Below are 115343 nucleotides of genomic sequence, written 5' to 3'. Positions count from 1 at the left end.
TTGAGTTGGTAGTCCTTTTTCTTTTGCAGCCTTATAAATTCGATAACTGTGTTCTGGCATAACATTCCAATCGTTAAAACCATGTGCCATTAGCAAGGCAGCTTTCATGTTATCCATTTGGTTAAGGTAGTCTCGTCCTGCCCAAAACTCGTTATAATCTCCAGTTTCTCTATCCATACCGTTTTTCATTTCGGTATCTCTCACAGTCTTATTATTGTAAGGCCTGTTTTCTTCTTTTCCGCTATGTACAAAGTCATACAGCACATCAATATCTTCACCTAGATAACCACCTGGCGAACGAACTAAACCGTTAGAACGGTAATAGTGATAGTACGATGTGTTTGGTGCAATAGGAATAATAGCTTCAAGACCTTCAACACCTGTAGTTGCTGCAGCTAAAGGTAAAGTTCCGTTATATGACGTTCCTGTCATACCAACTTTTCCGGTTGACCAATAGGCTTTAACTTCTTCATTTCCTTCGCGCTCAGTGTATCCTTTTGCGCGTCCGCATAACCAGTCTATCACTGTTTTTGGTGCTAACGTTTCATTTTCTCCACCAATGGTTGGTGCTCCGTCAGATAAACCTGTTCCTGGTGACGAAGAATGCACAACAATATAACCTCTTGGAACCCATTTTCTAAGATGCGAATTAGAAATAATTGGTCGTTGTCCTCGTCTTGTAACTTCAGGGTGAACACGCTCTTTTCCTGTTTCTCCTAGTTCAATATTAACGTCCCACATAACTCCTGGTAAATCTGATGCCACTCCAGCAAAATAAGGACTTGTAACGTAAATTACAGGTAGCTTTAAACCTTCTGTTTCAGTTTGTTCTGGTCGTGTTACAGCAACGTGCATACGATCTGGTTGACCATCTCCATCCGTATCAAACTCGGTTTCTACCCATAAATCGTGACGAATCCATTTATTAGTGTCTACAAAGGCATCAACAATTTGCGCTTCTCCATCTTTAAAAATGGGTGTTGTTTTTTCGGTTGTGTTTTGAGCACAACTTACTATTGAAAATGATAAAGCAATCAGTACTATTGAAATGGATTTTGGTGAGATGATCATTTAAATAATGTTTTGAAAGTGTTTTGATAAAAATAGGTTGAATAAATCAATACTCAAATGTGATTCTTGCCTTGTTAGGAAATGTAAATAATAGCATTAATTTTTAGGCAAATAGTCTTCTGGAATAGGAAAATCTTCAGATTCTTGTTTCCAATACAAGTTAATAATCCACCAACGTGTCCCATCATTAAACAACTGAATGCTATTAATGCCACGCATAAAAGGTGTTTTGTCGTCTTTACTTTTATAAGCTTCGTAGGTGCTAAAAATCTGTGTTAAATTTCCGAAAGTTTGTGTCTCTCGTTTAATTTCTATTTCATGAAATCCGTTTTGCTGCAACCAATTGCCTGAAGTTTTAATATAGTCGCTTGGTGACATATAACGAACGGTTGTTTTTCCATCTTTTACACCTATTGGAATTAGTTTCGCATCTTTTCTAAATAAATGCTTAAATAAATCCCAATCGCGTGCTTCTTCTTTATCTCCAGAAATGACTGAATATAAGGTTGCAACTGTGCTATCTATAGTTGTGACTTTACTTGAGTAATCTTTTTTTTCTTGTGCAGTAACACTTAGTGTAATTAGAAGTAAAAATAATGTGATATTCGTTTTCATTTATTTTATTGATTTTGTTCAAATGGGTTTACTGAATTCATTTGATTTGGCTGGACTAAATTAATCATTCTTTTCGTTGGTTCTATAATTTCCCCTTTTTCATTCCAAAACACCCATTCTTTAAGACTTATCGTATTTGTAATAATTTCGTAATTACACCCTCCAATACTATCAATGTTAACTACTGATATTCCATATTTTCCTTTGGCTAATTTGTAACTATTGGTACTTTTAAAAATCCATTCACCAACTCGATATGAATAGTCAACTTCACTTGGTACGATAGCACAAAAAGTGAATGAAGCATGTTCAATTTCTCCAATAGAAGTATAACTTTCATACTCTGATTGTTCATTTTTACAATTGAAAAACAATATAGAAATAAAGAAAATTAAACTGAACTTATTCAAAATAGTTATATTAAAAGAATTTTAAACCAAACATAATAGCATCACTCTGAAATCCGCTTTGATAAGAACGTATATAATCAACTCTTAAGAACCTCCATTTTCCCCAACCAATATTGTCAATACCTACAGAATATTCTTGATAAGGACTAAAATCTGGTTTTGCTAAAAGATGAGCACCTACTACTAAGTTAAAATTAAGTTTATTGAGTAAAGGTATTTTTCCAAGTAAAAAGCCATTAAAATCGTGTTCCACATGGCCTTCAAAATAAGTGTCGTTTGTACTTGCAGAATAATAATCTAAATTGTTGAATACATTAGTATAGTTGCCTTCTGTGCTGACATGTGTTTGGTTGCCATTAAAATGTTGGTAATCCATAAAGGCAATATCTTCGGCATTAAAAAAGGTTCCTGCTTTTACATTATACATAAATCGACCTTTGTCTTTTATATTAAACGATTGCCTTAAGCTTGCTTTAATTTGATCGAAATTATAATCGCTATCTGTAGCACCAAATCCTTTTTCGTAACCCAAGTATAAAGTTGGATAGTCATCATTACTAACATTGTATTTAGCATCTGGATAACTTAAATATTCTTGACCAAAATTAATTCGAGCATCTATTGTTCCTTTTACAATATTGTGTGTTTCAAATGGTGCTATACCAAATGCTGTTTCGTTTAGTGGATTATTACTAGTGTAAACATCATTTTCTTCATTTATAAATGTTTGGTCTGTTGTGTTGAAGAGTGCTTTTCGTCGCTCGTAACTTAAACCTGCGTATAACCTGAAGCCGTTAAAAAGTTCTTCCGAATAATTTAAAGCCAGATAACTTTTGTCGTACAATTTTATGTAATTATCTTCAAAAAAGAGTGTGCTTACTGAATTGATTAATGGTGAAATAGGATTTGAAGGATTAAATTGTTCCGCTGAAACTCCACCAGACAACGACAAGAATGAATTACTAATACTATTAAACTTATAAGTTATAGCACCTGTAGCACGTAAACGTTCATCTGAAAATCCGTATTGAAGGTTCCCATTAACGCTTAAGAAACGATTAAAATCGTCATAATTTTTTGTGTAGAATACATTAGCATTAGCTGTATAGCCTTGTACAGTATTAAACTGAACTCCTAATAACGGAATATCATAACCCAAACGGTAATCCTTATGTGAATTTTGATAGGTGTAGCCTAAGATACTTCCTAGTTTGAATTTATTTCTAACATTATCTATAGAATCTAAATAGGGTTTAGACTCTCGTAGAACCTGAATACTATCTTTTTTTACGTAATCTGTACGTTCTTCTGAAGTTAGAGGTACAGGTCTAATGGCATTCCAGAATATAGAATCTTTTTTGTTGGCCTCTTTTTCAAAAGCGACAATTTCTCGGCTAAAATCACTTCTTGTAAGTCCTGAGTTAAACTCGTAATTACTATACACTGCTGTAAAACGACCTTCACCTTTAATTCCGAATAAAGCATATTTAAAATCGATACTTTGCGAAATTCGAGCCCAAATATCATCGGTTTCAGAATATGAAAAGCTCTGTTGTAACGAAATTATATCGACCATAGGAATACGTGCTTGGACTCCTGTAAGATCTAATTCTAGAGCGTAAATATCCCATTGGTCTTCAACAATATATATAAAGCCCGAAAAAACGGGGTCATTAACACGTTTAGGAATCACTCTAATTTTATTAATCAGGTTGCCTCTGTCATCATAAAATATACCTTCCAATTTATAGCGATAATAACTAAAAGCATTATTTGCTATTGGTGAAATAATTTCATTTCCAAAATTCACCGAATTATTATAAAAATTGAAATTAACGTCTAGTGCGCTATTAAAACTAAAACCATTACTGTCACCACTTATTTTTGAAGCTGTTATTTTTTCTTTTAATTTATCTGGACTCAAAAACTGAAGATGAGAAATGGTTTCAGATAAGTAAACGATACCGCTTCGGGTGGAGTCTAAACCACCTCCTAAATCACCTACCTCTTGACCCATTATTTTTTCAGGAGCATCTTTTATTTTTATGAGTCCTCTAGAATAGAAATCAGCTTTAAAGGACTTAATTTTTTCAAGATTAGCTTTTCGTTGTGCTATGGCTTGTTGCATTATAGCGTTTGCCGGATCGTTTTCAGAGTCGATTACAACTTCGTTTAGCGAGACAGATTCTTCAGTTAACGTAACATCTAGTTGATATGGAAATTGATTTACAGTAACCGTCTTTTTTACAGTTTTGTAACCTAAATAACTATAAACAATGGTATATGTTTTTGGTGTTGAGATATTGAGGTCGTAATAGCCATCGTCATTACTTGTTGTGCCTTTGTAGGTATTCTCAATTACTATATTTACAAAAGGAAGTGCTTCGTTGTTTTGATCCGTAATGTTTCCTTTAATTTGTGCAAGAGCTAGTGTGCTATAAGCAATTAGGAAAATATTGAGTAGTTTTTTAGTCATATAGTATTGATTGATTTGCTAAACACAACACTTCCAAGGATACATGCATCTCTTATAAAAACGATTATGAACCGTATTTATTTATAAAGACGCAAATAAAAATGAAATGGTTGCCTAATAGGTATCAAACTTAAACTATAATTTGTTGCCGTAAGGTAATAGTAATCTTAAATTTATCGGAAATTTTTCTTAATACGATCTAAATTTCGCTTGTTGTCACGATCTTTAATGGTTTCGCGTTTGTCGTAGAGTTTTTTTCCTTTTCCTAGTCCAATGATAAGCTTTGCTAAACCTCTGTCGTTAATGAATAATTTTAAAGGAATGATAGCATTACCTTTTATATCCATTTCTTTTTTTAGCTTTTTAAGCTCTCTTTTGTTTAAGAGTAGTTTGCGTTCGGCTTTAGGTCTGTGGTTATAATAAGTACCATATTTATACTCTTCAACCGTCATATTAATAACAAACAATTCACCTCTGTCGTTAAACTCACAAAAGCTTTCTGCAATAGATGCTTTACTAGATCTGATGGATTTAATTTCAGTTCCAGTAAGTACAATTCCAGCCGTATATTTATCAAATATGTCGTACTGAAATTTTGCTTTCTTATTTAGTATGTTAATCGTTTTTTGCATGGATGCCAAAGATAGGAAAGTCAAATAGAAATTTGAATATTGACGGCTATAAAAAGTTTGAGCATAAAAATACTGCTCGCAACCCCTTTATAATTCAATTGCAAGAGAAAACTTAGTCTCAGTGATTTCTAACTTAAGGTAATTTAATCTTCAGAAGGTACAAACTTTAGTGCATCTCCATTAATACAATGGCGCTTTCCTGTAGTTTCTTTTGGGCCATCATTAAATACATGGCCTAAATGACCTCCACACGTCGCACAATGTTCTTCGTTTCTGGTGTAACCAATTTTAGTGTCTGTACTAAAAGCAACATTGCCTTCAATAACACGATCAAAACTTGGCCAGCCAGTACCAGAATCAAATTTGTGTTCACTTTTATATAATGGAGTATTACAGCCTGCACAATGATACACCCCTTTTTCGTAGTTTTTATTTAATGCGCTAGAGAATGGACGTTCTGTTCCTGCTTCTCTTAGAATGTGGTATTGATCTGCCGTAAGTTGTGCTTTCCATTCGGCTTCGGTTTTAGTAACCTTAAAGGTTTTATTTTCTTTTGTTTCTGTTTTTTGAGCTGAACTGTTACAACTTAAAAACAAACTTATAAGTGTTAATAATGCTATCTTTTTCAAAATTAAAATGTCTAAAATTATAGTTTGTTTCATTGGTCGTTGTTATTTGTTAATCATTACAATGTAATACCAATGTTAATTTTAAATTACATTCGTAATTATGCTTGTCTTTATTTTTATTATTGTTAAATTTAATGCATCAACAATTTGTTAATATTTGTCAATGAAAATAATACATATAAGTGCAGAATGTTACCCAATTGCAAAAGTAGGTGGTTTGGCTGATGTTGTTGGCGCTTTACCTAAGTACCAAAATGAAATTGGTGCAAACAGTTCTGTTATAATGCCTTTTTATAACAATAAATTTACCCAAGCACATAAATTTACTTCGGTTTATGAAGCTGATTTAAGACTTGGTAATAAAGAATTGAATTATAACATATTAAAAATTGATGGTTCAGTTTTAGATTTTGATGTTTTCTTTGTGCATGTTGAAGATTTGCTTTACACTGAGAGTGTGTATACAGATAACGATACCGATCGTTTTTTAGCCTTTCAAATTGCGGCTTTAGATTGGATATTAACTTTAAAAGAAAAGCCAAATATTATTCATTGTCATGACCATCATACGGGCTTAATTCCATTTATGGCCCAAGAAAGTTATACGTATGAATCGCTGAATAAAATCCCTGTAATTACGACTATTCATAATGCTCAATATCAAGGATGGATGGCTTATGATAATTTGTATAAGATTCCAAGTTTTAATATTGAAAATGTTGGACTAATTATGTGGGAAGACATGATTAACCCATTAGCAGCAGCAATAAAATGTGCTTGGAGAGTTACAACTGTTTCTCCAAGCTATATGGAAGAATTAAAATATAGTGCTAACGGATTAGAGTCGTTATTATATCACGAAAACTTAAAAGCTGTAGGAATTTTAAACGGAATAGATTCTGAGGTTTGGAATCCAGAAACGGATAAATACATTGTAAAGAATTATAAAAAATCGACTGTTGAATCGGGGAAAAAAGCCAATAAAAAATGGTTGTGTGCACAGTTTAACTTAGATGAAAGCAAACCGTTATTTGCATTTATTGGTCGTTTAGTTGGTGAAAAAGGCGCTGAACTTTTACCTTATGCAATAGATTATGCACTGCGCTCTAAAGACATATCTGTTATTGTTTTAGGTTCAGGCTCTAAAGAGACAGAAGGACAATTACTTGAATTAATACCAAAACACAGCGGAAATTATAACGCATTCATTGGTTATGACGAAAAGCTCTCTCATATTATTTATGCAGGAGCAGACTTTTTACTAATGCCATCTCGTGTTGAACCTTGCGGCTTAAACCAAATGTACTCTCTAAGATATGGAACCGTACCTGTTGTAAGACGTATTGGTGGATTAAAAGATACAGTTATTGATATTGGAGACGATGGTTTTGGAATTTGTCATAATGAAGTTTCTGTACATGACGTTTTACACTCAATTAACAGAGGAAAAGAATTTTATAAACAACAAAAGAAATTTAAAGCGAATAGAAAACATATAATGAGTATAGATCATTCTTGGAAAGTCTCTGCAAGAGCGTACATAGAATTATATTCATCAATAAAATAAACTAACTAAACTAAATAAGTACTATGATAAATGATGAAGTATTGAGCATCATTCTTGGTGGAGGCCAAGGATCGCGATTATATCCCCTTACAGCAGATAGAGCTAAACCAGCAGTTCCTATTGCCGGAAAATACAGATTAGTAGATATTCCTATTTCTAACTGTATCAATTCAGATATTAAGCGAATGTATGTATTAACACAGTTCAATTCTGCATCTTTAAATCAGCACATAAAAAACACGTATCACTTTAGTTTTTTTAGTAGTGCTTTTGTAGATGTTTTGGCAGCAGAACAAACGATGCATAGCGACGAATGGTTTCAAGGTACAGCTGATGCGGTAAGACAAAGTATGCATCATTTTTTACAAAATGATTTTAAATATTTTTTAATTCTCTCTGGAGATCAATTATATAATATGGATCTTGAAGATATGATTGAAAAACACAAAGAGAGCAAAGCAGAAATCACAATTGCCACCCATCCTGTAAATGCTAAAGATGCTACCGGCTTTGGATTATTAAAAACGAATGAAGAGAATGTAATTACTTCTTTTATAGAAAAACCAGGTTCAGATCTTTTACCAGATTGGACATCTGAAGTTAGTGATGAAATGAAACATGAAGGTAGGCATTATTTAGCTTCAATGGGTATTTATATTTTTAATAGAGACTTGTTAGTAGATTTAATGAGTAATCCAGATACTAATGATTTTGGAAAGGAAATTATTCCACAAGCCATACATAAGCACAAGACTTTAAGTTATCAATATGAAGGCTATTGGACAGATATTGGGACAATAGATTCCTTTTTTGAAGCCAATTTAGGATTAACAGATGATATTCCTAAATTTAATTTATATGGTGAAAACAGAGTATATACAAGAGCTAGAATTTTACCTACATCCAAGATTTCTGGGACAACAATAAATAACTCGGTTATTGCAGATGGTTGTATTATTCATGCAGCTAAAATTGAAAGAAGTGTTATTGGAATTAGATCTAGAATAGGTAAAAATTCTATAGTACAAAACACGTATACTATGGGTAATGATTCCTACGAATCTTTGGCCGATATGGAATCCAAACATATTGAAAACCTTATGGGAATTGGTAAAAATTGCTTTATTAATAACTGTATAATTGATAGGAATTGTAGAATAGGAGATAATGTTAGGATTGAAGGAGGTGCAGGTTTAAAAGAAGCAGAGACCGATCAGTATTTTGTAAAAGACGGTATTGTGGTGATAAAGAAAGGTGCAACGATTCCAAAAGGCACAGAAATTAAATAATATATTCCACAACAATAAATGGCAGAAGTAATTGCACATAGTCGTTTTACAGATTTTGATATTGATCTTTTTAAATCTGGAAAGCATTATCGTTTATATGAAAAATTTGGTTCTCATATTACTACTTTAGATGGAGTAGAAGGAGTGTATTTTGCGGTCTGGGCTCCAACCGCAAAAATGGTATCCGTAGTAGGAGATTTTAACTTCTGGACAGAAGGCGAGCATAAGTTAAATGTACGCTGGGATTCTAGCGGTATTTGGGAAGGATTTATACCAGGAGCAGGTAAAGGCACCAAGTATAAGTATAAAATCCTAAGCAGTAATAACGATATTAAAACAGAAAAAGCAGATCCTTACGCAAGACGTGCGGAGCACAATCCTAATACTGCCTCAATTGTTTGGGACGATAATTACAAATGGAAGGATTCTAAATGGATGAAAAAGCGTAAAAAGAATAATGCGTTAGACGCACCTATTTCTGTTTACGAAGTGCATTTAGGCTCTTGGAAAAAACAAGTGGAAGAGAATCGATTTATGTCTTATGTAGAACTGGCAGATGATTTGGTCAACTACGTAAAAGAGATGAACTTTACACATGTAGAGTTAATGCCAATTATGGAATATCCTTATGACCCATCTTGGGGTTATCAGGTTACAGGCTATTTTGCTCCAACATCGCGATTTGGATACCCTGAAGAATTTAAATTATTGGTCGATAAACTTCACCAAAACGATATTGGGATAATTCTAGATTGGGTACCATCTCATTTTCCTGAAGATGCACATGGACTTGGATTCTTTGATGGTTCTGCATTATATGAACATCCAGATAAACGAAAAGGTTATCACAAAGACTGGAAGAGTTTAATTTTTAATTATGGACGAAACGAAGTCAAATCATTTTTAATAAGTAATGCACTTTTTTGGCTAGACCAATACCATGCGGATGGATTTAGAGTAGATGCCGTTGCATCCATGTTATTTTTAGATTACAGTAGAGAAGATGGTGAGTGGGAACCAAACATGTTCGGTGGTCGTGAAAATCTAGAAGCCATGTCATTTTTAAGAGAAATGAATGAAGCTGTGTATGCTGCTTTTCCAGATGTACAAACTATAGCCGAAGAATCTACTGCTTTTCCTATGGTATCTAAGCCCGTATTTATGGGAGGTTTAGGCTTTGGAATGAAATGGATGATGGGTTGGATGCACGATACACTTGAGTATTTTAGTAAAGAAACCGTATATAGACAGTTTCATCAAAACGACTTAACGTTCTCAATGACCTATGTGTTTACAGAAAACTTTATGTTGCCTCTAAGTCATGATGAGGTTGTTTATGGTAAAGCTTCAATCTTAGGAAAAATGCCTGGAGATGAATGGCAACGTTTTGCGAACTTAAGGTTGTTATACAGCTATATGTTTACACATCCTGGAACCAACTTACTATTTCAAGGTTCAGAATTTGGGCAAAGTAGTGAGTGGAATTTTAAAACTAGTCTCGATTGGCATTTACTTCAATACGATCCGCATAAAGGAGTACAAGAATTAGTAAAAGATCTTAATGCACTCTATAAAAACGAACCTTCTCTACACCAAAAACAATTTGAAGCAGAAGGTTTTGAGTGGATAGATTATGGAGATTCAAAAAACTCAGTTTACAGTTATATTAGAAAAGGAAAAGAAGAAAAGGACGATTTAATAATTGTTTGTAATATGACGCCAGTTCCTAAGGAAAAGTATAAACTCGGTGTGCCTGACAAAGGAAAACTTAGAGAAGTTTTTAATAGTGACTTAAAGAAATATTACGGAACAGGAGACTATAAAAACAAATTAAAAACGACTAAAGCTGATGCGTGGCATTACAGAGATCATTCTATGGAAATTAATATTCCACCTTTAGGTATGGTTGCGTTCAGGTATGAAACCCGAATAAAGCCTAAGAAAAAAACAAAGTTAAAAGCCTAGACGTATTTAAATACAGCTTTTTTTATGGTGATTTATGATTCTAAAAAGGAATCATTTGATATAAACACAGCCCTTTTAAGTTGTAATACTTAAAGGGGCTTATGTGATTTTAAACTTTTCCAAAAAAGATCATGAAATTGACATAGGAGCACTAAATCAATTTACAGTGTTTTTACAAGAGCAAATAATTGAGCTAGACACTAGGTTTCAAATTGCATATAAAGCTAAATATTGGTCGATAATTAACAAAATCGCAAAGCGTTAAGCAAAAATCTAATAGTTAATAACAATTCTTAATATCCACCGCTAAGCCTTTCAGAAGTTGAAATTTTTCCGTTTTTTTGCGGGTGATTTTTGCTTAAAAATTGACCTATGATTGTAAATACTGAATTAGAAAATAAAGGGAACTTATTTCCTTCAAAAATAATTGACTTTAAAAAAGACGTCGATAAACTTTACTTCACAGCAGACAATGATGTTATTTTAGAGTTAACTGTTGTTAGAGATAGTCTGCTTCGTTTTAGATATACTACTGTTGGAAACTTTAATAATGATTTTTCATATGCCATTACCCAATATGCAAGTATTGGCTACAACAAGTTAGAAATTGGCGAAACTAAGACTAGCTTTGAAGTTTTAACATCGAAATTGCGTTGTGAGATATCTAAGGAAGATATGAGAACTTCAATTTATGACGCCAAAGATGGAACATTAATAAACCATGATGAAAATGGTTTCCATTGGGAGGAAAGTTATGAACATGGTGGAAACATCGTTAAAATGAGTAAAGTTTCTAACGATGGCGAAAGTTATTATGGACTTGGTGATAAGCCAAACCATCTTAATCTTAAAGGGAAGCGTTTTAGTAACTGGGTAACCGATTCTTACGCCTACGGTAAAGACACCGATCCTATTTACAAAACCATTCCATTTTATACGGGTTTACATCATGGTAAAGCTTATGGTATTTTCTTTGATAACACATTTAAGTCGTCTTTCGATTTTGGACACGAACGTAGAAATGTAACCAGTTTCTGGGCACAGGGAGGCGAAATGAATTACTATTTCTTCTATGGCCCTAAAATGAACGATGTTGTAGAAAGTTATACGGATTTAACTGGAAAACCACATCATTTACCACCACTTTGGGCATTAGGTTTTCACCAATGTAAATGGAGTTATTACCCAGAAAGTAAAGTAAAAGAGATTACGTCAACATTTAGAAAACTTCAAATACCTTGTGATGCTATTTATTTAGACATCGATTATATGGAAGGGTTCCGTTGTTTCACTTGGAACAAAGCATATTTTCCTGATCCAAAACGCATGGTTAAAGAATTACTAGACGATGGTTTTAAAACGGTTGCTATTATAGATCCAGGTATTAAAATAGATAAAGAGTATTCCGTTTTTAAAGAAGCTTTAGAAAAAGATTATTTCTGTAAGCGTGCCGATGGTGATTATATGAAAGGTAAAGTATGGCCTGGAGAGTGTTATTTTCCAGATTTTACAAACCCAGAAGTAAGAGATTGGTGGTCTGGTCTATTCCAAGAACTTATTGAAGACGTAGGTATTAAAGGTGTTTGGAATGATATGAATGAGCCAGCCGTTATGGAAGTGCCAAATAAAACATTCCCAGACGATGTTCGTCATGATTACGACGGTAACCCTTGTAGTCATAGAAAGGCCCATAATATTTACGGTATGCAGATGGCGAGAGCAACGTACCAAGGACTTAAAAAATATTCATATCCAAAACGTCCTTTTGTTATCACACGTGCAGCTTATTCTGGTACACAACGTTACACATCAACTTGGACAGGAGATAATGTAGCAACTTGGGAACACCTTTGGATAGCTAACCTACAAGCACAGCGTATGGCAATGTCTGGTTTCTCATTTGTAGGAAGTGATATTGGTGGTTTTGCCGAGCAACCACAAGGAGAGTTATTTACACGTTGGATTCAATTAGGAATATTTCATCCATTTTTTAGAGTACACTCTTCAGGTGACCATGGAGATCAAGAACCTTGGGCTTTTGATGAAGATGTGACAGCTATTGTAAAGAAATTTATAGAAATTAGATATCAATTATTACCGTATTTATATACGGCATTTTGGAATTATACAGATCATGGCACACCATTATTAAAATCTTTGGTGTTGTATGATCAAGATGATGTGCAAACACATTATAGGACGGACGAATTTATTTTTGGCGAACAAATATTAGCGTGTCCGATTTTAGAACCAAATGCTAAAGGTCGAAGAATGTATATTCCTCGAGGAAATTGGTATAACTTTTGGACCGATGAGGTTGTAAAAGGTGGTAAAGAAATGTGGGTAGATGCGGATATTGACAGTATGCCCTTTTTTGTAAAAGAAGGAGCAATAATTCCTAAATACCCAATTCAGCAGTATGTTGGTGAAAAGGAAATCACAGAAATCACATTAGATGTGTACTATAAAGATGGGAAAGAAGAAAGTGATTTTTATAGTGATGCTAATGATGGTTTTGATTATACAAAAGGGCGATATAGTTTAAGAAACTTTAAACTTACAGGTAAAGGTAATGAGTTAATAATCAATCAACACAAAGAAGGTAAATTCATAACACCTTACAGTACTTTTAATATTCAATTTCATGGTTTACCATTCGATATAGTTGAGGTGCAGTTAGATAATGAAACTATAGCGCATAAAAGCTTAAGAGTTAATAATATAGAGTCTATTACTGTAGATAAAAACTTTTCTGAGCTACATTTAAAAGGAATTAAGTCACATTCTTAGTGACTATTTATTTAAATTAGTGTCAAATTAATAGTGTTAAACTTATCAATGGGTTTAATTTAAAACGTATACGTATGAAATTTAATAAAGTAGTGTTTAGTTTTTTGATTGTTGTTATCGTGGTATCGTGTGCAACAAATCCTTTTACAGGAAAAAAAACAATGGCATTTGTAAGTAACGATCAGTTATTTCCATCTGCATTTGCGCAGTACAATCAAGTGATGTCAGAAAGTAAAGTCATTACAGGTACAGCAGATTCTGAAATGATTAAACGTGTTGGTCAACGAATATCAGTTGCTGCAGAACGTTGGTTAAATGCAAATGGTCATCAAGGCTATTTAGAAGACTACAAATGGGAATATAACCTCATCGAGTCAGAACAAGTTAACGCATGGTGTATGCCTGGTGGAAAGATTGCGTTCTATACCGGAATTTTACCTGTAGCAGAAAACGAAACTGCAATTGCTGCAATTATGGGTCATGAAGTTGTTCATGCCTTAGCAAATCATGGGCAGCAACGTATGAGCGCGGCTTATGTACAACAAGGCTTGGCTGTCGTTGGTAATGTAGCATTAGCTAATGATGAGCAATCTTTAGGGATTTTCAATCAATCTTTTGGTATCGCCTCTAACGTTGCTGGTATCTTGCCTTTTAGTAGAGCACATGAAACAGAAGCAGATAAAGTTGGATTAATTATTATGGCTATTGCGGGTTATAATCCTGATGAAGCTCCTGAACTTTGGAAACGAATGAATGCAGCTAGTGGAGGACAAGCGCCACCAGAATTCTTAAGTTCGCATCCTGCAAACGAAACAAGAATTAAGAATTTACAAGAATTAGCACCAAATGCTAAAGCTGAAGCTAAAAAATTTGGTGTCACATCATTTAGACCAATAAACTAAGATTATAAATATATTTGTTTACTTTAGAAGCTGCTCAATTTGGGCAGCTTTTTTTATGATTTTTTTTTGATATCTATAAAAGATAATTAACCTGCATTTATGAGTGAATTTAAAAAAGGAAGTAAAAAACTTCTTAACGCCTGGGCGTTTTATGATTGGGCAAATTCAGTGTATACCTTAACGATTGCGTCTTCTATATTTCCTCTGTTTTATGCTTCATTATTTGAATCTAAAGAGACATTAGTATCTGCCTTTGGGTTTACAATGAAACAAGAAACATTAATTACAATTGTAACAGCGTTTACATTTTTAGTGGTTGCAGTTTTATCTCCAATTCTTTCGGGTATTTCGGATTATGTGGGTAATAAAAAGAATTTTATGAAGTTCTTTTGTTATGTAGGATCAATTGGCTGTATTGGATTATATTGGTTTAATCTTAGTTTTATTCACTTTAGTTTATTGTTCTATTTTATGGGCTTAATAGGTTATTGGGGAAGTTTGGTTTTTTATAATTCTTACCTTCCAGATATTGCTTTTGAAGACCAGCAAGACAGTATCAGTGCCAAAGGATTTTCAATGGGATATATAGGAAGTGTTCTTTTATTAGTTGTAAATTTAATTATGGTAATGACTCAAGAGGACGATGCTGATAAAATTGAAATGATGCGATATTCGTTTATTACTGTAGGAATTTGGTGGGCATTATTTAGTCAATATACATTTAGAATTTTACCAAATGGAGTCTCATCGGGTCATAAAGTAACTAAAGATGTTGTCTTTAATGGTTTTAAAGAATTAAAGGCTGTTTGGGTTCAGTTGAAGCAAAATTTAAGATTAAAACGCTACTTAAATGCCTTTTTTGTGTTTAGTATGGCTGTGCAAACCATTATGTTAATGGCAGTTTATTTTGGTGAAAAAGAAATTAATTGGGCTTCGGATGGTGAAAAAACTATTGGACTTATTGTTAGTATTTTAGTGATTCAGTTGGTTGCCATTCTTGGTGCTATTTTAACATCTCGGGCAGCTTCAAAATTTGGTAACATAAATTCACTTATCGCAATTAATTTTATGTGGATGTGCCTTTGTGTATATGCTTTTTTTATGAAATCTCCAATGCAATTTTATATAGCAGCGGGTTTAGTAGGCTTAGTAATGGGAGGGGTTCAGTCTTTAGGACGGTCAACGTATTCTAAATATTTACCTGAAACGGAAGATACTGCATCTTACTTTAGTTTTTATGATGTAGCAGAAAAAATAGGGATTGTTATCGGTATGTTCATTTTCGCTTTTGTATCTGAATATTCCTCAATGCGTTATGCTATTTTATTCTTATTTGTTTTCTTTTTAATAGGTATTATCCTTCTCTTTAGAGTTCCTAAAGAAGAATAAATAAGGTTTGTCTTAAATTGGTTGATGCGCAATCCATGTGAAGTCCTTTCAGTAACCGCTCATATTAAGTGTCTTGTTTTTGTGTCATAAGATTAGGATATTAATTACAGTAACATCAGAATAGAAGTTATTAAATCACTTTTAAGATTGAATTATAAAAAAGGACAAGTAAACCGCTTGTCCTTTTTTTTACATATATAATTATAAAATTTAATGACTTACACTTCCAGAACCTGAAATCTTGGTGTCTTTTTTTGTTGGATTACCAGAATATTTAACATCCCCAGATCCTGAAATACGTACCTTTAATTCGCCGTTACAATGTACGCTGATATCTCCTGATCCAGAAATTGTAGCGTCGACATTAGTGCTGTTTAAATCGTCACCATCAAAATCACCAGAACCTGCGATTGTTGTTGTTAAGTTCGTCGTTTTTCCTTTTAGTTCAATATCGCCTGAGCCTGCTAAAGTACTCTCTATAGTTTTGGATGCAATTTGTAAATCAATATCACCAGACCCAGCTAAGGACACTTTAAAATGGTTTGCTTCTATGATACCTGAGTTTTCTACATCACCTGAGCCAGCCAAAGATACTGCACTGATAGACTCATATGGTATGGTAATAACAATCGTTTCTGTTGGTTTTAAATTATACCCCTTTTTTATTTTCACTAATAAAGCATTGTTTTTTACTTCCGTAATAATATAAGGTATTAAATTAGAATCTCCTTTAATTGAGATGTCGCCTTCTTTTCCTTTTATGAGTTTGAAATCCATAGAACCAGCAGTATTTATAGCGTTGTAAGATGCCGTAGTTACTGTTGTAGTTATAATGTTGCCATCACCTTTAATTCTCTTTGATTTTCCCCATTGCGCAGATACTAAAGTGGTGCTTAATAGAAAGATTAACACCGTAATTGATTGTAGTAGTTTCATGATTTTTTGATTTTAATTGATTGATAAATTATTTCTTAGTTATTTTTAAAAGTTATGTTGCCATATTCAGACTCTATAAGCACAGCGTTGTTTGAGTTTGGTTTGCCGTGATAACCTACATATTTCTTTCCAAAATTATCAGTGTGTTTCTCTGTAAAGTGAAACCCATCAGATTCTCTTAAGGACCCAAATTCAATCTCAATATTAAAATCGAAATTATAATCACTATCAATGCCTACGGTAATACCAACAAACTCAGTGTCCATATTTATTTTTTTAGTGTTTGGTGTTAAGCGGTCTATTTTTATGGAACCATAATCTGCTTCTATTGTGGCTGTTTTGTAGATGGTGCCAAGTCGTAGCGCTAAATAATCGCCTTCTCCATCTAAATTGTTAATATTATCAATTTTAAGCGAACCATAATCACATTCATAAACGACATTTTCAGCAATTTCAATGACAGACGTTGTATAATCGGCTTCCAAATTTAAGTCTTTGACTTTCGCGATTGTAAACTCACTATAATCTGCTTCAATTGATGCGTTGTTTATATATTCAAAATAGCTGTTTTTTGTATAATCTAATCGTATGGTGTTAGATGTTCCCATGAGTTCTTTGGTGGTGACTTTACCATAATCACATTTTATATAGGCATTACCCTCAAGCTTGTCTAAATTGATGTAGCCATAATCGTTAAAGAGCTTTACGTTGTTTGTAATAGGCATCTTAACCAAGTAGTTAATTTCTATCTTTACATTGTTTCCTAATTTTTTATTCCACCAAGACGTATCATAACTGTTGCCGCCAATTGATGTAATTGCTGAAACTTTATGAGGTGCAGATTGCCAGGCAACATCTAATTCGTTCAATCTTTCGTTAACCTTGTTTTCATTATTACCATTTACTTTAATGGTGACTTGGACATCAATACGATTTTTGTCCCATGTAATAATATCAATATTTCCATATCTGCTGGTAATATTAAAGGTGGCATCAGCATTTACGTTGAAAGATTTTTTTAGCGTTTTTTGTTTTTCATGTTTTGCCGCTATAGGTGTCTCATTTGATGCTAGCAAAAGTGTAGGCATCAAGATTAGAAAAAAGCAGAGTTTATATAATGTTCTCATCGGAGTTGGATTTGTATTGTTTAACAGTTTCAATTTGTTCTAAAACGGTATTTAAAATGTCTATTCTGGTTTGAAAGTTAGAAATCATCGCATAAATAACACGTTGGTTTTTTCCGCTTTCGGTTAAATCTGTTTTTAATTTTTGGTAATCGGTTTCTAAAAGTTCTATTTGTACTAAAGCATCATTTATGATTTTGTTTGTTAAAGGTGAACGCGCTTTGTTGAGTTTCTTTAATTCATTTTCAATGGTAACCGTAAAAAAGTTTTGTGTTTCAGACATTTCTGGCGAAACATTGGCTAGATCTAAAGTTTTAGGTTCGTTTTGTAAGGTTGTATAAATGCTAAAACAGATGACCAATGATGCTGCAATTGCTAAATAAGGTTTCCAATTAAAACTAGTTTTCTTTTTACCTTTAGTAGAAGCTTCTTCACTTGCCTTCAACTTTTCTACAAACCTTTGTTTATGGTTGTATTGAGGGGTTTCAATATCAAACTGATCCTTCAAACCATCAAATAAGCTGTCTAAATTATCTTTTTCCATAATTATATTACTGCTAACTTTTTTCTTAAACTCTCTTTCGCTCGCGATATTAATGTTCTGCAATTGGCATAAGAGATATTCATAATCTCGCCAATTTCTTCGTAATCGTAACCTTCAATTAAATGCAGTGTAAGACTCAAATTGTAATTAGGTTTTAAAGTTTTCATAACATCTAAAATTTGTGTCACTTTCTCATTATGCTGTTCATGTTCCTCAATTCCGTCGTTACTGTTGTCTTCAACTTTATAGATAACCGTATCTAAAGGCACTTCATTATGCTTTGCCATTTTGTTGTAATAGCCAATACTATTGTTTATGACAATACGTTTTAACCATGCACCAAACATGTTGATGTCTTCTAACGTGTTTAATTTTGTAAAAGCCGTTAAAAAGGACTCTTGCATGATGTCTTCAGCCTTAAAAGAATCTTTTACAATTCTAAGGGCTGTATTATACATGGCTTTGTTATATCTGTTATAAATTTCCAACTGCGCACGTTGGTTTCCAGATTTACAAAGCTGTAATAACTGTTCGATATTTTGATTGGTTGATGTCAAAAAAAACAATTGCTTTTACTTATAGATGATGTTATTTTAGTATTGTTACAGTTGATATAAAAAAAAGTTATTTATTGAATGCTTTTCGTCAGTTCGAATGTTTTGAGAAGCATGAGCAAAATCTATAGAGAACATTTGCTAAGATGGCTTCTCGATACTTATTGATTCAATTATCATCGCATCAATTCACTCGAAGTGATGATCCTATTCAAAAAAAAAACAAAATACTTTTAGTAAATCAAAGGTAATGGCATAACAATTGAAATTACTGTAGTGTGAATAACTTTGGATATCTTATAACCCTTTGATGTTCAATGTGAAATTAATTATTAATACATTTAAACGAATGCTTTTTTGTTGTGATTAATGACAGAATGGCTCAAAATTATATATGGCGAAATCAAATTTTTTAAACTTAGACAATCTGTCATTTCAGGATTTTGATGAGAATTCAGAATTAATTCCATTAATGACGCCTGAAGATGAAGAAGCAATAAACAATGAATCTTTACCGGAATCTTTACCAATTTTACCGTTGCGTAATACGGTTTTATTTCCAGGGGTTGTAATTCCGATTACAGCAGGAAGAGATACATCTATAAAACTAATTAATGATGCTAATAAAGGCGGAAAAGTAATTGGTGTCGTATCTCAAAAAGATGAAGCGGTTGAAAATCCAACGGCAAAAGATATTTATAAAACAGGAACTGTAGCACGAATTTTAAAAGTGCTCAAAATGCCTGATGGTAATACAACCGTTATTATTCAAGGTAAAAAGCGATTTGCTATTAACGAGGTCGTTGCTGAAAAACCGTATCTAACGGCAACAATTTCCGCTATTTCCGAAGCAAAACCAGCGAAAGAAAATGAAGAATTTAGAGCAATTATAGATTCTATAAAGGATTTATCTTTAGACATTATTAAAGAAAGTCCAAACATTCCTACTGAAGCAAGTTTTGCAATTAAGAATATTGAAAGCGATTCATTCTTAGTCAACTTTGTGTCGTCTAACATGAATTTAAAAGTGGAGGAGAAGCAAGAACTATTAAAGATTAATGATCTAAAAGAACGCGCGCTTCAGACGTTGAAGTTCATGAATCTTGAGTATCAAAAGCTTGAGCTTAAAAATGATATTCAGTCTAAGGTTCAAAGTGATATGAACCAACAACAACGTGAATATTTCTTACACCAACAAATGAAAACCATTCAAGAAGAATTGGGTGGAGGTGTGTCTTCTGGCGAAGAAATAGAAGAGATGAAAACACGTGCTAAGAAAAAGAAATGGGACGATAAGGTTAAGACGCATTTTGAAAAAGAATTATCTAAAATGCAACGTATGAATCCTCAAGTGGCTGAGTATTCAATTCAACGTAATTATTTAGACCTGTTTTTAGATTTACCTTGGAATGAGTTTAGCAAAGATAAATTTGATTTAAAACGTGCACAGAAAATCTTAGACCGTGACCATTTTGGATTAGAGGATGTAAAAAAGCGAATCATTGAATATTTAGCGGTTTTAAAACTGAGAAACGATATGAAATCGCCAATTCTTTGTCTTTATGGACCTCCAGGTGTTGGTAAAACATCTTTAGGGAAATCTGTAGCAGAAGCATTAGGTAGAGAATATGTGCGAATTTCATTGGGTGGATTGCGCGATGAAGCAGAAATCCGTGGTCATAGAAAAACCTATATAGGCGCCATGCCAGGACGAATTATTCAAAGTTTAAAGAAAGCACAAACGTCTAATCCTGTGTTTGTTTTAGATGAAATCGATAAATTGTCAACTGGTAGTCAAGGTGATCCGTCTTCGGCAATGTTAGAAGTTTTAGATCCTGAGCAAAACAACGAGTTTTACGATAATTTCCTAGAAATGGGATACGATTTGTCTAAAGTGATGTTTATTGCAACGTCTAATAGCTTAAATACTATTCAGCCGGCACTAAGAGATCGTATGGAAATCATTAATGTCACAGGGTATACTATTGAAGAAAAAGTTGAAATTGCTAAGCGTCATTTATTACCAAAGCAATTAAAAGAGCATGGCTTAGATGCTAAAGCTTTAAAAATAGGAAAGCCGCAATTAGAAAAGATTGTTGAAGGTTACACGCGCGAATCTGGAGTTAGAGGCTTAGAAAAGCAAATAGCAAAAATGGTGCGTTATGCTGCCAAGAACATCGCTATGGAAGAAGATTATAATATTAAAATCTCTAATGACGATGTTATTGAAGTTCTTGGAAGTCCAAGATTAGAGCGCGATAAATACGAAAACAATGATGTTGCAGGTGTTGTAACGGGTTTGGCATGGACAAGTGTTGGAGGTGATATTTTATTTATTGAATCTATTTTATCTAAAGGAAAAGGCACTTTATCCATTACAGGAAACTTAGGAAAGGTTATGAAGGAGTCCGCAACTATTGCAATGGAATACATAAAAGCAAATGCAGATGAGTTTGGGATTAAACCTGAAGTTTTTGAGAAATATAATGTACATATTCACGTCCCAGAAGGAGCGACGCCAAAAGATGGTCCTAGTGCAGGTGTCACTATGTTAACTTCTTTAGTATCTTTGTTTACACAGCGTAAAGTTAAAAAGAGCTTAGCTATGACAGGTGAAATTACGTTAAGAGGTAAAGTATTACCTGTTGGTGGTATCAAAGAAAAAATCTTAGCAGCGAAACGTGCTCGTATTAAAGAGATTTTACTTTGTGAAGACAACCGTAGAGATATTGATGAAATTAAGCCAGAATATTTAAAAGGTTTAACGTTTCACTATGTAAAAGATATGAGCGATGTTTTAAAACTTGCGATTACAAAGCAAAAAGTACAAAATGCGAAAAGGCTATAAACTAATACTAACATTTTTAATAAGTTTTACTTCGTTGATGGGTAGTTATGCTCAAGACGAAGTAAAATTTAAAGATGTTATATTAGATGGAAAGCCTGCAAAATTGAATATTATTACTGGTGAAATTGCACCTGTAACACTAGAAACTAAGGGTGTTGAAAGTGAAGTTGTTGAAACCAAAATAGATTCGGTAGACACAAAACCTATTTTAGAAACGGATTCTAATATAATAAAGGCATCAGCAAATACCGAAACTAGTTCCGGTGCTGAATCTGATTTTCATATTGTAAAAGAAGGTGACAACTTATTTAAACTTTCCGTACAGTATAAGTCTAGTTTAAACGAATTAAAAAAAGCAAATCATTTAGAAACTACACTTATAAAAGTAGGGCAAAAGTTAAGAGTCCGAAATTTTGATAGCGTTAGTGAGGATAAAAACCCGTTAGTTTGGGTCGTTAAGAAAGGCGATAATTTATATAGAATCGCTATAGAAAAAGGAACAACCGTTAAAGCCCTTAAACAGATTAACGGTTTAAAGAGTGATGTTATAAAAATCGGTCAAAAGTTGAAATTACGTTAGAAAAATACAACTCTCAAAAAATAAAAAAATCATATCATCGTTTTAAGATAGATTTAGTTATTTTGCAAAATCTATGATTAAGAGGATTCTCACCTTTCTTGTAATGTTTTTTACACTACCAATGTTCGCACAATTGGGTGGTGAGGCGACCTATCAGTTTTTGAATTTAGTATCCTCACCAAGACAAGCGGCTTTAGGCGGAAAAATTATTACCAACTTTGATCATGATGTTACAGAAGCGCTGTACAATCCTGCATCGATAAATTATCAAATGAACAATCAGTTGGCTGTAAATTATGCTAACTACTTAGGAGGTATAAGCTACGGAACTGCTGCTTACGCCTATACTTGGGATAGACGAGTACAAACCTTTCATTTTGGCGTCACTTATATTAATTATGGCTCGTTTGACGGCTATGATTTAAACGGAAATTCTACAGGAAGTTTTAGTGGTAACGAAACAGCTATATCTGCTGGTTATAATTACAAAATTCCGTACACCGATTTTTATGTTGGTGCTAATGTTAAAGTCATTACATCTGCATTAGAGCAATATAATTCCATAGGAGGAGCATTAGATTTTGGAGCCATGTATATTAATGAAAAACTCGATTTTCATGCGGCGTTAACCATTAGAAATGTAGGGACACAATTTTCAACGTATGCAGGACAAAACGAACCGTTGCCCTTAGAGGTTAATTTCGGAATGTCTCAAACGCTAGAAAATGTCCCTTTACGTTGGCATCTTACTTTAGAAAATTTACAAAAATGGCCCATTGGTGTTTCTAATCCAGCTAGAGCAACTACAGATTTAGATGGCAACCAAACGGAAGAAAAAGTTGGTTTTTTGAATAAAGGATTACGGCACTTAATTTTAGGTGCGGAAATTTTTCCTGAAGGTGGTTTTAATATTAGATTAGGTTATAATTTTAGACGAGCAGAGGAATTACGAATTGTAGACCAGAGAAACTTTTCGGGCCTTTCAGTAGGTGTCGGAATTAAACTAAACAAAATGCGTTTTAATTATACGCATGCAAGATATTCAGGAGCTTCAAATACAAGTTTTTTCGGACTTCAAATAGATTTAGACGGTAGAAGACGATATTAAGTCGTTCTGTTCTTACTATGATAAAGTCATTTTTGAATTTATGAAAAGACTCGAATTTCATTTATTTAAGAAGAACCTGAAAATTTTTAAAATAGGTTGATACGTTAGAATTGTCCCCTTGAGGGGACTTTAGGAGTGTTTTCAATACGTTTAAAGAAAGAAAAGAAATAGTAATATTAAGTTAGACAATTAAGAAAACGATGTTGTTTTAACGACATATGAAGTCAGAAAAATAAAGATTCCCTCCCGATAGCTATTGAGATTCAAAAGGGATTACTTACTGAATTAAATTCAGCATAAAATGAAAAAAATAATTATTGCCATAGACGGATTTTCATCCACAGGAAAAAGTACAGTTGCAAAATTACTAGCTAAAAGCCTGAATTATATATATGTAGATACAGGAGCCATGTATAGAGCTGTGACGTATTTTGCCTTAGAAAACGATTTAATTGGCGACGGTTTTTTTAAAGAAGAAGCTTTAATCGATAGGTTAGAAGACATAAGTATTAATTTTAAGTTTAATAAAGAAGCTGGTTTTGCTGAAGTCTATTTAAACGGAAACAATATTGAAGCTGATATTAGAACACTTCGCGTATCTAAATTTGTAAGTCCTGTGGCAACTTTGTCTGAGGTTAGACGAAAATTAGTTGAGCAACAACAGCTTATGGGAAGAGGCAAAGGCATCGTTATGGATGGTCGAGATATTGGAACGGTCGTTTTTCCAGATGCAGAATTAAAAATCTTTATGACGGCTTCGGCAGAAACCAGAGCCAAACGTCGTTACAAAGAATTAATAGATCGTGGTCATAAGCTGAGTTATGAAGATGTTTTAGAAAATGTAACAACACGAGACCATATTGATTCTACACGAGAGGATTCCCCTTTAGTAAAAGCAGAGGATGCTATTGAAATCGATAATTCTGATTTAACTATTGAAGCGCAGTTGGAGACGATTATTGGTATGGCTCAAAAAATTATTGAAAATTAAAAAAGCGATAAACACAAGGCTTATCGCTAATTTAGAAGTCTTTAAAATATATGTTTAAACATATTTAAATATACAATTTTTTTTAAAATTAAAGATTAGGAATTACTAATTCCTGATCTGGGTGAATCACATCCGGATTTTTAAGGATATCAGTATTAGCAGCAAAGATTTCTTTATACTTCATAGCATCGCCATAATACTGCTTAGCAATTTTACCTAAAGTTTCACCAGATGAAACCGTATGTCTTGCATAAACAGATTCGTCTTCAACTTTAATGTCAGCCATAATATCTGCAGGCTCATCTCCACCAATTTCTTTAATTTTATCCCAAATTAAGTTCTTATCGTATTGTGTAGCCGCTGTACCTTTTACTTGAAGTACACCGTCTTTTTCACTAACATCTCCGTTTTGGATATTTAGTTGTTCTCCTAAATCTAAAACACCTTGATATTTTGCTTTAATCATTTTTTTAAGTTTTTAATTGTTAATAGTATTGTAAAGATACCAATTTAAGTAATAACCTTAATAAGGCATAGCATTAAATTGATAGCTTATATATAAGACACCAAATATATTTTTAGGTCACATAATATAGTGTTTGGTTTTCAGGAGAATAAATAGTACTTTTGCACTCCTTTTTAGCGATGTTAAGAAAGTAAGGAAAGGAACAAAACAAATTTAATAATAACTTCTGTACGTTTTTCGCTAAACTTTTAAAAAACACAGAATACAAATTTTAATTCAGCACATGTCTGAAAAAGAAACAAAACAAGCTGAGGTTGAAGCAACTGACGCAGTAACAGTAGAGGCTCCTGTAGTATCTGAAGCTCAAGCAAATCCAGAAAAATTCTTAAAGGAGTTCGATTGGCACAATTACGAAGAAGGAATTGAGCAAGTTGCGGACACTAAATTAGAAGAGTTTGAAAAGTTAGTATCTGAAAATTTCGTTGACACTTTAGATGACGAAGTAGTAGAAGGTACAGTTATCACAATCACAGATCGTGATGCAATTATTGACATTAACGCTAAATCTGAAGGTGTAATTTCTCTTAATGAGTTCCGTTACAATCCAGATCTTAAAGTTGGTGACAAAGTAGAAGTATTAATTGATGTGCGTGAAGATGCAACTGGTCAATTAGTATTATCACACAGAAAAGCGAGAGTAATCAAAGCATGGGATCGTGTAAACAATGCACACGATACTGGCGAAATCGTTAACGGTTTTGTAAAATGCAGAACTAAAGGTGGTATGATCGTAGATGTATTTGGTATAGAAGCTTTCTTACCAGGTTCTCAAATCGATGTGAAGCCTATTAGAGATTACGATCAGTATGTAAATAAAACTATGGAATTTAAAGTTGTGAAAATCAACCACGAATTCAAAAACATAGTTGTTTCTCATAAAGCTTTAATTGAAGCTGATATTGAAGAACAAAAGAAAGAAATCATTGGTCAACTAGAAAAAGGACAAGTCTTAGAAGGTATTGTGAAAAACATTACGTCTTATGGTGTGTTTATTGATTTAGGTGGTGTAGATGGTTTAGTTCACATTACAGATTTATCTTGGTCACGTATCAACCATCCAAATGAGATTGTTGAGTTAGATCAGAAATTAAATGTTGTAATCCTTGATTTTGATGAAAACAAATCAAGAATCCAATTAGGTCTTAAACAATTATCTAAACATCCTTGGGAAGCTTTAGGTGAAGACGTAAAAGTTGGAGATAAAGTAAAAGGTAAAGTAGTGGTTATCGCTGATTACGGTGCTTTTGTTGAAGTAGAAGAAGGTGTAGAAGGCTTAGTTCACGTAAGTGAAATGTCTTGGTCAACGCATTTACGTTCAGCTCAAGATTTCGTAAACGTTGGTGATGAAATTGATGCAGTTATCTTAACTTTAGATAGAGAAGACAGAAAAATGTCTCTTGGTATTAAGCAATTAACACCAGATCCATGGACTGACATCACTACGAAGTATCCTGTAGGTTCTAAGCATTCAGGTATTGTACGTAACTTTACAAACTTTGGTGTGTTTGTTGAATTAGAAGAAGGTATCGACGGATTAATTTATATCTCAGATTTATCTTGGACTAAGAAAATTAAGCATCCATCTGAGTTCTGTAACGTAGGTGATACTTTAGACGTAGTAGTATTAGAGTTAGACGTTGAAGGTCGTAAATTATCTTTAGGTCATAAACAAACTGAGGAAAACCCTTGGGACAAATACGAAACTGAATTTGCATTAGGTACAACGCACAAAGCTGCTATCACTGAGATGGTAGATAAAGGAGCGACAATTGATTTTAACGAAGATATCGTTGCATTTGTACCAGCACGTCATTTAGAGAAAGAAGATGGTTCTAAACTTGCTAAAGGTGAAGAAGCAGAATTCAAGATCATTGAATTTAATAAAGAATTCAAACGTGTTGTAGCATCTCATACAGCAGTATTTAGAGAAGAAGAAGCTAAAATCGTTAAGCAAGCTGTTAGAAAACAGGAAGCTCAAGCGGCAGAAGCTAAACCAACTTTAGGTGATGCAAATGATGCTTTACAAGCACTTAAAGATAAAATGGACGGGAAATAATCTCATCTCATTAATCTATATTATAAAGCCTCTCGATATTCGAGAGGCTTTTTTTTTATTTCTATTATTTTGAAAAATGAATACATTAAAATACGTTGTAGTAATTGTTATTCCTTTCGTAGCAGGTGTTATACGATATCAACCGTTTTGGGAAATATCTTTAGATGCAGTTCAAGCCGAAAATGTGGACTTAATAAGTAATAAGGATTCAGATCAATTTATGTCAAAATTAATATTTGTACTTTAAACTGGCTTTATCTCTATTCTTTATTTAATTATTCAGAAAATTAAAATACTTCCACTTATTACAAAAGGAATTTATTTATTGTTGGTTTTGGAATTCTATTCTGGGGTTTTAGAGTAGTTTATATTTCTGAAAAATTACCGTTGATCTCGAGTTTTGATGTATGAGAAGGCATTAAACCTAGCTTTCCAATTAATAGCTTCCATTTTGAATATTATCTGTTTTTAGGATTTTTATTTGGTACCTTAATTAGTATTTTAATATTCAGTTTAAAAAAGAAAAAGGCATAGCAAATGTCTAAACTATTATATCGTCATCTAAAATCTATATAGTTAGTTAGCGTTATTATCCGTAAGAGTAAGCCTTGGAATTTAGTTGTTGTAATTTGAGATTTTATAGTAAATTTCTAAAGTATAATAGAGATAACTCTTAATATTTAGCCGATTTTCCATTAGACAATGAATTCGCAATAAATTCTCGTAAATCATCATTTGCTTTAATGAGGTCTTCATTCCTTAAATACATCATATGTCCACTTCTGTAGCCTTTAAAAGAGAATCTGTCTTTCATTTTTCCACTAGGATCTACTTGCCATTGCGAATACTTTGCTGCAAAATACGTAGTTGCACCATCGTAATACCCAGACTGCGTTAATACTTTTAAATAAGGGTTTTGTGCCATGGCTTGGCGTAAATCATCTCTAGTAGTATCATTTGAATTATCCCAGCGACCAGTATTTCCAAAGACATTATATTTTACATCGGTTTTAAAGCCTAATTCATTTTGAATATAATAATTAATTGCAGGTGTGAATGAATGTAACCAAGACGTGAGTTCTGCGCTGTAATCTGGACGTGTTCCAGTTTCAACTTTATCAATTCCAATATATCTCGAATCTAAGCGTCCAATAGTTTCACCCGTTTTATCGCGTAGGAGTTCTTTCCAGAAAAACCGTGTCGGAACATCTAAATTTTGTTGTAAAATCACCTTTTCAGATAAACCAGAATAATAACTCATCTGTTTGGCAATTGCGTTCTTTTCGGCATCTAAAATAGATCCACCCTTAGCAATAGCAGGCATTAAATCGTTAATGGCAAAATGTTCTACTTCTGGTAATATCTCTAATAAATCTTTGTCTTGAAGCGCTGGTGGAAGCATGTTGTGATACCATGCTGCCGCTGTATAATAAGGTAAATTTAAACTAGACGATAATGGACCTCCAACACGAAGCACTTTATAATCTGCAGGAGATACTAAAATAACCCCATTAAGGTACATCCATTGACTGTTTTGAAGTTCTAAAGACAGACCCATTACTCGTGTGCCTCCATAACTTTCTCCAATAATGTATTTTGGAGATTGCCATTTATTATGTCTTGTGGTAAAGGTATTCATCCAACTGGCGAGATATTTAATGTCTGCGTTTATACCAAAAAACAATTTGTTGTCTGGCATTTTGCCATCTTTATCCGCCACTTTTCTAGAATAGCCTGTGTTTACAGGGTTTATAAAAACAATATCGGCAACATCTAAAATAGAGTTTGGATTGTCTTTTACACCATAAGGTTGCGTTGGATAACCTTCGTCATCTATATTTAGAACCTTTGGTCCTGTGTAAGCAATATGCATCCAAAGGGACGCAGAACCTGGACCACCATTAAAAGAGTAAATAATTGGTCTGTTGCTGTTTTTTGTGTCGTTTGTACGTTTGTAATAGGTATAGTAAAGCGAAGCAATCATTTTACCTTGTGAATCCCAAACGGGCTGGAATCCGGTTTCAGCTTCATACGTTATTTGCTTTCCTTTTATGGTAACAGAATGTTCAGTAACATAGGCTGTATCTACAGGGATTTTTAAATCTTGAGCGAAGCTGAATGTAAAGCAAAGTAGAAGTACGAGAGTAAAATGATATTTCATTTGAGTTGGATTTTTATTTGAAAAGCTTAAAGATACTAAAATGAAACCTGAATTTAGAACTCTTGAATAGTCCTAAATAAAAAGTTTATTTTGTTGGATATTAATTCTAATGACAGAACACCTTAACCATTATAAACCTGATTTTCTTGCTCTGCAACACGAATAAACGTGGTGCGCTTGGTTAACTCTTTTAAACGTTGTGCTCCGACATAAGTACAGGTACTTCGTAATCCTCCTAAAATATCTTGAAGCGTATTTGCAACATCACCTTTGTATGGTACTTCAACGGTTTTACCTTCACTAGCTCTGTATTCTGCGACTCCACCAACATATTTATCCATAGCAGTTGCAGAACTCATACCGTAAAATTGTTTGTATTGTTCTCCGTTTCTAGTAATTAGCTCTCCACCACTTTCAGTATGCCCAGCAAACATACCACCAAGCATTACAAAGTCAGCACCTGCGCCAAATGCTTTAGCAATGTCACCAGGAGTGGAGCAGCCACCATCGCTAATAATCTGTCCTCCTAAGCCATGAGCTGCATCTGCGCATTCTATTATAGCCGATAATTGCGGATAACCGACGCCAGTTTTTACACGTGTTGTACATACGCTTCCAGGACCAATACCAACTTTTACAATGTCGGCTCCAGAGAGTAGTAATTGCTCCACCATTTCACCAGTTACAACATTGCCAGCGATAATAACCTTATCAGGATATTGATTTCGTGTTTGCTGTAAAAAGTCTACAAAATGTTCTGAATACCCATTAGCAACATCAATACAAATGAATTTTAATTCAGGATGACTTTTAAAAACCGTTTTAAGTTTTTCTGAATCCTCCTTGCCAGTTCCTGTACTTATTGCGATATAGTTTATTATGTCCTTAGGAGCTGAATTTAAAAAGCTGTCCCATTGAGCTGTTGTATAATGCTTATGTATCGCAGTAAATAGTTTTTGTTTAGCTAATACTAAGGCCATTTCAAAAGTCCCAACGGTATCCATATTGGCAGCCATTATAGGAACGCCATTCCAAGTTGCTGTGCTATTTAAAAATGTAAAATTACGTTCTAATGTCACTTGGGATCTGCTTTTTAGTGTAGAGCGTTTTGGGCGAATCATGACATCTTTAAAGCCTAATTTAATATCATTTTCAATATACATGTTTGGATAAAATTTGGTTATACTCAAAAATACAAGTTATTAAAAAAAAGGACGTTTACATTTGTACGTGTCTTATGATGTTTTATTAACAATTGTTTATAGTAGAAGTGTTAGCGTAGATTAATGTTGAACATCCTAACTGTGTTACATATTAACTAATGTCAAAAGAATTCTGTATTTAAATATTCTTGAAAACACGAGGTGTCATATAAACTTAGAAGCCTTCAAAAACACCCAATCCAAATAAAGCAAAGTCGTATTTTACGGGATCTTTTACGTCTAGTTTTCTTAAGGCTTTATCTAATTCGGCTAAAGCTTTTCCATCATTTTGCTTGCGTTTGAGTAAACCTAATTTTCTGGCCACATTACCAGAATGTACATCCAATGGACAGCTTAATTGCGATGGAGATAGTGATTTCCAGATGCCAAAATCGACACCATTGTTGTCATTACGGACCATCCAGCGTAGATACATATTAATGCGCTTCGCTGCCGAATTTTTGAGAGGATCGCTCACATGTTTTTGTGTTCGACCTAAATGCGGAATTTCAAAAAATATGGTTTTAAACTGATGAATGCTATTTTGGAGAGAATCTTTTTCGGCATGTTTTAAAAATACAGGTTCTAAACCATTATGATTTTTGTAGATGTGTTGTAGACTTTTTATAAACTGCATAAAATCATCACCATTAAATGTGCGATGTACAAAAGGACTCAACTTTTCTAAATCAGATTCTTGGTGTTGCATAATAAACTCAAAAGGGGAGTAGTCCAACAACTCAACCATTCGATTGGCATTTTTTATAATACTTTTTCTGTTTCCCCATGCAATAGTCGCAGTTAAAAAAGCCGCAATTTCAATATCTTCTTTTTTAGAAAATTGATGTGGGATTTGAATTGGGTCGCTCTCAATAAATTTTGGGTTGTTGTAGAGATTGACTTTTTCGTTTAAAAAATCTTTAAGTTCTGATGTTTTGAATTTCAATAGTAATGGTCTTTAGACTGCAAATTTATGATATTGATTATGTAATTCAATACTAAAGCTCCGTCTTAAGAGATACAATTGGATGTTATAGGAGCGCGATAAGCCGGGAAATATCCTGCATTCAAATTCTCGTGATCTATTGATGTTCCTAAATGATTTTCTGTCAGTGCGATATAGTTCTCTTCATCAACAATATGTTTCCAGATTTTAAAGGATTTAAAATCTTTAGAAAATCCACGCTTAAACCTGAACAAAGAATCTTCTTTACTTCCTCTTCCTCCACCAAGATTTAAATATCTAAAACCGTCCAAGGTAGATTGAATTCGCTTTTCGTCGATAATTAACTTAATAGGGTTGAGTTCAAAATAATCTTCGTTTAGACCTGATAAATGATATTGAACGATGTCTCCTGTTTTTATAAAAATAGCACCTGCTATATCCTCTTGGGTTTCGTTGAGTCTACAGAGTAATAACTTAGCGTCAATATCGTCACTCGTTAAAAGTTGATGAAAATAATCTGTACTAAAAAAGTAACTGTCGTCCGCGTCTACGCGTTTCATGTTTTCTGTATATAATTGAATAAAAGATTCAAGATGCTCATCTACATTGCCTTCAATTACAGTACAAAGTTTGCGTGATTTATTTAAATATGTTTTTAGTCTTCTATTGTATGATGCTCTTTGGTCTTTTAAGGGTTTATTCAAATCTATATAAACCACTTTACCAAGGGATTCCATATGTCCTAATCCTTCTAAAACAGATTCTTTTTCATCCATAAAAGGATGCAGTCTAGAAAAGACGGCAATAATTTTATTGTCCTTAAAAAAGGAATTGAGTGATTTATGAAATTTTATGAAGTCAAACTGCTCATCTAAATTAATAGTTAGTGGTCCTGCATATCCATAAACAGATGTAACATCTTTATAGCTAGAGTTTTTTATTTTTCTGAGAAGGAAAGGTATAGCAACTGTAGTATTACCATCCTTATATGCTAAGAGAATTGGCTCTTCATCTATTTTTTTTGAAAGTTGATGGTAGTCATACGTATGATAAAAATCGGCATGCTCTACCTGAGAGACAAGTGTTCTCCATTCATCTTTATTTTTAAGGACTTCAATCAATTTGGTTAGGTTTTAAGATTTAAGTTAATATTATTTACGGTTAAAACAATTATGCTTATAACTTAAAGGTATTTCGAGTTGAAAAATACAATAATTTGAAGATAAGCACTTACATTAGCTGAAGTTTAAATAGTTATATAGCTATTTTATTGCGATCATACTAATTTCAACATTTACAAACTTAGGTAAATTAGCCACCTCAACAGTTTCTCTTGCAGGTGCAGAAGCTTCGTCAAAATACTTACCGTAAACTTCATTGATTTGCTTAAAGTTATTCATGTCGCTAATAAATATAGAGGACTTAATAACGTTTTCAAATGTCATGTCCGCCGCTTCTAAAACGGCTTTCATATTTTCCATAACCTGTTTGGTTTCCGACTTTATATCATCAATAACCAATTCCATTGTTTTAGGGTTTAAGGCTATTTGGCCTGATGTATATAAGGTATTTCCTGATAAGATAGCTTGATTATATGGTCCTATAGGAGCAGGTGCATTGGTAGTGTTTATAATTTTTTTCATGCTTTTAGTAATGGAGAAAACTATGTCTCTTTTTAAGTTTATGTGTAACACAAATTTAGTAATACATTTTCACTTCAACAAGTTCAGTATGATGCTATTATTAACAAACAGGAAAAGAATGTTCAGCTCAGCTTATTTCAGAATGCAGAAATAATAAAAATATTCAGGAGTACTATTCTGGTGTCTAAATTGTTTTGAAAAAATAAGCTACACTAACAAAAGCCCTTTAGTTACCCAATCGTTGATCTGGTTGTTTACGTTTATCGTATTTTAGGTCTTTAAGTAGATTCGATTTTATACCAATAAAGAAATTCCACGAGCTACGATTACTAAATGGTATCCATGAGAAATTCATACGCCAACTTAATAAGTCACGCTCAAAACGTAATTGCGTATAGGTAAAACCTTGATTAAGAAAATCGTACCCAGAAGATGCACCTAGACTCCATTTAGGTGATATATCAACATCTCCTGAAAACATTAATGAATGTGACGAAATTTCATCTTCACGACGTGTATTTGTATAATTTGCAGAATATGCCAGTCTTAAGCTCCAGGGCATTTTGTAGTTATAAAAGTCGTTGTTTTCTTCGTTTTCCTTATCGTTATCTCCATCAGATAACCGTTTGTCTGCATAATCTTCTGAGCGACCAAATAAGTCGTCTGTTCGTCCTCCGGATCGCGCAGATTCTTGTGCAGATGCATTTTTTTCTTCAGATGCGCCACCAGAAAAACTATCGTTAGATAATGTGTAACTCATATTTACGTTGGCAGATGTAAGCCTAAATAGACTTCCTCCATTATTAACATTAAAGGTATTAATAACATTATTATTGCTATCTAATGCGTAGGGGTTTAGGGTCATACCAAAGTTAATACTCATTTTTTTATTTAAAATTTGAGTACCACCGCTCATACGAACAGGACTCCAATGTAATGAATCGGCAGCAATATCATACGACGTAGAAAAATTGAGATTGTTTAATATAAATATTTTTTCTGGCTCTGCTTTTGTGGAGTCTTTAGCTCTAATTTTAGCTTCAAGATTATTTCCTAACGATATACCAACACTACTAGAATAACGATTACCAGGTCTTCCAAAGAGAGAGTTCTCAAATCGTGTATATTCCACCTGATCGGAAGTGGTTCCATCGGCATCAATGACGTCATAAGTTTCATAATACTGATCAAAAGCAGGACTAATAGAATAGCTAATAGACGGTCGCATTACATGGCGTATCGCTTTTATTTTTTTATCCTCGCCTTCTTCTTCAAAATTATACATTCCGTATATGGTAGTTCCTACACTTGCTCCAACATTATAGGTTAAAAAACGATCAAAACCACTTTGATCTACAGAAACGACCTCTTCTAAAGATTGGTCGTAGAATTTTTTAACGGTATTAAGTGTCCAAGTTTCTTCAAAATTGGCATTAGCACTAACACTAAAATAATCGAAAACCTTAAAGTTGGTTGTTACAGGTATGCTGTGTCGCATTCCGGTTATAGCATCATCAAACATTTCAGCTTTACCAAATATAGAATCGTTAGTTTTTATGCTGTATTCTCCTCTAGAGGAGACCTGAAAATTTATATTATGAATAGCACCTTTTTTAGTTCCTGTTTTAGGCGCAAAAGGATAAATTCTACCTATCGACGCTTGCATTGTAGGTAAGGTTAAATCAATATCACCTGTATTGGTATTTTGTCTATGTGTTGCTGTTAAACTTAAGTTGACTTGCGGTTCGCCTGCAAACGTTTTTGAATAGGAAACCGACGATGCTAAGGTGTTATTTAAAAAATTAGACTGGTTCAATTGGTTAATAGACTCTTGGTAATATGAGCTACTACCTAAATTAACCGATGCTGAAAACCGAGAATTAGGATTCGCCTTAGCGTCTTGATTGTGTGACCACCTCAGGTTATATATAGTACTTTGACTAAAATCTGGAAATCCGCGTTCGCTATTTAGTAAATTTTCATATCTAAAGCTTAAATTACCTCTAAACTTATAACGTTTTGCATAATTGTTTTCTATTCGCAAACCATAACTACCGTTGGTGTAATAGTCACCTAAAACTGCTAAATCTAAATAATCACTAATGGCAAAATAATAGCCACCATTTTGTAAATTATAACCTCTATTACTATCCTCACCAAAAGATGGGAAAATAATACCAGAGGTTTGCTTTTGTGTCATAGGAAAAAACGCAAAAGGCAATGCGATAGGAGTAGGAACACCATAAATTTCCATATAGGTTGGACCAACAATTACTTTTTTATTAGGAACCAATTTCATTTTACTTGTTACGAATTGGTATTCGGGATCTTCTTCATCTTCAGCCGTTGTAAATCGACCTTTTTTCATAAAGTAAACGGAATCATTTTCTTTTTTAGTGATTGGCGAATACACTTTAAAACCTTGTTGCTCTGTTCTAGAATTAAAAACGAGTGCTTTTTTAGTTTCAGTATTAAAAATAATAGAATCTGGTTCAATAACATTTTCACCTTGCGTAAAAACAGGGCGCTGCGTGTAACCTGTAGAATCTTTTAAACGGCCAGCATAAACTAAGTTTTTACTATAATCAATGACAATAACGCCAGCCTTAATTTCCATGTCTTGGTATAACACTTCAGCTTCGTTATATAAACGTATGGTTTTCATTTTTTGACTCAAGGAAACATAATCTTTAGCTTTATACTTTACAGTACCTTCTAATAAGCCTTTTTGTTTTACAGAGTCCTGTTGTGTAGAGTCAATCTCTTTTGTGTTTAATGGAGGCTTAATAATGGAATCTACAGCAATATGAGCAGAATCTTTGCGTTGCTCAATTGGAATCGTTCCGTTCTTTTTAGGTAATTCTTGAGCGAAGCTAAAAGTGTTGATAAACACTGTAAAACTCAAGGTAAAAAGTATGTGTAAGCTTTTTGTATGCAATGCTTTTAAATGTATTTTTGTAAAAGTATGGCTCGGTTTTTGAAACGCCAAAAGTACAGCTATTTTTTTGTGTTTAATTTATAATAATTAGAAATTAAAAAATACTGGTTTACAATATAGCGCTAAGTAATAAATCGAGTTGATAAACCATTAAATTAAATATGCAAACGACACTAAAACCTACAATAGTATTTTTAACCTTTTTATTTATAACTACTTTAACATCTTTCAATGTGTTAAATGCACAGGAAGAAAAGTTTGTGGTGGTTTTAGATGCAGGACATGGCGGCAATGATCCTGGAAACACAGGTAATGGTCATAAGGAAAAACACATTGCGCTTGAAATCACCTTAGAGGTAGGACGTGAATTAGAGAAAAACCCAGATATAAAGGTTATTTACACACGTAAGACTGATGTTTTTGTGGCGCTGCATGAGCGTGCTAATATTGCCAATAGAGCGGATGCCGACTTGTTTGTATCTATTCACTGTAATGCACACAGCTCACAGGCTAGTGGCACTGAGACCTTTGTGTTAGGTGAAAAAAATACGGGACGTAATTTTGATGTTGCCAAGAAAGAAAATGAAGTGATTTTTCTAGAGGATAATTATGAAGAAAATTATGCTGGGTTTGACCCTAGTTCACCAGAATCCTCTATTGCTATTGGTATTGAACAGGAGGTTTATGTAGAGCAAAGTGTTGTTTTAGCTCGTAAAATTGAAGATAATTTTATTAACAAGGCCAAACGAAAAAGTAGAGGTTTAAAGCAAGCTAGTTTACTTGTTATCAGAAATACGTATATGCCAAGTGTTTTGGTTGAAGTAGGATTTTTAACCAATAACCAAGAAGGTAAATATCTAAATTCAAAAGCCGGACAATCAAAAATGGCAAGTTCAATAAAAAAAGCAATTCTAGATTTTAAAGTAGAACTCGATCAAAATGTTGGGAGTCATATTCTTCAAGTAGATGCAGAATCTATGGTAGAAACAGAAGAATCACCTAAAATTATAGAGGGTGTAACATTTAAAGTTCAAATTGCAGCAAGTTCTAGAGCTTTGGAACCCAAATCTTATAATTTTAAAGGTCTGTCAGATATTTCTAGAGAAAAAGTTGGGACTATTTATAAATATTACAGTGGAGAAACGTCCGATTACAACAAGGTAAGGGAACTACAAAATGAAGCTAAATTAGCAGGTTATTCAGGTGCATTTATCATTGCGATTAAAGGTGATAAAAAAATTGATGTTTCCGAAGCATTAAAATCTACAACAGATTAGAATCATTATTAGTATATTTATTCCTAATTTTGTTAGGAAACTAAATTGAAGCCCATTGAAAATTTCAAGAGAAGTAAAAACAGCGGTATTAGTCTTAGCTGGTATCACCTTTTGTATATACCTATTCACATATCTTAAAGGTGAAGACCTGTTCGATAATTCAAATACTTATTATACAGAGTTTGATTATAATGCCTTAAAAATGTCATCTCCTGTAACTATAAAAGGAAATAAGGTTGGTGAGATTGAAGACATAAATTACGATTTCGATTCTGGTAAAACACGAGTTGCATTTACGGTAACTCCGCAATTAAAATTCTCAAAAAATAGTACTATTCGCTTATACCAAGATGGTTTAATGGGAGGCAATGCGTTGTCTATTGTTGAAGCCAATGATGGCGAAATTGCGCAATCTGGAGATTTTATTTCATCTGAAGTTAAACCAGGCATGATTTCAGCATTAGAAAAGAATTTTTCTGGTATTAGTGAAGATTTAGGAACAACGCTACGGTCTTCAGATACCTTAATAACCAACTTAAACGCAATGGTTATAGATGAGTCAGATGATGGCTTAAAACAAACTATTGCAGAATTAAACGCCACTTTAAAGTCCTTTAAAAATGTGGCTTTTAAAGCCAACACACTCATTAGTGACAACGATGAAAAGATTTCTTCTGTCTTAGAAAATTTTGATAAAACAAGTGCCGAATTAGCAATTTTAATAAAAGATTTAAACGATGCAAAATTGTCTAATACGGTAAAGAATTTAGACGACATGGTTTTAAAACTTAACCAAGTAGTCACAGGCCTGGCTGCAGGCGAAGGTTCTATGGGTAAATTATTAAATGATGATGCACTTTATGATAATTTAGAAAATGCATCAAAAGAACTTCAATTATTACTTTTAGACATCAAACTTCATCCTGCGAGATACAGACGTATTTTGTCTAAAAGAGAGATTCCTTACGAGGAACCAACACAAGAGCAAATAAACAATAACTAGATCCATCAATCATGGAATACTTACCGAATATCATTTTTGCAGTTATCCTAATATTAGGCATAGGCTATTTTACAAGAAACGTTAAAAAGCTTATTCGAAATATAAAATTAGGACATAAAGTTGATGCAAGTGATAACACGTCGCAACGTTGGAAAAACATGGCTTACATTGCTTTAGGTCAAAGTAAAATGGTAAAACGACCAGTTTCTGGTTTTCTACATGTCATTGTTTATGTTGGATTTATAATCATCAATATTGAAGTTTTAGAGATTATAATCGATGGTCTTTTTGGAACACATCGTATTGGTCAACAAGTATTACCAGAAAGTTTATATGGTTTCCTAATTGGGTCCTTTGAGATTTTAGCCGTTTTAGTTTTAGTTGCCGTAACTGTATTTTGGTTGCGTAGAAATGTGATTAAAATTAAACGTTTCTTAAGTTCAGAAATGAAAGGCTGGCCAAAAAGTGATGGTAATATTATTCTGTATTTCGAAGTTGTATTAATGTGTTTATTCTTAATCATGAATGCTACTGACATGGTATTTCAAGAAGCAAATTCAGGTAATATAATATCACAATTTATAGCACCTTGGTTCGAAGGTTTATCAGAAGGAACACTAACTATAATTGAAAGATCAGCTTGGTGGCTACACATCGTTGGTATACTTGCGTTCTTAAATTATTTATACTTTTCTAAGCATTTACATATTTTATTAGCATTTCCTAATGTGTATTTTGGAAAAGTGGAACCAAAAGGAAAATTCAATAATCTTGAAGCCGTTACTGCTGAAGTAAAATTAATGATGGATCCAGATGCTGATCCTTACGCAGCACCTCCGGAATCAGCAGAAGATGAAGTGCCAGCAAAATTTGGAGCAAGTGACGTTATGGATTTGACTCAAATACAACTTCTCAACGCCTATTCGTGTACAGAATGTGGTCGTTGTACAAGCGAGTGTCCTGCAAACCTTACCGGAAAAAAATTATCACCTCGTAAGATTATGATGGATACGAGAGACCGTTTAGAAGAGGTTGGAAAAAACATCGATGCCAATAATGGCGAATTTAAAGATGATGGTAAACAGCTTTTAGGAGATTATATAACCAACGAAGAACTTTGGGCTTGTACCACTTGTAATGCTTGTGTAGAAGCTTGTCCTGTGAGTATAGACCCTTTATCAATTATTGTAGAAATGCGTCGTTATTTGGTTATGGAGCAAAGTGCAGCGCCAATGGAACTAAATAATATGATGACCAATATAGAAAACAACGGAGCACCTTGGCCTTACAACCAAATGGACCGTTTAAATTGGAAAGACGAATAAAATAAAGTCAGTTGGTTTATTCTTAATATCAGGTAGAGACCAGTCGAAACCTATTTTGAAACTAACTTTGAATTTTAAACTAAAAGTATGAGCGAGCAACTAATAGTGCCAACCATGGCAGAGATGATGGCAGAAGGCAAACAACCAGAAATTTTATTTTGGGTTGGTTCTGCTGGTAGTTATGACGATAGAGCAAAGAAAATTACCAAAGCTTTTGTAAAGATTCTTAATAAAGCAAATGTCAATTTTGCCGTTTTAGGAACCGAAGAAAGTAATACAGGTGATGTCGCCAAACGCGCAGGCAATGAATTCTTATTTCAAATGCAAGCCGTTATGAATATTGAAGTGCTTAACGCTTACGAAATAAAACGTATTGTCACTTGCGATCCACATTCTTTTAATTGTATTAAAAACGAATATCCAAGTTTAGGTGGTAATTACGATGTTATTCATCACACACAATATATAAAAGAACTGATGAGTTCTGGTCGTTTAAGCTTAGAAGGAAATACATACAAAGGCAAACGCATTACCTTTCATGATCCTTGTTATTTAGGTAGAGGAAATGGTGTTTACGAAGCACCAAGAGATGTGCTTAAAAAAACAAACGCAACACTTGTTGAAATGAAACGACACAAAGGAACTGCCTTGTGTTGTGGAGCAGGAGGAGCGCAAATGTTTAAAGATGCAGAACCTGGAAACAAAGAAATCAATGTTCTTAGAACTGAAGACGCCATAGAAACTCAACCCGAAATCATTGCTACAGGCTGTCCATACTGCAACACTATGATGACAGATGGTGTAAAGTTTAAAGAAAAGGAAACTGCTATTAAAGTTTTAGATATCGCAGAGTTAATTGCTGATGCATAAAACCATGGTTATGGGAAATAATATCGAAAAATTACCATTAAAAAAGAGGATTATTTCGGGTATTGCAATAGGCTTATTATATGCCTCACTTATGGCTGGTTACGATTATGTTACCGAGGATTCATTTTCTTTAGTAAAATTTATATTTAATAGTCTCTTCTTCGGACTTGTTATGAGTTATGCTTTTAGGTATAAAGTCAGTAGATGAGATTGTTTCTACGATATTAATTAAAACAATTCATTATAAAAAATGGCATTCACCAACCCTCAAATACAAACAGAAGACTTACCCAATGTCGAAGATGTGGTGTTAAAACCGATTTCAAAATCGTATTTAAAAATCATAGCATTAAATGGATTGGCATTTTATAGTCTAATTTTAGGTGCTTTGTTTGGATTAAAGTACCTCATTAAAGAAGCGCCTTTTCAAAATAATTTTTGGTATCTGTTTTTTGGAGTTTTAGGACTGTGTATTTTCAGTTTTATCATGTCTATATTAGCGTTCAAAAAACGTAAGTATGCTGTTCGTGGTTATGACGTTATCTATGCAAAAGGTTTAATTGTCCATTCTGTTGTAACCGTACCAATTTCTAGAATTCAGCATGTAGAAGAGTCTCGAAGCTGGTTGGCACGACATTTTGGTTTATCTACTCTCAAAATATTTACAGCTGGTGAAGCCGGAAGTGACTTAAGTATAAGAGGACTTCAACATCTTGAAGCAAAAAGTATCAACGATTTTATAAGTTCTCAGGTTGATGGAAACAAATGATTTCTCACAACCCATAAGGCAATCAACAAAAGGCATTATTGTAATTTTTGCATTCAATTTAGTCAAGTTTGTTAAAAAGTTCTTTGTACTTTTTATCGCATTTGGTGTTTCTGTATTTAGAAATAAATCTGTAGGAAATATAACGCCAACGATGGTGTTACTGGCTTTAATTGGTGTATTAATAATTATTCTCATCATTGCCATATTAAAATATCTCAATTTTAAATTCCATATCAGTAAAGACGATTTTCATTTAGCAACCGGAATCATTAATAAGGATAATACCATAATCCCGAAGTCTAAAATCCAGAATGTTTACATCAAACAAAATTTTCTACAACAAATTATAGATGTAGTCTCCGTTAAAATTGAAACGGCAGGTGATAAAAAATCTGAAATTGAAATAAGCGCATTAGATAAACCAACCGCGTTATTATTAAAAAAGAAACTGTTCAAAAAAGCACAGATTGATACCCAAGCGATAGAAGATGCAGAACAGGTTAATGAACCAGAAGTCTTTTTTAAAGTGACACCAAAACGCTTGTTATTAGAAGGGTTGTCTCAAAACCACTTTAAAAGTTTCCTTTTAATATTTGGTTTTGCTTTTGGTCTATATAGTGAATTCAAAGACTTTTTAGTAGAATTAGAGTTAGAAAATCACATTGAAGGTTTAGTTGAATTAGACGAAACCGCAATTCTCAATTTAATAATTACTAATGTCATTATAGTTATTGGAGTGGTGATAGTTTCATTTTTGTTTTCGGTCGTAAAAACTTTTATTATCAATTTTAATCTCGAAGTTGTTGAGCATCAAAAAACAATAGAAATTAATAAAGGGCTTTTTAACAAAGTGTCCTTGAGTTTAACACCAAGTCGTATTCAGAATTTGGTAATAACCACTAATCGACTTAAACAGTATTTTGGATTGCACACCTTAGCTGTAAAACAAGCTATGGTGAATGTTAAGCAGCAAAAAAACTTCAATATTGTAGCCTTAGAAAAAGCACAGCTCAATTATTTGGTAGACAAACTCTTGTCTAATTACGTAGAAGACAAAAGCAATGTCGCGAAACCAAGACCTTATTTTATGCGAATTTCGGCATTAGAAATGTTCATTTTTGGTGTCATAATTAATGCTTTGGCATGGGCGATCTTCGGTATGGAAATGTTGTGGATTAATGCTGTTTTTCTACCCTTAGCGGTTTTGTATGTCTATATTGCATATAAAAAAGCCTATTACATAATTTCAGAAGACTTTGTAACCATAGGCAGTGGAGTCATTGATACCACAACCAATATTCTAGAAATTCATAAGATTCAAAGTGTTAAGCTAAAACAAACAATTTTTCAAAGACCTAAGGCTATTGCATCAGTTGTTATATCCACAGCTTCAAAATCTGTGACGATTCCTTATGTGCAAAAATCTGAAGCCATATCAATTTATAATTTCTTGCTATATAAGGTCGAATCTCAAGACAGAGATTGGATGTAATATTGTACTTTTGCTTCGAATTTATGATTAAAGCGAAACACCAAGTTTCTTAGAAAGACAACTTTTGTCAGTTAGTTAGAATTTAGTCTTTATTCTAAGTTCTAAAAGCAAAGCGGTCTTTTGTCTTTACATTATATACGAATAGAATAGAATAAAATAATAGAATTATGCTAGTAGATTTTAACACGTTGCCAGAAGACTCAAGAGTTTGGATTTACCAAGCTAACCGTTCGTTTTCAGACGACGAATTAGAGCAACTTAAAACACAGTTAGACACGTTTATTGAAGCGTGGACAGCACATGGAAAAGACTTAAAAGCGGGTTACAAGCTTGTTTATAAACGCTTTATTGTTATTGCAATGGATCAAAGTTTGAATAGTGCAACAGGTTGTTCAATAGATTCTTCTGTGGCATTTATTCAGCAATTAGAACAACAATACAATGTTGATTTAATGGATAAAATGAATGTATCGTATAAGCAAGGTGAATTTATTGCGTACAAACCATTGACTGATTTTAAGAAAATGGCACAACAAAGAGCCGTTTCTAAAAACACAATTGTGTTTAATAATTTGGTGACCAATATTGCCGAATTCAATGAAAATTGGGAAGTACCTGCGAGTGAAAGCTGGCATAATCGATTTATTAAATAACTCTTCACAAAAAAACTTTCATAGTTCAAATAGATTGGTCACTTTTACAACCAAGACCAATTTAACAACAAACGTATTACAGTGGCAACAGACATTTTTTTATTAAACATTTCAGGACAAGATAAACCAGGATTAACATCATCACTTACTAGCGTTTTAGCAGAATATGATGCAAAAGTATTAGACATTGGTCAAGCTAATATTCACGATACCTTATCCTTAGGTATCATGTTTGAAATTAAAAAAGGTAAAAAATCTTCAGCAGTTCTTAAAGATTTATTGTTTAAAGCTTATGAACTTGGTATCAAAGCTAAATTTAAACCCATTTCACTCGAGGATTATGAAAATTGGGTTAACCAACAAGGTAAAGATCGCTATATCATTACCATTTTAGGTGAAAAATTAGCGGCTGAACAAATTTCTGAAGTCACTAAAATTATTTCTGACAAGAACTTAAATATCGATTCAATTAAGCGATTAACAGGTCGATTATCACTGGTTAAAAAAGAAGAATACCCAAGAGCTTCAATTCAATTGTCAATTAGAGGAAAAATTGGTGATAAGACCGATTTTACTAAGAAATTCATGGAGATTTCGCGCGAGTTAGATGCAGATATCGCTTTTCAAGAAGATAATATTTTTAGACGTAATAGACGTTTGGTTTGTTTTGATATGGATTCAACCTTAATTCAAACCGAAGTAATTGATGAGTTGGCTGATTTAGCTGGAGTAGGAGACGAGGTGAGAGCCATTACAGAATCTGCTATGCAAGGCGAAATAGATTTTAATGAAAGTTTTAAACGACGAATGAAACTCTTAGAAGGCTTAAAAGAGTCGGTTTTACAAGAGGTGGCAGAACGTCTTCCAATTACAAAAGGTGCAAAACGATTAATAGATACTTTGCATTATTACGGCTTTAAAACGGCTATTCTATCTGGTGGATTTACTTATTTTGGGCATTATCTTCAGAAAAAACTCGATATAGATTTTGTCTTTGCTAATCAGTTAGAAATTAAAGATGGTGCACTAACAGGTGGTTATCTTGGTGATATAGTAGACGGAAATAAAAAAGCAGAATATCTTCAGTTACTTGCAGATGATATGAACATAGATATCAGTCAAACCATTGCCGTTGGTGATGGAGCCAATGATCTACAAATGCTTAATCTCGCTGGTTTAGGTATAGCGTTTCATGCTAAACCTAAAGTTAAAGACAATGCACAAAGTTCTATTTCTAGTATTGGATTAGATGGTGTATTGTATTTATTAGGCTATCATGATCGCCAGATAGATTTGGTATCTTAATCTTAAAAATAGTCATATATCTAGTATATAAATCTATCTTAAAGTCTTTTTACTTACTCTTAAATATGCTAATTTGGCACAATATTCGTTACGATTAATGTGTTCAACCTATAAACGAAAAAAGTTTGCTAATGCGTTACCTTGCCCTTATTCTTATATGTACTTGTTTTCAATTTAATTTTGGGCAAGACCTTTCTAGTAATCCACTTCAATCTAAAGATCCAATTCTGCAACAGCGATGGGTAGATAGTTTATATACATCAATGTCTCTTGAAGAAAAAATTGGGCAACTTTTCATGGTTCAGGTATTTTCAGATAAAGGAAAAGCACATGAAGTAGGTATAGCAAATCTCATTAACCATCAGCATATTGGTGGTTTAATTTATTCTAAAGGAGGGCCAGTGCGCCAAGCAAAATTAAATAACGAATTACAAGCAGCATCTAAAATACCATTGTTAATAGGAATGGATGCAGAATGGGGTTTAAGCATGCGTTTAGACTCAACATATGCGTTTCCATGGAATATGACACTTGGTGCAATTACGGATGATAAATTGGTTGAACAAGCCGGAAGACAAATTGGAGAACACTGTAGGCGTTTAGGTGTGCATTTTAATTTTGCACCTGCAGTAGATATAAACACAAATCCTAAAAACCCAATTATTGGTAACCGTTCTTTTGGTGAAGACAGAGATAATGTTACGGACAAAGGGTTAGCCTTTATGAAAGGTATGCAAAGCGCAGGAACCTTAGCCAATGCCAAGCATTTTCCTGGTCATGGTGATACGGAAGACGATTCACATTTAAAATTACCAACGATTAATTTTAGTGCTAAGCGCATCGATTCCATTGAGATTTACCCTTATAGAAAACTTATTAAAGAAGGATTAGCGAGTGTCATGGTGGCACATTTAAACGTGCCAAGTTTAGAACCTCGCAGAGATTTTCCATCGTCATTATCTAAACGTATTGTTACAGATATTTTGAAAGATAGTTTAGGATTTAATGGCTTAATTTTTACAGATGCCTTAACCATGAAAGGTGCAGCAGATTATGTTGAAAAAGGTGTAGATGGTACAACGACTAAGAGTTTAATAAAAGGTGGAGAAATTGATTTAATGGCATTTTTAGCAGGTAATGATGTGATGCTTATGTCAGAAGATCCCAAAAAAGGAATTGCTAAATTTGTTGAAGCCTACACTAACGGCACAATCACTGAAGAACGTTTAGCGCACTCTGTTAAGAAAATATTGATGGCTAAATACAAGGTTGGTCTTAATAATTATTCGCCAATCGGAATTTATGATTTAGAAAAAGATTTAAACAGACTTAAAGACGATTTGCTCTATGGAGAACTCATGGAAAACGCTATTACCGTAGTTAAAAATACCAACTCATTATTACCACTTCAAGATTTAGAAACGAAGAAAATTGCGTATGTGTCATTGGGAGATGACGATGGTTCGCCGTTTTTAGATGAATTAAAAAAATATACTAAAGTCCACGAGGTTAAAGCAGATAAACTCGATGGTATAATTTCAAAACTTCAAAATTATAATACGGTTGTTGTTGGTTTTCATAAATCGAATGCAAATCCATGGAAGAGTTTTAAATTTTCACAAAAGGAAATGGCTTGGTTGTATGAAATTGCCAGAACCAATACCGTTATTTTAGATGTTTTTGCAAGACCTTATGCCTTAAACGATTTGTTATCGGTTGAAAACATTGATGGGATTGTAATGAGTTATCAAAACAGTAAAATAGCTCAAGAAAAATCAGCACAACTTATTTTTGGATCTATTCCTGCAAAAGGTAAATTACCTGTTAGCGCAGGTCCAAATTTTCCAGTCGGAACAGGAGAAACATTAAATTCTATATTGAGCTTAAGTTATGGTTTGCCAGAACGTGTTGGAATGGATTCTGAACTTTTAAGTCGAATAGATTCTGTAGCAAACTATGCAATAAATGGTAAGATGACACCAGGAATTCAACTATTAGTAGCGCGTAGAGGAAAGGTAGTTTACAATAAGAATTTTGGGTATCATACCTATGAGAAAAAGCAAAAGGTTGGTTTTGACGATGTTTACGATGTGGCGTCGTTGACAAAAATATTAGCAACACTTCCGGTTTTAATGGAATTAGAAGAGCAAGGTTCTATTTCTTTAGATGATAAATTAGGTGAATTAATTCCAGAGTATAGAAACACAAATAAAAAAAATGTAACACTTAAAAGAATGTTATCCCATTATGCGAGGCTCAAACCTTGGGTACCATTTTACTATGCTACATTAGATTCTGTAACTAAGAAGCCAGACCCTAAATATTATAGAAAATCACGAACGGAAGGCTTTACAGTAGAAGTGACTAATACGCTCTTTATGCGCGATGACTACAAAGATTCTATTCAAAAAGTAATTCGTGATAGTGATTTGTTACCAAGCTTAAGATACCGTTATAGCGATTTGCCTTATTATATTCTTAAAGATTATCTCGAAGATTTTTATGCAAAACCATTAAGTGAAATTACAGAAGATCGTTTTTATAAATCTTTAGGAGCCAACTATACCACATATAATCCACGAAAAAAATTCAGCTTAAAAGATATTGTACCTACAGAAATAGACAATTACTATAGATACAAAAAAGTGCATGGTTATGTGCACGATATGGGAGCTGCTATGCAAGATGGTATTGGTGGACATGCAGGTATTTTTAGTAATGCTAATGATGTCGCCAAAATAATGCAGATGTACCTGCAAAAAGGATTTTATGCTGGCAAACGCTATCTAAAAAGTGAAACCATAGATAAATTTAACTACTGTTACTATTGTGGTAACAATAACAGGCGAGGAGTTGGATTCGATAAACCTCAGTTAGGTGAAGAAGGTCCAACCTGTGGCTGTTTATCTATGACCAGTTTTGGACACTCAGGCTTTACAGGAACGTATGCTTGGGCAGATCCTGAAGAAGAACTTGTATATGTGTTTTTAGCAAATAGAACCTATCCAGAAGCTGGAAAAAACCTATTGCTAAGAGAAGATATTAGAACTAATATTCAAGCCTTAATATATGAGGCCATTATAGATTAATTTTTAAAATTGTAAGTTTTCAAATTCATTTTGGACTATTAATTAAATTTTAATGTCTGGTTGAGTGCAGTCGAAACCTATTTTAGTTGAATTATTAAAACCTTTCAACTACGCTCAAAAAGACATCATTGATATTATATAAACATGAAAATAGGAATAGTTTGTTACCCAACATTTGGTGGAAGTGGAGTTGTAGCTACAGAATTGGGCTTAGAGCTTTCAAAACGTGGTCATGAGATTCACTTTATAACCTACAGTCAACCAGTACGATTAGAATTGTTGAGTAACAATGTTCACTTTCACGAAGTTCACGTACCAGAATATCCTTTGTTTCTATACCAACCTTACGAACTTGCCTTATCTAGTAAATTAGTAGATATGGTGAAACTACATGGTATTGAATTGCTGCATGTCCATTATGCCATTCCTCATGCTTACGCTGCGTATATGGCGCAACAAATGCTAAAAGATGAAGGTATTTTTGTTCCTATTGTAACAACATTACACGGTACAGATATTACTTTAGTTGGTAGCCATCCGTTTTACAAACCAGCCGTAACGTTTAGTATTAATAAATCTAATGCAGTGACGTCGGTTTCAGAAAGTTTAAAGCAAGATACCTTGCGCTTATTTAATGTAAAAAGAGATATACATGTCGTTCCAAATTTTATTGATTTAGAAAAACACGAATATAATTTTACGGATTGTCAACGCGAAATGATGGCTGAAGATGACGAACGTATTATAACACATATCAGTAATTTTAGGGAAGTGAAACGCATACCAGATGTTATTAAGGTGTTTTATAACATTCAAAAAGAATTACCAGCAAAATTAATGATGGTTGGCGAAGGGCCTGAAAAAGAAGCTGCTGAAAAATTAACAGAAGATTTAGGAATTTCAGATCGCGTTATTTTCTTTGGAAATAGTCATGAAATAGATAATATATTATGTTTTAGTGACCTGTTTTTGTTGCCATCACAAACCGAAAGTTTTGGTTTAGCAGCTTTAGAAGCTATGGCAAGTGGTGTTCCTGTCATTTCTACAAATACAGGTGGCTTGTCTGAGGTTAATGAACATGGTTTTTCTGGTTATTTGAGCGATGTTAATGCTATTGAAGATATGTCAGATAATGCCATAAAAATATTAGCAGATTTAAATACCTTAAGTCAGTTTAAGGAGAATGCCAAAATACAATCTCAAAAATTTGACTTGCACAATATCGTTCCTAAGTATGAAGCTATTTATGAAGAAACGTTAAAGAAGTTTATGGTTCATTAGGAACTTGTTATTAGTCCAAAGTTCGCAGTCTCTACTCAGAAAATAAATTATAGGGTTATGTAGTCAGTTGGCAAATAGGTCCTTGTGTAACTTTGTACAAACTTGTTGTGGCTTTATGCCATTTTTTATAGCATCCAACTTTCAACTTTCAACTTCCAACTTCCAACTTCCAACTTCGAGCTTCGCACTTCCAACTTCACCTACCACATATCGCTAACTTCCTGTTTTATAAAAGCAAGCGCAGCATTACTAGGAGCAGGTTTGTCCATAAGTTCGGTTAAAATAACTTCACGAAGCTTGTTTGCAGTATCTGTATTTTCGTGTTGTGTCGCTTTCCTAATCAACTGAATTGTTGCATTTTTTGCAGCTTGTGTAATAGACCAACATTGATCGCTAACATAAATTTGTTGCGATAAATTATGTTCAAATTCTTGCTCTATGGTTGCGATAAGTAAACTTTCGTAATCTTCTTTATTTGAAGATGTTGGGTGAACTCTTGTGAGTAGTTTTGCCGGAGCAATTCGCTCTAAAAAAAGAGCCATACGTTCGTAGGCTTGTAAACGTAATGGAAAGGTTTCTTTTTGCAAATCTTTTTGTAACAAGAAACGTCTACGGCTATTTTCATTTTCTATGTGTTGTTTAAAGAAATAGTAAGCAATTGCACCAACGACTAATGCAGGAGCAATACTAAATAATAATTCGATAATGTTATCAATATCCATTTAAACTGATTTTTTATGAGTTAAGATTAATTATGAAATCGTTAAAATACATAATTTGATTTGAGTAATTTAAAACATTAAAATGTAAAGTTAATTTAATTTAAAGATTTAGAAATTTTATCACCATAAATATGAATTCAAAATATAAAAAATCTGGAGTTATAATCGCTGTTGTAGGTGTTGTAATAATGATCCTCACCTTTATAACAAATATTATAATTGAACGTAAAATTAAGAATGCCATCGACGACCTGCCAAAAACAGTAGATGTAACATATGCTTCAATTGAAGCTTCAGTATGGAGTGGTAACTTAACATTGTTTTCGCCTTATGTTATCGTTAATGGTGAAACTACGGATAAAGTAATTCTTGAAACGGAATCCTACACCATAGAAGTTAATAGTCTAAGCTATTGGGACTTTCTTTTTAATGATAAAATTTCAATGGAATCTATTGTAGTTAATGACTTAATTTGTAAATACAAACATAATCCATTGGTGAAAAATGACGATTATAATAGAAGTTTTCTAGATAAAATTAAAAAAGCTATTCAGGTTGATAAAATTGAAATTAAGGATGCAGATGTTCTCATTTCAAATTATGATACCGACTCATTACTATTAAGTATTCCAAAGTTTAATTTTAAGTTATTAGATTTTAAAATCAATCCAAACGAATCTAAAACAAATAAAAACATCACTTTTAAAGATTATGAATGCAATGCTCAACATATAAAATGGGCGACCAATGAATTCGAAAACATAACAATAGATTCAGCGCATGTAACACATCATAGTGCCAATTTTAAAGGCTTTGAGCTAAAGACAAAATATACAAAAGCGGACTATTCAAAAATTCTAGAAAAGGAACGCGATCATTTCAACTTAGCGGTAAAAGAGATTCAAATTTTGGATATGGATTTTGGTTATAATGATGAGGATGTGTTTTATTTTATGTCAGAAAAAATCGATTTAAACACACCTGATGCAGAAATTTATAGAGATAAATTAGTAGCTGACGATTTTTCGTATAAGCCGTTATACGGCACATCACTTAGAGATTTAGATTTCAATTTAGGGTTAAAAAGGGTTGAAATTATAGATGGCAGTATATCGTATTTAGAAAAAGTAAAATCAGACGAAGAAGCTGGTCGATTAGATTTTGCAGCTATGCAGGCATCATTTACTAACATTGGAAACACCTTTGGTAATGATGATACAGTGATTCAAATTCAGTCGACTTTTATGGAGAATTCATCTTTAAATGTCGATTGGAATTTTAAAGTTGCAGACACAACAGATCAGTTTATTTTTAAAGCAGATTTAGGGCTTTTTGATGCGACACAAATGAATCAGTTTACCCAACCTAATCTATATGTTGGTTTAGATGGTGAATTAAAACAAACATACTTTACTATTAGTGGTAACCCAATAGTATCTCGTATTGATATGAAAATGAAGTATGACGAATTTGAAATTTCAGTTTTAAAAAGCAACGGGAAAGAAAAAAATAAATTCTTATCTAGTTTAGCTAATCTTTTCGTTTCAAAGGATAGCGAAGACGATAAAAAGAAGTATCGTTACGGTCAAGCAGAAGAGGTAGAACGAGTCACTAATAAATCGGTATTTAACTTTATATGGTTAAGTATTAAAGCGGCTTTGCTTTCTGCAATGACTGGAGATGGTAATAAATAAACGGTTTGTACGCTTTTAGGTCAAATAAAATTTATATCTCAGTAATTTATATATAAGTTATTGATATGTATACAACTACAATTCTTAATAGTTTGTTTATAATTTATGTCATTTCAATGAGGTAAACTATAGTAGTATCCGTAATTTTACTCCTTCAAAAAATTTTAAATTGGAAAAGTATCTCAGTCAACTTAACGATGCACAATTAGAACCTACAATTCAGGTGAATGGACCAATGATTATTATTGCTGGTGCAGGTTCTGGAAAAACACGTGTGCTTACGTACCGTATAGCTTATTTATTGAGTAAAGGTATTGATGCCTTTAATATTTTAGCATTAACCTTTACGAATAAGGCTGCCAAAGAAATGAAAGGTAGAATTGCAGATATTGTTGGTGATGAAGCAAAAAACCTTTGGATGGGAACATTTCACTCTGTTTTTGCAAAGATTTTACGTTTTGAAGGCCATCATTTAGGATATCCAAGCAACTTTACTATTTATGATACTCAGGATTCTCAGAAATTAATGGGTGCTATAATCAGAGAAATGGGGCTTGATAAAGATATTTATAAAACGAAGCAGGTGTATAGCCGCATATCATCTTATAAAAACAGTCTTGTAACCGTAAAAGCCTATTTTAAAAACCCTGAGTTAATGGAAGCAGATGCCATGGCAAGGAGACCTCGAATGGGTGAAATTTACAAAGAATATGTCGATCGTTGCTTTAAGGCAGGTGCTATGGATTTCGATGATTTATTGCTGAGAACCAATGAGTTATTAACACGTTTTCCTAATGTGTTGGCGCAATATCAAGATAAGTTTCGATATATCTTAGTAGATGAGTATCAGGATACGAACCACTCACAATATTTAATTGTCCGTGCTTTGGCAGATCGTTTTCAAAACATCTGTGTGGTTGGTGATGATGCGCAAAGTATTTATGCGTTTCGTGGTGCCAATATTAATAACATTTTGAATTTTCAGAAGGATTACGATGATGTTAAAATGTTTCGATTAGAACAAAATTACCGTTCTACTAAAAATATTGTTGGTGCTGCAAATTCTGTAATTGAACATAACAAAACAAAGATTGATAAAATCGTTTGGACGGCTAATGTTGAGGGCGAAAAAGTAATTGTACATCGCGCAATGACAGATGCCGATGAAGGACGTTATGTAGCAAGTACTATTTGGGAAACTAAAATGAACAATCAGCTTGACAATAGTGACTTTGCTGTTTTGTATCGTACCAATGCACAATCGAGAGCAATTGAAGACGCCTTAAGAAAACGAGATCTTCCATACCGAATTTATGGTGGTTTATCATTCTATCAGCGTAAGGAAATTAAAGACGTTACCGCTTATTTGCGTTTAATTCTTAATTCTGCAGATGAAGAAGCTTTAAAACGAATCATTAATTATCCGGCACGAGGCATTGGCCAAACTACACTAGATAGGTTAGTGGTTGCAGCAAATGCAACAGGAAAAACAATCTATGATGTTATAAAGGAAATTGATTCCATTTCTATCAATATTAATAATGGAACTAAAAATAAACTACGCGATTTTATTACGCTTATAGAAAGTTATAAGGTGATGAATAAAACAGCAAATGCCTTTGATTTGGCAGAGCATGTTTCAAAAACAAGTGGCTTAGTTAAGGAATTAGGTAAAGATGGGACACCAGAAGGTGTTACTAAAATGGATAATGTCCAGGAGTTACTTAATGGTATTAAAGATTTTGTGGAAGGGCAAATTGAGTTAGCAGACGCAGGCGATTCTTTAGCAGAGTTTTTAGAAGATGTAGCGTTGGCAACCGATTTAGATGGTGATAAAGGTGATCCAAACCATGTGGCTTTAATGAGTATTCACATGGCAAAAGGATTAGAATTTGGGCACGTTTTTATTGTAGGAATGGAAGAAGATTTATTTCCAAGTGCCATGAGTATGAATACTAGAAGCGAACTAGAGGAAGAACGTCGATTATTTTATGTAGCTTTGACGCGGGCCGAACAACAAGCCTATTTAACATATACACTATCGCGTTACCGATGGGGAAAACTGATTGATGCCGAACCAAGTCGTTTTATCGAAGAAATTGATGATGAGTTTGTTAACATCGTTACACCTTTAAAAGAACGTCATAACCCTATGTTAGACGCGTCTATATTTGACGATGTTGAACCAAATAAAGTAAGATTCAAAAAACCTAAAACAGCAAAACTTCAGAAAAAAGAAGCCATGAAGAAACCTGAAAAATTTATAATTAGTACACCAAAAAAGTTAAAACGCGTAAAACATGCAAAAGTTAGTGATGATTCTAATGCTGTAGACTCTAAACTTACCGTAGGTAATACCGTAAATCACCAACGTTTTGGACGTGGACAAGTTATTAAATTAGAAGGTACTGGAGCAGATGCAAAAGCTGAGATTAAATTTCAGAATGGAGATACTAAAAACTTACTCTTACGTTTTGCTAAGCTTGAAATCTTAAGAACAAAGCACGACTAAAGATGCGTTTCAATAAACGTTTGCAGTTTTATTGTTGTATCTAATAAGTTAAGACCATCCCAACCGTGTCCTTCAGTAGGATATAATGTAAATTGATGCGTAACACCTAAGTCTTCAAGTTGATCTCGCATTGCTGTGCCTTGAGTTGTAGGAATTAAAGGATCTTGTCCGCCATAAAATAAAATAGTTGGCGGCGAGGTCAATGTAGCTCGGTGATAAGGACTCACTTCTTCTAAAAATGAGGTTGAAGCGTCTATTCCATAGGAGCTTAGAAGTATTTGAAGCAGTGGATCAGTATTATTTAAGTAAGCAGGATCAGTAAAGTTGGTTGGTCCAACAATACTAGCAACCATGTCAACATTACTGTCAGAATCAAAAGCATAGCTATATAATAAGGATAAATGCGCGCCAGCACTAGTGCCAATAAAGCCAAGATCGTTTGATATTGTATAGTCAGATTGATTAGCTTTTAAATGATTTACAACACTTGTAATATCATTAATTTGCATTGGATAGGGAGGATTATCCGCATCTGCTAATCGGTAATTTATATTAACCACGGCATAGTTTGGCAATTGATCCTTTATAAAATCTTTGATTTCATTCATATCAGCTTTATCGCCAGACGTCCAACCGCCTCCATGAACAAGAATTATAGTTTTTGTATCCATTGTGCGATTGGCAGGCAAATATAAATCAAAAACCTGATCGCTATCATCACCATAAGAAACATTTAGTTCTTCGTAGGATGCATTGGTGTTTATAGGCGCTATGTTTCCATCATCAGTTTGATCAGATGAACATGATAAATATGTTGAAATTGATAAAAAAAAGATGGATATAAATATTAGTCGTTTCATATTGAAAAAAATATAGTTACTTTGTATAACGTGTTTGAAAGATACATATTATGGCTGAGTTTATTAGAATATATTCCGAAAATCCGAATCCAAAGGAAATTCAAAAAGTAGTTAAAGTGTTGAAAAACGGTGGATTGGTAATTTATCCAACCGATACCGTATATGGTTTGGGGTGCGATATTACCAATATCAAAGCCTTAGAGCGTATTGCTCAAATAAAAGGAGTGAAGTTAGAAAAGTCTAATTTTTCATTTGTTTGTAAAGATTTAAGTAATCTAAGCGATTATGTAAAGCAAATAGACACTACAACATTTAAAATTTTGAAACGTGCTTTACCAGGACCATATACGTTTATTTTGCCTGGTTCTAAAAATCTGCCAAATCCATTTAAGAAACGAAAAACCGTAGGTATAAGAGTTCCAGATAATTCTATAGCTTTAGCCATTGTGGAAGCTTTAGGTAATCCTATAGTGTCTACATCTATTAGAGATGACGATGATGTTTTAGAGTACACTACAGATCCCGAATTAATTCTTGAAAAGTGGGATAAATTAGTCGATTTGGTTATCGATGGTGGTTATGGTGATAATGAAGCATCAACTATAATCGATTTGTCTGTCGATCCTCCAGAGGTTATCAGAGAAGGTAAAGGTGGATTGGAGATATTTTAGTTCTTGTGATACGCTCCTCTTATAGGTTTTTTTACACTATAAAATAAAACCAAGCCAATTATTCCTGTTACAAAAAAGCCAATAAAAAGAGGTAATACTGAAGTTTTAATAAAACTACCAATAAAGTTAGCAATTGGTACAGCCATTACGGTTGAAATAAACCCGTTTAGTGCAGCGCCAACACCAGCAATGTGTCCCATTGGCTCCATAGCTAAAGCTCTATAATTTCCAAATAAGAAAGCAACACTTGCAAATTGAAGCATTAAGAAGACCATCAAAACTTCTATAGGTGGATTTATACCAGACCAGAACGTAATTACAAAAATTAGAGAATTGACGACAAATACTATTAACGCAATATGTACTAAATTCCACATACCAAATCGAATAACAATGGCACTATTTAAAAATGTTGATAATCCAATAGTGATGGCTAAACTGGCAAAAATGTAAGGGAATAAATCTCCTAATTCGTATTGAACTTGAAAGATTTGTTGAGATGTACTCAAATACACCATAAAAGAACCTGTAACTAAACCAGAAAGTAGCGTATAAATTACTGCCGATTTTATTCTAAAAAAGGTAATAGCTCCAGCTTTAAAATTAGTGAATCGAAACGTTTTTTTATATTTTTCATGAAGTGTTTCGGGTTGTCGTTGCCAAAACCATAATATGATCAACGAGCCAAAAGCTAAGTTTACCGTAAAAATAGAATGCCATCCAAAATGATTTAATAAAAATTGCCCTAACATTGGTGCAATTACTGGAACTAATATAAAGGTCATGGTGACGATAGACAAAATTTTAGCCATATGGTCACCACTATAAGAATCCCTTACAATAGCAGTACTCATAGTTCGTGGTGATGATAACCCAACGCCTTGTAAAACACGTCCAAATAGCATCATTTCAAAATTTCGAGTTGTAATGCAAATAATAGAAGCGATAACAAATACGGCAAAACCAAAATAGACCATAGGTTTACGACCAAAACTATCAGACAATGGCCCAAAAATGAGTTGTCCAAAACCTAATCCTAAAAATATAGCTGTAATTAGTTTTTGATTTTCGGTTTCGTTTACACTACTTAAATAATCACCTATTTCTGGTAAAGCAGGTAAAACTGCATCGATTGATAGTGCTACAATAGACATTAAAGCTGCCATTAACACTACAAATTCTAGTTGGGACCGTTTTTGATTTTGCATGGCGCAAAAGTAAGAGAATAATCACCTATTTTTTACTAGAAATACTGCGAATATTAAAATATCATTCAACATGTTAATCGATATATTATTGTAAGTGTTTAAAAGAGATTTTAATAAATTAATCGAAGAAATAAATTTGTATAAAGATGTATTTGGTTGGTCCTATCATAGCCGTTTATTGGATTAACTATATGTAGAAAGACCTACTAAGTTTTGGAAACCTAGTAGGTCTGGATATTTTCAATAATAAAAGTATTAAAAACTATATGATTCCTGTCGTTTCGCGACTGTGTTACAAAGGGATATTCCCATGCTTACGATTTGGCTTCGCAATTGTTTTATTTTCTAGCATACTGAATGCCTTAATCAATTTACGTCTTGTGGTTTCAGGCATAATAACTTCATCTACAAAACCACGTTCGGCCGCACTGTAAGGATTTGCAAACAATTTAGCATACTCGGCTTCTTTTTCTTTCCATTTAGCTTCCTTGTCATCGGCTTTTGATATTTCACGTTTAAATATAATTTCTGCAGCACCTTTAGCTCCCATCACTGCGATTTCGGCATTTGGCCATGCGAAATTCATATCAGCTCCTATATGTTTAGAGTTCATGACATCATAGGCTCCTCCATACGCTTTTCTTGTAATAACGGTAATTCTTGGCACTGTTGCCTCACTAAAAGCATATAATAATTTTGCACCATTTACAATGATACCATTCCATTCTTGATCTGTTCCTGGTAAAAATCCTGGTACATCTTCTAAGACTAATAACGGAATATTAAAACAATCGCAAAAACGGACAAATCGGGCTGCTTTTTTAGAACTATCCACATCCAAAACGCCTGCTAAAAACATAGGTTGATTTGCAACAATTCCGACACTTTTTCCACCTAAACGTGCAAACCCAACAATAATATTTTCGGCATAATCCTTATGGATTTCATAGAAAGAATCTTCGTCAATGATACCTTCAATCACCTGATGCATGTCATAAGGTTTGTTTGGATTTTCAGGAACAATGTTAGAAAGCGTATCTCTAACTTCATCTTTAAATTCAAACGAGATATCATCTGCTTTTTCTTTATTACTTTGCGGTAAGTAGCTCAATAGCTTTTTAATATCTTCTAAACACTCTACATCATTGGTCGACGTTTTATGAGCTACACCAGATTTAGAGGCATGCACACTTGCTCCACCTAATTCTTCGCTAGTTACTTCTTCATTTGTTACGGTTTTTACCACATTTGGTCCTGTTACAAACATATAACTAGTATCCTGAACCATCAGCGTAAAATCTGTCATGGCTGGCGAATAAACCGCTCCACCTGCACACGGTCCCATAATGGCAGAAATCTGAGGAATCACACCCGAAGCTTGAACATTTCTATAAAAAATATCAGCGTAACCACCCAAAGAGCGTACTCCTTCTTGGATTCTTGCTCCACCTGAATCATTAAGACCGATTAGTGGTGCGCCAACATTAACCGCCATATCCATTATTTTGCAAATTTTTTCGGCATGGGTTTCAGATAAAGAACCACCAAAAACCGTGAAATCTTGAGCAAAAATGTAAATCAATTTACCATTAACCGTACCATAACCAGTGACGACACCATCTCCATAAAACTGTTGGTCTTCCATTCCAAAGTCTTTTGCTCTATGCGTAACTAAGGCTCCGATTTCTTCAAATGAACCTTCGTCCAATAAGTACATTACACGTTCTCTGGCGGTTAGTTTTTTCTTTTGGTGCTGTTTATCTATTCTCGCCTGTCCACCTCCTAATTTGGCTAAAGCTAGTTTATCGTTTAAGGTTTTTATTTTGTTATCCATGCTTTTTTGTGTTTCTCGCTTTTTCTCGCAAAGTTGCTACAGTGTAGCTGTATGTGATAATCGTTTGTGTTTTTAGTTGTATTTACGTTTGTTTTATTAGTGACTATAAGTGTGACACTAATAACAACGCCATTGATTAATTAGGTATGCGTAATATTTTCTGTTCTTCTAAATAATGTTTCAATGCTATTTTAGCCGCTATTTCAGCTTCTATGTGTTCTTGTTTTTCTAAGAGACTAGGTGAGTAGTACTTTTTTACAAAATGGGTATCAAAGTCTCCACTTCTAAAAGCGTCATGCTCGCAAACAAAACGTCCAAAAGGTAAAGTGGTTTCTACACCTTTAATCTCGTAGTCGTTAATAGCTTTTATCATAAGTTCAATAGCTTCTTCACGTGTGTCGCCATAAGTAATTAATTTTGAAAGCATTGGGTCGTAATAAATTGGAATATCCATACCTTGTTCAAAACCATTATCTACACGTATATTTTTACCTTCAGGAAGTTTGTAAACATCTAAATTTCCTACGCTTGGTAAAAAGTCGTTCATCGGGTCTTCTGCATAAACACGAAGTTCTAATGCGTGGCCATTGATTTTTAAATCCTCTTGTTTAAGCGATAAGTGTTCACCTCTGGCAACTTTAATTTGAAGCTCCACTAAGTCAACTCCAGCAATCCATTCTGAAACAGGATGCTCAACTTGAAGCCTTGTATTCATTTCTAGAAAATAGAAATTTAGATTTTCATCTAATAGGAATTCTACAGTCCCAGCACCAATATAATCACAAGAACGCGCTACGTTAATAGCAGCTTGTCCCATTTTTTCTCTTAATTCTGGTGTTAAAACGGCAGAAGGTGCTTCTTCAACAACTTTTTGATGACGTCGTTGTATAGAACATTCACGTTCAAATAAGTGAATCACCTTACCGTACATATCTGCCATTATTTGGATTTCGATATGTCTTGGTGATGCTACATATTTTTCAATAAATACAGAACCATCTCCAAAAGCATTTTTTGCCTCACTTATTGCTCTGTCCATTTGCGATTCAAATTCTGCTTCGTTTTCTACGATTCGCATACCTTTTCCACCACCTCCAGCAGACGCTTTAATCAGAATAGGAAAACCGATGTCTTCAGCTATTTTTTTAGCTTTAGGAATGTCTGTAATCGCTTCGTCTGTACCAGGAACCATAGGAATATTGTAAGCTTTTACCGTTTCTTTTGCAGCCAATTTGCTTCCCATTACTCGGATAGCTTTAGAGCGTGGGCCAATAAATAGAATATCATTGGCTTCACATAATTCTGCGAAATCAGCATTTTCACTTAGAAATCCATAGCCTGGATGAATACCATCTACATGAAGTGATTTTGAAACTTCAATAATTTTATCTCCTCTTAAATACGATTCATTTGAAGGAGCAGGACCAATGCAAACGGCTTGATCTGCATATTTTACGTGAGGTGAATTACGGTCAGCTTCAGAAAAAACAGCGACTGTTTTAATGCCCATTTTTTTTGCGGTTCGCATGACTCTGATGGCGATTTCCCCTCTGTTTGCTATTAATATTTTTTTCATTTTATGCTGAATTTGTTTCAGTTTCTATTCTATTTCAGTAGAATAGTTGTTTTGTTAAATTCAAAATTATTTAAGACCTTTTGATTACGCTTCAAACGCAATTAAAAGCATATTCTTATCTACTGTTTGGCCTTGCTTTACCTGAATAGATTTTATAACACCATCTCGTGGTGATTTAAGAACGTTTTCCATTTTCATGGCTTCTAAAATTAATAAAGGGTCGTTTTCTGTAACGGTTTGTCCTTCTTTTACGTTAATTTCTAGAATTAATCCTGGCATTGGTGCTTTTATATCATTGACTTGTTTAGACGCTCCAATTTCAAAACCTAAGGCTTCGATTTGTTGATCTAAAGCATCATAAATATCAACGTTATATACCGTATTATTCACCTTAATGGTATATAATTTTCTATTGAAGTTAGATGTTACAATTTCGGCATGTATGGGTGTATGGTCTTGAAGAATATGATAATTGTTATTTGTTGACTTTACAGTATCTAGTTCTTCCAAGCTTTCTTTTGTGACATCGAAAGTATGAGCCGAATTAACTTTTATTTTATACATAAACTGGGGTTTTTTACAGTATTTACGATTTATGGTTTAATCTACTGCAAAATATGAAATTATTAAGTTTTATTTTATGAAATCTATAAAGTTTTAAAGTTTGAGTTTTTCTGATGGACTTTTATGGCTTTTCGAGATAGAATAATACCAATGGCTAATGAGATAAACGCACCAATTGAAATTCCGGGAATAAAATTAATAAATAAGAAAAAATCATAGGCTCCATGAAACAGTACAGCGAGAAATAATCCTGTTAGATTAAGCACGACTCTATTTTTTGAGAATTTTGCTTTTCCCATATAAAAGCCCATAAGGATGCCGAAAGTCGCATGAGCAGGCACAGCTGTGAATGCTCTTAAAATAGCAGTAAGGTGCCCACCTTCAATAACGTACATTATGTTTTCAGTACAAGCAAAACCCATGGAAACCATAACGGCATAGACAATACCATCATAAGGTTCATTAAATGCTTTTTTAGGTTGCGCGAAATACCTTACAATGACATATTTGCTAAATTCTTCGGCTAAAGCAACTACAATAAAGGCTTGTATAAATTGTTGCCATATGCTATGGTTATCTGTTATAGGAATTAATCGTCCTGTAAAAAGATATAATACAAAGACAATTATAATGCTTAAAGTAGCCCCAAATAGAAAACTTTTAATTAGTAATCCTCTAGGTTCTTTTTCATATTTATCTTGAATGTAGATATATAAAAGTAAGGCAAGAACAGGAGCAATGGCAAATAAAAGTAAACTCATATCAGTGTATGTTCTTTAATTGTTTTCAATATAAATTTATAATAGGTAGTATTACTTGTTACAAAATGCATATTGCTTTCACTGCCTTTTAATAAGCTTTCAAACGCATCAAACGACACTAATTTTACAGCTTCAACTTCACTTTCCTGAATAATTAGATCTGTTAAATCGACAGTCAATTCAGCTATAAATACCTGATGAAACTCATTATCTTGAATTTTACCGTCATTATAACTGGTTTCATGAAGAAAAACACCAACTTGTTTTAGATTATGAGGTTCTAATTTTAGCCCGATTTCTTCTTTAGTTTCTCGTAAAGCGGCTTCAATAAATGATTCGCCAGCATCAATATGTCCTGCGACTGAAACATCCCAGAGTAATGGAAATATAGTTTTTTTGTGCGAGCGTTGTTGTAGTAGAATCTCACCACTAGACGTAAATAACCATAAGTGAATGGTATTGTGATACAACCCTTTGGCATGTGCTTCAGATTTTAAAGCTGTAGTTCCAGTTGGTTGACCGTTTTTATCAACGATGTCTATAATTTCGTCCATAGTTTATTAAGAGACATTTTTGTGTTGAAAAACACCCCTAAAGTCCCCTCAAGGGGACAGTCTCACTGTTGCGCTTAAAAAAATCTGAAAGATTTTTTTAAGAATTGTCCCCTTGAGGGGACTTTAGGGATGTAAACTTGTATAATGTTCTTCTTTTGACAACTGCTCCACAGTTCTGATTACTATTTGAAATAGCTAAACGTTTCTCCGTCTTCTATTTTCAATAATGTTTCATAAATTAATTTAATCACATTTTCCACATCATCTCTATGAACCATTTCTACAGTAGTGTGCATATATCGTAATGGTAATGAAATTAGAGCAGAAGCGACACCTCCATTGCTATAAGCAAAGGCGTCTGTATCTGTTCCTGTTGCTCGCGATAATGCTGCACGTTGAAATGGTATTTTCTTAGCTTCAGCCGTATCTGTAATTAAATCTCTTAATTTTTGTTGCACAGCAGGTGCATAAGCTACCACAGGTCCTTTTCCGATTTCAGCATAACCTTGTGTTTTTTGCTCAATCATAGGTGTTGTAGTATCATGCGTTACGTCTGTAACAATAGCTACATTTGGCTTAATAGTTTGCGTAATCATTTCAGCACCACGCAATCCAATTTCTTCTTGAACGGAATTAGTAATATAAAGCCCGAATGGTAACGTTTTTTTATTCACTTTCAATAAACGCGCTACTTCAGCAATCATAAAACCTCCCATTCTGTTGTCTAAAGCTCTACAAACAAATTTGTCTTTATTCAGAATATGAAATTCATCTGGATACGTAATAACACAGCCTACATGAACTCCCATTTTATCCACCTCTTCTTTATCTTTTGCTCCGATATCAATCGTAATATTATCTGGTTTTGGAGCTTGTTCTTTCGCTTTACTTCTGGTATGAATTGCAGGCCAACCAAAAACACCTTTAACAATGCCGTTTTTGGTATGAATGTTTACAATTTTACTTGGTGCAATTTGGTGGTCACTTCCTCCATTTCTAACCACATAAATTAAACCGTTATCAGAAATATAGTTGACATACCACGAAATTTCATCAGCATGTCCTTCAATAACAACTTTAAATTTTGCCTTTGGGTTAATCACTGCAACCGCAGAGCCATAGGTGTCTGTTATAAATTCATCTGCATATGGTTTTAAGTAATCCATCCATATTTTCTGGCCTTCCCATTCGTAACCGGTTGGTGAAGCGTTGTTTAAATATTTTTCTAGAAAATCGAGTGATTTTTTATTGAGTATGCTTTTTGAAGCCATAATAAATGTTTTGAGTTTTTGTAAAAATAATAGGATTTCCTAAGCTTTAATAGCTTTTAAAATATTTTTGTAACAAATTCTGCTATTTTTACACTAATAGATCAATAATCTTAAACATAATTTCGAAACGATGAAGCTAGTAATTACCAATCTTACTAAAACGTATAAAAATGGTGTAAAAGCCATAGACAATCTTAATCTTGAAATTGGAACAGGAATGTTCGGTCTTTTAGGTCCAAATGGCGCTGGGAAATCTTCATTAATGCGAACGATTGCCACATTACAGAGTCCGGATTCTGGATCAATACAATTTGGGGATATTAATGTTTTAGAAGACAAAATGGCTTTACGAAAAGTATTGGGGTATTTGCCGCAATCGTTTGGTGTTTATCCTAAAATGTCCGCAGAAGCCTTGTTAGATTATTTTGCCACTTTAAAAGGAATAAGTTCAAAAACAGACCGACAAGCTATAGTAAAGGAAGTGTTAGATATTACCAATTTGTACGATGTACGTAAAAAACACGTCGCAGGTTATTCTGGTGGAATGAAACAACGTTTTGGTATTGCGCAGTTACTATTAAACAATCCGAAATTGATTATCGTCGATGAACCAACAGCAGGCTTAGATCCAGCAGAACGTCATCGTTTTTTAAATGTTCTGCGAGAAGTTGGCACCAATTGTACAGTCATATTTTCGACACATATTGTTGAAGATGTTAAGGAATTGTGTAACGATATGGCTATTTTGAATGGTGGACAAATTTTAAAACAATCGACGCCATCGCAAGCAAGAGCAGAATTGCAAGGTCGTATTTGGACTAAAGTTATTGATAGAGATGATTTAGAAGCGCATGAAACACAATACAATTTATTGTCCTCTAATTATAATGAAGATAACTCACTCAATATTCGTGTGTTTAACGATTCGCAACCCAATGAAGATTTTGTATCCGTTGAGCCACAATTAGACGATGTGTACTTTATAGCACTTAAGCAAGACGAGCCAGTAAGTGCGGTTTAATTTTAATCTAAAAAGTACATTTATGTTTTCTACAATATTTTTTTATGAATTGAAGTACTGGTTAAAACGACCTGCGACTTACATATATATGGCTATTTTCTTTATGCTATCGGTTTTAATGGCTGCAACCACAGCAGGCATATTCGATAGTATTACAGCAACAACGAGTTCTGCACGAATAGTGAATTCACCAATTTCAATAAACAACCTGTTTAATTCCGTTGCTATTTTAATTTTCTTTTTGTTTCCATCTATTATTGGTGCGTCTATTAATAGGGATTTTAAAAGTGAAATGCATTCCATTTTATATTCGTATCCATTTACCAAAGCCAATTACTTATTTGCTAAATTTTTCAGTGCTATCGTGATGGTTACGCTAATTGTATTAACTATTGGTATAGGCATGTTTATTGGTTTTAGACTACCAGGTACCAATTCTGATTTGGTGACTGCGTTCGATTTTAAATCGTATTTTGATGCCTATTGGCTTTTTATCTTACCTAATATTTTATTGTTTGGAGCCATCGTTTTTGCAGTCGTTACATTTACAAGAAACATTGCAGCAGGATTTATAACCGTTATTCTATTGTTGTTTGTACAAGGTGTAACGGAAAGTTTATTATCAGATCCAGATAGTCGCTATTTGTCTGCCTTATTAGATCCTTTTGGTGCGTCTGCATCTAACTATTATACACGTTATTGGACGGCTTACGAACAAAATGAATTGCATATTCCGATAAAAGAAGTGATTCTCTATAACCGTTTAATTTGGTTAGGAGTAGCAAGCTTGGTGTTTGGATTGGTGTATAAGTTCTTTACGTTTAGTCAGAATGCCATGTCCTTTTCACTCTTTAAAAAACAGAAAGGAGAGCGATCTACGAAGCGTAATTTTGGAGGTATCACAAAAATTAACCTTCCTAAAGTTACTAACGATTATTCATTTATTCAAAATTTAAAAACAACTTGGAATATTTCGAATATAGAGTTTAAGTACATCGTTAAAAGTTGGGCATTTATATGTATTGTCTTGGTTGGCCTTATCGTTGTGCTCATTGCATTGTCCGATTTTGGAAATCCAACAGGAACCGCATCTTACCCAAGAACTTGGTTGATGCTACGAGGAGGAAGCGCCTTTGTGTTTGCTATTAATATCTGTACATTTTTATATGCAGGTATGTTAGTCAACCGAAGCAAAATAGCCAATGTTAATGGGTTAGAAGATGTAACACCAATACCAAATTGGTCGTTGTTTTTATCTAAATTCATTGCTATTGTTAAAATGCAAGTGTTATTACTTACTGTAATTATGATTGCAGGTATATTGTTTCAACTGTATAAGGGCTATTTCGATATTGAAATCGGTTTATATATAAAGGAACTCTTCGGGTTAAAACTGATTAATTATGTGATTTGGGCATTCTTATCATTAATGATTCAAACCGTAATTAGAAATCCATATTTAGGATTGTTTATATTGTTAGTCATTGCTGTAGCAATTCCATTATTAAGTTTGGCAGGAGTAGAGCAAGCAGTATTTAAATACAACGAAGGTCCAGGATTTAGTTATAACGATATGAATGGTTACGGAGATTCCTTAGCCAGATACTTAACCTATAAATTCTATTGGGTTCTATGTGGTTTAGTGTTTATGCTTATTGCAGCTCTATTTTGGGTACGTGGATTACCACATTCATTTAAAGAACGTATAAAAATTGCAAAACAACGTTTTACAACACCTGTTGCAATTGCTTTTATAGTTCTTGTTGCTGGATTTTTAACCATGGGATTCACCATTTACAAAGGCACTAACATTAATAACGATCGTTACTCTTCAAAGGAAGCTGAAGAACTGAGAGTTAAATGGGAAAAAACGTATAAAAAATACGAAGATTATGCGCAACCACGTATTGTTGCTGTAAACGTAAATATGGACTTGTTTATAGATGAACGTAATTTTGAGTCGTCTGGAGAATATACAATGATCAACAAAACGGATAAAGCCATTGACAGTATTTTCTTAAATCATAACGATTATCCTAGTACGTTTAAATTTAGTCGTGAAAACGCATTAGTTTCAGAAGATACCATATACCATTTTGATATTTATAAGTTGAAACAGCCCATGATGCCAGGCGATACCATGACCTTAAATTTTACGGTTAAGAATAAGCCAAACACCTTATTTGTTTCTAATTCGCCTGTAATCGAAAACGGAACGTTTATAAACAATATGACGTTGTTTCCGAGTTTAGGTTATAATGGTGGAGAGCTTACCGATGATAAAACACGTGAGAAATATGATTTACCACCAAACAAGCTAAAACCGCATCCATCAGATTCTACAGCCTTAGGAAATACCTATATTTCTAAGGATAGCGATTGGATAGATTTTGAAGCTACAGTAAGCACAAGCGAAGACCAAATTGCTATTGCGCCAGGCTATCTTCAAAAAGAATGGGTTGAAGATGGAAGACGTTATTTTCATTATAAAATGGATAGTGAAATCTTGAATTTTTACGCTTTTAATTCGGCAAAATATGAAGTTAAAAAAGATAAGTGGAACGATGTTAATCTCGAAATTTATTATCACAAAGGTCATGAGTATAATTTAGAAAGCATGATGGATGGCATGAAAACCTCATTGGCATACAACAGTGAAAATTTCAGCCCATACCAGCATAAGCAATTGCGAATTATAGAGTTTCCGAGTGGAGGATTTGCACAGTCATTTCCTAATACAATACCGTTTTCTGGAGATGTAGGTTTTATCGCTGTTGTAGACGAGGATGCAGACGAAGATGATGCTGGCTTAAACTTTATGTATGCAATTACAGTTCACGAAGTTGCACACCAATGGTGGGCACACCAAGTTATAGGAGCCGATGTTTTGGGGGCAACTATGTTATCTGAAAGTTTATCGGAATACGTCGCTCTAAAAGTGTTAGAAAAAGAACTTGGAAAAACGCAAATGCGTAAGTTTTTGAGAAAATCGTTAGATGATTATTTACTCAGGAGAACCTTTGAGCGTAAGCGTGAAAAACCATTAATGTATAACGATGGTCAAGGTTATATTCGCTATCAAAAAGGCTCATTGGTGTTTTATGCATTGAGTGATTATATTGGAGAAGATGTGCTAAATGGAGCGTTAAAAACTTATGTTGAAAAAGTGAAGTTTCAAGAGCCACCTTATACCACGTCTATCGATATGGTCAATCATATTAAGGCCGTAACACCAGACAGTTTACAATATGTAATTACGGACATGTTTGAAACCATAACGTTATATGACAATAAAACCAAAAACGTAACCACTACCGAATTAGCTAATGGTAAATATCAAGTAGACATTGAGTTTGAAGTGAGTAAATACAGAAATAACGAAAAAGGAAAGCAGATTTTTACTGACAAAGGAAAAGATTCCATTTCGTTTTTAGCAGAAGGGAAGGAGAAGCCAATCTTATCATTACCACTTCAAGATTATATAGATATTGGGATTTTTACAGAACATGAAGTCGATGGAAAAATGAAAGAAAAGGAACTTTATCTTAAGAAACATAAAATCACATCAATAGATAATACCGTTTCAATTATTGTCGATGAAAAACCAACTGAAGTAGGTGTAGATCCGTACAACAAATTAATTGATAGAATGTCTGGAGATAATCGTCAGTCCATTGGGAGCCTGACGGAAAGTACAGAGGACTAACACGCCTTGTAATAATTTAATTGAGAAGCTGAATTGATTCAGTGAAACATCATACTAAGACCTTTCAAATCGTTTGCATTTGAAAGGTCTTTTGGTTTATAAAAGTTTGAAAAAGTTTTATAATATTAATAATAATTTAAGGGTATAGACTGTAAATATTACTAATTTTGAAATTGTTAAGAATGTAACATTGGAACGATTTTGGCGTTAGACTAGTTCATGAAGTATATTACCTATATAGCATTGTTTTTTTCAGTTGCGATAAGTGCACAAGAAGATCCTGTAAAACAAGATTCTACAGAAGTGCATTATATGATTATTGAAGGAGATTCCGTGCCTGTAACGTCGGTAAAATTAAAGGAAGTTCTAGTGTTACCTAATTTAAAGTTTGAGGACAGAGCCGCTCGAATTCGATACATTATTTTAAGACGAAAAACTCTAAAAGTATATCCTTATGCCAAGTTGGCTGCAGAACGATTAGAGTCTTTACAAGAGCGCTTAGATGCTTTAGAACGTAAGCGTGACAAAAAACGGTACGCTAAAATTATTCAGAATTATATTGAAGACGAATTTTCAGCGGAATTAAAGAAACTCACCAAAACCGAAGGCCAGATTTTAGTGAAACTCATTCACAGACAAACCGGAAAAACAACCTTTGAGCTTATTAAAGAATTACGAAGTGGTTGGCGAGCCTTTTGGTTTAATAGTACAGCAAGTTTGTTCGATATTTCTTTGAAAAAAGAATTTAGTCCAATTAATGAAGAGGAAGATTATTTAATTGAAGATATTCTACAGCGCGCTTTTAGAAGTGAACAATTAATACGGCAAGAACCAGCTTTTGAAATTGATTTTTACGAGAGTTTAAACAAATGGTCTCAACCAAAAAACACGATTAATTCTAAAGAATAAACCATGCGCATTCAATCTCAATTTGAAGAACAATTAAATGCTTGGACACATGGAATAGGAGCTGCATTAGGAATTGCTGCATTGGTGTTATTGACTGTAAAAGTAGATGATACAACACCTTGGAGTTTATTTAGTGTCGTTGTTTACGGAATTTCTATAATAGTGCTTTTCTTAGCGTCTACATTTTATCATGCCGTAAAAGGGGAGAAGCGTAAACATTATTTTAGAATTGTAGATCATATTAGTATCTATTTACTTATTGCTGGCACCTATACACCAGTTTTATTAATAAGTCTTACTGATAGTTTGGGTTGGCCATTATTTTGGACAGTTTGGGGAATTGCGGCTTTTGGTGTCATTATTAAGCTCTTTTTTACAGGTCGTTTTGAGGTTATTTCAACATTACTGTATTTGGTAATGGGTTGGCTTATTATTTTCGATTTTTCTAATGTCTCTGAGGCACTTGGTCCAAATGGTATTCTGTGGTTGTTTGCTGGCGGAATGTCATATACAGTCGGTATAATTTTCTATGCCATTCAAAGAATTCCGTTCAACCATGTGATTTGGCATTTGTTTGTTTTAGGTGGCGCAATTTGCCATTTTTTTATGATTTACCTGTTCGTGATTTAGAATTCTAAGTCGTCATAAATTACTTTCTCAGAAATGCCTTCAACATTACCACTATACGCTTTACCTCTTAATTTATTAACGGTGTGAAATGCTAATGCTTCAGATGGAAACTTCTTAATTAATTCTTGAATGTTGATTTTATCCGATTCATTTTCAATGTTATGTAACCATTCATCCTCTTGGTTTTCGAGTAAAATTAAAGGCATTCTCGAGGTTTTTAACTTTGGGTTATTATGAATTTTAGACATTACAGCATTTCCTTCAGTAGTTACAATAGAAAATGTATTCATTAATCCGCCAGTTTCAGGATTGGTCCATTCGCTATACAAACCAGCAAGTGCCATAGGTTCGTTATCTTTTCTGTGAATATAAAACGGATAGATCTTGTTATTATAATGGTGATGTTCATAGAAACCATCAACATAAATAATACATCTGTGGTTTACTGCCGAAGTTTTAAAGGATGCTTTTTCAAAAATGGTTTCACCTCGTGCATTTAGCGTATTATTCCAGAATTTTTTTTGTTGTTCTGCATCATTAACCCATTCTGGTACTAAACCCCAAGTTGCAACTTCAGGAAATTCGGGTTGTCGGTCTGTATAAATTAATAATTCTGGATGATTAAAACCAGACACATGATGCAACGGTAAATCAGTCAAAGGAATTAAATCTTCAATAATTTCTTCAATAGCAGAAAGGTCACCTTTTCGTTTGGCACGTTTTAACTGACTTTCTAAACTGGCTTTAATGTCGTAACACATAATTAACGATTGAACTTTTTGGGTTTTTAAACTCGTTTTAAAATCAGTTTTTATAACACCTAACCCTTAATCGTCCCCATAAACTAAATCAATAAAATCAGACTTTTCTATAGTCCCGAAATAATTTTCAATGGACACCTCTTTTAAGGCTTTACTGATTTCATTTTTGTCATAAGGCACTCCAATAAGCATCGCTTCGAGACTTGAAACGGGTTGTCTACCAAAGAAATCACCAAAGACTTTAAAATCTGAAATATGTCCTTTTTCAACAAAAATACGAAGGTCAATTTCACCAATAGGAAAACGTTTGTTGCGTTCGATATTGAATTTAGGGGAACGTCCAAAATTCCAATCCCATAAATCATATTTTTCAGCTTTTAAATCGTAAACAGCTTTCCATTCTTCTTCCGTTAATTTATAGGTTTCAAACGGTTCGCTGGCTTCGTACAAGCCTATGAGTAGTTGTTTTTTAAAGTCGGCCATAGAAATTGGCGTCTTTAAGAATTCGCTGATATTCGCCACACGACTTCTAACCGACTTATGACCTTTAGATTGAATTTTACTCATTTTTACCTGAAGCGCTTTAGCGACCTCACTCATGTCTGTATCAAATAATAAGGTTCCATGACTAATCATTCGTTTTCCGGTAGAAAATTGAGCAGTACCAGAAATTTTCTTCTCATCTACCAAAATATCATTCCGACCTTTAAGTTCGGCAGCAACTCCCATATCGTTTAACACTTTAATGACAGGTGCCGTAAACTTCTTAAAGTTACTAATGCTTTTTCCATCGTGATTAGTAATAAAACTAAAATTCAAATTTCCTAAATCGTGATAAACCGCTCCACCACCAGAAATTCGTCGTACCACATGAATATTATTGGCCTCTATATATTCTTGGTTAATTTCCTCTAAGGTATTTTGATTGCGCCCAATAATAATGGAAGGTTCGTTGATGTAAAACAACAAATAATCCGTAGACGTATCAAAATGTCTTAAAGCATATTCTTCTAAGGCTAAGTTTAATTTTGGGTTGGTTTGCCCTTCGTTATCAATAAATATCATAAAGTTTATCTCGTTTGGTAGCTAACAAAGATAATAATTTGAAATGGCTGAAATAAATAGCTGTTGTTTTATGATTTAAAATTTTTATTGGTTTGATCTAAAAATAAAATTAACTCTATTGCTTACAGTCGTTTTTAATACGTTAATAATGTTGTATCCAAAGCTTGTGTACGATTCGTACATTTTTTCGAATGTAAACACAGCTTCAATTATAAGTAAAATAGATCCTCTTCATTTCAGTTGTTTGCTCATTTTCGTATTCTAAATTAAAACCAGTCCAAATCCATAGAAAGGTATGGCAAAACTCACTGAAGATGACTTTAAAACAAAAATTGAGGCCAACGCTAAATATTTGTTTTCCTCCAATTTTTTAAATCTTAGAAAAGGATATTTTATTTTTCACTCGATTATGTTCTTAATAGAGTGTTTTATTTAATTAGTGCTAGCGGTATTGTCTAAATTTAGTGGCGTAGTTTGGTAACTAAAACAACGTAATTAATTATACAAGGTATTGGCATTTCGTTGTTTTTCACCTCATCAATTTGAATTAACTTTAAATTCTAATTGTTGTATTTAATTCCTAAATTTTCTTTCAGAATATTGCCCTAAGAAATATGCAATTATAATAGGAAGTATCGAAAAAGCGATATAGTTTTCTAAAACGCCATATTCAGATAATAATATTAATATTCCTGTTGATAAAACGATAAAAATGATATCAAACGTTCTTTTTCTCATTATGTGCTATTTTTAAATTCCGATTGAGTGAGCACTACTGCAATCAGTTGATTTAAGTATTTTTAAATATATTAAACCTGAAATTTATTTTATTTCGTTGCTTTTCTATCTCTTAATAATTTCATCAATAATCCATACACTAAACCTCCAATCAACCAAATTAGAATTTTTATCCAAAAGCGGTCAAAAGTAAAGTCATCCGCAATCAAATCAAGAATACTTGAAAAAACTAACATAATTATTCCAAATATTAAACCTTCTACAACCCAATTAATTTTTGTGTTCATAATTTCGTTTTTAATTTAGTTTAGGATTCCGTAAACAAGCTTAAAATCATATTTAATTTTTATCTCGTCTGCTTAAAGAATGCCAACGGCCTCATAAAAATGCAGTAGCGCAGTAAAAATTACTGTTTCTAGATTTGCAATATACTTAATTAAACGCAAAAACGGTTTAAGTTTGCACTCAAGCCGCTATTGCGTTTATACAATGTAGTAAGCAGTTTTTATTTCGTTTTGCAAGTTCCACTATTACAATAAGCTTCTCCAACAGTTTTAGCAACTGCCATTCCAAATATTACGTGTCCCATTAAACTTCCTATTGCCATTAAAACCATAGAGCCATCCATTTTTGGCATTGGCATCATCATTCCCATTATTCGCATCATAACCTGTGCAATTACAAAGGCAATAATTCCAAATACTGCTCCTTTTAACCATACATTGCTAATTTTATGTTTAAAAATACATAAGTAGGTGTACGCAAAGGCAAAGATTATACCTATCATAAAATGCATTATCCAACCTATAAAAACTGGCATTCCTAACATTCCTGAAAGCATTTTAGGTGGTGACATTTTCGGCATTCCCATCATTGGAGCTACCATCATTACTGCAGTCATTATGACTGTACCTATAATTCCCGCTAAAACTGATTTTTTAATTCTATTGTTCATAATTTTAATTTTTTATTGTTTTTAATACTGCTAATAGCATTTCACCTCCGATTCTTTCTTTATAATTTGGGTTGATGTATTCAAAAAGAATCTTACCTTCTTTGTCTAATACCATTACCGTTGGTACTGGCATAACTTCAGATGTATCTCCTTTTTGTCTTTTAGCAGCAATAAAACCTTTCAACATTGTTGGCGTTTTAAAGCCAATTCCCACTTGTTGGATAAATTTTGCGTTTGGGTCAGAAAGCAGTGTGTAATTGATACTGTCGTTACTTTTTGTAGATTTTAAGTTTTTATAATCATCTGGACTTATCGCAACGATCTGATAACCCAAATCTAAAATATCGTTTTCTATATCTACTAATCCTGAAAGTTGCATATTGCAATATGGACACCAACCACCACGATAAAACACCAAAATAGTAGGCTTTTTCTTTATTAGTCTTTTAAGTTGTGTTAGATTTCCATCAGAATCTTGTAAAGTGGCACTTGGTATTGTTTCTCCAATGAGTAAAGGTGAAATATCTTCTGCATTATTGGGTGCTTGAGCAGAAACCGGTGTTGAACACCAAAAACAAAATATGCCTAATAATGATTTAAAAAACAGCCTCATAAGTTAGTTTTTACGATTTAACTCCATTGGGATGTGAATTTTTACTTCATCGCCAACAACCATAGTGGCTGCCCAATCGCCTGTACCAACTCCGTAGTCTGTTCTATCGATTGTAGTATCAATAACTACTCCTAAAATGATGGTTCCTTCCATCATTGGATGTTCCATTTCTCCCGTAATCTTCATTGGAAGAACCATATTTTTAGTAACGTCTTTAATGGTTAGTTTACCATGGATTAAATATTCTTTGTCTGATTTTTTTTCAAATTTTGTAGATTGAAAAGTCATTTTAGAAAACGTATTTGCATCGAAAAACTCCTTTGATTTTAAGTGCTCATCTCTCTTTTCATCATCCGTATTTATACTGTTTATAGATACCGAAAAATCAGCTTTACTTCCTTTTAAATTGTTTTGGTCGAAATGAATCATACCGTCAAAGTCAGTAAATTTTCCTGGAACAGAAGAGAAGAAGTGGTTGATTGAAAAATTAACAGACGTGTGAGATTTATCAATTTTCCACATTGTAGCATCTTGTGCGTTTGCAGAAAGTGTACCTAATGCAGTAATTGCTACTGCCAAAACCATTGTTTTAAATGTTGAAACCATTGTTTTAATATTTTAAAAGTTATGATAGTCAAAATGAACTATATATACCTTTATACCAATAGTTTCAAAAAATCACCCAAGTCGGGTAATTTTTTTTATATTTTTTGTTTTTGCTTGTCTTCCTCCTTTACTTTTCTGATTTGTTCAACACACTTATGTTTTTGATTTTGAGCGTTATGTCGCGTAGAGTAGCCATAATCTTTTTGAATTTGGTCTATGGCTTTTTCTTTGAAAAAAATGTCGTGAATAAGTCGGTTACAATGGTCTGTTATTTTAAGTAAGTACCCTTTTAGTTTTTCTAAATACGTTTTTTCCTCTTCAATGGAATCATTAATTGAGGTTAAGAAGTCAAAAGATTGTAATTCGTCAACGGAAAGTTCATAATTTTTGTCTCGAAGCTTTTTGAACCATAGATTTTTACAAATGGCATAGACATATGTATCTATTGAAGCCGTCAATTGAAAATCATCTTGACGAAGTTTTTCAACAAGCACCATCATTGCTTCCTGAAAAAGGTCTTCTGCATCGGCTAGATTTCCGCTGTTGTTTTGCACGAAATTTGAAATTTTACCAAAATTATCTTGGTACAACTTTCCAAACGCAAAATTATTTTCAGTTTTTAAGTCGACTATTATATTATTCATATTCTATTTGTCGTTGGTGTATTCCGGACCTTAACGCATTGAGTGATTTTTGCAAATTGGCTACGTGTTTATGTATGGTTAGTTGCGTGTTTAAGCACTAAAGTTAGCAAATAAATCACAGATAGAAAGTTCGCGAGGACTTTCGTAAGTAGGCTATAACCAGCAATGAATTATACACGGTGTTGCCACACGTTTTTATTTTCAGTTTTCAATGCATTCTCATTAGACACACTTTTAATCGATTAATTAGTCTTTCTGATTTTAAACATTCCATTGGTGTCAAATTATCTAATGCTGGAATATTTTTATCTAACCAATCTAAACTTGTTTCTCCAATATAATAATAAATGACTTTTGCGAAATCAATGCGGTTATCTACTTTCGAGAGAAGTTTTTTTTGAAATTCAGAATTTGTCCAATCATCACCAAATATGGCTAAAAACCTTTCCCAACTGCCTTGTCCTTTATAGTATTGTTCAAGTTGAGCCATATTAAATTCGATTATATTGGTCAATCCATTCCGAAAATGAGTTGGCTATTTTCTCGACTGTATTAAAATCGTGGTCGAAAAAATGAACAGAACAGCTTTGTTTTTCTTCATTCAGTTCGGCAGTTAAAAAGCCAAAAATATTTCCCATACTGTCAGATGCAAATGGTATTAAATCAACTGAAAGTTGAGCAGTCCATTCGTTTTGTTTATCGTAAATTATTCTTTCGGTTGTCCAAAATTCTTGAATATCCCAAAGGTCAATTTCGTTATCAACTATTAAGTCCAAAATTTCTGGTGAATAGATATTTCCATATTCAGTTAGGAACAACTTGACTTGATTTGGAATTATTATATTTAATTCCGCTTTTAGTTTTTCAATATGAGATTCAGACGCTTTTTCTAAATCATCGTTTTTATCAAACCTTTCTCTGAATTTATTAAATATCTCCATTTTTTTCAAATGTGTGGCAACGTGTTATATATAAATATTTATCATTCAGACCCCATATATAAAACCTATTATAATAGGTTACTCATCTTTCTGAGGTAACAATAACAAATCTAACTCTTTTACCTCAAAAATCAATACGTAAAGTTACGTATAGGTCTCGTATTCAACAGCCAAGATAAACGGTTCTAGTAAAAAGTGCTTACGGTAAACCGTAATGCTCAAAATTCATATTCCAAAACCCTATAAAATGCAAAAACCACCAAGCTATCGCCAAGTGGTTTTTATTTTCGATAATTTTTCTTTTTCTACTTACTTATCAATAGAGCCTAAAACGCGTTTCATAAAGTCGTTAACAGCATCTTTTTTAGTAGCACCATCTTTAATCATTTTATGGACTTCAATAGCTCCGTACATATTAGAAATAAGTTCTCCAATAACGTCTAATTCTTCATCTTTAAGTGACGGCACTTCTGTTAAGTGCTCTAAAGTTTCAATAGTTTCAACGATGTAATCTTCATCATTGTCTTCAATGAATTGCGTTAAGTGTTTTATTACAGGTAGTTTCATGTGCTAGTGGTGTTTTGTGTTGTTTGAGAGGTTTCGACTGCGCTCAACCTGACAACTTTTGTTGTGTTTTGCTTAACCTGACAGACTTATGTTACACGGCGTCGTCTACCAATTCTTTTAAAACATCGAACTTATTGGTTTGAACTTGGCTTTTAAATTCGCCACTTTTAAATGTTGCAAAGGTTGGTAAATTGTCAACACTTGCTAATTTTCTACTTTCAGGAAACTTTTCTGCATCAGCGATAACAAACGTTGCACCTTCATTTTCTGTTGCTAACTTCTTAAATTTAGGTTTCATTATACGACAATTGCCACACCATGTCGCAGAATACTGAACGATTACTGTATCATTACCATTGATAATATCTTGAAGATTATCTTGTTCTAATTCTTGTATCATAGTTTGATTTTTTTTATAAACCTGACAGATTTTTAAAACCTGTCAGGTCTAAAATTAGCTATTAATGAGACGCTAAGTATTCAGCAGTTCCCTTAGCATTGGCTTGCATAGCATCTTTACCTTCTTCCCAGTTTGCAGGACAAACCTCTCCTTTTTCTTGTACATGCGTTAACGCATCGATAATTCTCAAATATTCGTTAACGTTTCTACCTAATGGCATGTTGTTAACGCTTTCATGTTGAATTGTTCCTTCTTCATCAATGATGTAAGTTGCTCTGTAAGTTACGTTGTCACCTTCAACAGTTACTAATCCTGTTTCTTCATCAAATTGCTCATTAAATGTATCTAAAATACCTAATGCTGACGCTAAGTTACGGTTAGAGTCTGCTAATATTGGGTAGGTTACGCCTTCAATCCCTCCATTATCTTTAGAGGTGCTTAACCATGCAAAGTGAACTTCTGCAGTATCACAAGATGCACCAATAACGATAGTGTTTCTTTTTTCGAATTCACTTTGTGCTGCTTGGAAAGCATGTAATTCTGTTGGGCAAACAAAAGTGAAATCTTTTGGATACCAAAAAAGGACTACTTTTTTATTGTTGTTTTTTGCTTCTTCTAATACATTTACCTTAAAAGTATCGCCCATTTCATTCATTGCGTTTACTTCTAAATCTGGGAATTGTCTTCCTACTAATGCCATATTTTTATAGTTTTAAATGGTTAATTATTTTCTACTACAAAGATACCTTTCATTAGTGAAATAATGCGTTAAGTAAATTTTAAATTTTAATAAAGCAATAGATTTTAGCTATGGCGATTTTTAATTGTGATAATTAAAAACTATTTATTTTTTAGCATCTTAATTTTAATTCTAAATGCAGCAAAAACTAAAGTTGTGAACGGACTTAGCCAGTTAAAAATGGCATAGCCAATGTATTCGCCCACACCAACACCTAAAACACCACTTTGGTAAGCACCACAGGTGTTCCAAGGAATAAGAACAGAGGTTACGGTTCCAGAATCTTCAAGTGTACGACTTAAGTTTTCTGGTGCTAAGCCTCTGTCTTCATAGGCTTGTTTAAACATTTTACCTGGAATTACAATCGCTAAATATTGATCTGAAGCCACAATATTAAGTCCTATACAACTTCCTACAGTACTAGCAAATAATCCAAAAACAGACGTCGCAACAGATAACAAGGCTTTTGTGATTCTAGATAAGGCTCCGATGCCATCCATTACACCTCCAAAAACCATGGCGCAAACAATGAGGTAAATGGTCCACAACATGCCTTCCATACCGCCAGCTGAGAAGAGATCGTTTAATTTTTCGTTGTCTGTAACAACTGAAGTTTCAATAAGTATTGAATTTACAATTGATGTGATATTAGAATCGGATAAGCTTTCTAATACGTGTCCCTGAAAAACGAAAGCGAATATAATAGCTAACACAATCCCAGAACCTAATGCTGCCAAAGGTTTTGCTTTTAGTAAGATTAAGGCAACGACTATAACAGGGACTAAAAATAACCACGGTGAGATATTAAACGTTTGTTTTATTGAGTTAAGAAGGTTACTGATATCTGCATTTCCTGTTGGGTCTATATTGAAACTGATAACTCCGAAAAAAATTAGAGTTATGGTAATTGTTGGCACTGTTGTATAGGCCATATATTTAATATGCGTAAATAAATCGGTACCAGCCATGGCAGGAGCTAAATTGGTGGTATCACTTAATGGAGACATTTTATCTCCAAAGTAAGCGCCAGATATTACAGCACCAGCAATCATCCCTGGATTAATACCTAAGGCAGTTCCAATGCCAACTAAAGCAATACCAACAGTAGCAGAGGTGGTCCAAGAACTTCCAGTTGCGATGGATATTACAGCGGCAATAATAACAGAAGCTGGTAGAAATATTTCAGGACTTAAGACTTGTAAGCCATAATAAACCATGGCGGGAATCACTCCGCTCACTAACCACGTACCGGACAGTGCTCCGACCAAAAACAAAATCATAATAGGCACAAAAACGCTTTTAAGGTTTTCCCAAACCTCTTTTAGCATGGTTGTAAGACTCACTTTATTAAAAAAACCAACACCAGCTGCGATTCCGCCACCAATTAATAAGATGATTTGATTGGTGTAACCACCAAACCATTCTTGATCTTCAACAAAAAAAATGTTATAAGCTAATAGTCCTACTAAAATGACAACAGGAATGAGGGCTTCAAGAAAACTAAGTTCTTTATTATCTATAATTTTTTGATCTTCGAGTTGGATCTCACTTAGTTCGTCGTTGTCTTGCATTTTCATTCAGTTTAGTGTTGTAATGTTACGATTTTGTGAAACCAAATGCAAATCGAATACAAATCATAGAATATGACGTAAAAAAAAGGTTAGACGCTTATTCTTGTATAAGAATCTAACCTTTAATTGTATACGTGTAATTTTTGCTTAAAGAATATTCAATTTTTCCATGCAAGCTTTCATCGTTTTATAAGTACGTTCAATATCGGCATCTAATCCAATTGAAAATCGAATTAAACCATCACTCAAGCCCATGGCTTCTTGTTCATCTTCAGGGATTTCAGAAGAGGTAGAGCTTCCTGGTGCACTAAATAAGGTTTTGTAGAATCCTAAGCTTACTGCCAAATAGCCAAGGTTGCGTTCTTGCATCAGTTCCATTAAGGCATTTGCTTTATCTAAAGATCCAACATCGATCGTCATCATACCTCCAAAACCATATTTTTCATTCATCATGGATTTGAATAACTCGTGCGATGGGTGAGAGGCTAAGCCAGGATACACCGTTTTTAACCCATAGTTTTCAAATTTCTCAGCTAAATACGATGCGTTATAACTGTGTTGCATCATTCTAATATGTAGTGTTCTAAGATTTTTTAATACCGAAGCCGAACGCAAACTATCCATCGTAGACCCTAATAACATGGCAGCACCACTATTGACGTTCCGTAAATCATCTATAAGTTGTTGTGAGCCACAAACCACACCACCAACAGTATCAGAAGAGCCATTGATGAATTTGGTTAAACTATGAATGACAATATCGGCTCCCAAATTAACTGGAGAAATGGATAGTGGAGAAAACGTATTATCTACAACTAATTTTAGATTGTGCTTTTTTGCTAGTAGTGCCAAACCAGTTATATCGGCGACTTCGAGTAATGGATTGCTAATTGATTCACAGTATAAAATCTTTGTTTTAGGTGTTATTGCGGCTTCAACACTAGCAAGTTTAGTAATATCTACAAATGTTGTGTTTATACCTAAACGTGGAGCAAAGTTTTTTAGGAACGCATACGTACCTCCGTAAATCGTTCTGCTACTTACCACATGATCTCCAGAGTCACAAAGCTGCAATACAACCGGAGTAATGGCTCCCATTCCAGAAGCTGTAACGGTTGCCGTTTCTGTACCTTCCATTGCTGCTAAAGCTTCACCTAAATATAAATTTGAAGGCGACGAATGACGCGAATAAAGGTAACAACCATCAGCATTACCTTCAAAGGTATCGAACATTGTTTTTGCTGATAAGAAGGTATAGGTTGAAGAATCTGAAATAGATGGATTAACTCCACCAAATTCGCCAAAGTACTGTAAATCTTGAATGTTATTTGCCGGTTTAAAAGTCATAGTAACAGTTTTAGTGATTATGTAGTTCAAATTTCGATATATTTAGATGATATATCAATGATGTAGGTAGTATTTAGATTAATATACTGTAAAAACTCATAGTTGTAGTTTAGTTTTAATTATATTTGAATGAATTACAATTATTTCCGAAAAAACAACACCTATGATTTTTGATGCCATTGACAGAAAACTTCTTCATTTACTTCAAACCGATAGTAAACAGACCAATAAAGCCTTGTCAATGCAGTTAAATTTATCAGTGACTGCCGTTTATGAGCGTATTAGAAAGCTCGAGAAGAGTGGTATCGTAAAGCAGTATGTTGCGTTGGTTGATAAGAGTAAAATACAAAAAGACTTTGTTGCGTTTTGTCATGTAAAATTGGTACAACATTCACAAGATTATGTGGTGATGTTTGAACGTGAAGTAAAACAACTAAATGAGGTTTTAGAATGCTATCACCTCAGTGGTGATTACGATTATTTACTTAAAGTTCTAGTCAAGGATATGACAGCGTTTAGAGAATTTATGGTAGAAAAGCTAACCAAAATAGACCATATTGGAAGTACACATAGCATGTTTATGATAAATGAAGTAAAGCATACCACTGCAATTTCATTAATGTGATTATGTTTTAAATAAAATTTTTAATTTTAGCATATGAAACAAACGCATATCAAAGATTTATATAAACTTATATTTAAATCTTACGATACACCTTCGCTAAAAGAACATATAAAAAAGATCATGGAACTCGATGCGTTTCTACCATATAGTTCTACGTTTTTTTGTATTACAAATACACAAAATTTAACCTTTGAGTATATTAGTAAAAATTATACGGCTTGTCTTGGGCTTGATGCTCAGGAGTTAAAAGTACATGGCATGCGTTATTTTTGGAATAGAATTCACCCAGACGATATTGATGCTTGGCTTAGTGCACTTAATAGTTTAATGGAATTTACACTTAGTGAAATTTCAGTACATAAACGTAAAGACACAAATTACACTTGGAATTTTAGGATAAAAAATGCCAATGATGTTTATGTTAATATCATTCAGAATACCACACCTTTGGATTTCGATTCAGACGGAAAACCAATAATAGGATTAGCACATTACACCGTTTTAGATCCTCATATAAAAATGGATATTACTGCATCTGCTAAAATTCTAAATGCTAATAACGAATATGAAACACTCTATTTTAATAACTTTTCTCAAAAGTTACTAACTGAAGATGTTAGTAACAGAGAGCGCGATGTCATCAGGTTATTGGTGTTGAATCATACGAGCAAACAGATTTCTAAAAGACTAAGTATCAGTCCTCATACGGTTGATACGCATCGAAGAAATATATTAAAAAAGTTTAATGTGTCATCTACAGGAGAGTTGATTGGCATGCTAAAAGTGAATCAACATTGGTTATAAATACGGTAAAATACTCAAATTGAGTATTGCTAATTTTTGTTTTAAAATGCAATTTTGAAGTGCTATTAGCGATTAAGGGGAAAATATGTCCATTCTATAAGATTATTTTTTAATCTCATAGTTTGGACTATTTTTTTGTTCAAATTTGTGTCCATCATCTTGTTATATAATTCCAATAAATTAGAGAGTTTTTCGCTTTTATACCTAAAATTATATCCTAATTTTCCTTTAAATTATTTCATAAAGCAACGATTAGCAATATTTTTACGTCTATTCTTAAAAAAGATCTAATTAAATCATCAATCAGTTTTAAAATCAATTCCTATGAGAAAAATAATATTACTATCCCTTAGTCTCATATTAGTGCTATTATCATCTTGTGCGAGTGTTGAAAAACATAACTATCAAGTCACAAAATTACATGCCGTAAAACATTTACACGAAGACATAGATAAAGTTTACGAGCAGCTTCAAAGACACCACCCACATTTATATCAGTTTACATCTAAAGCCATTTTAGATTTTAAATTTGATAGCTTAAAAAAGGCCATTGATGAACCAATGGATAGTAGGACACTTTACAAACAATTAGCGGCAGTAACTAAATATGTTGGTCAAGGCCATATGTCGTTGTCACCTCCTAGCAAACAGTTTACACGAAAAGAAAGAAAGGCATTAAAGGGCTCAAAATTTGACATCAATAATTTAGATTTCGAATATTTAGACGAAAAGCTTTTTATTGTGAACGCTAGAGGAAACGACTCGGTTTTAATTAATGCCGAAGTATTAAAAGTAGCGGATGAAACGCCACAAGATTTAATTAAAGAATACAATAAAATTATAGCATCAGATGGTTATAATACGACCTTTCATAATAGAGTTGCAGGAAACCGTTTCTTAGCGTATTATGTTAAAGATAAAGGCCGATTTGATAGTATTAGTTTTACACTTAGAAACTTAGACTCAACTTTTATTAAAAGTTATAAACGGGTTTTAAAGACGGACGCTATGCAATTAAAGAAAGACTCTATTAAAATGGATTCTTTAGACGCCCTAAAAAAGAAGCTACCAAAACTTACAAAATCTGAGAAAAAAGCGAAAAAAATAAAATTAAAGGCTGAGAGAAAGTACAAACGGGATCACGGATTTATTTATGACAGAAATGAATACACTAGAAATTTAAAGTTTGTCGGTAAAGATAGTTCGGTTGCATTGTTGAAAATTAGAGGTTTTACTAGAGGAAACTATAAAAACTTTTACGAAGAAAGTTTTAAAACCATAGACTCGCTGAAATCTGAAGCACTAATCATCGATTTACGAAATAACTTCGGTGGTCGATTAAAAGAAATCACGTATTTATATGCCTATTTAACCGATAAAAACTACACCATGATAAATCCAAGTGAAGTCAACACTAGATTTCCATTATTAAAAAGTTTAATGAGTAATACGACACCAACAGGGTTAAAGATTTTGGGAGGTTTAATAGCACCAATAATTGCTCCTATTGAGTATCTAAAATCTAGTAAAAAAGATGGGCAATTATATTACAGATTTAATTCAGCAAAAGAAAAAGAACCTAATTCGTTAAATTTTAAAGGCAAAATTTATGTGTTAATTAATGGAAATTCATTCTCCGCTTCTTCTATTTTATCGTCAAAATTGGATGGAGACAATCGCGTAACTTTTGTTGGCGAAGAAACAGGAGGTGCATATAACGGAACCGTTGCAGGAATGTATAAAGTTTACGAGCTGCCAAACACAAAAGTACGTGCTAGAATAGGGCTTGCACATATAGATGCACCTCATAAAATAACTCCAGACGGTTATGGCGTAAAACCAGATGTAGAAATCCTACCGAGTTATGAGGATCGCTTAAATAATACCGATCCAGAATTGGATTGGGTTTTAGAAGATTTAGGTAAAAATAATTACTAATTTTGTTTCTGATTAAGCAGTTTTAAAATTCGTGAATTATTAATCAAAAGTGTATTTTTGTATTCGCTTTGTCATGCTGAGCTTGTCGAAGTATCTCTTTAATTATTAGAAAATTTATATATATGAAATCATACGATGTAGCAATAATTGGTTCTGGACCTGGAGGTTATGTAGCAGCAATCCGTTGTGCGCAATTAGGCATGAAAACTGCCATTATTGAAAAATATTCAACACTTGGTGGCACCTGCTTAAACGTAGGTTGTATTCCAAGTAAGGCGTTGTTAAGTTCTTCGCATCATTATGAAGAAGCCACTAAACATTTTGAAGATCATGGTATCGAAATTCCTGGAGATATTAAAGTGAATCTTGAAAAAATGATCGGTCGTAAACAAGCTGTTGTAGACCAAACTACAGGTGGAATCGATTACTTAATGAAGAAAAATAACATCGATGTATTTGAAGGCTTAGGATCATTTAAAGATGCGACTCATATTACTATTGAAGGTAAAGATGCGCAAGAGATTGAAGCCAAAAAAATCATTATCGCTACTGGTTCTAAACCTTCTAACTTACCATTTATTGAGTTAGATAAAGAACGTGTAATTACATCAACAGAAGCATTAGAGCTAAAAGAAATTCCTAAACACTTAATTATTATTGGTGGTGGAGTTATTGGGTTAGAACTAGGACAAGTGTACCGTCGTTTGGGTGCTGAAGTGACTGTTATAGAATATATGGACAGAATTATTCCTACTATGGATGCTGGTTTGTCTAAAGAATTGAATAAAGTCTTTAAGAAAGCGAAATGCAAAATGATGCTCTCTCACAAGGTGCAATCTGTGGATCGTAAAGGTGATGAGGTCATCGTTAAAGCTGAAAATAAAAAAGGCGAAGTCGTAGAATTTAAAGGCGATTATTGTTTAGTATCTGTTGGTCGTCGTCCTTATACAGATGGTTTAAATCTTGACGCTGCAGGTGTAAAAATGAACGATAGAGGACAGGTTGAAGTCAATGAGCATTTACAAACCAATGTATCTAATATTTATGCGATTGGAGATGTTATTAAAGGGGCGATGTTAGCACATAAAGCCGAAGAAGAAGGTGTTTTTGTTGCTGAAACTATGGCAGGACAAAAACCACATATCGATTATAATTTAATTCCTGGAGTGGTGTACACGTGGCCAGAAGTCGCTGCTGTTGGTAAAACAGAAGAAGAATTAAAAGCCGATAATGTAGATTATAAAGTGGGACAGTTTCCATTCAGAGCATTAGGACGCGCAAGAGCCAGTGGAGATCTTGATGGTTTTGTAAAAATCTTAGCCGATAAATCTACAGATGAAGTATTAGGTGTACACATGATTGGTGCACGTTGTGCCGATTTAATCGCAGAAGCCGTTACAGCTATGGAATATAGAGCTTCGGCCGAAGATATTTCGCGTATGTCTCATGCACATCCAACATTTGCAGAAGCTGTAAAAGAAGCAGCATTAGCGGCAACAGATGATAGAGCATTACACGTATAGACTTTAGATATGATAATAGAACCAAAAACAAGAGGATTTATTTGTTTAACGTCGCATCCAACAGGTTGTGAAAAAAATGTATTAAATCAAATTGATTATATAAAATCAAAACCATCAACAACTAATGGTCCAAAAAAAGTATTAGTTATTGGAGCATCAACGGGTTTTGGTTTAGCATCGCGTATAACAAGTGCTTACGGATCGGAAGCTTCGACCATTGGTGTGTTTTTTGAAAAACCACCATCAGAAGGTCGTCCTGCCTCACCAGGTTGGTACAATAGTGCTGCTTTTGAAACCCAAGCTCATAAAGATGGTTTATATGCTAAAAGTATCAATGGGGATGCGTTTTCGCACGATATAAAAGCACAAACTTTACAATTAATTAAAGAGGATTTGGGTGAAATTGATATGCTAATATACAGTTTGGCATCACCTGTTAGAACGCATCCAGATACTGGAAAACGTTATAAATCCGTATTAAAACCAATTGGTGATACATTTACAAACAATACTGTAGATTTTCATACTGGAGTTGTAAAAGAGATTTCAATAGAACCATGTTCAGGTGACGACATTGATAATACTATTGCTGTAATGGGTGGCGAAGATTGGCAAATGTGGATTGATCTTTTAAAATCTGAAAATGTTTTATCTAAAGATTTTAAAACGGTGGCCTATTCTTATATTGGGCCTTCATTAACTGAGGCGGTTTATAGAAAAGGCACCATCGGTAAAGCTAAAGACCACTTAGAAGCTACAGCGTTTAAAATCACAGATTCTCTAAAAGACATTAATGGAAAAGGGTATGTGTCTGTTAATAAGGCTTTAGTAACACAAGCGAGTTCTGCTATTCCAGTGATTCCGTTATATATTTCATTGTTGTATAAAGTGATGAAAGAAGAGGGCATTCATGAAGGTTGTATTGAGCAAATTGAGCGTTTATTTAACGAGCGTCTATATGCTGAAGACCTACAATTAGATGACGCTGGAAGAATACGTGTCGATGATTGGGAAATGCGCGATGATATCCAAGCTAAAGTTTTAGAACTTTGGAAGGACGCTACAACCGAAACTTTACCAAATATAGGAGATTTAGAAGGTTACAAAACCGATTTCTTTAATCTCTTTGGTTTTAATGTTGAAGGTGTTGATTATGATAAGGATGTTAATGAAATGGTTGCAATTCCAGGATTACAAGAATAATAAGATTACATTTTAAATAATTGAAAAGCGGATTTCTGATAAAGATTTTCGCTTTTTTTTTGACATGAGCTTCATGAAAAAATTCCGCAACCAGTACTTAATGTCTTTGCGCCTTTGCGAGAAAAAATATTTACGCTGAATTTCACGGAGTTTGCACGAAGGTTCACTGAGAAATTCTTTTAAGCTTCAACTTTTTAGTAGTTATCAATAACTTATTAAAACCTGATACAGCTTTTTTGAGGATTTAAGTTTTTGCGTCTTTGCGGCTTCGTGAGAAAAATATTAACGCTGAGTTTCACGGAGTTTGCACGAAGATTCATGGAGAAATTCTTTTAAACTTCAACTTTTTTAGTAGTTATCAATAACATATTAAAACTTGATACAGCTTTTTGAGGAGTTAAGTCTTTGTGACTTTTCGAGAAATAATTACACAGAGTTTACGCGAAGATTCACTGAGAAACCTTGCTAAATAATATAGATTATTGGTTTTTTATTTTCAGTATGTTGAATTCAAAAGAAGTATATTACTGAACACTGAACACTGAACACTGAACACTGAACACTGAACACTGAACACTGAACACTGACCACTGACCACTGAACACTGACCACTGACCACTGACCACTGAGAACTGAACACTAATCATCAAAGTTCCTGAATCAAATCTTCAATTCGTAAGCGATTACTGTAATCATATTCATTAACATCTCTTACAAAACAATAGGCACTGATGTCACCTGTTTTTACTTTTTCGGCTAAAACTTCCACTTTATATGGCCCAAACTCTTTTGATTTTTCAATGTAGTAGAATTCGTGATCATAAATGATGGTACTCACTTTCTTTTTGTATTTATCTTTTAAGAAAGCCTGAATGTCTTCTACTGAATTTAAATCATTATCATAGTTGGAAGCATTAATGTACATCGCAAACTCGTCTTTGTCTTGATTGTTAAGAACTAATATATCATCATCTTTAAAAAACGCCTTTACAGTTATAATGCCATCTTCAGTTTTAATGGTGAAACTATTCTGAATGTTAATATTCCAAAATGTTTTAATGACATTATTTTTTCTAGAAATTTCAAGAATATTATCTGCTTTAAACGTATAAATAGATTTCTTTTTAGAAATACCATTGACTAAAACCCATTGTTTATTTATAAAATGAGAATCGTGATGACGCTCATAATTAAAAGGTTTTAAATTAGGAATAGTATTATGTAGGTAATCTTTCATATAACCATATTTCTATCCAAAAGCAGATGCTGTATAACGTTAAGATTTGGGTGTTTATTTCTTAAAGTTAATCTTTTTATAGACGTTTCAAAACTTCTTTCTAATAACTTCGACTAATGGAAAGCGCTTTTCGACTAACTGTAACGTGTTCATTTGTATATGACTGTATTTTTGATATAGCAACGATGTAAGAACGATTAATGCGCAAAAATTTGTGATTTAGGCAACTTAGATTCAATGGTTGTTGTGGTTTCTCTTGTTACTAAGGTTTTAAAACGCAAGTGTTCTAAGCTAATATAATCCTCAATATGTTTGATTTCATCATCTAAAAACATTCTTAAAAAAGCGAACTTAAAAAAAAGTTCGTTTTTTTGTGCTTAATTGTGACCTGAATTAAATTATTGTGTCTTACATTTAAATACTAACTGAAAAGATCAATTTACCCCTTGACAAAAGACGCTATTCAAACCCTAACCGATGAAGCGCTTGTAGAAGCAATCGTGAAAACAAACGACACTATGTTGTTTGAGGTGCTCTATGATAGGTATGCTTCAATGGTTTATAATAAATGTTATGGGTTTGCTAACGGTGTCGATGAGGCTAAAGACTTAACTCAAGATGTATTTTTAAGAGTATTTGTAAAATTAGCTAGTTTTAAAGGCAAGTCTAAATTTTCTACATGGTTATATGCATTCACTTATAACCATTGTGTAAATTACGTCACTAGAAATACGGCAAAAAAGTTTGAAAAGAAATCTGTTAGTTCAGAATATGTAGATATTGAAAATATAGGTGAAGATGTAGATTCTACTCGCGAATTTCAAAATATGAGGGTAGGGCAGCTAAAGGAAGTCATGGAGTTGATTTCGCCTGATGAAAAAATGATTTTATTATTAAAATATCAAGATAATTTATCTATAAAAGAATTAGCTGACGTTTTAGATATTGGAGAAAGTGCGGTAAAAATGCGAATTAAACGAGCTAAAGAAAAACTAGTACTCAAGTACACAAACTATAAGAAAGATGGAAAATCCATTTAAGAACATTGACCAGCCGTTGCAAGAAGTTCCGCAAGAACTGAAAGGAAAAGTTATGCACGATATTGCTATGGCTAAGCTCTTAATGGAGTTGGCAGAACTATTCTCGTACAATATTGGTCATATAATAGATAGTGTCACTAGTAAAAGAAAATAACAAACACCTAACATACCCTAACAAAAAAGTAATATGCAAAAAGTAACAGAATTTAAAGATATAGCCATGCAGTCTTTAACAAACATGTGGTTTGAGATGACTAAAATATTTCCGAATATTTTAGGTGCACTTATTGTTTTAATTATTGGTTGGATAGTCACCAAGTTAGTTATTAAACTTATAAAGAAAGTTTTAAAATTAGCCAAAGTCAATAAATTAGATGATAAACTTAATGATATTGAAATAGTAGAAGGTAAAAAGTTCAATTTTGATACTGTCAAAATTATTTCAAAATTTGTAAAATGGATACTGTATATTATTCTTATAATAACAGCATCAGACATAATGGGATTAGAAATTATATCTAATCAGATTAGTGCTTTATTAGCTTATTTACCACATTTATTCGCTGCGTTAATTATTTTTATTCTTGGTTTACTTTTTGCCAATTTTGTTAAAAAAGGGCTAAGATCATTATTTGAATCTATGGATTTATCAGGAGGAAAATTGATTAGCCAGATTGTCTTTTTCCTATTGCTAACATTCATTTCAATTACAGCTTTAAATCAAGCTGGTATAAATACTGAAATTATTAGCAATAATATAAATATGATTATTGCTGGCTTCCTATTGGCATTTGCCATAGCCTTTGGTTTAGGAGCAAGGGAAGTTGTGGCTAAATTATTGAACACTTTTTATGCACGTAAGACGTTTGAAGTTGGACAGAAAATTACCTTTAACGATACGATTTATACTATAGATGCTGTAAAAAGTATTTCAGTAATACTCAAAAATTCAGAAGGAAAACTAATTGTTCCGATTAAAGATATAGTAGAAAATCAAGTACAAATGCAGGATTAACTATAAGGTTAGGGTTATAGATTTTATGTTTACATAGAATACAATCCTGCACGTGCTTGATGTTTTTAAAAGCCCCTTTTTCATGAATTTGAAAGAGGGTTTTTATTTTAAATTGCTTTTATTAAGTATACAAAGCTATTAACAATAAAGAGATATACCTATAAGATTAATGATTTAAATCCTACAATAGGACTTAATGTTGAGCAATTTGGAGTATTAATTATAACGCTATTATGATTTTTGGGCTCTAATAAAATCAGTAATTAAATACGTAATTAGTTTTCCTATTTTAGTTTCAGATTTTTTTGTTGGTGCCGCTTCACAAATATGTAGATATGTAGCATTGGCGTCTTTACCAAAGTAATTTACAAACTGCCTAGCTTGTTTTACGCTAAAACCACTTGGGGTCATAGCGCTACTTGGTATGTTTTTAATAGCATCACAATCAATTTCAATTCCAAATTTTTTATCAGAAACATGATTTAACGCGTTTTTCATTTCAGAGGAGTAGTCAAGTTCTTTTCTGACTTCTATAGCTTCGTATGTATTGAAGTTTATTGATTTTACTTTCTTTATTGTATTTAGTAAATTACTAGACGTATAGTTTTCATGTAACCCGAAAATAAAATAGTTTTTTAAAAACCCTTCAGCATAAGCATAACTAAACCCATTGCCACTATGTCTGCCTTCTTCTGCTCTAAAATCAGAGTGCGCATCAAAATTCACAACATTTATTTTTTCGTTATTAGCTAGAGCACAACCTTTAATATTTCCATAGGCGTTGTTGTGACCACCTCCTATAATAATAGGTGTTTTACCAGCTTTAATAATTGAAGATACCAAATGCGTTACATCTTTATCTATATCTTCAACAAGGTTTCTAACTTTGGAAAGTTGCTTTTTTTTGGATACATCTAAATCTGCAATCGCATTACGTTGTTTTGTGTAATCTAAATGCCCTAATATTAAAACGCGTTTAGCATTGGTAAGCGCATTACTCTGTATGTTTAACAAAACTTTTAGAGTCGCGTCCCAAGCCTTGTAAGCTCCTGTTTTTCCGAGGTTTGCCGTAATTCCAATATCTTCATTAATTCCAAATACAACGTAATCAACATCTAAATTAACAATATCAACGTATATCTTAGTGAGGTTAGGAATTAACTGAATATGTTCTCCAAATTTTGTTTCACCTTTACGTTTCTTTAAAAGTTGTTGTTTTTCTTTTTCTGTAAATACTATAAGATGTTGCATTAGGATCGATTATTAGAAATATAATATTAAAAGTACATTTTTATTTAGTTACTTTGACCTTAAATCAACAATAAAAAAACAAGAATTAACAATACTTAAAATCAATTAACTTATGGAAGGTTCACAAAAATCGAATACAGGATTAAAGGTAGGATTAGGCATATTATTAGTATTATTTATAGTCACTGCTTTTTATACCTCTAAACTTTACAATGAAAAGCAAGAGAACGAAAAATTATTAGTGAGTGAAAAGAATCAAGTCATGAACGACCTTAATAACATGGCTAAAGATTATGACGAAGCTATTGCAGAAAGCGAAGTGAAAAATCAAGATTTAATGGCTGCTAGAGAGCGTATACAAGGCTTGATGGATTCGTTAAAAGTGTCTCAAAATAGCGTTGGTAGTTTATGGAACTACAAAAAGAAGTACATGGCTTTACAAGAAGAGATGGATGTGTTGTTGACTGAGAATGATCGTTTAAAAGGTGAAAACCAATACTTAGCATCGTCTTTAGATAGTACACAAGTTCAATTAGCTGAACGTACTATGTTTACGGATTCACTTTTAGTACAAAATACAGAACTGGCTACAGTTGTTGAAGATGCAGCAGCATTACAAACCGTAGGATTAGTAGGAATGGGAGTTATTGAAAGAAATAATGGTAAGCAGATACCAACTGAACGTGCAAGACGAAGCGATAAAATTAAAATTTGCTTTACAGTAGCTAAGAATATGCTGGCTGAAGGTGGAGATAAAGAATTATATGTGCAAGTCATAGACCCCAAAAACAACGTTTTAGGGACTAATGATCAGATAGAGTTTGAAGATCAAGTTCTAAACTACAGTTTAATTAGTAGATTTAATTATGAAAACAGAAACTTAAACATTTGTGAGTACATCAATGAATTGGAGGACTCTAAGTTTGAGGAAGGACGTTATAAAGTAAATGTATTTAGCGATAAGGCCTTAATATCTTCTTCAGAATTTGAATTGAGATAATTAAGAGTTATTTAATTAATTCATTTTAAAAATCCAGAAGTTCGCTTCTGGATTTTTTTTGTTATACCTGTTGACCATTAATAATCACATGCTCTATTGGGTTGTGAGCAAACGCATAAGGTATTTCGCTATAGTGATTCATTGGTTTTGTAATAATAATATTCGCTTTCTTTCCTCGCGTTATACTGCCGTACATATTACTAATTCCCATGGCATAAGCTCCATTTACAGTTGCAGCATTTATGGCTTCTTCTGGTGTTAGTTTTAATTTCACACACGCTGCACTGACTATAAAATTCATATTTCCGCTTGGTGAAGAACCTGGATTATAATCGGTTGCAATGGCTAAAGGTAAACCAGCGTCAATAATTTTTCGAGCTTGGGTATACGGAATACTTAAAAAATAGGAGCAGCCAGGTAAAGCAACAGCAATAGTGTTACTGCCTTTTAATGCTTCAATGTCGTTGTCGTTTATTTCTTCTAAATGATCTACAGATAACGCATTGTACTTTACACCAAGAGCAATGCCTCCTAGAATATTGAACTGATTAACATGTAGCTTAGGCTGTAAATTAAATGTTTGTCCTGCTTTTAAAATGGCTTCAGTATCATTAATATCAAAGTAGCCTTCTTCGCAAAACACATCGACAAAATTTGTAATATTTAATTCTGCTGCTTTAGGAATTAACTCGTCTGTGATATAGTTGATATAATCTTGTTTCTTAGATTTAAATTCTTCCGGAATAGCATGAGCAGCCAATAAAGTAGGAATTATTTTTGCTAAACTTTCTTGCTTTAAGCGTTTAATAACGCGAAGCATTTTTAACTCAGCTTCAACCGTTAACCCGTAACCCGATTTTATTTCAACAGCTCCAGTTCCCATAGCAATGAGCTCGTTTAATCGCTGTAAAGATTGTTCAAATAATTCATCTTCTGAAGTATTTTGAAGTGTTTTAGCAGAGTTTAAAATTCCACCACCTTTTTGGGCGATTTCTGCATAAGATAGCCCGTTAATGCGGTCTACAAATTCAGACGTTCTATCACCTGCATAAACAGTGTGGGTATGAGAATCGCACCACGTCGGTAAAACTATTTTGCCAGTGGCATCAATAATGGTTTCTGCATCAAAACCTTCACAATTATTCATTTCTCCAAACTCTATTATAGTGTCGTTCTCAATGTAGAGGTAAGCGTTTTCTATAATTGGTAATTTTTTCATGTCGCTACCTTTAATAATGGTAGTATTATGTTCATGAACTTGAATAAGTTGTTTGATGTTGGTGATCAGTAAAGACATATAAATGATGTGTTTTTTGTAAAGATTGCTATTTTTTTGAATAAAAAAAAACGCTAGTAACAATTAACTAGCGTTTTTAATTTTTCATGAAAGAATTTCTTTATGCTTTTATGAATTTTAAAGTCATTTTATTATTGATTTTAATAGTGTAGATACCTGATGCTAACACCGTAACATTTAGGAGTTCACCATCGGCAAAGTTTCTAACGAGCACTAGTTTACCTAATACATTATAAACGGACACATTCCGAACTTTTCTTGTGTCTACCGCTACAAGATCTTAGTAAACGATTCTGTACCATCTGCTGCGAGATTATTCCTAAATATTTCAATAACATCAGCTCTATGAAAATCGAAGAAATGCATATGTCATCGCTTTACTATTTTTATTTTAAAGCACCCACCATATTTTCTGGTTTTACCCATTCGTCATAATCTTCAGCAGAAACATAACCTAAATTAATAGCTTCTTCTTTTAAAGTGGTGCCGTTTTTATGTGCTGTATTGGCAATCTCAGCGGCTTTGTAATATCCAATTTTGGTATTTAGTGCAGTGACTAGCATTAATGAATTGTTTAATAATTCTTTAATGACTTCGTGGTTTGGTTCAATACCACTAGCACAATGCGCTTCGAAACTCACACAAGCGTCACCTATTAATTGTGCCGATTGTAAAATATTGGCAGCCATCATTGGTTTAAACACATTGAGCTCGTAATGGCCTTGCGTTCCACCAACAGAAACAGCAACATCGTTACCCATAACTTGAGCACAAACCATAGTTAAAGCTTCACATTGTGTTGGGTTTACTTTTCCTGGCATAATTGAACTTCCAGGTTCGTTTGCAGGAATAATAATTTCTCCAATTCCAGATCGCGGACCAGAAGCCATCATTCTAATATCGTTTGCAATTTTATTTAATGAAACCGCTAATAATTTTAAAGCTCCATGGGTTTCTACTATCGCATCGTGCGCTGCTAAAGCTTCAAATTTATTTTCTGCAGTTACAAACGGTAATCCTGAAAATTCTGCAATGTATTTAGCAACCAAAACATCGTAACCTTCTGGTGTGTTTAAGCCAGTTCCTACAGCTGTTCCTCCTAATGCTAATTCGCTTAGGTGTGCTAAAGTATTTTCTAAAGCTTTTAATCCGTGATCTAATTGCGATACATATCCTGAAAACTCTTGGCCTAAAGTCAACGGAGTCGCATCCATTAAATGTGTACGACCAATTTTTACAACCGTTTTAAACTCTAAGGACTTTTTATGAAGCGTGTTTCGTAATTGAATGACACCAGGAATCGTTGTTTCTACAATTTTTTTATAAGCAGCAATATGCATTCCTGTTGGAAAAGTATCATTAGACGATTGTGATTTATTAACATCGTCATTGGGTTGAATCGTTTTTTCTCCTTCACCTATAACATGGCCTGCAATTTGATGTGCTCGGTTGGCAACAACTTCATTAACATTCATGTTACTTTGTGTACCAGAGCCCGTTTGCCAAATCACTAATGGAAATTGATCGTTATGCTTACCTTCTAAGATTTCATCACATACTTGTGCAATTAAATCGCGCTTTTCTTTAGATAGCACATTTAGCTCACAATTCGTATATGCTGCAGCTTTCTTTAAATAAGCAAAACCATTTACAATTTCTAATGGCATAGATGCAGAAGCACCAATTTTAAAGTTATTACGAGAGCGTTCTGTTTGTGCGCCCCAAAGTTTGTCGGCAGGTACTTTTACCTCACCCATTGTGTCTTTTTCAATTCGGTAATTCATGTGTATTGTATTTATTGCTTTACAAAATTAAAGGTTTTGTGAGTTTAATTAGATATAATGTTTGGTTTTATTTAAACAGCTTTTAAGTCAAATAGTTAATAAGTTTTAAATTGAATTGATAAGTATTTTATCAATGACTATTTAATGGATTTATGATGTCCAATTTCAGAACAAAAAACAGAACTCACTGTTACTATCGGTGGATGATATTCTAAATTTATTAGTGTTATTTAAGCAGGAAGGTTGCATGTAGATATTGGTCTAGATGTGTTCAAATTTCAAGAGCTTATTGTTAAAAATAAAGAGCGATAGCCGCTATAAAACATGGTAAATAAGTAGAACTTCCGTACGCAAAGTTGACTGTTCAATTTTTTAAAAGTATTTTAGCTTAGTCTTTTTATTAAAAAAGATAACCAAATCAATCGTATATGGCAACAAATCAGGAGCTTATTGATAAACTTATTGAGAAGTTAGAGCTGCTTTTTAAGAAACAAGCCGAGTTTTCTTCAGAAATAAATAGTCTCAAAGAGGAATTGTATCGCTTAAAATCTGGATCAACTGAGGATGAAACAATTCCAATAAAAGCGTCTACAGAACCAGACCCTTTACCTAAAACAGAAAACGAGAAACTAGAAGCGTTTAATGAAAACGTAGAAGAGCCAGTCGTTGAAACATTAGAACCTGTTTTAGAAACCGAATATCAGGATGAGTTTGTTGCACCTAAAGCAACGTCTGTAGAGGAAAATAAGCCAAAACGGAAATCGAGCCTTGAAAAATTTATAGGTGAAAACATTCTGAATAAAATTGGTATTATTATCACTATTATTGGTGTGGCCATTGGTGCAAAATATTCAATAGAGAATGATTTAATTAGTCCGCTAACCCGAATCATTTTAGGCTATTTTACAGCTATAGGATTACTTGGTTTTGGTATTAAGCTAAAAAAGAAATACGAAGCTTACAGTGCTGTTTTAGTCAGTGGTTCTATCGTAATTTTATACTTTATTACGTTTTTTGCTTATAGTTTTTATGATTTAATACCGCAGCTTCCCACATTTGTGCTCATGGTGATTTTTACAACATTTACGGTTGTTGCAGCCATAAGTTACAATAGACAAGTTATTGCACATATAGGTTTGGTTGGTGCTTATGCTGTTCCGTTTTTATTAAGTAATAATTCAGGACAAGTAGAAGTACTCTTTAGTTATGTGGCGATAATTAATATTGGAATTTTAGTTATTTCTTTCAAAAAATATTGGAAATCGCTCTACTATTCAGCCTTCATATTTACATGGCTAATATATTCAACTTGGTTCATTTTTGAATATTTTGAAGAGGAACAAATCGGTATAGCTTTAAGCTTTTTAAGTCTATTCTTTGTCATTTTTTATATAACATTTTTAGCTTATAAAGTGCTGAGAAAGGAAATGCTAAAAACAAGTGATGTCGTTTTATTACTTTTTAATTCCTTCCTGTTTTACGGCTTAGGCTTTGCTATTTTAGAAAACCATGATACCGGTTCGCAATTATTAGGTCTGTTTACGCTTGGTAATGCGGTAATTCACTTTATAGTGAGTGTCCTTTTCTACAAATTAAAATTAGGCGACAAGAACTTATTTTATCTCGCTTCGGCAATGGTTTTGGTATTTATTACCATTACCATTCCTGTGCAGTTAGATGGTAATTGGGTAACACTATTATGGGTAAGTGAGGCCGCATTATTATTCTGGTTAGGGAGAACAAAAGCGATTAAAGTGTATGAGAAATTGTCTTATCCATTGATGATTTTGGCATTTTTGAGTCTTTTACAAGATTGGTCGTTTGCCTATAGTGCTTATTATGGTATAAATGAAGACGAACAAATAACTACGATTTTTAATATTCACTTTTTAACGTCCTTACTGTTTGTAATTGCGTTTGGTTTTATTGTTTGGTTGTCTAGAAAAGAGGACTATACATCAACATTAAAACCAACCTCAATATGGTCTCGATTGTTGACTTATGGTATTCCAGCACTATTTCTATTCAGTGCCTACTATGCATTCCGATTAGAAATTGAATTTTATTGGGATCAATTATATCATACTTCAAGCATATCAACGCCTTCTGAAGACGTTTACAAGAGGAGCATTTTTAATTATGATTTAAGAGATTTTAAAACTATTTGGGTGCTCAATTATTCATTGCTATTTATGGCGCTATTAGCTATGGTTAATTTTAAGCTGATTAAAAACAAACTTTTAGAGAAAATTGCTTTAGGACTAACAGTCGCCAGTATTTTTATCTTTTTAACGCAAGGTTTACTTGCCATTAGTGAGTTAAGAGAAAGCTACTTGAATCCTTCAGAATACTTTCAAGAAAATAGCTTTTACTTATGGATTCGGTATGTGTCGTTTCTCTTTTTAGCTTTCGCATTGTACACGTGTTATAAGTTTATTAAGCGCGAAGGCATTTCAAAAGGCTTTAAAATTGGGTACGATATTCTATTGCATGTGACTATTATTTGGGTGTTGAGTAGCGAACTAATTCATTGGATGGATATGGCTGAATCTACGCAATCTTATAAATTAGGATTAAGCATACTTTGGGGAGTGTATTCCTTCCTGTTAATTGCTTTTGGCATTTGGAAAGACAAAGTATATTTAAGAATCGGTGGCATGATTTTCTTCGGTATTACTTTAATAAAATTATTCTTTTACGACATTGTGCATTTGAATACCATTTCTAAAACCATTGTGTTTGTGTCGCTTGGTGTGCTACTTTTAATCATTTCATTTTTATATAATAAATACAAAAACCAGATTACGGATGACTCTAACAACTAAGCTATTTCTAAGTTTTCTTATTGGTTCTATGACGTTTTGTGCTGCACAAATGGAAACGTATAACTATAAAAGAGCGTTACAAAATGTGAATGATGAGTGGCATAAAATCACCTTACCAAATGCTGTAATTGGAAAGGTGAACCCAGATTTATCAGACCTTAGGGTTTATGGGTTTACGGCTCAAAACGATACTATTGAAGCACCTTATATTTTACGAATCCTTTCAGACAAAGTAGTACATAAATCTATTCCATTCGATATTATTAATAAAACAAAAGGGAATGCTGGTTATTACTTTTCGTTTCAGTTAAATTCTGAAACGATAATCAATCAAATCAATTTAAATTTTAAAGAGCAAAATTTTGATTGGAAAGTGGAATTACAAGGCAGTCAGAATCAACAAGAATGGTTTACAATACTTGAAGATTACCGTATTCTATCCATTAAAAACCAAACAACGGATTATAAGTTTACAAAACTCGTTTTTCCTGATGCTAAATATGGTTTTTTTAGACTTATTGTAAAACACAATAAGCAGCCGCAATTAGTATCTGCGCAACTATCTAAACATGAAGTTTCTGGCGGACGTTTTGTTGAACACAAGGTTAAGTCTAGTGAAAGCAGAGCACTTAAACAGACTAAAACCACTGAGATTAAATTAGAGTTAGAAGAACCTGTTTCATTAAGTCAAATTCAAATAGATGTGAGTGATACGTTTGACTATTATAGACCGTTAAAAATCGAATACAAAAATGATAGCGTTAAAACAGAAAAAGGTTGGAACTATTACTATAAGACCATTGGCAATGGCACACTAAATTCGCTTGAGGCAAACCATTTTAATTTTGAAAACACCATTGCAAAACACTTAAAGTTAACGATTTACAATAATGATAATCAGCCATTATCTATAGAAAATGTTTCTGTTAAAGGTTATGAACATCAGTTAGTTGCTCGTTTTACAGAGCCTGCAGATTATATGTTGGTTTATGGAAACGCTTCTGCAAGACAACCGATTTATGATATTACTAAGTTTAAAACAAATGTTCCTAAACAATTAAAGGCTCTGAAGATAGGAGAGGAGGATGTTATTCTGCATACAATACAACCAAAAGTGAAACCCTTATTTGAAAATAGTTATTGGCTTTGGGGAATAATTGGAGTCGTTATTTTGTTGTTGGGAGGCTTTACTTTAAAAATGTTGAAAAAGAATTAAGGTATTTAACCTACAATCTTCCCGTCGACCATAGTTAACTTGCGGTCTGCCATAGCAGCTAATTCTTGGTTATGGGTTACAATTACAAAGGTCTGATTAAACTCATCTCTTAATTTAAAGAATAAGTTGTGTAATTGATCTGCAGACTCACTATCTAAATTTCCAGAAGGTTCATCAGCAAAAATAATATTCGGATTGTTTATTAAAGCTCTTGCCACAGCAACACGTTGTTGTTCGCCACCAGACATGCTATTTGGTTTGTGATGGATGCGTTCACTTAAACCTAAATACTCTAGTAATTCTTTGGCACGTTTTTCGGCATCAGCTTTTGGTGTATTATGAATAAAAGCAGGAATACAGACGTTTTCTAAAGCTGTAAATTCAGGTAATAACTGATGGAATTGAAAAATAAAACCGATGTTCTTATTTCTAAACTTTGCTAAAGCTTTGTCATTTAAGGTTTTAATCGATTGGTCGTTTATAACTAGTTCCGTGTTTGATGTATAATCGGGTTTATCTAAAGTGCCCAAAATTTGAAGTAGTGTGGTTTTACCGGCACCAGAAGCACCAACAATAGAAATTACTTCACCTTCTAAAATGGTTAAGTCGACACCTTTTAAGACCTGAAGATCTTTATAAGCTTTCTTAATCTGTTTTGCGGAAATCACTGTTTTACTCATACGATGTGAAATTAATACTTAATGCCTAATTCTACAAAACTAAGCATCAGATTTATTAGAATTGAAAACAGATTTTATACCATTAAAGTCTAAAAAATATTGAAGACGTACAGAAAACGTATGTTGCATAGGTTGATCGAACAACTTATCAATGCTTTGCGAATAATTATACTCAGCAATAGCATCTGAATTAAATAATTGATTTCTATACAAAGCGGTTAAAAAACTGCCTGGTGCAAATTGCCATGAGTAACTCAAATCTATATTCCAGGTGCTAAAGTTAATATTAGGATCGTTACTAACACTATCTACAGTATACCCAGCATCTGTAGTTAAGCGACCAGAATCTAACAACGTAAATAAGTCGTTATCATAGCTAACCGTATCCCAATAATGTCTAAAACTAAGTGATAGAGAATTATAAGGATTAAAGGCGTAGTTTGAAGATATGCTGTTTGTTACAATCTGTCTGTTGCGTTCTCCAAAAATAGACTGTTCATCTTCTCGTGTTGCAAAACCTCGTCCTCCGTTAGTAAAGTCGTAGTAAAATTGATAAATCAATAATAGTTTATCGTTGATTCTTACGCGAGGTTCAACTTCAATATCATAGGTGAATTTATCTCTTCCAGTTTCAAATAGTGCTCCAACATTAGCTCTAAGGTCTAATGCAAAAGTTCGGTTGTAATTAGAGGAAAGATAACCTCCTGTTGTAACAAAATTTTCATAGATAAACGGTCTGCCATCACGAGACTCAAAATAATCCTTTTGTTCACCTGGCTCTATGTCTATACTAAAACCAAATCCATCTAAACCTTTGGTTGTCGCTCTATAAGAAGCTCCTAAGTTAAATTGCGAATACACATTAGGCTCTACGAGTCGGTTATAATTAAAATAGGTGCTAATAGTGTAGTTGTTTAGATTTCCACTTGGCTCAAAAGTTTGGTATGAAATATCTGTACCAAAATTATTGTAATTATTTCTGTAAAGTAGTCCTAAGTCGTTAATGTCAAATTTGGTGTCTGCGTAACTATGATCAAAACTATAGCGCAAATTGCCATGAATTTTAGCAAGTCTCAAATAGCTGCTGAAACCCGTTTCATTCGTAGTGTTTTGGTAATTAACATTACTCATTCGTAAATCAGTAGCGATGCTAAACGTGTTACGTTTATTAATTAAGTTAGCCACTAAAGCTGTCGCATTGGCATCTCTAAAATGCCCTTCTCTAAGTACATTGGTGTTTATTAAACTTACAGACGAGTTGCCATTGAATTGCTGATCTACAACCAAAATATTGTAATTAGTGAAAGGCTCTACAACTGCACTTCGTTTTTCGTCAGTAAGCGTGTTTTTTATATTGGCCGTCGTCTTTTCTGTAATAGCATTAAAAAAGCCAATACCTAAACCATTTTTGGTTCTACCAGAGACTTTTACTGCATTTAAAACTTTAACTTCATTGGGAACATTGGCTTCTTCGTTCTCATTAAGGTTGAGTTTGCCACTTGGTCTGTTTCCAATACGTCTAGAGAAGAATAAATCTCCTTTAGAAAATAAATCGACTCCTTCAGTAAAAAATTGACGTTGCTCCGAGAAGGTTTGTTCAAAAGGACCAAGGTTTAATTCTACATTATCAAATCCGGCCTGACTAAAATCGGGAACCAAAGTGGCATCTAAAGTAAAATTATCTGTAAGTCCGTATTTAACATCCATACCGAATTTTAAATCAGTGTCTGTGTCGCCGTCAAAACTATTTATTATTCCTGTGGTAAAAGGATAGAGGTTTAATCTCATGGGTGGTTTTACATCTTTTAGACCTTTTACTTCAGCATGGTATAATCCGGAATAACCTTGAGTTGGGTCAACAGGATTCCAGGTAAATCGTGCTCTAGATCGTCTAAATTCTCTATGAAACTGAACTCCCCAAGTCGGCTCGTCTTGATCTGAAAAACGCAAGGTTCGGTAAGGGATTTTCATTTCTACAATCCAACCATCATCCATAATTTTAACAGCACTATCCCAAACAGCATTCCAGCCAAAATCTTCTCCTAAAGTTGGGTTTTGAAGTGCATCTGCTTGCTGCCCTGAACTAAAGACGTAAAAAGCCGTGTCGTTTTGTGCGTCGTTATTTGGGTTGAGCACTAAAATAAAGTAATCGGTTTGTCCAAAATTATCTCTACTAGTGAGCTGTTTCATTATTTTGGTTGGATCGTCATAGAGGTATGCCGCAACATAAATTGCGTTATCGTCAAAAGTCATTTTTACTTCGGTACGCTCATCATGTGGAGCTTGTTGACCAATTTCAGGTCTTTGGGATACAAAACCAGTAGCTGTCTCTGCATTTTGCCAAATAGTATCATCTAAAATGCCATCTATTTTAGGAGCTAAAGTAGCACGATTAATATTTAATGTTTTTTTATTTTGAGCTAAGGTGACATTGACCAAACACAAAAGTGTAGCAATAAAGACACATAGAGAACGTGCGTTCATAGTTAGTTTATGGTAGTTTTGTTAAGTGTAAAGATGTAAGTATTTAGCGGTTGTTACATCTTAATTTTACAAAACTAAGTTCTCAGATTGGTCAAACCTCTTAATTAAACGTTAAAAACGACGTGAGTTTTATGATTTAAAGGTCTTAATTGTAAAATGGCAGTCTTTTGTGATTTGGAATAATTATTGTTTTAGATTAGCCAGTAATTAATACAAATTTTGGGAAATCGATTTTTTGAGATCCTGAAATAAATTCAGGATAAATGAACAAATACAAAAAATTAGGATTAGGTCTTCTCTTTGACGCTTTAGGATTAGTGTCTTTTATAATACCTGGAATCGGAGAATTTTCAGACGTTGTTTGGGCGCCAATTTCAGCATGGTTAATGACCAAATTATATGCTGGAAAAGCAGGTAAAGTAGCAGGAGTGATAACTTTTGTTGAAGAAGCCTTGCCTGGCTTTGATGTCATTCCATCATTTACATTAATGTGGTTGTACACTTATGTTATTAAAAATGAAAAAACGACGAAAGAAATTGAACGTTAAACAGATAAATTAAGCGTTATATTAAGCACAGTTGAAAATGAATTTATAGAGTTTTCAACTGTGCTTTATATGACATTAGTACTACAATGTGTAGTTTACACCAATATTAATATTACGTCCCATATTTAAAATACCATCTGGTTTTAATCGAGATAAATGATGTACATATGTTGTATCTAATAAGTTAGTTGCAGAAATTGAAACATTTGTATCATTATTAAATAGTTTGAACGTACCTCCAACACCAACACTTAATAAATTATAAGCATCTGAAGTGGTTTCAAAAGCATTCACATTATTTTGTGCAAATGTCGAACGTAACTTTACAAAAGCATTTATGTTTTTAATGTTTTCAGAATTAAATTCTACACGAAATGTATTGGTTAATGAATTTGCAGGAATTAATGGCAAGTATTCATCGTTATCTTGTTGTCCGGTAACCGTTTCAAAACTACTTTCTAAGTGCAACCAGTGAATTGGGTGTGGATGAAAATGCAATCCGAATTCTCCTCCGTATAAGGTTGCATTTTCTTGCTCGTATAAAAACACAGGGTCATCATTAATTAATTCACCGTTTGGATTTAAGAAAATATAGTCATTCACTATATTATAAAAGCCATTAGCAAATAATTCTATGTGCTTATTTTTATATTCTAAAGCCAAATCAACTTGAAAGTTTTGCTCGTTGCTAAGATTCATATTTCCAATTTCGTAGCGATTTGTACCATGGTGTGAACCATCTGAAGCTAATTCTGATAGATTTGGTGCTCTAAACCCTGTTGCTAAATTTAGTCTTGCGGTAACCTTGTTAAAAATATCTGTTTTAACACCTAAAGCTCCATTAAAGGAATTGAATGTATTGTCGCTATTATTTTCAATTGCAATAGATCTATAATCGTAACGCGCTCCTAATTGAACATCTAGCGTTTCAAAATGAATGTGTGACGTGGCTAAAACACCAAAATCGTTTGTTGTTGCGTTTGGAATTAAAACTTCTTCACCATAATTGGTATTCACTTGATTCATACCTTGAACACCAATAATAGTTTCGAATTTGCCAAGCGTAGGAAGGTTGTACTTTACGTCGTAGCTAAAGGTTTTTAACTTCATATTTAAAGCTGCTTCTAAAATCTCATGCTCGTCGTGGTCATCATGGTCATCATCCTCATCGTGATCATCATGGTCGTGGTCATGATCGTGGTCGTGGTCATGGTCATCATGGTCGTCGTGATCATGATGCTCTTCAAATTCTTTTCTATTATTATAGATGTAACCCAAAGTGACATCTAAACTAGAGTCTTCAAAAAACAAGGTCGACTTTGAGCTAAAAATATGATTGTCGATATTTTGATATGGTAATAATGGTGTTTTTGCCGTAGATTGAACTCCAATTTCTTCAGGTAAACCTAATTTAGAGTTATTTAAATTATATCGAAATTCTGTTTTAAAATGTGAATTTTGATAGCCTAAGCCAGCTTTAAAATCTTGTTCTCTATAACGTGTATTGGTTACACGATAGTTTTTAGTATCGTAATCGGAATGTTCTGTTAAACTTCCTCTAAATAAAAATTTGAATCCATTACTAGACGATTTATAACCTGCGTTTGTAGAATAGCCTTTAGTGTTAGTAAAATAATTTACAGAAGCATCTGCAGACGACTCATTTTCTTGAGCAAATCGTTCAGGGTTTAAATACAAAACACCACCTAAAGCATCGCTACCATAGAGTAGGGAAGCAGGTCCTTTTATAACTTCGACGCTCTCAATACCAGCGTCATTGATACCAAGTCCATGTTCGTCTCCATATTGCTGGTTTTCTAAACGTACTCCTTGTGTATACACTAAAACACGGTTAGAACTCAGTCCTCTAATTACAGGTTTACCAATGCTGTTACCAGTACTTATGCTTTCTACACCAGCTATTGAGGTTATGCCTTCTGCTAGTGTTACTGCGCCAGAAGCCTTTAATTCTTTTAACTTTTTTTGTTCAACCTTCATGACGTTTTCACTCTGAAGTTTATGAAAAGGTGTAGAGATAATAACCTCTTCCATTTCCATAGCAGATTCAGATAATAGAATAGTTAACGTCTCTTCAGAAGGAACCGTTACCGTAATCGATTGGGATTGAAATCCAATGTATGAAACAACAACTTTAAATACGCCTTTCTTTAAATCTAGGCTAAATTCCCCTTTGTCGTTTGTAGTTGTACCTGTTTCTAGTTCTGGTAAATATATAGTTGCAAACGGAATTGCTGCTTGAGTGGTGTTGTCTAAGACTGTACCTTTAATAGTGTTTTGAGCATAGGTGTTTATAAACACAATGCTGAATACGATAACTAATAATCGCTTCATAAATAAATGATTTAATAATAAGTAATAAATGAAATTTTAATTTCTGGGCATTAAATCAGTTGAGGAGGCCCTCTAAGTACTGTTTGAAGTTTTTGAAAATCACTAACAAATTCATATTGAGAATTTGTTATTTTGAAATTCTCTTCTTCTGAGACTAGTGTATCTAACTTATTTTTGAAGTAAAATTGTGTAGTAAGCTTAAATTTATAGAAATCACAATCGATATCAGCTTCGTGAAAATGTGTGGTTAAAGAACCGTCATCGTCACAAACGTTATGCGTGTGGTGTGAAAACGCATGATTTAATTTTACAGCCGAAGGAAACAGTACAGCTAGGACTAATAGCAAAGTAAAAGTCTTAAATAATACAGTTGTAAGGGTGTTAATATTCAATCGAAAAAACGTTTTAATCCTAATCTTCTCAGCATTTTCTTTTCAAATTCCCAAAAAAACTTGAATTGCCCAAAAAGCCATCCAAACGTTACTAAAAGAATTTGGTAGAAAACGAGCCCAATGATAATGAATAAAAACCAATAAAGAATAGGGTTTAAGTTTTCTTTAGTAATTCCCATAAGTACCATAATTGGTCTGCCAACAAACAAGGATGATGTCCCAGTAAACGCAAATACCATAAAGACACGAATCATTTCCCACTTATAATCTAAAACCCACTTGGTTTCTAGCTTTTTGAATAAGAATAAGGTCAATTTTAATAGTAAAAAGAAAATAACAATTGAGACACTTAGTATTGGAGCTAAGCCATACTCATTAAGTAGAGCATTTGAGATTTTAATAGCCGAATAGCCTAAAATAAGTAAACCAAAAAAGGGAAATAACAACTGCCAATTGTGTTGAATTTCCCAATGTTTTTTAAATTTTTCCATAGCACATTTTCAGTGCTGCAAAATTAGTAAATTAAGATGTCTTTTTATACTAAATTCTGGGTGTAAACGAAGATAAGCGTTGTTTGTACTTTAACTGAAAATAGAGAAAGTAATTGTATAGTTTATAGTTAACCTCGTAACCGTAATCTGTACGTGTATCGTAGTCTATTCTAACTTCATATAGATTAGGGTCGTAGGTGTAAGGTTGTAAATTTCTTTGATTCCATCCTTGCACTAAAATAGCATTTCTAGATTCTAACCACTCTTGAGTATGGTAACCTTCTGGTCTGGCTGTAGATAATAACCACGCGTTAAATCCTGGTTCTATGATTATGATTTCGTAATCATTTTCATCGCTACTAATAGAAACAGTATCACTTTGTACTAAGCTGTGTTCGTTAGCATTATTAATGGTTGGAGTGTTATTATACGACTTACAACTTGCAATAACGATAAGGATAATAATAAATGGGATAATCTTTTTCATATGTATTAAAGGTATTAAAAAATTGAATGAACTTTTATGATTTTAGGTCATTTTAACACTACAAATCAATGCGATTTTTAATAGACATACAATTATAACTGCGTAAACTATAGGTTTTAATGCGTGAAACTATCGTTTTTATAAGTCTACACGTTTAGCAACAAAAAAAGCAGCTCGTTAAAACTGCTTTAATATCTAAAAAAGGATAGAATTTTATTTTCCGAATAATCCGCCTAAAAGTCCACCAAGACCTTCTTTACTCTTATTTCCTCCTAAAACCATACCAGCGACATCGTCAATAACGCTTCCGTCACCATCTGCATCTAATATTTTTTCTAAGAAGCTTTGTTCGTTAGCCGTATCATTACCACCGAGTAATCCACCTAACAGTCCACTAATGTCTGATTGTGAACTTACATTGTTTTGATTGGCTTGTTTTCCTAAAACTCCCATTAAAATTGGAGCCGCTACTTTAAGAATGTTACTAACAGAACCAGCATCTACACCAGCTTTCTGACCAATAACTTGTTCTACTCCTTGTTGTTTATTACCTAAAACATGACTAAGAATTTTAGATCCATCATTTTTTACGTTATCATCAACACCACCTCCAAATAAACCGCCAAGGTTATCTAGGATACTTCCGTCATGTTTGCTATTTAAAGCTCCCATAAGACCTGCAGCACCTTCTGGTGTAGAAGCGTTACGCTCCATTGCTTTCATAAGCACAGGTAATGCCATAGTTAAAACACTACTTGTTTTATTTTGATCTGTTCCTGTAGAACCAGAAACACCACTTATGATATTTTTTCCTAAATCACTGTTTAATAAATCTAATATTCCTGCCATTTTTATGTTTATTTTAAGTTAAAAATTTTTGAATGTTTCAAGGTACAAAAAAAAGTCCCACAAATGTAGGACTCAGTTTATTCCATTAGGTCACAATTTATTTGTTAACCTAATATTGTAATGATTTGTTCAGCAAGTTCTACTCCAATTCTATCTTGTGCTTCATTTGTTGCTGCACCTGTATGAGGTGTTAATGATAACGCAGGATTCATTAATAATTGAATTTCTGGTTGTGGTTCTTTTTCAAAAACATCTAAAGCTGCTCTTGCTACTTTTCCACTTTCAATAGCTTTAACAAGGGCTATTTCGTTAACAACTCCACCACGTGCAGCATTAGCGATAATAACACCATCTTTCATTTGCTTGAATTCAGCTTCGTCTATTACGTAATCTTTTTGTGCTGGTACATGCAATGTTAAAAAATCGGCTTGTTTTAAAACTTCTTCTTTTGAGATTGTTTTAATTTCAAAATTCACTTTTTGACCATCAAAGAAATCAAGCTGTAAATCTGCTTTTTCTAAATAAGGATCGAAAGCAACAACTTTCATTCCTGCACCAATTGCCACTTTAGCTGTAGCCTGACCAATACGTCCAAAACCTAAAACACCTAAGGTTTTACCTTTCAGTTCTGTTCCTTTAGCGTAAGCCTTCTTTAAGTTTTTAAATTTAGAATCTCCTTCTAATGGCATATCGCGATTAGAGTTATGTAAATAACGTGCTAAACCAAAAAAGTGACCAAATACTAATTCTGCAACAGAATGAGACGATGCGGCTGGAGTGTTAATTACACTTAGTCCTTTGCTACGAGCATAATCCACATCGATATTATCCATACCAACTCCACCACGACCAATAATCTTTAGGCTAGGGCAGTTGTCTATTAAATCTTTTCTTACCGTTGTTGCACTTCTAACTAATAAAACAGCAATGTCATTGTCGTTAATGTAGTTTTGTAATTGTTCTTGTGCTACTGTTGTTGTGATAACTTCGTAACCAGCAGCTTCTAATGCATTAATTCCACTTTGAGAAACTCCGTCGTTTGCTAATACTTTCATTGAAAAACTTGTTTTTTCATTTCCGTAAAAACGGAAATATTAAATTTTGTTATAATTATTTTGTGATGCGATTCCCGTTTATATGGGAGCTCAATTTAAGCTTTGCTTTCTAATTCGCTCATAACTTCAACAAGTGCTTTAACACTATCTAAAGACAAAGCATTGTACATAGATGCTCTATAGCCACCAACACTTCTATGTCCATTTATACCGTTAATCCCAGCTTCTTTGGCCATAGATTCAAAAGTTTCCTTAAGGTTTTCGTTTTCTAAAGTAAAAGTAGCATTCATATGAGAACGATCTTCTTTTACTGCGTAACCTTTAAACAACGGGTTTAAATCAATTTCAGAATAGATTAAGCTTGCCTTCTTTTCATTTTCTTCTTCAATGGCTTTAATACCACCTAAGTTCTTCAACCATTGTAAGTTTAACATAGACACATAAACAGCAAAAACTGGAGGTGTATTAAACATACTTCCTTTGCTAATATGTACTTTGTAATCCATCATAGAAGGAATCTTACGAGATACTTTTCCTAAAATATCTTCTTTAACAACCACTAAAGTCGTTCCGGCAGGTCCCATATTTTTTTGTGCTCCAGCATAGATTAAATCAAATTTTGAAAAATCTAACTGACGTGAAAAAATATCACTACTCATATCACAAACCATTGGAATTGGTGAGTTTGGAAAACTCTTCATCTGTGTACCAAAAATGGTATTGTTAGATGTACAGTGAAAATAGTCGTAATCTTCAGGGATTTCGTATCCTTTTGGTATGTAGTTGTAGTTAGCATCTTTTGAAGATCCTAATTCGTATATGTCGTCGTAAATTTTAGCTTCCTTGATTGATTTATCAGCCCAAGTTCCAGAGTTTAAATAGCCTGCTCTTTTTTCTAATAAGTTTAAAGCTACCATTAAAAACTGCGTGCTGGCTCCACCTTGAAGAAATAATGCTTTATAGCCTTTACCTTCAAGACCTAAAAGTTCTAAAGCTAAGGAACGTGCATTTTCCATGACATCTACAAAGGGTTTACTTCTGTGAGAAATCTCTAAAAGAGAAAGTCCGTCGTCAAAGTTTAAAACTGCTGCTGCTGCTTGTTCCATTACGGATTTTGGTAATACGCATGGTCCTGCACTGAAATTGTGTTTTTTCATGAAAAATTTATTTTAATTTTCGATAATTCGAAAACCTATATTAGATTAATATTTAAACAGATACAAAGGTGCTAATTTATTGCCTAAAAGATGTTACGAAAATGATAATTTTTAGCCCATGTTTTAATGAAATTATCTTTAAATTTTCATCTGCTTAAAAAATCTTCATTTCGCAATATCTCTTTAGCTTTTTAGGCCGTTTTTCAATAGCATATGGTTATGCTTAAATACTATTAAATTTATAATATTACGAGGGAAATCTTTTTCTATTTGAAAGTAGAAAATTAAGATAAATGTAATAAGAAATCTATAGTGTCTACATTATCAGCATAGTCCCAAAGTTGCGGGTTTTGGGTGTCTCCAAAAGCAATTTCGTTAGCTGTAAAACCATTAGAAACAATACATTGTATTTTGTCTGAGTCGGTTTCTAATTTTTGTTGTAATTCTGCAAGATCATTATATTTTTCATAGAATAACGTGGCGATTGGTGAAGCGTAACTATCGTCTTCCTTAATCATAAGAAAGCCATTTTCTAGCATATCAAACTCACTCATTAAATAAACCGCTTTATTGTAATCGTAATTATTAGCATACTTAGATTCATTTATAATAGGGTGCCATTTGTAGACCGCATTAAAGAAAGCATCAAAGTTGTAATCCTTAGGTATAAAGAATTTAGACACATTTCTACAACCTAAACCGTAGTATCTAAAAATATCATCAGAAAGCGCTGCTAATTCCGCATCAGATTCTTCGCCTGTTAATACGGCTACTGAATTTCGGTTTTTACGGATTATTGAGGGTTTGTCTTTAAAATAATATTCGAAATAGCGCGCTGTATTATCACTTCCTGTTGCAATAACAGCATCGAAGTTGTTTAGCTTTTCTTCTGTGAATTTGATTTTGCCTTTAAACTCAGGTTCTATAACCTCTAAGTATTTAGCTAAAAAGGGTAAAATATGCTTATCGTTAGACGACTGTTTTACTAATACATTATGACCAGAAATAAGCACGCTTAAAAAATCGTGAAAACCAACGAGTGGAATATTTCCTGCCATAATAATAGCAACTGTTTGTGGTTTTACAATGTTAAAGTTGTACTTGCTTATCCATTGGTTAATGTTTTTGTTTGTCAATGCATTAGACCAATTTGAAAGCGTAAATGTGATGTTCTTTTTTGTAAACCAACCGTTATGTTCTTGTGCAAGTTTGAGTTGGTGCTTAAAGCCATCAAAAAACAAGTCATTTGCTTCTATAGAGTCATTTTTTACGACGTCATTATTTTGAAATTGATTTAAAAAGGCACCTAATTTTACAAATGCATTAATTCTTTGTTCTAATTCCATAATGGGTTTGGTTATGCGATGTTTTGGCTTTATTTTTGCAATTGCAAATTTAAGCAAAGCAAATGAGCGAGAAAAGGTTTGATTTTGATAATAAATTAAAATTATAAGAATTAGAAGCTGCTCATTATAAATGATTAATAAAAATAGAAATTACTATGGCAATTATAATCACAGACGAATGTATTAATTGTGGAGCGTGTGAGCCAGAATGTCCAAATACTGCTATTTATGAAGGTGCTGATGATTGGCGTTATGCTGATGGCACAAGTTTAGAAGGTAAAGTTGTTTTACCAAACGGAAAAGAAGTAGACGCAGAAGAAACACAAGAGCCAATAAGCGATGAAGTGTATTACATTTCACCAGACAAATGTACAGAATGTATGGGCTTCCATGAGGAGCCACAATGTGCTGCAGTTTGTCCGGTTGACTGTTGTGTACCAGATGAAGATCATGTAGAAACAGAAGAAGAGCTTTTAGGTAAGCAACGTTTTATGCACCCTGATGGTCATTAACGTAACACGTTATACTTTATAAACCATATAAACCCTGAGTCTTTGGCTTGGGGTTTTTTATGTAAAATATAAATGATGTCTAGATCTCATATAAAATACAGAACAATTAACTTTGCACTTTACTTATAGTGACTATTTAAGTGGAGTGAATTAATTATAAAACTATGGAACAATCAGAATTTTTAGAAAAACATATATTTAACGATTTAGAAAATGTAAACGATGGTTTTGATGATCCGTCTATACACTATTTTTCAGAAACTGATTTTGAGACCGTGCTAAAAAGAGCAGAACATTTTGGACTTAGTGTTTATGGAATAGAACCTTGGTTAAATGGTGAAATCTTTGGTGTTTTTTCTCATGAGTCCTATAAAAAGAAAGCCACAGACCCTAAATGGTACACTAAAGCATTTTCGGATTTTAAGAAACGCCAAGAAGGATTAGTGTATGCTGCGACTTACAAAGTGTCAAAAAAGCTTTTAGAACGCGAGTAAGAATCTAATGATATTATAGTTTTAAATGTATGACTTATCAAGATGTTTTTGTAGAGTTCTGGGGACAGGTAAAAGAAAGTGTAGCAGCAGGTGCGTTTGCTAAATTAACGATGGCTAAAACCATTGGTAAACCCGAATTGAAGAATATTTTTCTCAGACCTATCTATGACAAAGATGATTTTAGGGTGATGCTAAAATACAGTTTCAGACCAAGAGAGGTTGAAGACATAGAAGAAGAAATGACTTTAGACGAGGCGTTTATTATCTTAAAATCACATTTAAAGTCCTCTTTTTTGTCAGTTATATTGTTTACTACTATAAAAGATGTCACTTTTAAAGTGAATAAAAAAGGAGTTGGTAGTATTACTGAAAGTTCGCCGACGTTTAAGAATGTAGTGCAAGCCTAAAAATTCGCATTGGAGGCAACCAACAGAAATCTTATAATCATTATAATTATTTTAAAATCCTGAGTCTTTGGCTTGGGATTTTTAAATAACAGTTTTAAAAACCATTAATTTTGGTTTTGTGTTATTTCGAACGTTAGTGAGAAATCCCATAATAAGCTTGAGTTAGTGTTATGTGATTCCTCGTACCTCGGAATGACAAACATGTTATTTTTAATCTATTTTTCTGTATTTAGAAATAGGTTTGAGAATTTTATAAAACAAGAATAAAGGCATGCTTCAGTTCATTAAGTTTCTGTTATAAAAATGGTGTCTTTGTCCGTAATTATTTTTTTAGAAATAACCAACACGTGTAGTATGTAATAGGAAGACCATAGGTAGGTTGTTAAATGAATAGTTAATAAATTAATACACGAACTTAATCTGATGGAATTAAAAACACATTTTCTTAAATTCATCCAAAAATCATTTCAAAAAATATAATTCAAACTATTCCACAAATAACTTACATTTGCACTCGCAAAATTTGCGATTAATAATTAACAAGATTCCCACTTGTGTGGGAACGAAAAACAAGTTTTTCGATGAAAGCTGGAATTGTAGGATTACCAAACGTAGGAAAATCAACCTTATTTAACTGTTTGTCTAACGCTAAAGCGCAAAGTGCTAACTTTCCGTTTTGTACTATAGAACCTAATATAGGTGTGGTAAATGTACCAGATCCAAGATTAGAGAAATTAGAAGAATTGGTAAAGCCAGAACGCGTATTGCCAGCAACCGTAGAGATTGTTGATATTGCAGGTTTAGTAAAAGGTGCTTCCAAAGGTGAAGGTTTAGGAAATCAGTTTTTAGCTAACATTAGAGAAACTGATGCTATACTTCATGTATTACGTTGTTTTGATAATGAGAATATTGTACATGTTGATGGTTCTGTAGATCCTATTAGAGATAAAGAAACTATTGATATGGAGTTGCAGCTTAAAGATTTAGAAACGGCTGATAAAAAGTTAGACAAAGTAAAACGTGCCGCTAAGACAGGTAATAAAGAAGCCCAGAAAGAAGAAGCTGTGCTTTTAAAAATAAAAGCTGGTTTAGAAGCTGGTGTTTCAGTTAGAGCATTAGAGTTTTCGGAAGAGGATTACGAGGAATTTGTAAAGCCATCTCAGTTTATTACAGATAAGCCGGTGATGTATGTTTGTAACGTGGATGAAAGCGCTGCAAATACAGGAAATGCTTATGTCGATAAAGTGAAAGAAGCGGTTAAAGACGAAAATGCTGAAGTTTTAGTGTTGGCTGTTGGTACAGAAGCCGATATTAATGAATTAGACGATTATGAAGAGCGCCAAATGTTTTTGGCTGATATTGGTTTAGAAGAACCAGGTTCTGCTAAATTAATCCGTTCAGCTTATAAATTATTGAATCAGCAAACCTATTTTACAGCAGGTGTGAAGGAAGTAAGAGCGTGGACGGTTAATGTTGGTGCTACAGGACCACAAGCTGCAGGAGTGATTCATACTGATTTTGAAAAAGGATTTATTAGAGCAGAAGTCATTGCTTATAATGACTATGTGGAATATGGAAGTGAAGCTAAAGTAAAAGACGCTGGTAAAATGCGGGTAGAAGGGAAGAACTATATTGTGAAAGATGGTGATGTAATGCATTTCTTGTTTAATGTGTAACTTGCACAAATGATAGAGTATTTAAAAAAGATAAGCTTTAAACAGATTCTATTTTTTTTGGTGTGTGTGTTAGTCGTAGAGTTTCTACAGCTAAAACAGACACCTTTTTTTTGGGATGGTATTAGTAAATCATCGCGTGCAAGTTGGATTTACGCCAACGGTCTTACCGAATTTATTGTACCCACTGACTATAACTCTGGGCATCCTCCATTGTGGATTACTTTATTGGCTTTATTTTGGACGTTTTTTGAAAAAGCCCTTTGGTCGTCACGATTATTATTACTAATTGTTAATATTGGTGTCGCTTGGCAACTCGTACTACTATGTAAGAACAATTTTGTAAAATTGGTTTCTGCATCCGCTGTGTTATTGGTGTTTTTAGAACCTACATTTATAGCGCAAACCACCAATTTAAACAACGATATGTTGCTGTTGTTTTTTACGTTACTTGGCTTGAATGCGCTTATTAAATCTCAACAATTATTTTTTGCTTTAGCATTGTCAGGTCTGTTATTTACCAATCTTAGAGGTATTTATATTGTTGTAGCTATAGCTTTAATTCATCTTGTTTACACGCGATTAGAATTAATTAAAAATAGAAAGCCCATCTATTTAGGGTATGTCGTTGCGCTATTGAGCTTTGCGTTGTTTTGTTATTTTCAATATGAAAAATTAGGTTGGTTTTTAATCACTCAGAAAGAAAACTATAATGCGCAAAGACAATCGGTTGGTCTAAAACAAGTAGTCATAAATAGTATGGTTTATGCAAAAAGCTTTTTGGAATATGGACGCTTTATCATGGCGTTGTTTTTAGTGCCTTTATTAGTGAAATACATAAAAGACAAATCGAATAGAAATATTAAAATCGATAGAATAGCCATCGCGTTTTTTGTATTTGCGTTTATCTTCTTTATAGGTATGGTGCCGTTTTCTAACCCAATTGGTGATCGGTATTTTATGATTTGTTATTTATTGGCCGTTATTTTACTCATCAATTTAATTACGCATTTTAATTTGGCTAAAAAACGACTGATGTATTCTGCTGTGGTGGTAATGTTTGTTTCTGGCCATTTTTGGATTTATCCTGCGACGATTTCTCAATCTTGGGATAGTTCTTTAGCGTATTTAAATAGTTATACCGTTGAAGAGCAGATGGAGCGTTACATCGATTCCGTTGGAATTAAGCCTTCTGAAATAGGAACCCGAATCCGTTTTAACGAACGGAATTTTTCAGAATTTAAAGTGCTGACTGAAGCAGA

At 33.4% G+C, this 115343-nt stretch carries 104 protein-coding genes (2 of these 104 running past the window's edge); 46 read left to right on the top strand and 58 right to left on the bottom strand.

Annotated elements, in window-relative coordinates; translation table 11 throughout:
* The 6 genes from ITJ86_RS07255 to msrB form a co-directional block, all read right to left on the bottom strand.
* Nucleotides 1–1071 carry the 5' portion of a Xaa-Pro dipeptidyl-peptidase gene (locus ITJ86_RS07255; protein WP_195870962.1) on the bottom strand. 771 nt of this gene lie to the left of the window's left edge, so only the first 1071 of its 1842 coding nucleotides appear in the window; the start codon lies at nt 1069–1071; its stop codon lies beyond the left edge, outside the window.
* Between the two features lie 96 nt (nt 1072–1167).
* The gene (locus ITJ86_RS07250; RefSeq protein WP_195870961.1) at nt 1168–1686 is read right to left on the bottom strand and encodes a hypothetical protein; all 519 of its coding nucleotides are present in this window, start codon (nt 1684–1686) and stop codon (nt 1168–1170) included.
* 5 nt (nt 1687–1691) lie between these two features.
* Complete coding sequence (locus tag ITJ86_RS07245) at nt 1692–2096, bottom strand: hypothetical protein (RefSeq protein ID WP_195870960.1); 405 nt, start codon at nt 2094–2096, stop codon at nt 1692–1694.
* Between the two features lie 10 nt (nt 2097–2106).
* A complete protein-coding gene (locus tag ITJ86_RS07240) occupies nt 2107–4572 on the bottom strand; it encodes a DUF5686 and carboxypeptidase regulatory-like domain-containing protein (protein ID WP_195870959.1) in 2466 nt (821 codons plus the stop codon).
* A gap of 173 nt (nt 4573–4745) precedes the next feature.
* A complete protein-coding gene (smpB, locus tag ITJ86_RS07235) occupies nt 4746–5204 on the bottom strand; it encodes an SsrA-binding protein SmpB (protein ID WP_195870958.1) in 459 nt (152 codons plus the stop codon).
* Nucleotides 5205–5347: 143 nt separating this feature from the next.
* Nucleotides 5348–5866, bottom strand: coding sequence for a peptide-methionine (R)-S-oxide reductase MsrB (gene msrB, locus ITJ86_RS07230; protein ID WP_195870957.1), 519 nt, complete (start codon nt 5864–5866; stop codon nt 5348–5350).
* 130 nt (nt 5867–5996) lie between these two features.
* On the opposite strand from msrB, the gene ITJ86_RS07225 reads away from it, so the two are divergent.
* The 6 genes from ITJ86_RS07225 to ITJ86_RS07200 all read left to right on the top strand — a co-directional run bounded on the left by ITJ86_RS07225 (nt 5997) and on the right by ITJ86_RS07200 (nt 15735).
* Nucleotides 5997–7400 carry a glycogen synthase gene (locus ITJ86_RS07225; RefSeq protein WP_195870956.1) on the top strand — a complete coding sequence of 468 codons (1404 nt, stop codon included), beginning with the start codon at nt 5997–5999 and terminating at the stop codon, nt 7398–7400.
* 23 nt (nt 7401–7423) lie between these two features.
* The gene (locus ITJ86_RS07220) at nt 7424–8689 is read left to right on the top strand and encodes a glucose-1-phosphate adenylyltransferase (protein ID WP_195870955.1); all 1266 of its coding nucleotides are present in this window, start codon (nt 7424–7426) and stop codon (nt 8687–8689) included.
* A gap of 18 nt (nt 8690–8707) precedes the next feature.
* Entirely contained in the window at nt 8708–10654 is a 1947-nt protein-coding gene (glgB, locus tag ITJ86_RS07215) for a 1,4-alpha-glucan branching protein GlgB (protein WP_195870954.1), read from the top strand.
* Nucleotides 10655–11026: 372 nt separating this feature from the next.
* A complete protein-coding gene (locus ITJ86_RS07210) occupies nt 11027–13444 on the top strand; it encodes a glycoside hydrolase family 31 protein (protein ID WP_195870953.1) in 2418 nt (805 codons plus the stop codon).
* A gap of 74 nt (nt 13445–13518) precedes the next feature.
* Complete coding sequence (locus ITJ86_RS07205; RefSeq protein WP_195870952.1) at nt 13519–14346, top strand: M48 family metallopeptidase; 828 nt, start codon at nt 13519–13521, stop codon at nt 14344–14346.
* 99 nt (nt 14347–14445) lie between these two features.
* Complete coding sequence (locus ITJ86_RS07200; RefSeq protein WP_195870951.1) at nt 14446–15735, top strand: MFS transporter; 1290 nt, start codon at nt 14446–14448, stop codon at nt 15733–15735.
* 210 nt (nt 15736–15945) lie between these two features.
* Here ITJ86_RS07200 and ITJ86_RS07195 read toward each other — a convergent pair whose 3' ends face one another.
* The 4 genes from ITJ86_RS07195 to ITJ86_RS07180 are packed head-to-tail and all read right to left on the bottom strand — an operon-like array spanning nt 15946 to nt 18896.
* On the bottom strand, nt 15946–16671 hold the full coding sequence (locus tag ITJ86_RS07195; protein WP_195870950.1) for a head GIN domain-containing protein: 726 nt from the start codon (nt 16669–16671) through the stop codon (nt 15946–15948).
* A 35-nt stretch (nt 16672–16706) separates the two neighbouring features.
* Entirely contained in the window at nt 16707–17759 is a 1053-nt protein-coding gene (locus tag ITJ86_RS07190) for a hypothetical protein (protein WP_230080245.1), read from the bottom strand.
* A gap of 22 nt (nt 17760–17781) precedes the next feature.
* Nucleotides 17782–18339, bottom strand: coding sequence for a hypothetical protein (locus tag ITJ86_RS07185; RefSeq protein WP_195870948.1), 558 nt, complete (start codon nt 18337–18339; stop codon nt 17782–17784).
* Nucleotides 18340–18341: 2 nt separating this feature from the next.
* Nucleotides 18342–18896 carry an RNA polymerase sigma factor gene (locus tag ITJ86_RS07180; RefSeq protein ID WP_195870947.1) on the bottom strand — a complete coding sequence of 185 codons (555 nt, stop codon included), beginning with the start codon at nt 18894–18896 and terminating at the stop codon, nt 18342–18344.
* 391 nt (nt 18897–19287) lie between these two features.
* On the opposite strand from ITJ86_RS07180, the gene lon reads away from it, so the two are divergent.
* The 4 genes from lon (at nt 19288) to cmk (ending at nt 24420) form a co-directional block, all read left to right on the top strand.
* Nucleotides 19288–21741 carry an endopeptidase La gene (lon, locus tag ITJ86_RS07175; protein WP_195870946.1) on the top strand — a complete coding sequence of 818 codons (2454 nt, stop codon included), beginning with the start codon at nt 19288–19290 and terminating at the stop codon, nt 21739–21741.
* Nucleotides 21725–22321 carry a LysM peptidoglycan-binding domain-containing protein gene (locus ITJ86_RS07170; RefSeq protein ID WP_195870945.1) on the top strand — a complete coding sequence of 199 codons (597 nt, stop codon included), beginning with the start codon at nt 21725–21727 and terminating at the stop codon, nt 22319–22321. Before lon ends, ITJ86_RS07170 begins: the two co-directional genes overlap by 17 nt.
* Before the next feature lie 73 nt (nt 22322–22394).
* On the top strand, nt 22395–23429 hold the full coding sequence (porQ, locus tag ITJ86_RS07165) for a type IX secretion system protein PorQ (RefSeq protein WP_195870944.1): 1035 nt from the start codon (nt 22395–22397) through the stop codon (nt 23427–23429).
* Between the two features lie 301 nt (nt 23430–23730).
* Nucleotides 23731–24420: a (d)CMP kinase gene (gene cmk, locus ITJ86_RS07160; protein WP_195870943.1), complete on the top strand. Its 690-nt coding sequence runs from the start codon at nt 23731–23733 to the stop codon at nt 24418–24420.
* An 88-nt stretch (nt 24421–24508) separates the two neighbouring features.
* On the opposite strand, the gene ITJ86_RS07155 is transcribed toward cmk, so the two are convergent.
* Complete coding sequence (locus ITJ86_RS07155) at nt 24509–24886, bottom strand: LysM peptidoglycan-binding domain-containing protein (protein ID WP_195870942.1); 378 nt, start codon at nt 24884–24886, stop codon at nt 24509–24511.
* Between the two features lie 283 nt (nt 24887–25169).
* Here ITJ86_RS07155 and rpsA point away from each other — a divergent pair, with 283 nt between their 5' ends.
* On the top strand, nt 25170–27002 hold the full coding sequence (gene rpsA / locus ITJ86_RS07150; protein ID WP_195870941.1) for a 30S ribosomal protein S1: 1833 nt from the start codon (nt 25170–25172) through the stop codon (nt 27000–27002).
* A 673-nt stretch (nt 27003–27675) separates the two neighbouring features.
* Here rpsA and ITJ86_RS07145 read toward each other — a convergent pair.
* The 6 genes from ITJ86_RS07145 to ITJ86_RS07120 all read right to left on the bottom strand — a co-directional run bounded on the left by ITJ86_RS07145 (nt 27676) and on the right by ITJ86_RS07120 (nt 35943).
* On the bottom strand, nt 27676–29163 hold the full coding sequence (locus ITJ86_RS07145) for a S10 family peptidase (RefSeq protein WP_195870940.1): 1488 nt from the start codon (nt 29161–29163) through the stop codon (nt 27676–27678).
* A 122-nt stretch (nt 29164–29285) separates the two neighbouring features.
* A complete protein-coding gene (locus ITJ86_RS07140; protein WP_195870977.1) occupies nt 29286–30326 on the bottom strand; it encodes a GMP reductase in 1041 nt (346 codons plus the stop codon).
* Between the two features lie 214 nt (nt 30327–30540).
* Nucleotides 30541–31311: a TIGR02757 family protein gene (locus ITJ86_RS07135; RefSeq protein WP_195870939.1), complete on the bottom strand. Its 771-nt coding sequence runs from the start codon at nt 31309–31311 to the stop codon at nt 30541–30543.
* A 65-nt stretch (nt 31312–31376) separates the two neighbouring features.
* Complete coding sequence (locus tag ITJ86_RS07130; protein ID WP_195870938.1) at nt 31377–32432, bottom strand: GNAT family N-acetyltransferase; 1056 nt, start codon at nt 32430–32432, stop codon at nt 31377–31379.
* A 141-nt stretch (nt 32433–32573) separates the two neighbouring features.
* Complete coding sequence (locus ITJ86_RS07125; RefSeq protein WP_195870937.1) at nt 32574–32954, bottom strand: RidA family protein; 381 nt, start codon at nt 32952–32954, stop codon at nt 32574–32576.
* Between the two features lie 226 nt (nt 32955–33180).
* Nucleotides 33181–35943, bottom strand: a complete 2763-nt coding sequence (locus ITJ86_RS07120) for a putative LPS assembly protein LptD (RefSeq protein WP_195870936.1) — start codon at nt 35941–35943, stop codon at nt 33181–33183.
* 110 nt (nt 35944–36053) lie between these two features.
* Here ITJ86_RS07120 and ITJ86_RS07115 point away from each other — a divergent pair, with 110 nt between their 5' ends.
* The 11 genes from ITJ86_RS07115 to bshA all read left to right on the top strand — a co-directional run bounded on the left by ITJ86_RS07115 (nt 36054) and on the right by bshA (nt 48956).
* The gene (locus ITJ86_RS07115; protein ID WP_195870935.1) at nt 36054–37169 is read left to right on the top strand and encodes an N-acetylmuramoyl-L-alanine amidase family protein; all 1116 of its coding nucleotides are present in this window, start codon (nt 36054–36056) and stop codon (nt 37167–37169) included.
* Nucleotides 37170–37224: 55 nt separating this feature from the next.
* A complete protein-coding gene (locus ITJ86_RS07110; protein WP_195870934.1) occupies nt 37225–38172 on the top strand; it encodes an MlaD family protein in 948 nt (315 codons plus the stop codon).
* Nucleotides 38173–38183: 11 nt separating this feature from the next.
* A complete protein-coding gene (locus ITJ86_RS07105) occupies nt 38184–39497 on the top strand; it encodes a (Fe-S)-binding protein (protein WP_195870933.1) in 1314 nt (437 codons plus the stop codon).
* An 87-nt stretch (nt 39498–39584) separates the two neighbouring features.
* Nucleotides 39585–40367, top strand: coding sequence for a (Fe-S)-binding protein (locus ITJ86_RS07100; protein WP_195870932.1), 783 nt, complete (start codon nt 39585–39587; stop codon nt 40365–40367).
* A 10-nt stretch (nt 40368–40377) separates the two neighbouring features.
* The gene (locus ITJ86_RS07095; protein WP_195870931.1) at nt 40378–40575 is read left to right on the top strand and encodes a hypothetical protein; all 198 of its coding nucleotides are present in this window, start codon (nt 40378–40380) and stop codon (nt 40573–40575) included.
* Nucleotides 40576–40617: 42 nt separating this feature from the next.
* Nucleotides 40618–41136, top strand: coding sequence for a PH domain-containing protein (locus ITJ86_RS07090; protein WP_195870930.1), 519 nt, complete (start codon nt 40618–40620; stop codon nt 41134–41136).
* Entirely contained in the window at nt 41123–42628 is a 1506-nt protein-coding gene (locus tag ITJ86_RS07085) for a PH domain-containing protein (RefSeq protein WP_195870929.1), read from the top strand. The genes ITJ86_RS07090 and ITJ86_RS07085 overlap by 14 nt, the downstream gene beginning before the upstream one ends.
* Nucleotides 42629–42795: 167 nt before the next feature.
* The gene (locus ITJ86_RS07080; protein WP_195870928.1) at nt 42796–43281 is read left to right on the top strand and encodes an ABC transporter ATPase; all 486 of its coding nucleotides are present in this window, start codon (nt 42796–42798) and stop codon (nt 43279–43281) included.
* 81 nt (nt 43282–43362) lie between these two features.
* Nucleotides 43363–44586, top strand: a complete 1224-nt coding sequence (gene serB / locus ITJ86_RS07075) for a phosphoserine phosphatase SerB (RefSeq protein WP_195870927.1) — start codon at nt 43363–43365, stop codon at nt 44584–44586.
* A gap of 131 nt (nt 44587–44717) precedes the next feature.
* Entirely contained in the window at nt 44718–47675 is a 2958-nt protein-coding gene (locus ITJ86_RS07070) for a glycoside hydrolase family 3 N-terminal domain-containing protein (protein ID WP_195870926.1), read from the top strand.
* A gap of 144 nt (nt 47676–47819) precedes the next feature.
* Entirely contained in the window at nt 47820–48956 is a 1137-nt protein-coding gene (gene bshA, locus ITJ86_RS07065) for an N-acetyl-alpha-D-glucosaminyl L-malate synthase BshA (protein WP_195870925.1), read from the top strand.
* A 200-nt stretch (nt 48957–49156) separates the two neighbouring features.
* On the opposite strand, the gene ITJ86_RS07060 is transcribed toward bshA, so the two are convergent.
* A complete protein-coding gene (locus ITJ86_RS07060; RefSeq protein ID WP_195870924.1) occupies nt 49157–49678 on the bottom strand; it encodes a DUF7935 family protein in 522 nt (173 codons plus the stop codon).
* A gap of 131 nt (nt 49679–49809) precedes the next feature.
* On the opposite strand from ITJ86_RS07060, the gene ITJ86_RS07055 reads away from it, so the two are divergent.
* Together ITJ86_RS07055 and ITJ86_RS07050 are read left to right on the top strand one after the other, a co-directional pair.
* Nucleotides 49810–51372 carry a hypothetical protein gene (locus ITJ86_RS07055; RefSeq protein WP_195870923.1) on the top strand — a complete coding sequence of 521 codons (1563 nt, stop codon included), beginning with the start codon at nt 49810–49812 and terminating at the stop codon, nt 51370–51372.
* A gap of 169 nt (nt 51373–51541) precedes the next feature.
* Entirely contained in the window at nt 51542–53884 is a 2343-nt protein-coding gene (locus tag ITJ86_RS07050) for an ATP-dependent helicase (RefSeq protein WP_195870922.1), read from the top strand.
* Here ITJ86_RS07050 and ITJ86_RS07045 read toward each other — a convergent pair.
* Nucleotides 53881–54744 (bottom strand): alpha/beta hydrolase, encoded by an 864-nt coding sequence (locus ITJ86_RS07045; RefSeq protein WP_195870921.1) that lies wholly within the window; start codon nt 54742–54744, stop codon nt 53881–53883. The genes ITJ86_RS07050 and ITJ86_RS07045 overlap by 4 nt on opposite strands.
* A 50-nt stretch (nt 54745–54794) precedes the next feature.
* Here ITJ86_RS07045 and ITJ86_RS07040 point away from each other — a divergent pair, with 50 nt between their 5' ends.
* Complete coding sequence (locus tag ITJ86_RS07040; RefSeq protein ID WP_195870920.1) at nt 54795–55415, top strand: L-threonylcarbamoyladenylate synthase; 621 nt, start codon at nt 54795–54797, stop codon at nt 55413–55415.
* Here ITJ86_RS07040 and ITJ86_RS07035 read toward each other — a convergent pair.
* The 7 genes from ITJ86_RS07035 to ITJ86_RS07005 form a co-directional block, all read right to left on the bottom strand.
* Nucleotides 55412–56623, bottom strand: a complete 1212-nt coding sequence (locus ITJ86_RS07035) for a multidrug effflux MFS transporter (protein WP_195870919.1) — start codon at nt 56621–56623, stop codon at nt 55412–55414. The two genes, ITJ86_RS07040 and ITJ86_RS07035, sit on opposite strands and share 4 nt — an antisense overlap.
* A gap of 292 nt (nt 56624–56915) precedes the next feature.
* Nucleotides 56916–58457: an acyl-CoA carboxylase subunit beta gene (locus tag ITJ86_RS07030; protein WP_195870918.1), complete on the bottom strand. Its 1542-nt coding sequence runs from the start codon at nt 58455–58457 to the stop codon at nt 56916–56918.
* A gap of 136 nt (nt 58458–58593) precedes the next feature.
* Nucleotides 58594–60033: an acetyl-CoA carboxylase biotin carboxylase subunit gene (accC, locus tag ITJ86_RS07025; protein WP_195870917.1), complete on the bottom strand. Its 1440-nt coding sequence runs from the start codon at nt 60031–60033 to the stop codon at nt 58594–58596.
* Between the two features lie 84 nt (nt 60034–60117).
* The gene (locus ITJ86_RS07020; protein WP_195870916.1) at nt 60118–60597 is read right to left on the bottom strand and encodes an acetyl-CoA carboxylase biotin carboxyl carrier protein subunit; all 480 of its coding nucleotides are present in this window, start codon (nt 60595–60597) and stop codon (nt 60118–60120) included.
* An 83-nt stretch (nt 60598–60680) separates the two neighbouring features.
* Complete coding sequence (locus ITJ86_RS07015; protein ID WP_195870915.1) at nt 60681–61358, bottom strand: PrsW family intramembrane metalloprotease; 678 nt, start codon at nt 61356–61358, stop codon at nt 60681–60683.
* On the bottom strand, nt 61355–61912 hold the full coding sequence (locus ITJ86_RS07010; RefSeq protein WP_195870914.1) for an NUDIX hydrolase: 558 nt from the start codon (nt 61910–61912) through the stop codon (nt 61355–61357). Before ITJ86_RS07010 ends, ITJ86_RS07015 begins: the two co-directional genes overlap by 4 nt.
* Nucleotides 61913–62094: 182 nt before the next feature.
* Nucleotides 62095–63183: a M42 family metallopeptidase gene (locus ITJ86_RS07005; RefSeq protein WP_195870913.1), complete on the bottom strand. Its 1089-nt coding sequence runs from the start codon at nt 63181–63183 to the stop codon at nt 62095–62097.
* 130 nt (nt 63184–63313) lie between these two features.
* Between ITJ86_RS07005 and ITJ86_RS07000 the strand changes: the two genes are divergently transcribed.
* From ITJ86_RS07000 to trhA, 4 genes are all read left to right on the top strand, one after another.
* Nucleotides 63314–64204 carry an ABC transporter ATP-binding protein gene (locus ITJ86_RS07000; protein ID WP_195870912.1) on the top strand — a complete coding sequence of 297 codons (891 nt, stop codon included), beginning with the start codon at nt 63314–63316 and terminating at the stop codon, nt 64202–64204.
* Between the two features lie 22 nt (nt 64205–64226).
* The gene (locus ITJ86_RS06995) at nt 64227–67910 is read left to right on the top strand and encodes an ABC transporter permease/M1 family aminopeptidase (protein WP_195870911.1); all 3684 of its coding nucleotides are present in this window, start codon (nt 64227–64229) and stop codon (nt 67908–67910) included.
* Between the two features lie 219 nt (nt 67911–68129).
* On the top strand, nt 68130–68819 hold the full coding sequence (locus tag ITJ86_RS06990) for a DUF4294 domain-containing protein (protein WP_195870910.1): 690 nt from the start codon (nt 68130–68132) through the stop codon (nt 68817–68819).
* A gap of 3 nt (nt 68820–68822) precedes the next feature.
* A complete protein-coding gene (gene trhA / locus ITJ86_RS06985) occupies nt 68823–69449 on the top strand; it encodes a PAQR family membrane homeostasis protein TrhA (protein ID WP_195870909.1) in 627 nt (208 codons plus the stop codon).
* Here trhA and ITJ86_RS06980 read toward each other — a convergent pair.
* The 15 genes from ITJ86_RS06980 to ITJ86_RS06910 form a co-directional block, all read right to left on the bottom strand.
* Nucleotides 69446–70210 carry an SOS response-associated peptidase gene (locus ITJ86_RS06980; protein WP_195870908.1) on the bottom strand — a complete coding sequence of 255 codons (765 nt, stop codon included), beginning with the start codon at nt 70208–70210 and terminating at the stop codon, nt 69446–69448. The genes trhA and ITJ86_RS06980 overlap by 4 nt on opposite strands.
* Nucleotides 70211–70276: 66 nt before the next feature.
* Nucleotides 70277–71275 carry a lipoate--protein ligase gene (locus tag ITJ86_RS06975; RefSeq protein ID WP_195870907.1) on the bottom strand — a complete coding sequence of 333 codons (999 nt, stop codon included), beginning with the start codon at nt 71273–71275 and terminating at the stop codon, nt 70277–70279.
* A gap of 573 nt (nt 71276–71848) precedes the next feature.
* Nucleotides 71849–72013 (bottom strand): hypothetical protein, encoded by a 165-nt coding sequence (locus ITJ86_RS06970; RefSeq protein ID WP_195870906.1) that lies wholly within the window; start codon nt 72011–72013, stop codon nt 71849–71851.
* 89 nt (nt 72014–72102) lie between these two features.
* Complete coding sequence (locus ITJ86_RS06965; protein WP_195870905.1) at nt 72103–72300, bottom strand: hypothetical protein; 198 nt, start codon at nt 72298–72300, stop codon at nt 72103–72105.
* A 218-nt stretch (nt 72301–72518) separates the two neighbouring features.
* Nucleotides 72519–72968 (bottom strand): DUF6789 family protein, encoded by a 450-nt coding sequence (locus ITJ86_RS06960; RefSeq protein WP_195870904.1) that lies wholly within the window; start codon nt 72966–72968, stop codon nt 72519–72521.
* Nucleotides 72969–72972: 4 nt separating this feature from the next.
* A complete protein-coding gene (locus ITJ86_RS06955; protein ID WP_195870903.1) occupies nt 72973–73581 on the bottom strand; it encodes a peroxiredoxin-like family protein in 609 nt (202 codons plus the stop codon).
* Between the two features lie 3 nt (nt 73582–73584).
* Nucleotides 73585–74187, bottom strand: a complete 603-nt coding sequence (locus tag ITJ86_RS06950; RefSeq protein WP_230080244.1) for a YceI family protein — start codon at nt 74185–74187, stop codon at nt 73585–73587.
* A gap of 95 nt (nt 74188–74282) precedes the next feature.
* On the bottom strand, nt 74283–74831 hold the full coding sequence (locus tag ITJ86_RS06945; RefSeq protein WP_195870902.1) for an RNA polymerase sigma factor: 549 nt from the start codon (nt 74829–74831) through the stop codon (nt 74283–74285).
* Between the two features lie 208 nt (nt 74832–75039).
* Complete coding sequence (locus ITJ86_RS06940; protein ID WP_195870901.1) at nt 75040–75321, bottom strand: hypothetical protein; 282 nt, start codon at nt 75319–75321, stop codon at nt 75040–75042.
* Between the two features lies 1 nt (nt 75322).
* Nucleotides 75323–75772 carry an SMI1/KNR4 family protein gene (locus tag ITJ86_RS06935; protein ID WP_195870900.1) on the bottom strand — a complete coding sequence of 150 codons (450 nt, stop codon included), beginning with the start codon at nt 75770–75772 and terminating at the stop codon, nt 75323–75325.
* Between the two features lie 309 nt (nt 75773–76081).
* Nucleotides 76082–76339, bottom strand: coding sequence for a DUF6952 family protein (locus ITJ86_RS06930; RefSeq protein WP_195870899.1), 258 nt, complete (start codon nt 76337–76339; stop codon nt 76082–76084).
* A 91-nt stretch (nt 76340–76430) separates the two neighbouring features.
* Nucleotides 76431–76739 carry a thioredoxin family protein gene (locus tag ITJ86_RS06925; RefSeq protein ID WP_195870898.1) on the bottom strand — a complete coding sequence of 103 codons (309 nt, stop codon included), beginning with the start codon at nt 76737–76739 and terminating at the stop codon, nt 76431–76433.
* Nucleotides 76740–76800: 61 nt separating this feature from the next.
* Nucleotides 76801–77439 carry a peroxiredoxin gene (locus ITJ86_RS06920; protein ID WP_195870897.1) on the bottom strand — a complete coding sequence of 213 codons (639 nt, stop codon included), beginning with the start codon at nt 77437–77439 and terminating at the stop codon, nt 76801–76803.
* Nucleotides 77440–77579: 140 nt separating this feature from the next.
* On the bottom strand, nt 77580–79049 hold the full coding sequence (gene nhaC, locus ITJ86_RS06915) for a Na+/H+ antiporter NhaC (protein WP_195870896.1): 1470 nt from the start codon (nt 79047–79049) through the stop codon (nt 77580–77582).
* Between the two features lie 147 nt (nt 79050–79196).
* Nucleotides 79197–80396 (bottom strand): aminotransferase class I/II-fold pyridoxal phosphate-dependent enzyme, encoded by a 1200-nt coding sequence (locus ITJ86_RS06910; RefSeq protein ID WP_195870895.1) that lies wholly within the window; start codon nt 80394–80396, stop codon nt 79197–79199.
* A 163-nt stretch (nt 80397–80559) separates the two neighbouring features.
* Between ITJ86_RS06910 and ITJ86_RS06905 the strand changes: the two genes are divergently transcribed.
* The 5 genes from ITJ86_RS06905 (at nt 80560) to fabV (ending at nt 86489) form a co-directional block, all read left to right on the top strand.
* Entirely contained in the window at nt 80560–81021 is a 462-nt protein-coding gene (locus ITJ86_RS06905) for an Lrp/AsnC family transcriptional regulator (RefSeq protein WP_195870894.1), read from the top strand.
* Between the two features lie 33 nt (nt 81022–81054).
* Nucleotides 81055–81825 (top strand): LuxR C-terminal-related transcriptional regulator, encoded by a 771-nt coding sequence (locus tag ITJ86_RS06900; protein WP_195870893.1) that lies wholly within the window; start codon nt 81055–81057, stop codon nt 81823–81825.
* Between the two features lie 324 nt (nt 81826–82149).
* Entirely contained in the window at nt 82150–83763 is a 1614-nt protein-coding gene (locus tag ITJ86_RS06895) for a S41 family peptidase (RefSeq protein ID WP_195870892.1), read from the top strand.
* A 122-nt stretch (nt 83764–83885) separates the two neighbouring features.
* Nucleotides 83886–85286: a dihydrolipoyl dehydrogenase gene (gene lpdA, locus ITJ86_RS06890; protein ID WP_195870891.1), complete on the top strand. Its 1401-nt coding sequence runs from the start codon at nt 83886–83888 to the stop codon at nt 85284–85286.
* Nucleotides 85287–85295: 9 nt separating this feature from the next.
* Entirely contained in the window at nt 85296–86489 is a 1194-nt protein-coding gene (fabV, locus tag ITJ86_RS06885) for an enoyl-ACP reductase FabV (RefSeq protein WP_195870890.1), read from the top strand.
* Between the two features lie 646 nt (nt 86490–87135).
* Here the strand turns inward: fabV and ITJ86_RS06880 are convergent.
* The 3 genes from ITJ86_RS06880 to ITJ86_RS06870 form a co-directional block, all read right to left on the bottom strand.
* Nucleotides 87136–87726 (bottom strand): hypothetical protein, encoded by a 591-nt coding sequence (locus ITJ86_RS06880; protein ID WP_195870889.1) that lies wholly within the window; start codon nt 87724–87726, stop codon nt 87136–87138.
* A 100-nt stretch (nt 87727–87826) separates the two neighbouring features.
* Nucleotides 87827–87934 carry a hypothetical protein gene (locus ITJ86_RS17615; RefSeq protein WP_195870888.1) on the bottom strand — a complete coding sequence of 36 codons (108 nt, stop codon included), beginning with the start codon at nt 87932–87934 and terminating at the stop codon, nt 87827–87829.
* Nucleotides 87924–88061, bottom strand: a complete 138-nt coding sequence (locus ITJ86_RS06870; RefSeq protein WP_195870979.1) for a histidine kinase — start codon at nt 88059–88061, stop codon at nt 87924–87926. The genes ITJ86_RS17615 and ITJ86_RS06870 overlap by 11 nt, the downstream gene beginning before the upstream one ends.
* Before the next feature lie 111 nt (nt 88062–88172).
* Between ITJ86_RS06870 and ITJ86_RS06865 the strand changes: the two genes are divergently transcribed.
* The 3 genes from ITJ86_RS06865 to ITJ86_RS06855 are packed head-to-tail and all read left to right on the top strand — an operon-like array spanning nt 88173 to nt 89781.
* Nucleotides 88173–88766 (top strand): RNA polymerase sigma factor, encoded by a 594-nt coding sequence (locus ITJ86_RS06865; RefSeq protein ID WP_195870887.1) that lies wholly within the window; start codon nt 88173–88175, stop codon nt 88764–88766.
* The gene (locus ITJ86_RS06860) at nt 88750–88920 is read left to right on the top strand and encodes a hypothetical protein (RefSeq protein WP_195870886.1); all 171 of its coding nucleotides are present in this window, start codon (nt 88750–88752) and stop codon (nt 88918–88920) included. Before ITJ86_RS06865 ends, ITJ86_RS06860 begins: the two co-directional genes overlap by 17 nt.
* 33 nt (nt 88921–88953) lie before the next feature.
* The gene (locus ITJ86_RS06855) at nt 88954–89781 is read left to right on the top strand and encodes a mechanosensitive ion channel family protein (RefSeq protein ID WP_195870885.1); all 828 of its coding nucleotides are present in this window, start codon (nt 88954–88956) and stop codon (nt 89779–89781) included.
* Nucleotides 89782–90012: 231 nt separating this feature from the next.
* Here the strand turns inward: ITJ86_RS06855 and ITJ86_RS06850 are convergent, their stop codons facing one another.
* Nucleotides 90013–91032, bottom strand: coding sequence for a formimidoylglutamase (locus ITJ86_RS06850; protein WP_195870884.1), 1020 nt, complete (start codon nt 91030–91032; stop codon nt 90013–90015).
* A 112-nt stretch (nt 91033–91144) separates the two neighbouring features.
* Here ITJ86_RS06850 and ITJ86_RS06845 point away from each other — a divergent pair, with 112 nt between their 5' ends.
* Nucleotides 91145–92032, top strand: coding sequence for a chromosome partitioning protein ParA (locus ITJ86_RS06845; RefSeq protein WP_195870883.1), 888 nt, complete (start codon nt 91145–91147; stop codon nt 92030–92032).
* Nucleotides 92033–92093: 61 nt separating this feature from the next.
* Here ITJ86_RS06845 and hutI read toward each other — a convergent pair whose 3' ends face one another.
* From hutI to fumC, 3 genes are all read right to left on the bottom strand, one after another.
* Entirely contained in the window at nt 92094–93329 is a 1236-nt protein-coding gene (gene hutI, locus ITJ86_RS06840) for an imidazolonepropionase (RefSeq protein WP_195870882.1), read from the bottom strand.
* Nucleotides 93330–93429: 100 nt separating this feature from the next.
* The gene (locus tag ITJ86_RS17610; protein ID WP_195870881.1) at nt 93430–93573 is read right to left on the bottom strand and encodes a T9SS type A sorting domain-containing protein; all 144 of its coding nucleotides are present in this window, start codon (nt 93571–93573) and stop codon (nt 93430–93432) included.
* Between the two features lie 142 nt (nt 93574–93715).
* Nucleotides 93716–95113 (bottom strand): class II fumarate hydratase, encoded by a 1398-nt coding sequence (gene fumC / locus ITJ86_RS06830; RefSeq protein ID WP_195870880.1) that lies wholly within the window; start codon nt 95111–95113, stop codon nt 93716–93718.
* Between the two features lie 428 nt (nt 95114–95541).
* Between fumC and ITJ86_RS06825 the strand changes: the two genes are divergently transcribed.
* Together ITJ86_RS06825 and ITJ86_RS06820 are read left to right on the top strand one after the other, a co-directional pair.
* Nucleotides 95542–97938, top strand: coding sequence for a DUF2339 domain-containing protein (locus ITJ86_RS06825; protein WP_195870879.1), 2397 nt, complete (start codon nt 95542–95544; stop codon nt 97936–97938).
* A complete protein-coding gene (locus ITJ86_RS06820) occupies nt 97922–99154 on the top strand; it encodes a DUF3999 family protein (RefSeq protein WP_230080243.1) in 1233 nt (410 codons plus the stop codon). The genes ITJ86_RS06825 and ITJ86_RS06820 overlap by 17 nt, the downstream gene beginning before the upstream one ends.
* A gap of 5 nt (nt 99155–99159) precedes the next feature.
* On the opposite strand, the gene ITJ86_RS06815 is transcribed toward ITJ86_RS06820, so the two are convergent.
* Nucleotides 99160–99822, bottom strand: a complete 663-nt coding sequence (locus tag ITJ86_RS06815) for an ABC transporter ATP-binding protein (protein WP_195870974.1) — start codon at nt 99820–99822, stop codon at nt 99160–99162.
* A 51-nt stretch (nt 99823–99873) separates the two neighbouring features.
* A complete protein-coding gene (locus ITJ86_RS06810; RefSeq protein WP_195870878.1) occupies nt 99874–102318 on the bottom strand; it encodes a DUF5916 domain-containing protein in 2445 nt (814 codons plus the stop codon).
* 263 nt (nt 102319–102581) lie between these two features.
* Between ITJ86_RS06810 and ITJ86_RS06805 the strand changes: the two genes are divergently transcribed.
* Nucleotides 102582–102866, top strand: coding sequence for a hypothetical protein (locus ITJ86_RS06805; protein WP_195870877.1), 285 nt, complete (start codon nt 102582–102584; stop codon nt 102864–102866).
* Nucleotides 102867–102947: 81 nt separating this feature from the next.
* Here ITJ86_RS06805 and ITJ86_RS06800 read toward each other — a convergent pair whose 3' ends face one another.
* The 8 genes from ITJ86_RS06800 to ITJ86_RS06765 all read right to left on the bottom strand — a co-directional run bounded on the left by ITJ86_RS06800 (nt 102948) and on the right by ITJ86_RS06765 (nt 110995).
* Complete coding sequence (locus ITJ86_RS06800) at nt 102948–105218, bottom strand: TonB-dependent receptor (protein ID WP_195870876.1); 2271 nt, start codon at nt 105216–105218, stop codon at nt 102948–102950.
* A gap of 50 nt (nt 105219–105268) precedes the next feature.
* The gene (locus ITJ86_RS06795; protein WP_195870875.1) at nt 105269–105565 is read right to left on the bottom strand and encodes a hypothetical protein; all 297 of its coding nucleotides are present in this window, start codon (nt 105563–105565) and stop codon (nt 105269–105271) included.
* Nucleotides 105566–105606: 41 nt separating this feature from the next.
* On the bottom strand, nt 105607–106101 hold the full coding sequence (locus ITJ86_RS06790) for a DUF6787 family protein (protein ID WP_195870874.1): 495 nt from the start codon (nt 106099–106101) through the stop codon (nt 105607–105609).
* Nucleotides 106102–106150: 49 nt separating this feature from the next.
* Nucleotides 106151–106588 (bottom strand): DUF6146 family protein, encoded by a 438-nt coding sequence (locus tag ITJ86_RS06785; RefSeq protein WP_195870873.1) that lies wholly within the window; start codon nt 106586–106588, stop codon nt 106151–106153.
* Between the two features lie 213 nt (nt 106589–106801).
* Nucleotides 106802–107437: a DUF937 domain-containing protein gene (locus tag ITJ86_RS06780; RefSeq protein WP_195870872.1), complete on the bottom strand. Its 636-nt coding sequence runs from the start codon at nt 107435–107437 to the stop codon at nt 106802–106804.
* 104 nt (nt 107438–107541) lie between these two features.
* Nucleotides 107542–108492: a D-2-hydroxyacid dehydrogenase gene (locus tag ITJ86_RS06775; protein WP_195870871.1), complete on the bottom strand. Its 951-nt coding sequence runs from the start codon at nt 108490–108492 to the stop codon at nt 107542–107544.
* 95 nt (nt 108493–108587) lie between these two features.
* Complete coding sequence (serC, locus tag ITJ86_RS06770) at nt 108588–109649, bottom strand: 3-phosphoserine/phosphohydroxythreonine transaminase (protein WP_195870870.1); 1062 nt, start codon at nt 109647–109649, stop codon at nt 108588–108590.
* Between the two features lie 284 nt (nt 109650–109933).
* Nucleotides 109934–110995 carry an acyl-CoA reductase gene (locus ITJ86_RS06765; protein WP_195870869.1) on the bottom strand — a complete coding sequence of 354 codons (1062 nt, stop codon included), beginning with the start codon at nt 110993–110995 and terminating at the stop codon, nt 109934–109936.
* 155 nt (nt 110996–111150) lie between these two features.
* On the opposite strand from ITJ86_RS06765, the gene ITJ86_RS06760 reads away from it, so the two are divergent.
* From ITJ86_RS06760 to ITJ86_RS06740, 5 genes are all read left to right on the top strand, one after another.
* A complete protein-coding gene (locus ITJ86_RS06760) occupies nt 111151–111507 on the top strand; it encodes a 4Fe-4S dicluster domain-containing protein (RefSeq protein ID WP_195870868.1) in 357 nt (118 codons plus the stop codon).
* A gap of 164 nt (nt 111508–111671) precedes the next feature.
* On the top strand, nt 111672–112001 hold the full coding sequence (locus ITJ86_RS06755; RefSeq protein WP_195870867.1) for a hypothetical protein: 330 nt from the start codon (nt 111672–111674) through the stop codon (nt 111999–112001).
* Between the two features lie 29 nt (nt 112002–112030).
* The gene (locus ITJ86_RS06750; RefSeq protein ID WP_195870866.1) at nt 112031–112408 is read left to right on the top strand and encodes a hypothetical protein; all 378 of its coding nucleotides are present in this window, start codon (nt 112031–112033) and stop codon (nt 112406–112408) included.
* Between the two features lie 581 nt (nt 112409–112989).
* On the top strand, nt 112990–114084 hold the full coding sequence (ychF, locus tag ITJ86_RS06745; protein ID WP_195870865.1) for a redox-regulated ATPase YchF: 1095 nt from the start codon (nt 112990–112992) through the stop codon (nt 114082–114084).
* A gap of 9 nt (nt 114085–114093) precedes the next feature.
* Nucleotides 114094–115343 carry the 5' portion of a glycosyltransferase family 39 protein gene (locus tag ITJ86_RS06740; RefSeq protein ID WP_195870864.1) on the top strand. The gene runs 163 nt beyond the window's last position, so only the first 1250 of its 1413 coding nucleotides appear in the window; the start codon lies at nt 114094–114096; its stop codon lies off the right edge, out of view.

The organism is Winogradskyella marina, assembly GCF_015645385.1.
GTDB lineage: Bacteria > Bacteroidota > Bacteroidia > Flavobacteriales > Flavobacteriaceae > Winogradskyella > Winogradskyella marina.
This window is presented reverse-complemented; position numbering and strand designations above follow the sequence as displayed.

Excerpts from the sequence above, each read along its gene's own strand:
- ITJ86_RS07250 (WP_195870961.1), bottom strand. The coding sequence starts at position 1,686 with ATGAAAACGAATATCACATTATTTTTACTTCTAATTACACTAAGTGTT.
- ITJ86_RS07240 (WP_195870959.1), bottom strand. The coding sequence starts at position 4,572 with ATGACTAAAAAACTACTCAATATTTTCCTAATTGCTTATAGCACACTA.
- smpB (WP_195870958.1), bottom strand. The coding sequence starts at position 5,204 with ATGCAAAAAACGATTAACATACTAAATAAGAAAGCAAAATTTCAGTAC.
- msrB (WP_195870957.1), bottom strand. The coding sequence starts at position 5,866 with ATGAAACAAACTATAATTTTAGACATTTTAATTTTGAAAAAGATAGCA.
- ITJ86_RS07225 (WP_195870956.1), top strand. The coding sequence starts at position 5,997 with ATGAAAATAATACATATAAGTGCAGAATGTTACCCAATTGCAAAAGTA.
- ITJ86_RS07220 (WP_195870955.1), top strand. The coding sequence starts at position 7,424 with ATGATAAATGATGAAGTATTGAGCATCATTCTTGGTGGAGGCCAAGGA.
- glgB (WP_195870954.1), top strand. The coding sequence starts at position 8,708 with ATGGCAGAAGTAATTGCACATAGTCGTTTTACAGATTTTGATATTGAT.
- ITJ86_RS07210 (WP_195870953.1), top strand. The coding sequence starts at position 11,027 with ATGATTGTAAATACTGAATTAGAAAATAAAGGGAACTTATTTCCTTCA.
- ITJ86_RS07205 (WP_195870952.1), top strand. The coding sequence starts at position 13,519 with ATGAAATTTAATAAAGTAGTGTTTAGTTTTTTGATTGTTGTTATCGTG.
- ITJ86_RS07200 (WP_195870951.1), top strand. The coding sequence starts at position 14,446 with ATGAGTGAATTTAAAAAAGGAAGTAAAAAACTTCTTAACGCCTGGGCG.
- ITJ86_RS07195 (WP_195870950.1), bottom strand. The coding sequence starts at position 16,671 with ATGAAACTACTACAATCAATTACGGTGTTAATCTTTCTATTAAGCACC.
- ITJ86_RS07190 (WP_230080245.1), bottom strand. The coding sequence starts at position 17,759 with ATGCCTACACTTTTGCTAGCATCAAATGAGACACCTATAGCGGCAAAA.
- ITJ86_RS07185 (WP_195870948.1), bottom strand. The coding sequence starts at position 18,339 with ATGGAAAAAGATAATTTAGACAGCTTATTTGATGGTTTGAAGGATCAG.
- lon (WP_195870946.1), top strand. The coding sequence starts at position 19,288 with ATGGCGAAATCAAATTTTTTAAACTTAGACAATCTGTCATTTCAGGAT.
- ITJ86_RS07170 (WP_195870945.1), top strand. The coding sequence starts at position 21,725 with ATGCGAAAAGGCTATAAACTAATACTAACATTTTTAATAAGTTTTACT.
- porQ (WP_195870944.1), top strand. The coding sequence starts at position 22,395 with ATGATTAAGAGGATTCTCACCTTTCTTGTAATGTTTTTTACACTACCA.
- cmk (WP_195870943.1), top strand. The coding sequence starts at position 23,731 with ATGAAAAAAATAATTATTGCCATAGACGGATTTTCATCCACAGGAAAA.
- ITJ86_RS07155 (WP_195870942.1), bottom strand. The coding sequence starts at position 24,886 with ATGATTAAAGCAAAATATCAAGGTGTTTTAGATTTAGGAGAACAACTA.
- rpsA (WP_195870941.1), top strand. The coding sequence starts at position 25,170 with ATGTCTGAAAAAGAAACAAAACAAGCTGAGGTTGAAGCAACTGACGCA.
- ITJ86_RS07145 (WP_195870940.1), bottom strand. The coding sequence starts at position 29,163 with ATGAAATATCATTTTACTCTCGTACTTCTACTTTGCTTTACATTCAGC.
- ITJ86_RS07140 (WP_195870977.1), bottom strand. The coding sequence starts at position 30,326 with ATGTATATTGAAAATGATATTAAATTAGGCTTTAAAGATGTCATGATT.
- ITJ86_RS07125 (WP_195870937.1), bottom strand. The coding sequence starts at position 32,954 with ATGAAAAAAATTATAAACACTACCAATGCACCTGCTCCTATAGGACCA.
- ITJ86_RS07115 (WP_195870935.1), top strand. The coding sequence starts at position 36,054 with ATGCAAACGACACTAAAACCTACAATAGTATTTTTAACCTTTTTATTT.
- ITJ86_RS07105 (WP_195870933.1), top strand. The coding sequence starts at position 38,184 with ATGGAATACTTACCGAATATCATTTTTGCAGTTATCCTAATATTAGGC.
- ITJ86_RS07100 (WP_195870932.1), top strand. The coding sequence starts at position 39,585 with ATGAGCGAGCAACTAATAGTGCCAACCATGGCAGAGATGATGGCAGAA.
- ITJ86_RS07095 (WP_195870931.1), top strand. The coding sequence starts at position 40,378 with ATGGGAAATAATATCGAAAAATTACCATTAAAAAAGAGGATTATTTCG.
- ITJ86_RS07090 (WP_195870930.1), top strand. The coding sequence starts at position 40,618 with ATGGCATTCACCAACCCTCAAATACAAACAGAAGACTTACCCAATGTC.
- ITJ86_RS07085 (WP_195870929.1), top strand. The coding sequence starts at position 41,123 with ATGGAAACAAATGATTTCTCACAACCCATAAGGCAATCAACAAAAGGC.
- ITJ86_RS07080 (WP_195870928.1), top strand. The coding sequence starts at position 42,796 with ATGCTAGTAGATTTTAACACGTTGCCAGAAGACTCAAGAGTTTGGATT.
- ITJ86_RS07070 (WP_195870926.1), top strand. The coding sequence starts at position 44,718 with ATGCGTTACCTTGCCCTTATTCTTATATGTACTTGTTTTCAATTTAAT.
- bshA (WP_195870925.1), top strand. The coding sequence starts at position 47,820 with ATGAAAATAGGAATAGTTTGTTACCCAACATTTGGTGGAAGTGGAGTT.
- ITJ86_RS07060 (WP_195870924.1), bottom strand. The coding sequence starts at position 49,678 with ATGGATATTGATAACATTATCGAATTATTATTTAGTATTGCTCCTGCA.
- ITJ86_RS07055 (WP_195870923.1), top strand. The coding sequence starts at position 49,810 with ATGAATTCAAAATATAAAAAATCTGGAGTTATAATCGCTGTTGTAGGT.
- ITJ86_RS07045 (WP_195870921.1), bottom strand. The coding sequence starts at position 54,744 with ATGAAACGACTAATATTTATATCCATCTTTTTTTTATCAATTTCAACA.
- ITJ86_RS07040 (WP_195870920.1), top strand. The coding sequence starts at position 54,795 with ATGGCTGAGTTTATTAGAATATATTCCGAAAATCCGAATCCAAAGGAA.
- ITJ86_RS07035 (WP_195870919.1), bottom strand. The coding sequence starts at position 56,623 with ATGCAAAATCAAAAACGGTCCCAACTAGAATTTGTAGTGTTAATGGCA.
- ITJ86_RS07030 (WP_195870918.1), bottom strand. The coding sequence starts at position 58,457 with ATGGATAACAAAATAAAAACCTTAAACGATAAACTAGCTTTAGCCAAA.
- accC (WP_195870917.1), bottom strand. The coding sequence starts at position 60,033 with ATGAAAAAAATATTAATAGCAAACAGAGGGGAAATCGCCATCAGAGTC.
- ITJ86_RS07020 (WP_195870916.1), bottom strand. The coding sequence starts at position 60,597 with ATGTATAAAATAAAAGTTAATTCGGCTCATACTTTCGATGTCACAAAA.
- ITJ86_RS07015 (WP_195870915.1), bottom strand. The coding sequence starts at position 61,358 with ATGAGTTTACTTTTATTTGCCATTGCTCCTGTTCTTGCCTTACTTTTA.
- ITJ86_RS07010 (WP_195870914.1), bottom strand. The coding sequence starts at position 61,912 with ATGGACGAAATTATAGACATCGTTGATAAAAACGGTCAACCAACTGGA.
- ITJ86_RS07005 (WP_195870913.1), bottom strand. The coding sequence starts at position 63,183 with ATGGCTTCAAAAAGCATACTCAATAAAAAATCACTCGATTTTCTAGAA.
- ITJ86_RS07000 (WP_195870912.1), top strand. The coding sequence starts at position 63,314 with ATGAAGCTAGTAATTACCAATCTTACTAAAACGTATAAAAATGGTGTA.
- ITJ86_RS06995 (WP_195870911.1), top strand. The coding sequence starts at position 64,227 with ATGTTTTCTACAATATTTTTTTATGAATTGAAGTACTGGTTAAAACGA.
- ITJ86_RS06990 (WP_195870910.1), top strand. The coding sequence starts at position 68,130 with ATGAAGTATATTACCTATATAGCATTGTTTTTTTCAGTTGCGATAAGT.
- trhA (WP_195870909.1), top strand. The coding sequence starts at position 68,823 with ATGCGCATTCAATCTCAATTTGAAGAACAATTAAATGCTTGGACACAT.
- ITJ86_RS06980 (WP_195870908.1), bottom strand. The coding sequence starts at position 70,210 with ATGTGTTACGACATTAAAGCCAGTTTAGAAAGTCAGTTAAAACGTGCC.
- ITJ86_RS06975 (WP_195870907.1), bottom strand. The coding sequence starts at position 71,275 with ATGATATTTATTGATAACGAAGGGCAAACCAACCCAAAATTAAACTTA.
- ITJ86_RS06970 (WP_195870906.1), bottom strand. The coding sequence starts at position 72,013 with ATGAGAAAAAGAACGTTTGATATCATTTTTATCGTTTTATCAACAGGA.
- ITJ86_RS06965 (WP_195870905.1), bottom strand. The coding sequence starts at position 72,300 with ATGAACACAAAAATTAATTGGGTTGTAGAAGGTTTAATATTTGGAATA.
- ITJ86_RS06960 (WP_195870904.1), bottom strand. The coding sequence starts at position 72,968 with ATGAACAATAGAATTAAAAAATCAGTTTTAGCGGGAATTATAGGTACA.
- ITJ86_RS06955 (WP_195870903.1), bottom strand. The coding sequence starts at position 73,581 with ATGAGGCTGTTTTTTAAATCATTATTAGGCATATTTTGTTTTTGGTGT.
- ITJ86_RS06950 (WP_230080244.1), bottom strand. The coding sequence starts at position 74,187 with ATGGTTTCAACATTTAAAACAATGGTTTTGGCAGTAGCAATTACTGCA.
- ITJ86_RS06945 (WP_195870902.1), bottom strand. The coding sequence starts at position 74,831 with ATGAATAATATAATAGTCGACTTAAAAACTGAAAATAATTTTGCGTTT.
- ITJ86_RS06940 (WP_195870901.1), bottom strand. The coding sequence starts at position 75,321 with ATGGCTCAACTTGAACAATACTATAAAGGACAAGGCAGTTGGGAAAGG.
- ITJ86_RS06935 (WP_195870900.1), bottom strand. The coding sequence starts at position 75,772 with ATGGAGATATTTAATAAATTCAGAGAAAGGTTTGATAAAAACGATGAT.
- ITJ86_RS06930 (WP_195870899.1), bottom strand. The coding sequence starts at position 76,339 with ATGAAACTACCTGTAATAAAACACTTAACGCAATTCATTGAAGACAAT.
- ITJ86_RS06925 (WP_195870898.1), bottom strand. The coding sequence starts at position 76,739 with ATGATACAAGAATTAGAACAAGATAATCTTCAAGATATTATCAATGGT.
- ITJ86_RS06920 (WP_195870897.1), bottom strand. The coding sequence starts at position 77,439 with ATGGCATTAGTAGGAAGACAATTCCCAGATTTAGAAGTAAACGCAATG.
- nhaC (WP_195870896.1), bottom strand. The coding sequence starts at position 79,049 with ATGCAAGACAACGACGAACTAAGTGAGATCCAACTCGAAGATCAAAAA.
- ITJ86_RS06910 (WP_195870895.1), bottom strand. The coding sequence starts at position 80,396 with ATGACTTTTAAACCGGCAAATAACATTCAAGATTTACAGTACTTTGGC.
- ITJ86_RS06905 (WP_195870894.1), top strand. The coding sequence starts at position 80,560 with ATGATTTTTGATGCCATTGACAGAAAACTTCTTCATTTACTTCAAACC.
- ITJ86_RS06900 (WP_195870893.1), top strand. The coding sequence starts at position 81,055 with ATGAAACAAACGCATATCAAAGATTTATATAAACTTATATTTAAATCT.
- ITJ86_RS06895 (WP_195870892.1), top strand. The coding sequence starts at position 82,150 with ATGAGAAAAATAATATTACTATCCCTTAGTCTCATATTAGTGCTATTA.
- lpdA (WP_195870891.1), top strand. The coding sequence starts at position 83,886 with ATGAAATCATACGATGTAGCAATAATTGGTTCTGGACCTGGAGGTTAT.
- fabV (WP_195870890.1), top strand. The coding sequence starts at position 85,296 with ATGATAATAGAACCAAAAACAAGAGGATTTATTTGTTTAACGTCGCAT.
- ITJ86_RS06880 (WP_195870889.1), bottom strand. The coding sequence starts at position 87,726 with ATGAAAGATTACCTACATAATACTATTCCTAATTTAAAACCTTTTAAT.
- ITJ86_RS06870 (WP_195870979.1), bottom strand. The coding sequence starts at position 88,061 with ATGTTTTTAGATGATGAAATCAAACATATTGAGGATTATATTAGCTTA.
- ITJ86_RS06860 (WP_195870886.1), top strand. The coding sequence starts at position 88,750 with ATGGAAAATCCATTTAAGAACATTGACCAGCCGTTGCAAGAAGTTCCG.
- ITJ86_RS06855 (WP_195870885.1), top strand. The coding sequence starts at position 88,954 with ATGCAAAAAGTAACAGAATTTAAAGATATAGCCATGCAGTCTTTAACA.
- ITJ86_RS06850 (WP_195870884.1), bottom strand. The coding sequence starts at position 91,032 with ATGCAACATCTTATAGTATTTACAGAAAAAGAAAAACAACAACTTTTA.
- ITJ86_RS06845 (WP_195870883.1), top strand. The coding sequence starts at position 91,145 with ATGGAAGGTTCACAAAAATCGAATACAGGATTAAAGGTAGGATTAGGC.
- hutI (WP_195870882.1), bottom strand. The coding sequence starts at position 93,329 with ATGTCTTTACTGATCACCAACATCAAACAACTTATTCAAGTTCATGAA.
- fumC (WP_195870880.1), bottom strand. The coding sequence starts at position 95,113 with ATGAATTACCGAATTGAAAAAGACACAATGGGTGAGGTAAAAGTACCT.
- ITJ86_RS06825 (WP_195870879.1), top strand. The coding sequence starts at position 95,542 with ATGGCAACAAATCAGGAGCTTATTGATAAACTTATTGAGAAGTTAGAG.
- ITJ86_RS06820 (WP_230080243.1), top strand. The coding sequence starts at position 97,922 with ATGACTCTAACAACTAAGCTATTTCTAAGTTTTCTTATTGGTTCTATG.
- ITJ86_RS06810 (WP_195870878.1), bottom strand. The coding sequence starts at position 102,318 with ATGAACGCACGTTCTCTATGTGTCTTTATTGCTACACTTTTGTGTTTG.
- ITJ86_RS06805 (WP_195870877.1), top strand. The coding sequence starts at position 102,582 with ATGAACAAATACAAAAAATTAGGATTAGGTCTTCTCTTTGACGCTTTA.
- ITJ86_RS06800 (WP_195870876.1), bottom strand. The coding sequence starts at position 105,218 with ATGAAGCGATTATTAGTTATCGTATTCAGCATTGTGTTTATAAACACC.
- ITJ86_RS06790 (WP_195870874.1), bottom strand. The coding sequence starts at position 106,101 with ATGGAAAAATTTAAAAAACATTGGGAAATTCAACACAATTGGCAGTTG.
- ITJ86_RS06785 (WP_195870873.1), bottom strand. The coding sequence starts at position 106,588 with ATGAAAAAGATTATCCCATTTATTATTATCCTTATCGTTATTGCAAGT.
- ITJ86_RS06780 (WP_195870872.1), bottom strand. The coding sequence starts at position 107,437 with ATGGCAGGAATATTAGATTTATTAAACAGTGATTTAGGAAAAAATATC.
- ITJ86_RS06775 (WP_195870871.1), bottom strand. The coding sequence starts at position 108,492 with ATGAAAGTATTAGCAAACGACGGAGTTTCTCAAAGTGGAATTAATGCA.
- serC (WP_195870870.1), bottom strand. The coding sequence starts at position 109,649 with ATGAAAAAACACAATTTCAGTGCAGGACCATGCGTATTACCAAAATCC.
- ITJ86_RS06765 (WP_195870869.1), bottom strand. The coding sequence starts at position 110,995 with ATGGAATTAGAACAAAGAATTAATGCATTTGTAAAATTAGGTGCCTTT.
- ITJ86_RS06760 (WP_195870868.1), top strand. The coding sequence starts at position 111,151 with ATGGCAATTATAATCACAGACGAATGTATTAATTGTGGAGCGTGTGAG.
- ITJ86_RS06755 (WP_195870867.1), top strand. The coding sequence starts at position 111,672 with ATGGAACAATCAGAATTTTTAGAAAAACATATATTTAACGATTTAGAA.
- ITJ86_RS06750 (WP_195870866.1), top strand. The coding sequence starts at position 112,031 with ATGACTTATCAAGATGTTTTTGTAGAGTTCTGGGGACAGGTAAAAGAA.
- ychF (WP_195870865.1), top strand. The coding sequence starts at position 112,990 with ATGAAAGCTGGAATTGTAGGATTACCAAACGTAGGAAAATCAACCTTA.